115 protein-coding genes, 4 tRNA genes and 1 riboswitch (2 of these 120 cut by a window edge) are annotated in these 109000 nt (G+C 65.1%); of the genes, 79 read left to right on the top strand and 40 right to left on the bottom strand.

Features of this window, described 5'->3' with window-relative positions; genetic code table 11:
* Positions 1 to 508, bottom strand: the 5' portion of a protein-coding gene (locus ACAM57_RS14010; RefSeq protein ID WP_369662074.1) for a TonB-dependent receptor. The gene continues 1409 nt to the left of window position 1, outside the view; the window shows 508 of its 1917 coding nt (coding positions 1-508); it begins with the start codon at positions 506 to 508; the stop codon falls past the left edge of the window.
* 96 nt (positions 509 to 604) lie between these two features.
* A riboswitch (cobalamin riboswitch) is annotated at positions 605 to 861 on the bottom strand.
* Between the two features lie 54 nt (positions 862 to 915).
* Here ACAM57_RS14010 and ACAM57_RS14005 point away from each other — a divergent pair.
* From ACAM57_RS14005 to ACAM57_RS13985, 5 genes are all read left to right on the top strand, one after another.
* The gene (locus tag ACAM57_RS14005) at positions 916 to 2637 is read left to right on the top strand and encodes a ClcB-like voltage-gated chloride channel protein (RefSeq protein ID WP_369662073.1); all 1722 of its coding nucleotides are present in this window, start codon (positions 916 to 918) and stop codon (positions 2635 to 2637) included.
* Positions 2638 to 2752: 115 nt separating this feature from the next.
* Positions 2753 to 2977: a hypothetical protein gene (locus ACAM57_RS14000; RefSeq protein ID WP_019652365.1), complete on the top strand. Its 225-nt coding sequence runs from the start codon at positions 2753 to 2755 to the stop codon at positions 2975 to 2977.
* The gene (locus tag ACAM57_RS13995) at positions 2974 to 3300 is read left to right on the top strand and encodes a cell division protein ZapA (protein ID WP_126023951.1); all 327 of its coding nucleotides are present in this window, start codon (positions 2974 to 2976) and stop codon (positions 3298 to 3300) included. The genes ACAM57_RS14000 and ACAM57_RS13995 overlap by 4 nt, the downstream gene beginning before the upstream one ends.
* Before the next feature lie 281 nt (positions 3301 to 3581).
* A complete protein-coding gene (locus ACAM57_RS13990) occupies positions 3582 to 4409 on the top strand; it encodes a sulfite exporter TauE/SafE family protein (protein WP_126023950.1) in 828 nt (275 codons plus the stop codon).
* A 78-nt stretch (positions 4410 to 4487) separates the two neighbouring features.
* Positions 4488 to 4913 carry a universal stress protein gene (locus tag ACAM57_RS13985; RefSeq protein WP_126023949.1) on the top strand — a complete coding sequence of 142 codons (426 nt, stop codon included), beginning with the start codon at positions 4488 to 4490 and terminating at the stop codon, positions 4911 to 4913.
* A 17-nt stretch (positions 4914 to 4930) separates the two neighbouring features.
* Here the strand turns inward: ACAM57_RS13985 and ACAM57_RS13980 are convergent, their stop codons facing one another.
* Positions 4931 to 5893, bottom strand: a complete 963-nt coding sequence (locus ACAM57_RS13980; protein WP_369662072.1) for a helix-turn-helix domain-containing protein — start codon at positions 5891 to 5893, stop codon at positions 4931 to 4933.
* Between the two features lie 189 nt (positions 5894 to 6082).
* On the opposite strand from ACAM57_RS13980, the gene ACAM57_RS13975 reads away from it, so the two are divergent.
* Together ACAM57_RS13975 and ACAM57_RS13970 are read left to right on the top strand one after the other, a co-directional pair.
* On the top strand, positions 6083 to 7093 hold the full coding sequence (locus ACAM57_RS13975) for a carbon-nitrogen hydrolase family protein (protein ID WP_369662071.1): 1011 nt from the start codon (positions 6083 to 6085) through the stop codon (positions 7091 to 7093).
* A 17-nt stretch (positions 7094 to 7110) separates the two neighbouring features.
* Positions 7111 to 8175 carry a phenylacetaldoxime dehydratase family protein gene (locus ACAM57_RS13970; protein WP_369662070.1) on the top strand — a complete coding sequence of 355 codons (1065 nt, stop codon included), beginning with the start codon at positions 7111 to 7113 and terminating at the stop codon, positions 8173 to 8175.
* 6 nt (positions 8176 to 8181) lie between these two features.
* Here ACAM57_RS13970 and ACAM57_RS13965 read toward each other — a convergent pair whose 3' ends face one another.
* The 8 genes from ACAM57_RS13965 to ACAM57_RS13930 form a co-directional block, all read right to left on the bottom strand.
* Entirely contained in the window at positions 8182 to 9720 is a 1539-nt protein-coding gene (locus ACAM57_RS13965) for a malonyl-CoA synthase (RefSeq protein WP_369662069.1), read from the bottom strand.
* Complete coding sequence (locus ACAM57_RS13960; protein ID WP_369662068.1) at positions 9717 to 10526, bottom strand: enoyl-CoA hydratase/isomerase family protein; 810 nt, start codon at positions 10524 to 10526, stop codon at positions 9717 to 9719. The genes ACAM57_RS13965 and ACAM57_RS13960 overlap by 4 nt, the downstream gene beginning before the upstream one ends.
* Positions 10523 to 11509 carry a tripartite tricarboxylate transporter substrate binding protein gene (locus tag ACAM57_RS13955; protein WP_126023943.1) on the bottom strand — a complete coding sequence of 329 codons (987 nt, stop codon included), beginning with the start codon at positions 11507 to 11509 and terminating at the stop codon, positions 10523 to 10525. The genes ACAM57_RS13960 and ACAM57_RS13955 overlap by 4 nt, the downstream gene beginning before the upstream one ends.
* A 105-nt stretch (positions 11510 to 11614) precedes the next feature.
* Positions 11615 to 13081 carry a malonyl-CoA decarboxylase gene (locus ACAM57_RS13950; RefSeq protein WP_184637462.1) on the bottom strand — a complete coding sequence of 489 codons (1467 nt, stop codon included), beginning with the start codon at positions 13079 to 13081 and terminating at the stop codon, positions 11615 to 11617.
* Between the two features lie 28 nt (positions 13082 to 13109).
* Positions 13110 to 13778: a GntR family transcriptional regulator gene (locus ACAM57_RS13945; RefSeq protein WP_184637460.1), complete on the bottom strand. Its 669-nt coding sequence runs from the start codon at positions 13776 to 13778 to the stop codon at positions 13110 to 13112.
* Between the two features lie 138 nt (positions 13779 to 13916).
* Positions 13917 to 14750: a prolipoprotein diacylglyceryl transferase gene (lgt, locus tag ACAM57_RS13940; protein ID WP_126023940.1), complete on the bottom strand. Its 834-nt coding sequence runs from the start codon at positions 14748 to 14750 to the stop codon at positions 13917 to 13919.
* 56 nt (positions 14751 to 14806) lie between these two features.
* On the bottom strand, positions 14807 to 15076 hold the full coding sequence (locus tag ACAM57_RS13935) for a hypothetical protein (RefSeq protein ID WP_126023939.1): 270 nt from the start codon (positions 15074 to 15076) through the stop codon (positions 14807 to 14809).
* A 32-nt stretch (positions 15077 to 15108) separates the two neighbouring features.
* On the bottom strand, positions 15109 to 15882 hold the full coding sequence (locus tag ACAM57_RS13930) for an SDR family oxidoreductase (RefSeq protein WP_369662067.1): 774 nt from the start codon (positions 15880 to 15882) through the stop codon (positions 15109 to 15111).
* A 129-nt stretch (positions 15883 to 16011) separates the two neighbouring features.
* On the opposite strand from ACAM57_RS13930, the gene ACAM57_RS13925 reads away from it, so the two are divergent.
* Positions 16012 to 16953, top strand: a complete 942-nt coding sequence (locus tag ACAM57_RS13925; RefSeq protein WP_369662066.1) for a LysR family transcriptional regulator — start codon at positions 16012 to 16014, stop codon at positions 16951 to 16953.
* On the opposite strand, the gene ACAM57_RS13920 is transcribed toward ACAM57_RS13925, so the two are convergent.
* Positions 16950 to 17909: a LysR family transcriptional regulator gene (locus ACAM57_RS13920; RefSeq protein WP_369662065.1), complete on the bottom strand. Its 960-nt coding sequence runs from the start codon at positions 17907 to 17909 to the stop codon at positions 16950 to 16952. The genes ACAM57_RS13925 and ACAM57_RS13920 overlap by 4 nt on opposite strands.
* A 103-nt stretch (positions 17910 to 18012) precedes the next feature.
* On the opposite strand from ACAM57_RS13920, the gene ilvD reads away from it, so the two are divergent.
* Positions 18013 to 19707, top strand: coding sequence for a dihydroxy-acid dehydratase (gene ilvD / locus ACAM57_RS13915; RefSeq protein ID WP_126023935.1), 1695 nt, complete (start codon positions 18013 to 18015; stop codon positions 19705 to 19707).
* A gap of 10 nt (positions 19708 to 19717) precedes the next feature.
* Here the strand turns inward: ilvD and ACAM57_RS13910 are convergent, their stop codons facing one another.
* Together ACAM57_RS13910 and ACAM57_RS13905 are read right to left on the bottom strand one after the other, a co-directional pair.
* A complete protein-coding gene (locus tag ACAM57_RS13910; RefSeq protein ID WP_369662064.1) occupies positions 19718 to 20551 on the bottom strand; it encodes a DUF3592 domain-containing protein in 834 nt (277 codons plus the stop codon).
* A 58-nt stretch (positions 20552 to 20609) separates the two neighbouring features.
* Complete coding sequence (locus tag ACAM57_RS13905; RefSeq protein WP_126023933.1) at positions 20610 to 20864, bottom strand: TIGR04438 family Trp-rich protein; 255 nt, start codon at positions 20862 to 20864, stop codon at positions 20610 to 20612.
* A 105-nt stretch (positions 20865 to 20969) separates the two neighbouring features.
* On the opposite strand from ACAM57_RS13905, the gene ACAM57_RS13900 reads away from it, so the two are divergent.
* Positions 20970 to 21284: a c-type cytochrome gene (locus tag ACAM57_RS13900; protein ID WP_126023932.1), complete on the top strand. Its 315-nt coding sequence runs from the start codon at positions 20970 to 20972 to the stop codon at positions 21282 to 21284.
* 12 nt (positions 21285 to 21296) lie between these two features.
* Here the strand turns inward: ACAM57_RS13900 and ACAM57_RS13895 are convergent, their stop codons facing one another.
* A complete protein-coding gene (locus ACAM57_RS13895; RefSeq protein WP_369662063.1) occupies positions 21297 to 21797 on the bottom strand; it encodes a LapA family protein in 501 nt (166 codons plus the stop codon).
* Between the two features lie 543 nt (positions 21798 to 22340).
* A complete protein-coding gene (gene acs / locus ACAM57_RS13890; protein ID WP_369662062.1) occupies positions 22341 to 24341 on the bottom strand; it encodes an acetate--CoA ligase in 2001 nt (666 codons plus the stop codon).
* 163 nt (positions 24342 to 24504) lie between these two features.
* Between acs and ACAM57_RS13885 the strand changes: the two genes are divergently transcribed.
* Positions 24505 to 25140, top strand: coding sequence for a YqhA family protein (locus tag ACAM57_RS13885; RefSeq protein ID WP_126182026.1), 636 nt, complete (start codon positions 24505 to 24507; stop codon positions 25138 to 25140).
* 6 nt (positions 25141 to 25146) lie between these two features.
* Here the strand turns inward: ACAM57_RS13885 and ACAM57_RS13880 are convergent, their stop codons facing one another.
* Entirely contained in the window at positions 25147 to 26079 is a 933-nt protein-coding gene (locus ACAM57_RS13880) for a LysR family transcriptional regulator (RefSeq protein WP_369662061.1), read from the bottom strand.
* 122 nt (positions 26080 to 26201) lie between these two features.
* On the opposite strand from ACAM57_RS13880, the gene ACAM57_RS13875 reads away from it, so the two are divergent.
* Complete coding sequence (locus ACAM57_RS13875) at positions 26202 to 26819, top strand: NAD(P)-dependent oxidoreductase (RefSeq protein ID WP_369662060.1); 618 nt, start codon at positions 26202 to 26204, stop codon at positions 26817 to 26819.
* 56 nt (positions 26820 to 26875) lie between these two features.
* Here ACAM57_RS13875 and fumC read toward each other — a convergent pair whose 3' ends face one another.
* Positions 26876 to 28273 (bottom strand): class II fumarate hydratase, encoded by a 1398-nt coding sequence (fumC, locus tag ACAM57_RS13870; protein ID WP_369662059.1) that lies wholly within the window; start codon positions 28271 to 28273, stop codon positions 26876 to 26878.
* Positions 28274 to 28785: 512 nt separating this feature from the next.
* On the opposite strand from fumC, the gene proV reads away from it, so the two are divergent.
* The 7 genes from proV to ACAM57_RS13835 all read left to right on the top strand — a co-directional run bounded on the left by proV (position 28786) and on the right by ACAM57_RS13835 (position 37767).
* Positions 28786 to 30048 carry a glycine betaine/L-proline ABC transporter ATP-binding protein ProV gene (gene proV / locus ACAM57_RS13865; protein ID WP_126023925.1) on the top strand — a complete coding sequence of 421 codons (1263 nt, stop codon included), beginning with the start codon at positions 28786 to 28788 and terminating at the stop codon, positions 30046 to 30048.
* Positions 30049 to 30069: 21 nt separating this feature from the next.
* Positions 30070 to 31236 (top strand): glycine betaine/L-proline ABC transporter permease ProW, encoded by a 1167-nt coding sequence (gene proW, locus ACAM57_RS13860; RefSeq protein WP_369662058.1) that lies wholly within the window; start codon positions 30070 to 30072, stop codon positions 31234 to 31236.
* A gap of 17 nt (positions 31237 to 31253) precedes the next feature.
* The gene (proX, locus tag ACAM57_RS13855) at positions 31254 to 32267 is read left to right on the top strand and encodes a glycine betaine/L-proline ABC transporter substrate-binding protein ProX (protein ID WP_369662057.1); all 1014 of its coding nucleotides are present in this window, start codon (positions 31254 to 31256) and stop codon (positions 32265 to 32267) included.
* Positions 32268 to 32331: 64 nt separating this feature from the next.
* Positions 32332 to 33885: a fumarate hydratase gene (locus ACAM57_RS13850; RefSeq protein ID WP_369662056.1), complete on the top strand. Its 1554-nt coding sequence runs from the start codon at positions 32332 to 32334 to the stop codon at positions 33883 to 33885.
* Positions 33882 to 34676 (top strand): glutamate racemase, encoded by a 795-nt coding sequence (gene murI, locus ACAM57_RS13845; protein ID WP_369662055.1) that lies wholly within the window; start codon positions 33882 to 33884, stop codon positions 34674 to 34676. The genes ACAM57_RS13850 and murI overlap by 4 nt, the downstream gene beginning before the upstream one ends.
* Before the next feature lie 8 nt (positions 34677 to 34684).
* Positions 34685 to 35473, top strand: coding sequence for a hypothetical protein (locus ACAM57_RS13840; RefSeq protein ID WP_369662054.1), 789 nt, complete (start codon positions 34685 to 34687; stop codon positions 35471 to 35473).
* An 89-nt stretch (positions 35474 to 35562) separates the two neighbouring features.
* The gene (locus ACAM57_RS13835) at positions 35563 to 37767 is read left to right on the top strand and encodes an Ig-like domain-containing protein (RefSeq protein WP_369662053.1); all 2205 of its coding nucleotides are present in this window, start codon (positions 35563 to 35565) and stop codon (positions 37765 to 37767) included.
* Between the two features lie 10 nt (positions 37768 to 37777).
* On the opposite strand, the gene ACAM57_RS13830 is transcribed toward ACAM57_RS13835, so the two are convergent.
* From ACAM57_RS13830 to ACAM57_RS13820, 3 genes are all read right to left on the bottom strand, one after another.
* Entirely contained in the window at positions 37778 to 39082 is a 1305-nt protein-coding gene (locus tag ACAM57_RS13830) for an MFS transporter (RefSeq protein ID WP_369662052.1), read from the bottom strand.
* Between the two features lie 41 nt (positions 39083 to 39123).
* Positions 39124 to 39765, bottom strand: a complete 642-nt coding sequence (locus tag ACAM57_RS13825; protein WP_126023918.1) for a DUF6806 family protein — start codon at positions 39763 to 39765, stop codon at positions 39124 to 39126.
* Positions 39766 to 39866: 101 nt separating this feature from the next.
* Positions 39867 to 39954 (bottom strand) — tRNA-Leu (locus ACAM57_RS13820).
* Between the two features lie 253 nt (positions 39955 to 40207).
* Here ACAM57_RS13820 and ACAM57_RS13815 point away from each other — a divergent pair.
* The 9 genes from ACAM57_RS13815 to ACAM57_RS13775 all read left to right on the top strand — a co-directional run bounded on the left by ACAM57_RS13815 (position 40208) and on the right by ACAM57_RS13775 (position 45690).
* On the top strand, positions 40208 to 42775 hold the full coding sequence (locus ACAM57_RS13815; protein ID WP_369662051.1) for a DNA-directed RNA polymerase: 2568 nt from the start codon (positions 40208 to 40210) through the stop codon (positions 42773 to 42775).
* 110 nt (positions 42776 to 42885) lie between these two features.
* Positions 42886 to 43173 carry a hypothetical protein gene (locus tag ACAM57_RS13810; protein WP_369662050.1) on the top strand — a complete coding sequence of 96 codons (288 nt, stop codon included), beginning with the start codon at positions 42886 to 42888 and terminating at the stop codon, positions 43171 to 43173.
* A 10-nt stretch (positions 43174 to 43183) separates the two neighbouring features.
* Positions 43184 to 43384, top strand: coding sequence for a hypothetical protein (locus ACAM57_RS13805; protein WP_369662049.1), 201 nt, complete (start codon positions 43184 to 43186; stop codon positions 43382 to 43384).
* Positions 43381 to 43689 carry a hypothetical protein gene (locus ACAM57_RS13800; RefSeq protein WP_369662048.1) on the top strand — a complete coding sequence of 103 codons (309 nt, stop codon included), beginning with the start codon at positions 43381 to 43383 and terminating at the stop codon, positions 43687 to 43689. The genes ACAM57_RS13805 and ACAM57_RS13800 overlap by 4 nt, the downstream gene beginning before the upstream one ends.
* Positions 43690 to 43750: 61 nt before the next feature.
* Positions 43751 to 44455, top strand: a complete 705-nt coding sequence (locus ACAM57_RS13795) for a hypothetical protein (protein WP_369662047.1) — start codon at positions 43751 to 43753, stop codon at positions 44453 to 44455.
* Entirely contained in the window at positions 44412 to 44849 is a 438-nt protein-coding gene (locus ACAM57_RS13790) for a hypothetical protein (RefSeq protein WP_369662046.1), read from the top strand. Before ACAM57_RS13795 ends, ACAM57_RS13790 begins: the two co-directional genes overlap by 44 nt.
* Positions 44850 to 44852: 3 nt before the next feature.
* Positions 44853 to 45293, top strand: a complete 441-nt coding sequence (locus ACAM57_RS13785) for an N-acetylmuramoyl-L-alanine amidase (RefSeq protein WP_369662045.1) — start codon at positions 44853 to 44855, stop codon at positions 45291 to 45293.
* Positions 45290 to 45469, top strand: coding sequence for a hypothetical protein (locus tag ACAM57_RS13780; RefSeq protein WP_369662044.1), 180 nt, complete (start codon positions 45290 to 45292; stop codon positions 45467 to 45469). Before ACAM57_RS13785 ends, ACAM57_RS13780 begins: the two co-directional genes overlap by 4 nt.
* A complete protein-coding gene (locus tag ACAM57_RS13775; RefSeq protein WP_369662043.1) occupies positions 45466 to 45690 on the top strand; it encodes a hypothetical protein in 225 nt (74 codons plus the stop codon). Before ACAM57_RS13780 ends, ACAM57_RS13775 begins: the two co-directional genes overlap by 4 nt.
* Here the strand turns inward: ACAM57_RS13775 and ACAM57_RS13770 are convergent.
* Complete coding sequence (locus ACAM57_RS13770; RefSeq protein WP_369662434.1) at positions 45653 to 45976, bottom strand: Rap1a/Tai family immunity protein; 324 nt, start codon at positions 45974 to 45976, stop codon at positions 45653 to 45655. The two genes, ACAM57_RS13775 and ACAM57_RS13770, sit on opposite strands and share 38 nt — an antisense overlap.
* A gap of 114 nt (positions 45977 to 46090) precedes the next feature.
* Between ACAM57_RS13770 and ACAM57_RS13765 the strand changes: the two genes are divergently transcribed.
* The 31 genes from ACAM57_RS13765 (at position 46091) to ACAM57_RS13615 (ending at position 73551) form a co-directional block, all read left to right on the top strand.
* Entirely contained in the window at positions 46091 to 46324 is a 234-nt protein-coding gene (locus ACAM57_RS13765; protein WP_369662042.1) for a hypothetical protein, read from the top strand.
* Entirely contained in the window at positions 46324 to 46647 is a 324-nt protein-coding gene (locus ACAM57_RS13760; protein WP_369662041.1) for a hypothetical protein, read from the top strand. The genes ACAM57_RS13765 and ACAM57_RS13760 overlap by 1 nt, the downstream gene beginning before the upstream one ends.
* Positions 46648 to 46914: 267 nt before the next feature.
* Entirely contained in the window at positions 46915 to 48360 is a 1446-nt protein-coding gene (locus tag ACAM57_RS13755; RefSeq protein WP_369662040.1) for a toprim domain-containing protein, read from the top strand.
* 19 nt (positions 48361 to 48379) lie between these two features.
* Positions 48380 to 48733, top strand: a complete 354-nt coding sequence (locus tag ACAM57_RS13750; RefSeq protein ID WP_369662039.1) for a helix-turn-helix domain-containing protein — start codon at positions 48380 to 48382, stop codon at positions 48731 to 48733.
* Positions 48730 to 49131 (top strand): GNAT family N-acetyltransferase, encoded by a 402-nt coding sequence (locus tag ACAM57_RS13745; RefSeq protein WP_369662038.1) that lies wholly within the window; start codon positions 48730 to 48732, stop codon positions 49129 to 49131. The genes ACAM57_RS13750 and ACAM57_RS13745 overlap by 4 nt, the downstream gene beginning before the upstream one ends.
* Entirely contained in the window at positions 49128 to 51002 is a 1875-nt protein-coding gene (locus ACAM57_RS13740) for a DNA polymerase (RefSeq protein WP_369662037.1), read from the top strand. The genes ACAM57_RS13745 and ACAM57_RS13740 overlap by 4 nt, the downstream gene beginning before the upstream one ends.
* Positions 51002 to 51211, top strand: coding sequence for a hypothetical protein (locus ACAM57_RS13735; RefSeq protein WP_106934765.1), 210 nt, complete (start codon positions 51002 to 51004; stop codon positions 51209 to 51211). The genes ACAM57_RS13740 and ACAM57_RS13735 overlap by 1 nt, the downstream gene beginning before the upstream one ends.
* A gap of 129 nt (positions 51212 to 51340) precedes the next feature.
* The gene (locus ACAM57_RS13730) at positions 51341 to 52180 is read left to right on the top strand and encodes a hypothetical protein (protein ID WP_369662036.1); all 840 of its coding nucleotides are present in this window, start codon (positions 51341 to 51343) and stop codon (positions 52178 to 52180) included.
* Positions 52162 to 52383 (top strand): hypothetical protein, encoded by a 222-nt coding sequence (locus tag ACAM57_RS13725; protein WP_369662035.1) that lies wholly within the window; start codon positions 52162 to 52164, stop codon positions 52381 to 52383. Before ACAM57_RS13730 ends, ACAM57_RS13725 begins: the two co-directional genes overlap by 19 nt.
* On the top strand, positions 52376 to 52759 hold the full coding sequence (locus tag ACAM57_RS13720; protein ID WP_369662034.1) for a dATP/dGTP diphosphohydrolase domain-containing protein: 384 nt from the start codon (positions 52376 to 52378) through the stop codon (positions 52757 to 52759). Before ACAM57_RS13725 ends, ACAM57_RS13720 begins: the two co-directional genes overlap by 8 nt.
* Positions 52756 to 53010: a hypothetical protein gene (locus ACAM57_RS13715; protein WP_369662033.1), complete on the top strand. Its 255-nt coding sequence runs from the start codon at positions 52756 to 52758 to the stop codon at positions 53008 to 53010. Before ACAM57_RS13720 ends, ACAM57_RS13715 begins: the two co-directional genes overlap by 4 nt.
* Positions 53007 to 53435 carry a hypothetical protein gene (locus tag ACAM57_RS13710; RefSeq protein ID WP_369662032.1) on the top strand — a complete coding sequence of 143 codons (429 nt, stop codon included), beginning with the start codon at positions 53007 to 53009 and terminating at the stop codon, positions 53433 to 53435. Before ACAM57_RS13715 ends, ACAM57_RS13710 begins: the two co-directional genes overlap by 4 nt.
* 29 nt (positions 53436 to 53464) lie before the next feature.
* On the top strand, positions 53465 to 53659 hold the full coding sequence (locus ACAM57_RS13705) for a hypothetical protein (RefSeq protein ID WP_369662031.1): 195 nt from the start codon (positions 53465 to 53467) through the stop codon (positions 53657 to 53659).
* A gap of 211 nt (positions 53660 to 53870) precedes the next feature.
* Positions 53871 to 55439 carry a portal protein gene (locus tag ACAM57_RS13700; protein ID WP_369662030.1) on the top strand — a complete coding sequence of 523 codons (1569 nt, stop codon included), beginning with the start codon at positions 53871 to 53873 and terminating at the stop codon, positions 55437 to 55439.
* Positions 55405 to 55617, top strand: coding sequence for a hypothetical protein (locus ACAM57_RS13695; protein ID WP_106934771.1), 213 nt, complete (start codon positions 55405 to 55407; stop codon positions 55615 to 55617). Before ACAM57_RS13700 ends, ACAM57_RS13695 begins: the two co-directional genes overlap by 35 nt.
* Entirely contained in the window at positions 55617 to 56363 is a 747-nt protein-coding gene (locus tag ACAM57_RS13690; protein ID WP_369662029.1) for a hypothetical protein, read from the top strand. Before ACAM57_RS13695 ends, ACAM57_RS13690 begins: the two co-directional genes overlap by 1 nt.
* Positions 56360 to 56785, top strand: coding sequence for a 3TM-type holin (locus tag ACAM57_RS13685; protein ID WP_369662028.1), 426 nt, complete (start codon positions 56360 to 56362; stop codon positions 56783 to 56785). Before ACAM57_RS13690 ends, ACAM57_RS13685 begins: the two co-directional genes overlap by 4 nt.
* Before the next feature lie 115 nt (positions 56786 to 56900).
* Positions 56901 to 57842: a phage capsid protein gene (locus ACAM57_RS13680; protein WP_106934774.1), complete on the top strand. Its 942-nt coding sequence runs from the start codon at positions 56901 to 56903 to the stop codon at positions 57840 to 57842.
* Positions 57843 to 57913: 71 nt separating this feature from the next.
* The gene (locus tag ACAM57_RS13675) at positions 57914 to 58504 is read left to right on the top strand and encodes a hypothetical protein (RefSeq protein WP_369662027.1); all 591 of its coding nucleotides are present in this window, start codon (positions 57914 to 57916) and stop codon (positions 58502 to 58504) included.
* Positions 58501 to 60858: a hypothetical protein gene (locus ACAM57_RS13670; RefSeq protein ID WP_369662026.1), complete on the top strand. Its 2358-nt coding sequence runs from the start codon at positions 58501 to 58503 to the stop codon at positions 60856 to 60858. Before ACAM57_RS13675 ends, ACAM57_RS13670 begins: the two co-directional genes overlap by 4 nt.
* Entirely contained in the window at positions 60851 to 61303 is a 453-nt protein-coding gene (locus ACAM57_RS13665) for a phage protein Gp13 family protein (protein ID WP_369662025.1), read from the top strand. Before ACAM57_RS13670 ends, ACAM57_RS13665 begins: the two co-directional genes overlap by 8 nt.
* A complete protein-coding gene (locus tag ACAM57_RS13660) occupies positions 61296 to 61829 on the top strand; it encodes a hypothetical protein (protein ID WP_369662024.1) in 534 nt (177 codons plus the stop codon). Before ACAM57_RS13665 ends, ACAM57_RS13660 begins: the two co-directional genes overlap by 8 nt.
* Complete coding sequence (locus tag ACAM57_RS13655) at positions 61826 to 64153, top strand: hypothetical protein (protein WP_369662023.1); 2328 nt, start codon at positions 61826 to 61828, stop codon at positions 64151 to 64153. The genes ACAM57_RS13660 and ACAM57_RS13655 overlap by 4 nt, the downstream gene beginning before the upstream one ends.
* Positions 64154 to 64198: 45 nt before the next feature.
* Positions 64199 to 68884 (top strand): transglycosylase SLT domain-containing protein, encoded by a 4686-nt coding sequence (locus ACAM57_RS13650; RefSeq protein ID WP_369662022.1) that lies wholly within the window; start codon positions 64199 to 64201, stop codon positions 68882 to 68884.
* 70 nt (positions 68885 to 68954) lie between these two features.
* The gene (locus ACAM57_RS13645; RefSeq protein ID WP_369662021.1) at positions 68955 to 69989 is read left to right on the top strand and encodes a phage tail fiber protein; all 1035 of its coding nucleotides are present in this window, start codon (positions 68955 to 68957) and stop codon (positions 69987 to 69989) included.
* A complete protein-coding gene (locus ACAM57_RS13640) occupies positions 69989 to 70549 on the top strand; it encodes a hypothetical protein (RefSeq protein WP_369662020.1) in 561 nt (186 codons plus the stop codon). The genes ACAM57_RS13645 and ACAM57_RS13640 overlap by 1 nt, the downstream gene beginning before the upstream one ends.
* Before the next feature lie 12 nt (positions 70550 to 70561).
* The gene (locus tag ACAM57_RS13635; protein ID WP_369662019.1) at positions 70562 to 70981 is read left to right on the top strand and encodes a hypothetical protein; all 420 of its coding nucleotides are present in this window, start codon (positions 70562 to 70564) and stop codon (positions 70979 to 70981) included.
* Between the two features lie 3 nt (positions 70982 to 70984).
* Positions 70985 to 71236: a hypothetical protein gene (locus ACAM57_RS13630; protein WP_369662018.1), complete on the top strand. Its 252-nt coding sequence runs from the start codon at positions 70985 to 70987 to the stop codon at positions 71234 to 71236.
* A complete protein-coding gene (locus tag ACAM57_RS13625) occupies positions 71233 to 71484 on the top strand; it encodes a hypothetical protein (RefSeq protein WP_369662017.1) in 252 nt (83 codons plus the stop codon). The genes ACAM57_RS13630 and ACAM57_RS13625 overlap by 4 nt, the downstream gene beginning before the upstream one ends.
* An 87-nt stretch (positions 71485 to 71571) precedes the next feature.
* A complete protein-coding gene (gene terL, locus ACAM57_RS13620) occupies positions 71572 to 73329 on the top strand; it encodes a phage terminase large subunit (protein WP_369662016.1) in 1758 nt (585 codons plus the stop codon).
* Between the two features lie 30 nt (positions 73330 to 73359).
* Positions 73360 to 73551 carry a hypothetical protein gene (locus ACAM57_RS13615; RefSeq protein ID WP_369662015.1) on the top strand — a complete coding sequence of 64 codons (192 nt, stop codon included), beginning with the start codon at positions 73360 to 73362 and terminating at the stop codon, positions 73549 to 73551.
* A 366-nt stretch (positions 73552 to 73917) separates the two neighbouring features.
* On the opposite strand, the gene ACAM57_RS13610 is transcribed toward ACAM57_RS13615, so the two are convergent.
* On the bottom strand, positions 73918 to 74577 hold the full coding sequence (locus ACAM57_RS13610; RefSeq protein WP_369662014.1) for a hypothetical protein: 660 nt from the start codon (positions 74575 to 74577) through the stop codon (positions 73918 to 73920).
* A gap of 1204 nt (positions 74578 to 75781) precedes the next feature.
* Here ACAM57_RS13610 and ACAM57_RS13605 point away from each other — a divergent pair.
* The 11 genes from ACAM57_RS13605 to ACAM57_RS13555 all read left to right on the top strand — a co-directional run bounded on the left by ACAM57_RS13605 (position 75782) and on the right by ACAM57_RS13555 (position 81830).
* The gene (locus ACAM57_RS13605) at positions 75782 to 75940 is read left to right on the top strand and encodes a hypothetical protein (protein ID WP_369662013.1); all 159 of its coding nucleotides are present in this window, start codon (positions 75782 to 75784) and stop codon (positions 75938 to 75940) included.
* Positions 75941 to 75942: 2 nt separating this feature from the next.
* Positions 75943 to 76245 carry a hypothetical protein gene (locus tag ACAM57_RS13600; protein WP_369662012.1) on the top strand — a complete coding sequence of 101 codons (303 nt, stop codon included), beginning with the start codon at positions 75943 to 75945 and terminating at the stop codon, positions 76243 to 76245.
* 78 nt (positions 76246 to 76323) lie between these two features.
* On the top strand, positions 76324 to 76977 hold the full coding sequence (locus tag ACAM57_RS13595) for a hypothetical protein (protein WP_369662011.1): 654 nt from the start codon (positions 76324 to 76326) through the stop codon (positions 76975 to 76977).
* An 87-nt stretch (positions 76978 to 77064) separates the two neighbouring features.
* Positions 77065 to 77406 carry a hypothetical protein gene (locus ACAM57_RS13590; protein ID WP_369662010.1) on the top strand — a complete coding sequence of 114 codons (342 nt, stop codon included), beginning with the start codon at positions 77065 to 77067 and terminating at the stop codon, positions 77404 to 77406.
* Positions 77407 to 77622: 216 nt separating this feature from the next.
* Positions 77623 to 77988: a hypothetical protein gene (locus ACAM57_RS13585; RefSeq protein ID WP_369662009.1), complete on the top strand. Its 366-nt coding sequence runs from the start codon at positions 77623 to 77625 to the stop codon at positions 77986 to 77988.
* Positions 77985 to 78209 carry a hypothetical protein gene (locus tag ACAM57_RS13580; RefSeq protein ID WP_369662008.1) on the top strand — a complete coding sequence of 75 codons (225 nt, stop codon included), beginning with the start codon at positions 77985 to 77987 and terminating at the stop codon, positions 78207 to 78209. Before ACAM57_RS13585 ends, ACAM57_RS13580 begins: the two co-directional genes overlap by 4 nt.
* Positions 78206 to 78406, top strand: coding sequence for a hypothetical protein (locus tag ACAM57_RS13575; protein WP_369662007.1), 201 nt, complete (start codon positions 78206 to 78208; stop codon positions 78404 to 78406). Before ACAM57_RS13580 ends, ACAM57_RS13575 begins: the two co-directional genes overlap by 4 nt.
* Positions 78407 to 78635: 229 nt before the next feature.
* Entirely contained in the window at positions 78636 to 78809 is a 174-nt protein-coding gene (locus tag ACAM57_RS13570) for a hypothetical protein (RefSeq protein ID WP_369662006.1), read from the top strand.
* Between the two features lie 44 nt (positions 78810 to 78853).
* Complete coding sequence (locus tag ACAM57_RS13565; RefSeq protein ID WP_369662005.1) at positions 78854 to 79069, top strand: hypothetical protein; 216 nt, start codon at positions 78854 to 78856, stop codon at positions 79067 to 79069.
* Between the two features lie 1338 nt (positions 79070 to 80407).
* Complete coding sequence (locus tag ACAM57_RS13560) at positions 80408 to 80764, top strand: MarR family winged helix-turn-helix transcriptional regulator (protein ID WP_369662004.1); 357 nt, start codon at positions 80408 to 80410, stop codon at positions 80762 to 80764.
* 10 nt (positions 80765 to 80774) lie between these two features.
* Positions 80775 to 81830: a tyrosine-type recombinase/integrase gene (locus ACAM57_RS13555; RefSeq protein WP_369662003.1), complete on the top strand. Its 1056-nt coding sequence runs from the start codon at positions 80775 to 80777 to the stop codon at positions 81828 to 81830.
* 16 nt (positions 81831 to 81846) lie between these two features.
* Here ACAM57_RS13555 and ACAM57_RS13550 read toward each other — a convergent pair whose 3' ends face one another.
* The 7 genes from ACAM57_RS13550 to tig form a co-directional block, all read right to left on the bottom strand.
* Positions 81847 to 82563, bottom strand: a complete 717-nt coding sequence (locus ACAM57_RS13550) for a hypothetical protein (RefSeq protein ID WP_369662002.1) — start codon at positions 82561 to 82563, stop codon at positions 81847 to 81849.
* 345 nt (positions 82564 to 82908) lie between these two features.
* A tRNA-Cys gene (locus ACAM57_RS13545) sits at positions 82909 to 82982 on the bottom strand.
* A gap of 63 nt (positions 82983 to 83045) precedes the next feature.
* A tRNA-Gly gene (locus ACAM57_RS13540) sits at positions 83046 to 83121 on the bottom strand.
* A 61-nt stretch (positions 83122 to 83182) separates the two neighbouring features.
* A complete protein-coding gene (gene lon, locus ACAM57_RS13535) occupies positions 83183 to 85624 on the bottom strand; it encodes an endopeptidase La (RefSeq protein ID WP_369662001.1) in 2442 nt (813 codons plus the stop codon).
* 23 nt (positions 85625 to 85647) lie between these two features.
* Positions 85648 to 86913 carry an ATP-dependent Clp protease ATP-binding subunit ClpX gene (gene clpX / locus ACAM57_RS13530; RefSeq protein ID WP_126023916.1) on the bottom strand — a complete coding sequence of 422 codons (1266 nt, stop codon included), beginning with the start codon at positions 86911 to 86913 and terminating at the stop codon, positions 85648 to 85650.
* Between the two features lie 107 nt (positions 86914 to 87020).
* Positions 87021 to 87629 (bottom strand): ATP-dependent Clp endopeptidase proteolytic subunit ClpP, encoded by a 609-nt coding sequence (gene clpP, locus ACAM57_RS13525; protein ID WP_126023915.1) that lies wholly within the window; start codon positions 87627 to 87629, stop codon positions 87021 to 87023.
* A 115-nt stretch (positions 87630 to 87744) separates the two neighbouring features.
* Positions 87745 to 89061: a trigger factor gene (gene tig / locus ACAM57_RS13520; protein WP_369662000.1), complete on the bottom strand. Its 1317-nt coding sequence runs from the start codon at positions 89059 to 89061 to the stop codon at positions 87745 to 87747.
* 266 nt (positions 89062 to 89327) lie between these two features.
* On the opposite strand from tig, the gene ACAM57_RS13515 reads away from it, so the two are divergent.
* Positions 89328 to 90296 (top strand): tetratricopeptide repeat protein, encoded by a 969-nt coding sequence (locus tag ACAM57_RS13515; protein ID WP_369661999.1) that lies wholly within the window; start codon positions 89328 to 89330, stop codon positions 90294 to 90296.
* Between the two features lie 70 nt (positions 90297 to 90366).
* On the opposite strand, the gene ACAM57_RS13510 is transcribed toward ACAM57_RS13515, so the two are convergent.
* The 4 genes from ACAM57_RS13510 to ACAM57_RS13495 form a co-directional block, all read right to left on the bottom strand.
* A tRNA-Leu gene (locus ACAM57_RS13510) sits at positions 90367 to 90453 on the bottom strand.
* A gap of 104 nt (positions 90454 to 90557) precedes the next feature.
* Complete coding sequence (locus tag ACAM57_RS13505; protein ID WP_369661998.1) at positions 90558 to 93716, bottom strand: efflux RND transporter permease subunit; 3159 nt, start codon at positions 93714 to 93716, stop codon at positions 90558 to 90560.
* Positions 93713 to 94912 (bottom strand): efflux RND transporter periplasmic adaptor subunit, encoded by a 1200-nt coding sequence (locus ACAM57_RS13500; protein ID WP_369661997.1) that lies wholly within the window; start codon positions 94910 to 94912, stop codon positions 93713 to 93715. Before ACAM57_RS13500 ends, ACAM57_RS13505 begins: the two co-directional genes overlap by 4 nt.
* A 116-nt stretch (positions 94913 to 95028) precedes the next feature.
* Entirely contained in the window at positions 95029 to 96873 is a 1845-nt protein-coding gene (locus ACAM57_RS13495) for a potassium transporter Kup (RefSeq protein ID WP_369662433.1), read from the bottom strand.
* 151 nt (positions 96874 to 97024) lie between these two features.
* On the opposite strand from ACAM57_RS13495, the gene hpnC reads away from it, so the two are divergent.
* The 4 genes from hpnC to ACAM57_RS13475 are packed head-to-tail and all read left to right on the top strand — an operon-like array spanning position 97025 to position 100358.
* Complete coding sequence (gene hpnC, locus ACAM57_RS13490) at positions 97025 to 97939, top strand: squalene synthase HpnC (RefSeq protein WP_369661996.1); 915 nt, start codon at positions 97025 to 97027, stop codon at positions 97937 to 97939.
* Positions 97936 to 98775 carry a presqualene diphosphate synthase HpnD gene (gene hpnD / locus ACAM57_RS13485; RefSeq protein WP_369661995.1) on the top strand — a complete coding sequence of 280 codons (840 nt, stop codon included), beginning with the start codon at positions 97936 to 97938 and terminating at the stop codon, positions 98773 to 98775. The genes hpnC and hpnD overlap by 4 nt, the downstream gene beginning before the upstream one ends.
* Positions 98776 to 98777: 2 nt before the next feature.
* Positions 98778 to 100040 (top strand): hydroxysqualene dehydroxylase HpnE, encoded by a 1263-nt coding sequence (hpnE, locus tag ACAM57_RS13480; RefSeq protein ID WP_369661994.1) that lies wholly within the window; start codon positions 98778 to 98780, stop codon positions 100038 to 100040.
* A gap of 9 nt (positions 100041 to 100049) precedes the next feature.
* Positions 100050 to 100358: a hypothetical protein gene (locus ACAM57_RS13475; protein WP_369661993.1), complete on the top strand. Its 309-nt coding sequence runs from the start codon at positions 100050 to 100052 to the stop codon at positions 100356 to 100358.
* A 12-nt stretch (positions 100359 to 100370) separates the two neighbouring features.
* On the opposite strand, the gene ACAM57_RS13470 is transcribed toward ACAM57_RS13475, so the two are convergent.
* Positions 100371 to 101012 (bottom strand): LysE family translocator, encoded by a 642-nt coding sequence (locus tag ACAM57_RS13470; RefSeq protein WP_369661992.1) that lies wholly within the window; start codon positions 101010 to 101012, stop codon positions 100371 to 100373.
* 130 nt (positions 101013 to 101142) lie between these two features.
* Here ACAM57_RS13470 and ACAM57_RS13465 point away from each other — a divergent pair, with 130 nt between their 5' ends.
* On the top strand, positions 101143 to 101448 hold the full coding sequence (locus ACAM57_RS13465) for an NIPSNAP family protein (protein WP_126023905.1): 306 nt from the start codon (positions 101143 to 101145) through the stop codon (positions 101446 to 101448).
* Between the two features lie 3 nt (positions 101449 to 101451).
* Here the strand turns inward: ACAM57_RS13465 and ACAM57_RS13460 are convergent, their stop codons facing one another.
* Complete coding sequence (locus ACAM57_RS13460; RefSeq protein ID WP_369661991.1) at positions 101452 to 102183, bottom strand: HAD family hydrolase; 732 nt, start codon at positions 102181 to 102183, stop codon at positions 101452 to 101454.
* Between the two features lie 15 nt (positions 102184 to 102198).
* On the opposite strand from ACAM57_RS13460, the gene hemH reads away from it, so the two are divergent.
* Genes hemH through ACAM57_RS13445 form a run of 3 tightly spaced genes read left to right on the top strand, consistent with a single transcriptional unit; the run spans position 102199 to position 105181 of the window.
* A complete protein-coding gene (gene hemH, locus ACAM57_RS13455) occupies positions 102199 to 103236 on the top strand; it encodes a ferrochelatase (RefSeq protein ID WP_369661990.1) in 1038 nt (345 codons plus the stop codon).
* Positions 103233 to 104081, top strand: a complete 849-nt coding sequence (locus ACAM57_RS13450; protein ID WP_369661989.1) for a class I SAM-dependent methyltransferase — start codon at positions 103233 to 103235, stop codon at positions 104079 to 104081. The genes hemH and ACAM57_RS13450 overlap by 4 nt, the downstream gene beginning before the upstream one ends.
* On the top strand, positions 104078 to 105181 hold the full coding sequence (locus ACAM57_RS13445) for a hypothetical protein (RefSeq protein WP_369661988.1): 1104 nt from the start codon (positions 104078 to 104080) through the stop codon (positions 105179 to 105181). The genes ACAM57_RS13450 and ACAM57_RS13445 overlap by 4 nt, the downstream gene beginning before the upstream one ends.
* 7 nt (positions 105182 to 105188) lie before the next feature.
* Here the strand turns inward: ACAM57_RS13445 and ACAM57_RS13440 are convergent, their stop codons facing one another.
* The 5 genes from ACAM57_RS13440 to ACAM57_RS13420 form a co-directional block, all read right to left on the bottom strand.
* Positions 105189 to 105752: a thioredoxin family protein gene (locus ACAM57_RS13440; protein WP_369662432.1), complete on the bottom strand. Its 564-nt coding sequence runs from the start codon at positions 105750 to 105752 to the stop codon at positions 105189 to 105191.
* Positions 105753 to 105885: 133 nt separating this feature from the next.
* Positions 105886 to 106392 (bottom strand): DUF1993 family protein, encoded by a 507-nt coding sequence (locus ACAM57_RS13435; protein ID WP_369661987.1) that lies wholly within the window; start codon positions 106390 to 106392, stop codon positions 105886 to 105888.
* Positions 106393 to 106457: 65 nt separating this feature from the next.
* On the bottom strand, positions 106458 to 107348 hold the full coding sequence (locus ACAM57_RS13430; protein WP_369661986.1) for an alpha/beta fold hydrolase: 891 nt from the start codon (positions 107346 to 107348) through the stop codon (positions 106458 to 106460).
* Positions 107345 to 108412, bottom strand: a complete 1068-nt coding sequence (locus ACAM57_RS13425) for a branched-chain amino acid ABC transporter permease (protein WP_369661985.1) — start codon at positions 108410 to 108412, stop codon at positions 107345 to 107347. The genes ACAM57_RS13430 and ACAM57_RS13425 overlap by 4 nt, the downstream gene beginning before the upstream one ends.
* 16 nt (positions 108413 to 108428) lie before the next feature.
* A protein-coding gene (locus ACAM57_RS13420) for a branched-chain amino acid ABC transporter permease (RefSeq protein WP_126023898.1) crosses the window boundary here: on the bottom strand, positions 108429 to 109000 show its 3' portion. It continues 412 nt past the right edge of the window; the window shows 572 of its 984 coding nt (coding positions 413-984); its start codon lies off the right edge, out of view — the gene reads right to left on this strand; the stop codon is at positions 108429 to 108431.

Raw genomic sequence — 109000 nt, 5'->3', positions numbered from 1 at the left:
CTCGCCTGGTGAAGAGCTGGATCACGCCGCCCACGGCGTCGGAGCCGTAGACCGCGGCGGCCGGGCCGCGCAGCACCTCGATGCGGTCGATCTGCGACAGTGGGATGCCCTCCCAGCCGGCGCCGCCGGTCGATTGCGAGTCGATGCGCACACCATCGAGATACACGGCTGTGAAGCGCGTCTCGGCGCCGCGGATGAAGAGGCTGGTGGTGTTGCCCACGCCGCCGGAGCGCGAGATCTCGATGCCGGGCAGGCGCGAGAGCAGGTCGGCCACGCCGGTCGCGCCGCTGCGCTCGATGGCGTTGCTGTCGACGATGGAGACGTCTCCCACGAGCTCCGACAACGCCTGCGGGGTGCGGTTGGCAGTGACCACCGTCTCGCGCAGGGTGGAAGCCTCCTGCGCATGGGCCAGCCCGCCGAAGGCGGAAACCAGCGCCAGCGGCAGGCAGGCGTGGCGGAAGCGGCGCGCAGGAGCGCGGCCGCGGAAAGAGCAAACACGGGAAATCATGGATCAAGCGAACGAACGTCAATACCCCTGGCCGGCCTCCCCGCCGGCGCCTGGGCGCAATGGCCGCGCATGCGTTCGTCATTCATCTTCGACGCATGCGGCAGCCGCCTTGTTGGCCGGTATCCGGGCTGGCAGAGCGACTCCTTGCCGCCTTCCCAGACGCCTGTTTCAGGGCATCCAGTGGCTTCGATGGAAAGGGGTTGGCGCCTTGCGGCACCGTCTGCTTGACCGTTGCGGGGGCAGCGCAGGCGGCTTCGGCCTTGTTCCGGCAAGAACCGGGGCGTTCACTCCTGCTTCCCGTTGAACTGCGCCGTGCGAACCACGGCGCGAGCACCAACGGCGGTGATTTTATGCGCTGGCCAACGGGGCTTAAGTCGAAAGTTGCGGCACCGCTAACATCGACGGCCATGATGCAGCCCGCCTCGGTCTTCCTGAATCTGCGTTCGGCGCTGCAGCGTCTCTTCGGTGTGTCGGGCTGGCAGTCGATGCTGCTGTGGTCCATCGTGGCGGGGCTGCTGGGGACGCTGGCGACCGAATTCTTCCGCGCGGCGCTGCTGGCCTTCGAGCATCTGGTGCTGGGGCCTGGCGAAGGGCTCGTGGCAATGGCCAGGCAACTGCCATGGTGGGCACGCATCGCCTGCCCCACGCTGGGCGGGCTGGTGGCGGGGCTGCTGCTGGTGCTGGCCAAACGCGTGGCGCAGCGCAGCGCCACGTCCGACTACATGGAGGCCATCGTGCTCGGCGACGGGCGCATCCCGGTGGCGCAGACGCTGGCGCGCAGCGCGTCGTCGCTGGTGAGCATCGGCACCGGCGGCTCGATCGGGCGCGAGGGCTCGATGGTGCAACTGGCGGCGCTGGCTTCCTCGCTGCTCGGGAGGGTGTTCCGCTTCCCGGCCGAACGGCTGCGGCTGCTGGTGGCCTGCGGCGCGGCGGCCGGCCTCACGGCAGCCTACAACGCGCCCATCGCGGGCGCCTTCTTCGTCGCGGAGATCGTGCTGGGCTCCATCGCGATGGAGAGCGTGGGACCGATCATCATCGCCTCGGTGGTCGCCAACGTCGCGATGCGGGCGCTTCCGGGCTACCAGCCGCCTTACAGGATGCCGCCGTTCCCGGAGATCCACGGCACCGAGGTCGTGCTGTTCTGCGTGCTCGGCGTGCTGCTGGGCTTCGCGGCGGTGGGCTTCCTGCGCGCGCTGCAGGGCAGCCGGGCGCTGTTCTCGCGGCTGCCGCTCGCGCTGCCATGGCGGCTGGCGCTGGGCGGGCTCGTCATGGGCGTGGTGTCGGTGCCGATGCCGGAGGTCTGGGGCAACGGCTACAGCGTGGTCAATTCGGTGCTGCACACGCCATGGGCTTGGACGCTGATCGCGCTGGTGCTGCTCGCCAAGGCGATCGCCACCATGGCAACGGCGGGCTCGGGCGCGGTGGGCGGCGTGTTCACGCCCGCGCTCTTCTTCGGCTGCATGATCGGCGCGCTCTTCGGCCAGGGCGTGCAGGCGCTGTGGCCAGCGGCGAGCTCGGCGCCTTTCGCCTACGCCATCGTCGGCATGGGCGCGTTCCTGGCGGGCGCCACGCAGGCGCCGCTGATGGCGATATTGATGATCTTCGAGATGACGCTGAGCTACCAGGTCATGCTGCCGCTGATGGCCGCGAGCGTCATCGCGTATTTCGTGGCGCGCTCGGCCAACGCGGGCTCGATGTACGAGATCACGCTGCATCGCAACGCACAGCGCGACGACCAGATGCGCCTGCGCGGCCTGCACATGCGCGACCTGGTGCAGCCGGCCGAAACGGTGGTCGGCCCGCAGGCGGACCGCGAGGCGATGAGCAGGCTCTTTCTGCAGTACCCCGTGAAGTACCTGTACGTGGTGGACGCGGACAACCGCTATCTCGGCGTGGTGCCGCTCTCGTCGCTCGGCACGGCGCCGCAGGAGACGACGGCCGGCGCCCTGCTCTCGCAGGCGATCCTGCCGATCACCGCCGACACCGGGCTGGGCGAGGCGCTGCAGCGCTTCCTCGACCACCTGGGCGAGCGGCTGCCGCTGATAGAGAGCGCCGCCAACCCGGTGCTGCTGGGCGTGGTCGCCAAGAGCGCGCTGCTGGCCACCTACGTGCGGCTGAGCGAAGCCTGAAACACCTGATCGGGGGTTTGATCGGCGGGCGCCAAAGCCGCAGAATCCCGGGCATGCCGGGCGCCGCGTCCGGCCTCGGCGGGACCGCCTCCCCGGGAAACTACAATCGCCAACCATGCCCGCCTCCAGCCCCATCGACCAGATCGCCGAGCGCGTCGAACGACTGCTCGTGCGTCACGAAGAGGTGCAGCGCACCAACGCGCTGCTGCAGGAACAGGTCGATGCGCTCACGCGCGAACGCGACGCACTGAAGTCGCGGCTCGTCGCGGCCCGCACGCGCCTCGACGCCCTGCTCGAACGGTTGCCGGCTGAACCACCTTCCGAAGATTCCCCCGCATGAAGCAGATTGAAGTACAGATCATGGGACAGAGCTATCTGCTCGGCTGTCCCGACGGCGGCGAGGCGCAGTTGCGCGAAGCCGTCGACCGCGTGGATGCCGCCATGTGCAAGATCCGCGACGCGGGAAAAGTCAAGGCCCGCGACCGCATCGCGGTGCTGGCATCGCTGAACCTGGCATTCGACCTCGCCGCGCAGCAGGCCGCCGCCACCGCGGCACCCGCGCCTGCTGCCGCAGCAGCCGATACCACAGAGACCGACCCGAAGGCCGCCCAGCTCATTCAAAGACTCGATCAGGCCCTGGCGGGCGATGGACATTTGCTCTGAGCGGGTTCCGCCGGCAGGGCTGCAGCGGTAAAATCCGAACTGTCTGCGGTGCGCGTTGGGCTTTATATGTCCTTGTTCCAATGCTCTACGGAGCCGGGCTTGGTAAATCGCTCGACGGGTGTGATCATCTCGCGTCAGATGAACCCGAAGTCCTGCTGCCCTCGCCCACCTGAACCCCGGTTCAGGATGCGAGTCCGGCGCCCACTTGCAGACACCTAATTCCGCCACGGCCCCCTGCACAAACTGCTCGGGGCCGTTGCTTTTTGCGATACAGAATTTCCGTGAACGTCTCCAGCTTGCTCGACCCCATCCTCATCGCCGAACTCGCCGCCCTCGGGCTCGGCACCGGTTTCCTCGCAGGCCTGCTGGGCATCGGCGGCGGCATGCTGATGGTGCCGTTCATCACGATCATCATGGGCCACCGCGGCGCGCCGGCCGATCTCTCGGTGAAGATGGCCATCGCGACCTCGATGGCGACCATCATCTTCACCTCGGTGTCGAGCGTGCGCGCGCACCACAAGCGCGGCGCGGTGCGCTGGGACATCGTGCGCCGGCTCGCGCCCGGCATCGTCATCGGCAGCCTGGTGGGCAGCCTGGGCGTGTTCTCGCTACTCAAGGGAACGGCGCTGGCGATCTTCTTCGCGCTCTTCGTGGGCTTCTCGGCCACGCAGATGTTCCTCGACAAGAAGCCCGCGGCTTCGCGGCAGATGCCGGGCACGGGCGGCCAGCTTGCGGCGGGCGGCGCCATCGGCTTCATCTCGGGCCTGGTGGGGGCCGGCGGCGGCTTCATCAGCGTGCCGTTCATGACGTGGTGCAACATCTCCATCCACAACGCGGTGGCCACCAGCGCGGCGCTGGGCTTTCCGATCGCGGTGGCGAACGTGCTGGGCTATGCGGTGAGCGGCCAGTCGGTGCAGGGCCTGCCGGCCGGCTCCTTCGGCTACATCTGGCTGCCCGCGCTGGCGGTGATCGCCCTGTGCAGCGTGCTGACCGCGCCGCTGGGCGCGAAGGCGGCGCACAGCCTGCCGGTGAAGAAGCTCAAGCGCGTGTTCGCGAGCATCCTCTACATGCTGGCCGCCTACATGCTCTGGAAGGGCCTGCACGGCTGATTCCCTTCGGGCGCAAGGCCCTTGCGCGAGAGGTGCGACTCGTTGCCGCCCGCGCGGCACGCGCCGTATAACGGGGCCATGAAAATCCTCATCGCAGTCGACGGCAGCGCCTACACGCAGAAGGCGCTGGCTTATCTGGTTGCCAACCGCGCGATGTTCGTGGACGGCCACGAACTGGTCATCGTGCACGTGTGCACCGGCATCTCGGGCCACGTCACGCGCCACCTCAGCAAGGAGATCGTCTCCGACTACTACGCCGAGGAAAGCGCCAAGGTGATCGACCCCGTGAAGGCGCAGCTCGCGGCACAGGGCATCGCCAACTACACGGTCGATGCGCGCCACGGCCACATCGCCGAGGAGATTCTCAAGTCGGCCGCCGCCGCGCAGGCGGGGCTGATCGTGCTGGGCACGCACGGCCACGGCATCCTCGGCCGAGCGCTGATGGGCTCCGTCGCCACCAAGGTGATCGCCGAGACGAACACCACCGTGCTGCTGGTTCAGTAAGCCGATCCTTCGATCCGTTACTGCATGCGCTGCTGCCGCCACTCGCGTGGCGAGCAGCCGAATCGCTCCCTGAACGCGCGGCTGAAGTGCGCCGCGTCGTTGAATCCCCTGCCGTAGGCGATATCGGCCACGGGACGGCCTGCCAGGCGCGGCTCCAGCAGGTCGCGGCTGCATGCCTGCAGCCTGCGCTCCCAGATGTACTGCGAGGGCGTGAGCGGCTCGCTCCTGAAGACGCGATGGATGTGGCTCACCGAGACGCCCAGCCCGGTCGCCAGCGTGCTCACCGAGAGTGACGGATCGGCCAACTGCTCGTCGATGCGCCGCTTCACGCGCGCGAGGTGGTAGGCCGCCAGATTGCTCAGCGACGGCGCGCTCGCCGCCGGCAGCGTCTGCAGCCCCGCCACCAGGATGTTCTGCACGCCGTTGGCCACCGCGAGAGCCGAGGCCGGCTGCAGCGTGTCGATGTCCTCGCGCAGGGTGCGGATCATGCCCAGCAGCAGGTGTCCCGCGCCTTCGCGCCCCGACACGGTGGTGGCCGTCAGCGCCTCGGTGTCGCGCAACTCGCTGCGCAGGCGTTCGCCGGGCAGCTTGAGCACGATCTGCTCGAATGATTCGTCGAACAGCAGCTGGTAGGGCCGCGTGCTGTCGTACAGCGCGAAATCGCCGGCCGACAGCACCGCGTCGCGGCCGTCCTGCCGTACCACGCCCCGGCCGCGCGCCTGGATGCTCACGAGGAAGTAGTCGTCGCTGGAATGCGAGATGTGCCCCGGCGTGCGCATCACCTTCTGCGGGCTCGAGGTGACGACCGACACGTCGAGCCCGGGCAACGTGTGCTGGCGGATGCTTCCCTCGAAATCGCCCGGATCGCCCTCGCGCACCGGGTCGCAACCGAGCTGCACGTAGACGTTGCAGATCATGTCGGTCCAGTAGGCGAGCCGCTGGTCGCGCGAAACGGCATCGGTGCTGAGCAGCTGGGTCATCGGATTCCTCGGAAAGCCTGGGCAACGAACGGATGCAACGCTGGAACAAGAACGCCGCCAAACCGGGTCAAGGCGTTCCGGCGGCGCGAATCTACGCTTCAAGCAACCCGCATGCCACAGCGCAAACCCGGTGACTGCGGACCACGCTTCCCAACGCCCCGTTACTTTCATTGCATCTGGAGAACCTTCATGCCGACCACCGTCCACCCCAAGCTGCGCGTTGCCGCAGTGCAGGCCGCCCCCGTGTTCCTCGACCTCGACGGCACCATCGACAAGACCATCGACCTGATGACGCAGGCCGCGAAACAGGGCGTGAAGCTCATCGCCTTTCCCGAGACCTGGGTGCCCGGCTACCCGTGGTGGATCTGGCTCGATTCGCCGGCCTGGGGCATGCAGTTCGTGCAGCGGTACCACGACAACTCGCTGGTGATCGGCTCGGCCGAGTTCGAGCGCATCGGCGAAGCCGCGCGCAGGCTCGGCATCTGGGTCTCGCTGGGCTACAGCGAGAAAGCCGCGGGCAGCCTCTACATCGCGCAGGCGCTCATCGACGACCAGGGCAATACCGTGCAGACGCGGCGCAAGCTCAAGCCCACGCACGTGGAGCGCACGGTGTTCGGTGAAGGCGACGGCTCCGACCTCGCCGTGATCCGCACGCCGCTGGGCAACATCGGCTCACTCTCGTGCTGGGAGCACCTGCAGCCGCTGAGCAAGTACGCGATGTACTCGCAGAACGAGCAGATCCACTGCGGCGCATGGCCGAGCTTCTCGCTCTACCGCGGCGCGGCCTATGCGCTGGGCCCCGAGGTCAACAACGCCGCGAGCCAGGTCTACGCAGCCGAGGGCCAGTGCTTCGTGGTCGCGCCCTGCGCCACGGTGTCGAAAGCCATGAGCGAGCTGATGTGCACCGACGCCGGCAAGCAGCAGATGCTGCGCACCGGCGGTGGCTACGCGCGCATCTACGCACCCGACGGCTCGCCGCTGGGCACGCCGCTGGCGGAAGACGAGGAAGGCCTGGTCGTCGCCGACATCGACCTCGGCATGATCTCGCTCGCCAAGGCCTCCGCCGACCCGAGCGGCCACTACTCGCGGCCCGACGTCACGCAGCTGCTGCTGAACAAGACGCGCCGCGAGCCTGTCGTGGTGCAGCAGGCGACGTCGCCGGAGCCCGAAGCCGGCACGCCAGAGCCGGTCGCGGCCTGAAGCAACGGAGGCACACCATGGAATCCGCCATCGACGAGCACCTGAAGTGCCCCCGCACGCGCCACCGCCGCGTGGAAGACGACTACGTGCCGCCCTACCCCGTGTGGTCGGCCCGCGCACCGGTCGCGGTGAGGCAGGTCGTGATGGGCTACTTCGGCGTGCAGTCGCGCGGCGCCGAAATGCAGGGCCGCGCCTGTGCCGCGCTGATGAAGATCGCGCGCGACTTCGCCCTGCCAGACGGCCCGGGCCATCACGACCTCACGCACTACGTCGACGCGCAAGGCTTCGACAACATGATCGCCATCGCCTACTGGAACGACCCCGCCGCCTACGCCCGCTGGTGCGCGACGCCAGCTGTCGACGCCTGGTGGCGCTCCGACGAACGGCTCACGGAAGGCCTCGGCTACTTCCGCGAGATCGCCTCGCCCCGCGTCGAGCACTTCGAGACCATGTTCAACACGCCCGACCGCTTCGAGGGCGTGGGCGTGGTAATGGGCGGGGTCAGCGGCGAGCTGCAGGAGCACGGCTACTGGGGTTCGATGCGCGACCGCATTCCGCTGTCGCAGACCGACGCGATGGCGCCTTCGGGCTCGCGCGCGGTGATCGCAGGCGCGCCGGCGCCGGGGCAGCGCGTGCGCATCGCGGGCCACGAGAACGTCGCGATGATCCGCTCCGGCCAGGAATGGACCGACACCACCGGCCAGGAGCGCACGCTCTACCTGCAGGACATGGAACCGGTGCTGCGCGAGGGCATGGACTTCCTGCGCGAGCAGGGGCTGGGCATCGGCTGCTACAGCAACCGCTACATGCGCCACCTCGACGCGCAGGGCGCGCCGCTGCAGAAGTCGTTCGGGCTGAGCTACTGGCGCTCGCTGGCCGACATGGAACGCTGGGCCGAGTCGCACCCCACGCACGTCGCGATCTTCGGCAGCTTCATGCGCTACGTGCAGGCGCTGAACTTCCAGCTGCAGCTGCGCGTGTATCACGAGGTGTCGGTGCTCAAGGCCGACGAGCAGAGCTACGAGTACGTCAACTGCCACGCGGGCAGCGGGCTGATGAACGGACTCGCGCCCTCTGACTGAAAGAACTCAGGCCGCGAAGAGGCCCTTGTGCTCCGTACGCAGCAGCGCCTTCTGCACCTTGCCCATGGCGTTGCGCGGCAGCTCGGGCACCACGAAGCAGCGCTTGGGAATCTTGAAGTTGGCGAGCTTCGACTTCAACTCCGCCACGATGGCATCGCCATCGAGCGCAGCGCCCGCCTTGGGAATGACGATGGCCACGCCCACCTCGCCGAAGTCGGGGTGCGGCACGCCGACCACGGCGCTCTCGGCCACGCCAGCCATCTCGTTGATGTAGCCCTCGATCTCGGCGGGGTACACGTTGTAGCCCCCGCTGATGATCAGGTCCTTGCTGCGCCCGACGATGGTGATGTAGCCCCGGCCGTCGATCTTGCCCACGTCGCCGGTCTTGAAGAAGCCGTCGGCGGTGAACTCCTCCTTCGTCTTCTCGGGCATGCGCCAGTAGCCCGCGAACACGTTCGGGCCGCTGACCTCGATGTTGCCGATCTCGTCGGTGGTGCAGTCGCGGCCGCTGTCGTCGCGAACGCGCAGCTGCACGCCAGGCAGCGCGAAGCCGACGGTGCCGCCGCGGCGCTCTCCCTGCTCCGGCCGGTAGGGGTTGGAGGTGAGCATGACCGTCTCGCTCATGCCGTAGCGCTCGAGAATGGTGTGCCCGGTGCGCTCGCGCCATTCCTCGAAGGTCTCGATGAGCAGCGGCGCCGAGCCCGCGACGAACAGGCGCATGTTGCGCACCGCGTCGCGCGTGAGCCCAGGCTCGGCCAGGAGGCGAACGTACAGCGTGGGCACGCCCATGAACACGGTCGCCTCGGGCAGCTTCTGCGCGACGCGCTTCGGGTCGAACTTGGCGAACCACAGGATCTTGCTGCCGTTGAGCAGCGCGCCGTGCAGCGCGACGAACAGGCCGTGCACGTGGAAGATGGGCAGCGCGTGGATCAGCACGTCGCCCTCGGTCCAGCCCCAGTAGTCCTTCAGCACCTCGGCGTTCGACAGCAGGTTGCCGTGCGTGAGCATCGCGCCCTTGCTGCGGCCGGTGGTGCCGCTGGTGTAGAGGATGGCGGCCATGTCGTCGGCCTTGCACTTTGCCGGCACGTGCTGGTCGCTGCACAGGGCGGCCACGTCGAGCAGGGTGCCGGTGCGGTCGTCGTCCAGCGTGAAGACGTGCTTCGTGCCTGCCGCGGTGGCGATGGGCGCGACCCACGACGCGTTGCGGCTGGTGCAGACCACCACGGCCGGTTCGGCGTTGCCGATGAAGTACTCGATCTCGGCGCTCTGGTAGGCGGTGTTCAGCGGCAGGAACACGTAGCCCGCGCGCAGCGTGGCGAGGTACAGCAGCATGGCCTCGACCGACTTCTCGACCTGCACCGCGATGCGCGCACCCTTCTCCAGCCCGAGGGCGTCGAGCAGGTTGGCGATCATGGCGCTGGCGCGTTCGAGGTCGCGCCAGGAATAGAACAGGCCGCTGTCGGTTTCGACGGCGATGCCGTCGAGGTCGGCGGGAAAGGCCGCGCGCAGGGCGGCGAACAGGTTGGCGTTGGCGGACTTCTTCATTCGGACGATTGCTTGGCTTGGCTTCGGAAATTCGGGGGCCGCTTGGCGAGAAAGGCGGCGATGCCCTCGCGGTGCTCGACGGAATCGGCGTAATCGTAGGCGGTGGCCAGCAGGCCGTGGGCCGAGGGCGCACCGGCGCGCAGCGCGGCGAAGGTGGCCTTGTGCAGGCGCGCGGCCTGAGGGGAAAGCGCGGCGATGCGCTCGGCGTGCGACTGGGCGGCGAGCGGCACTTCGTTGTCGGGCAGCACCTGCAGCAGGAAGCCCGCGTCGTACAGGCGCTGCGCGCCATGCACGCCGGCGGCCAGCAGCATGTCGCGCGCGAGCACGTCGCCGATGGCGCCATGCACCAGCGCGGCTTCGCGCGGCGCCATCGGGAAACCGAGCTTGGCGATGGGCGCGCCGAACCTCGCGGAGGCGCCGGCCAGGCGGATGTCGCAGCAGCTCGCGATCTCGATGCCCGCGCCCATGCAGGCGCCCTCGATCTGCGCGACCAGCGGCAGCGGGCAATCGAGCATCGCCTGCAGCGCAGCCCAGACCTCGTTCTCGTGGAACTCGCGCAGGCTGGGCTCGCTGAAGCGGAACGACGGGTACTCGGAAATGTCGCCGCCCGCGCAGAAGGCGCCGCCCTCGCCGCGCACGATCACGCAGCGCAGGGCGCTGTCGCCATCGCTGCGCAGGCCGTCGAACACCGCGCGCAGTTCACGCCACATGGCGCGCGTCATGGCGTTGAGGCGCCCCGCGTTCGACAGCGTGACGATCGCGATGGCGCCGTCGCGGCGCAGGGAGATGGCGCTTCCAGCGGTCATTCGAGCTTGGCGCCCGAGGCCTTCACCACCGCGGCCCAGCGCTTGATCTCGGCATTGACGAAGCTGCCGTAGGCGGTGGTGGTGAGGTTCGGGATCTCGGAACCGTTCTGGGCCCAGATGCCCTTGAGGTCGTCGGTGGCCAGCGACTTCTTCATGTCGTCGATGGCGCGCGTCTGCGTGTCGGCCGGCGTGCCCTTGGGCGCCCACAGGCCGTACCAGGTGGTCACGGTGTACTCGGGCAGGCCCACTTCGGCGGCGCAGGGCACATCGGGGAAGGCGGGATTGCGCTTGGTGCCGGCCACCATCAGCGCCTTGATGCGGCCGCTCTTGATGTGCTGCGCCGAGGAACCCAGGCCGTCGAACATCAGGTCGACGTTGCCCGAGATCAGGTCCGACAGCGCCGGGCCCGCGCCGCGGTACGGAATGTGGGTGATGAAAGTGCCGGTCTGGATCTTGAAGAGCTCGCCCGCCAGGTGGTGCGAGGTGCCCGAGCCGGCCGAGCCGTAGTTGAACTTGCCGGGGTTGCGCTTCACCAGCGCGATGAATTCCTGGATGGTGTTGGCCTGCACCCGCTTCGGGTTGATGACCACCACCTGCGGCACGTTGGCCAGCAGCATCAGCGGCACGAAGTCTTTCTCGATGTCGTAGTCGAGCTTCGGGTAGATGGACGGCGCGATCGCATGGTGCACCGCGCCCATGAAGAGCGTGTAGCCGTCGGCCGGTGCCTTGGCGGCGATGCTCGCGCCCAGCGTGCCCCCTGCCCCGCCGCGGTTGTCGATGACCAGCGTCTGGCCCGCGACGCGCGAGAACTGCCCCGACAGCGGCCGAGCGAAGGCATCAGTGCCACCGCCGGCCGGGAACGGCACGATCATCGTCACGGGCTTCGTCGGCCAGCCCTGCTGGGCCCGCGCGGCGCCGCACAGTACGGCCGCACCGGCGGCGGCCACGCGCAGTACGTCGCGGCGCTGAAAGCTTGGGTTCATTTGTCTCATCTCCTGTGTGTCGTTGTGGATCTTGCCGCCCCGTGCGGCTGCCGGCCTTGGGTGCACCGGCTCCTTGCTCTGCTTCGACTTTCTCTTTTGCGGACTTCAGCCTTTTTTGAAATACAGGCTTTCGACGTCTCCCGATACGGCCACCTTGCCCTCGGCCAGCCAGGTGCGGTGCTTGTCCAGGCGCTTGAGGTCATAGAGGTAGTTGACCATGAGTCCGTAGGACTGCTTCTGACCCTTGGCCGACGGATCGCCCGCCCAGTTCAGGCGCTCGACGCGCGCGCCGTTGCCCAGGTGGAAGCGCGCCACCGGATCGGCCGGCGTGCCGTCGACCAGCGCGCGGCCGAGGTACTCGGCGGCCGCCTGCATCAGCCACTGGCGCAGCGGCGACTTGGCGTCGAGGCTCGCGGCGCCGTCCACCGCGGCGAGCAGGCGCTCCGCCGTGGGCGGCACCGAGCCGACGAGGCGGCCCAGTTCGGCCTCGCGCTTTTCGTCCAGGCGCGGCAGCAGGTCGCCGGCGTTCTTCGCGAGCCAGGTGCGAAAGCCCGGAATCGGCGAGAGCGTGGCGAAGGTCTTCAGGCGCGGAAGCTCGTCCTGCAGCGTCTCGACAACGCGCTTGATGAGCGAATCGCCGAAGCTCACGCCGCGCAGGCCGTTCTGCGTGTTGCTGATCGAATAGAAGATGGCGGTGGTGGCCCGCGCCGCGGGCACCGGCACGGCGGTTTCGTCGAGCAGTGGCGTGATGCCGGCGCTGATGCGGTCGACCAGCGCCACCTCGACGAAGATGAGTGGCTCGTTGGGCAGGCGCGGATGGAAGAAGCCGTAGCAGCGGCGGTCGCTGTCGTCGAGCCGGTTCTTCACGTCGGACCAGCTCTTGATGTCGTGCACCGCTTCGTAGCGAATGAGCTTCTCGATCAGCGAGGCCGGCGAATCCCAGTCGATGCGGCGCAGTTCGAGGAAGGCGACGTCGAACCAGGTGGAGAAGAGCTGTTCGAGCTCGGCGTCGAGCGCGAGCAGGCGCTTGTCGGCCTTCAGGCAAGGCAGCAGGTCGGCGCGCAGGTCCACGAGAAAGCGCATGCCCTCGGGCTCCACCGCGAAGCGCTGCAGCAGGCGCATGCGCGGCGACACCAGCGCGCGGCGCAGGCGCAGCTCGGCCTGGCCCTCGTCGGGCGTGCCGACGGCCGCCTGGTGCTGGTCGCGTGCGGTCTTGAGCTTTTGCGCATCGGCGGCGAAATGCTCGCTCATGAGCGCCCAGTAGTCGCGGCGCTCGTCGGGCGTGGCGGCTCGGTAGGCGTCGGCAATGGCATGGGCGCGGCGGCCACCCTCGACCTCGCTCACGCGCGGGTCGATCACCGCCTGCAGGTCGGCCAGCACGCGGCGCAGCGCACGCGGCGACAGGGCCTCGTCGGCCTTGCGCAGCGTGGCCTGCAGGCGCTCGGCGGTCGGGCGGGCGCTGGGCTTGGGCGCGTTCTTCGATGCGCTCTTCGCCGCGCCTTCGGGCGCTACCGGCACTTTGGACTTCTCGCCAGAACGCAGCCGCGCCTGGAACCATTCGGTCGCACTCATCGGGGCACTCCAATGCTCGTAAGGATCGTCACGACATCACCCTGGACTTCTGCTGGCGCGCGACCTCGCGCAGCGCCTCGCGCTGGCGGGTCAGGTGCGTGCGCATGGCGGCGTCGGCGCCTTCGCTGTCGCGCGCCTTCAGCGCCGCGAACACGGCCAGGTGCTCCGAAAGGCTCTGGTCGAGCCGCCCGGGCGCATGCAGCTGCTGCAGGCGCGCGAGCTTGAGGATCTTGCGCAGGTCGCCGATCACCTGCGCCAGCCACTTGTTGTCGGCCAGCTTGATGATCGCCTCGTGGATGATGTGATTGGTGGCGTAGTAGTCGTTGATGCGCTTGGCCCTGGCGTGGCGCACGAGGCGCTCGTGCAGCGCGTCGAGTTCCTGCAGCTCGGCGTCGCTGGCGTTGCGGGCCGCCTCGTAGGCGCAGCGGCCTTCGAGCAGCGCGATGACAGGGAAGATTTCGTCGAGATCGCGCTCGGTCACCTCGTTGACGAAGCAGCCGCGCCGCGGCTCATGCCGCAGCAGGCCTTCGGCGGTGAGCACCTTGAGCGCTTCGCGCAGCGGCGTGCGGGAGATCGAGAGCCGCTCGCACAGCGCCGTTTCGTCGACGAAGCTGCCGGGGGCCAGGGAGCCGTCGAAGATCTGCTCGCGCAGCGTGGCGGCGACCTCGTCGTGCAGGGAGTTGGGAACCAGGCGCATGGGATCAGGACCGCATAATTTCCTGTAATTACGCGTAATTCTGAGCCCGACATCCGCCCGGCGCAAGTGCCGCGCGTCGAATGTGCGGCGGGTAGTTACCCTTAAGACAAAGGGCCCGAAGGGCCCCTTGGTGAAAGCTCAGGCCCGCGCGGCGCTGGCCGCTTTGCCACCGGTGCGGCCGAACCAGAACCAAAGCGCGATGCCCGCAACGATCATCGGGATGCTCAGCCACTGCCCCTGGCTCAGGTCGAGCGCCCGCAGGCCGAGGAAATCGTCGGGCTCGCGGAAATACTCGGCCACGAAGCGCAGCACGCCGTAGCCGATGAGGAACACCGAGGCCACCTGACCCTGCTTGCGCTCCTTGCGCGCGTAGAGCCACATCACGACGAAAAGCAGCAGCCCCTCCAGCAGGAACTGGTAGACCTGCGAGGGATGGCGCGGCAGCATCGACCCGCTCTGCGGGAACACCATGCCCCAGGGCAGATCGGGGCTGCTGAAGCGCCCCCACAACTCGCCATTGATGAAGTTGCCCACGCGGCCGGCCGCGAGGCCCGTCGGCACGCAGGGCGAGACGAAGTCCATCACCTGCCAGAACGGCCGCTTGCGCGAGTGCGAGAACCACACCATCGCGCCGATCACGCCGAGCAGACCGCCGTGGAAGCTCATGCCGCCCTGCCACACGTACAGAATTTCGAGCGGGTGCGTGAGATAGAACTCGGGCTTGTAAAACAGGCAGTAGCCCAGCCGCCCGCCGACGATGACGCCCATCACGCCGAGGAAAAGAATGTCCTCGATGTCCCGGCGTTGCCACACGCCGGCATCCACCAGCCTGCGGAACGGCTCGTGCCGGAGGCGGCGCGTGCCGAGGAAGTAGAACAGCGCAAACGCGGCCAGGTAGGTCAGGCCGTACCAGTGGATGGCCACCGGCCCGATTTGCAGCGCGATGGGGTCGATATGCGGATACATGAGCATCCGCGGATTGTGCCCCGGCCCGATGTCACGGCCGGGTCGGGGCTATTCGGGCCGGGCTAGCGCCCGAACTTCCACCATACGAGCGCCGCCACCACGGCCGGCACCGCGAAGATCAGCAGGAAGATCGGCAGCTCCTCGGCCACCGAATACCCGGCCTTGATCACGCCCACGGCCATGTTGATGCCCGCGCCGACGAACCACGCCGGAATGAACCACTTGGCCGCGACGGCCAGCGCCGCCGGGGAGCCGTCGCCCAGCAGGCGCCCGGCCAGCAGGAACACCACCAGCAGCACGAAGCCGCCGCCCATCACCATGATCGTGTGCATGTCGTTTTTCCTCCTGGCGGCATCTTGCCCGGTCAACGCGTGGTGTAGCCGCCGTTCGCGAAGATCGTCTGCCCGGTGATCCACCAGCCCTCGGTGACCAGGAAGCGCACGATGGGCGCGATGTCCTCGATGTCGGTCAGGCCCTTCTTCGAGAACTTGCTGAGCGCGGCGGCGCTGCTGTGGTACTCCACGGCCTCCTTGCTCTCCTGGCCGTAGAAGAACGGCGTGTCCATGGGCCCGGGGCCGATGGCGTTGACCGAGATGCCGCGCTCGCCGAACTCCTTCGACGCGGCACGCGTGTAGTGCTCCACGGCCGCCTTCGAGCCCGGATAGATCGCATAGAACGGCGTGTAGGCCGCCAGCAGCGAGCTCACCAGCGTGACGATGCTGCCGCCGTCCGCCATCGCGCGGCCGGCCTGCTGGATGAAGAAGAAGGCAGCCTTGGCGTTGGCGTCGAAGCTCTTGTCGTAGTCGGCCTCGGTGACCTCGAGGATCGGCTTCTTGATGACCACGCCGGCCGTATTGATGGCGATGTCGACCTGGCCGAAGTGCTTCACCGCCTTGTCGAACAGGCCGACGCAGTTCTCGACCACCGAGAGGTCGCCCTGCACCAGCAGCGTGTCGGCGCCCTTCGCCTTGAGCTCGGCGGCGGTCTTCTCCGCATCGGCGCGCGAGGCGTCGCTGTTGTAGTGGATGGCGATGCCCCGGGCGCCGCCGTCGACCAGCTGGTGGCCGATGAGGGCGCCGAGGTTCTTGCCGCCGCCGGCGATGACGGCGACCTTGTTCTTGAGCGTACGTGCGGACATGGATGGACTCCTTGGTTGAAGCGTGGATGCGTGACTGGAGCGGCCAGTCTATTGATCGGCTTCGAACTGATAAATAGGCCATCCGAGGCTAGACTGTTCATGATTTCACGAACAATTCGTTCTTCTTCCATGGACCGCATCGACCTCCTCCAGGTCTTCGTTCGCGTGGCCGAAACCGGCAGCTTCACGCGCGCCGCCGACCGCCTGGGCCTGCCGCGCGCCAGCGTCTCCACGGCGGTGCAGCAGCTCGAAACCCGCCTCGGCTCGCGCCTGCTGCACCGGACCACGCGCCGCGTCGGCCTCACGCCCGATGGTGAGGTGATGCTGGAGCGCGCCCGTGCGCTGGTGGCCGACATGGAGGACATGGAGCAGCAGTTCCTGCCCGCGCGCGGCCAGGTCAGCGGACGCCTGAAGGTCGACGTGCCCAGCCGCATCGCGCGGCGCCTGATCGCACCGGCGCTGCCGGACTTCTTCGCGCTCCATCCGGCCATCGAGCTCGAACTCGGCTCCAGCGACCGCGCCGTCGATCTCGTGCTCGAAGGCATCGACTGCGCACTGCGCGTCGGCCCGCTGGCCAACAGCAGCCTCGTGGCGCGGCCGCTCGGCCACTTCACACTCATCAACTGCGCGAGCTCCGCCTACCTGGAGCGCCACGGCACGCCGCGCACGCCGGCCGACCTGCCGGAGCACGTGGCCGTCAACTACGCCTCGCCGACCAGCGGCCGGGCCGCGCCATGGGAATGGCTGCGCGACGGCGAGACCTCCACCCTGCGCATGCGCAGCCAGGTGGCGGCGAACAACGCCGAGACCTACATCGCCTGCGCGCTGGCGGGGCTGGGCCTGATCCAGATCCCGGCCTACGACGTGCGCGAACACCTCGCGGCCGGCGAACTGGTCGAAGTGCTGCCCGACGCGCGCGCCGAGCCGCTGCCCGTGCAGCTGGTGTACCCGCACCGGCGCAACCTGTCGCGGCGCATGCAGGCTTTCGTGGGTTGGCTCGAAACGGTGCTGGCCGATGCGCTCGACAAGCCGGCCCAACCCACCGGCGGACGCGCACGCAAGGCCCGCTAGACCTCGTCGCGCCGCTTCGGCTCCGCTCCCCGCTCGCGCACGAAGGCGACGAAGCGTTCGAGCGCCGGGTTGGCCGCGCCCTCGGGCCACACCAGGCTGGTTTCGCACCCGGGCAACTCCGGCGCGCTGCGCCGCCGCGCGGCCGGCACGAACTCCTCGGCGCGGCGATACACCACGCCCGCCCGACGGAACTGCGTGACGCTCTCGGGCACCCAGGCCACGCCGATGCCACCCGAGACGAGGTTCACGATGGTCTGCATCTGTATCGCTTCCTGCCCGAGCTGCGGCGTGCGGCCGGCCGCGTGGTAAAGGTCGAAGATGGCATCGTGCAGCGAAGGCACGATGCGGCGCGGAAAGATCACCAGGGGCTCGGCGAGCACGTCGGCCAGCAGCAGCCGGTCGGTGCGCGCCAGCGGGTGACGCTCGGGCAGGGCCAGCACCAGCGGCTCCTGGGACACGGCGAGGCGCGCCAGGCCCGGCGGCGCGGCACCGGGCGAATGCAGCATCAGGCCGGCGTCGATCTCGCCGCGCGCGAAGGCCTCGAGCTGCACGTCGCCGGTGGCCTCGACCAGCTCCAGCGCCACCTCGGGGCACAGCACGCGGAATTCGCGCACCCAGGCGGGGAGTTGCTCGAAGCCCACCGTCGAGACGAAGCCGATGCGCACGCGCCCGACCTGCCCCGCCGCCGCGGCACGGGCCCTTGCGGGCAGCGCTGCGGCGCGCGCCAGCAGCTCCCGCACGTCGGGCAGCAGCGCCTCGCCCGCCGGCGTGAGCGCCACGCGCCGGCGGGTGCGGTCGAACAGCACCACGCCGAGCGTCTTCTCGAGCTGCGCGATGGCCTGCGTGACCGGCGGCTGCGTCATGTGCAGCCGCTGCGCGGCGCGGCCGAAGTGCAGCTCTTCGGCCACGGCGACGAACTGGCGCCAGGCGCGCAGGTCGATGAGGGCTTCATTCATATGCCGAGCATATCAATCTGCAATTGAAAATGGATTGGAAGCAATCAATCAGAAGTCCGATACTTGGACCCCCACCCGATCTCCCCACGACAGAAGAGACACCATGGACACCAAGCCAATCCAGATCAACCGCCGCAGCGCCAACATCGTCGAAGGCAAGAGCCGCGCCCCCAACCGCTCGATGTTCTACGCCATGGGCTACGAGGAAGGCGACTTCAAGAAGCCGATGGTCGGCGTCGCCAACGGCCACAGCACCATCACGCCCTGCAACTCGGGCCTGCAGAAGCTGGCCGACGCGGCCATCGCCGGCATCGAGGAAGCCGGCGGCAACGCGCAGGTGTTCGGCACCCCCACCATCTCCGACGGCATGGCCATGGGCACCGAGGGCATGAAGTACTCGCTGGTGAGCCGCGAAGTCATCTCCGACTGCATCGAGACCTGCGTGGGCGGCCAGTGGATGGACGGCGTGCTGGTGGTCGGCGGCTGCGACAAGAACATGCCCGGCGGCATGATGGGCATGCTGCGCGCCAACGTGCCCGCCATCTACGTCTACGGCGGCACCATCCTCCCCGGCAAGTACAAGGGCCAGGATCTCAACATCGTCAGCGTGTTCGAGGCCGTGGGCCAAAACGCCGCCGGCAACATGAGCGACGAGGACCTGAAGGAAATCGAGAAGCGCGCCATTCCCGGCACCGGCTCGTGCGGCGGCATGTACACCGCCAACACCATGTCGAGCGCCTTCGAGGCGCTGGGCATGTCGCTGCCCTACTCGTCGACCATGGCGAACCCGCATGACGAGAAGCAGAACTCGGCCAAGGAATCGGCCAAGGTGCTGATCGAGGCAATCAAGAAGGACCTGAAGCCGCGCGACATCGTGACCAAGAAGGCCATCGAGAACGCCGTGGCCGTCATCATGGCCACGGGCGGCTCGACCAACGCGGTGCTGCACTTCCTGGCAATCGCGCATGCGGCGGGCGTGGACTGGTCCATCGACGACTTCGAGCGCATGCGCAAGAAGGTCCCGGTGATCTGCGACCTGAAGCCCTCGGGCAAGTACCTCGCGGTCGACCTGCACCAGGCCGGTGGCATTCCGCAGGTGATGAAGGTGCTGCTGAACGCGGGCCTGCTGCACGGCGACTGCATCACCATCAGCGGCCAGACCATCGCCGAGGTGCTGAAGGACGTGCCGGACGTGCCGCGCGCCGACCAGGACGTGATCCGCACCATCGACAACCCGATGTACGAAGAAGGCCACCTCGCGATCCTGAAGGGCAACCTGTCGCCCGAAGGCGCAGTCGCCAAGATCACCGGCCTGAAGAACCCGGTCATCACCGGCCCGGCGCGCGTGTTCGACGACGAGCAGTCGGCGCTCAAGGCGATTCTCGACGGCAAGATCAAGGCCGGCGACGTGATGGTGCTGCGCTACCTCGGCCCCAAGGGCGGCCCGGGCATGCCAGAGATGCTGGCGCCGACCGGCGCGCTGATCGGCGCGGGCCTCGGCGAGAGCGTCGGCCTCATCACCGACGGCCGCTTCTCCGGCGGCACCTGGGGCATGGTGGTGGGCCACGTCGCGCCCGAGGCGGCTGCCGGCGGCACCATCGCCTTCGTGAACGAGGGCGACTCGATCACCATCGACGCACACCAGCTCAAGCTCGAACTGAACGTGCCCGAAGCCGAGATCGCCAAGCGCCGCGAAGGCTGGAAGGCGCCGGCTCCGCGCTACACGCGCGGCGTGCAGGCGAAATTCGCGTTCAACGCATCGAGCGCGAGCTCGGGCGCAGTGCTCGACAAGTTCTGAGATCGCTCGCTCAAGCAGCCATCATCCACGCGCCGTAGCCGAAGGCCAGAAAGCCCAGGCCCACGATGGCGAGGATGCTGCGCGACTGGAAATCCATCGCCGGCGGCAGGCTCTGCACCAGAAAGTGCAGGATCGCGCCGGCGCCGATGGTGATGAAGCCGGCACCGAACTGCTTCATCGGGCTCGGGTCCGGATAGAGGAACACGAGCGCGAAGCCGGCCAGGAAGACCAGGTTGGCGAGCACGGTGCCGCGCGTACGCCAGCGCTTCTGGCCAGGGGTGGGTTCGCGCAACTCCGGCCGCACGTAAGCGCCCTGTTTCTCGCGCGCCTCCCTGCGCGCCATGCCGATGAAGAACAGGCCGAACATCATGGGAAAGGCACCGAAGATGCCGAGCCCCCAGACGCCGCCCCACATGTTCTGGAAATCGGCCACCAGTGCCTGCGCGGGGTCGGCCACGCGGTAGCGCACTTCGACCGGGTCGCCCCATTCCTTGTCCGCAAGGCCGCCGCCAAGGCCCTTGACGCGGCGCTTCCGGCCATCGGGCGTGACGTATTCGACGACCGGCGCGCGCGAGACTGTGACGCGGCCCTTGCTGTCCTTGCTCTGCTCGTCCACGAACTCGACGAGGCTGCCCTGCACACTGGCGGTGCCGGCGATCGACTGGTAGCGGTTCCAGCCCAGCGAGGCCGCGCCGTAAAGGCCGGCGCAGCCGATGAGCAAGGCGCCCACGCCCACACCCCAGAAGAAGTTCCTGCGCCACCCCACGAGCCCGCCGATGGCCGGGCCGAGAAGCAGCGAAAGCCCGAAGACGATCAGCGCGCGGGTGGTGGCTTCCTCGTCCATGGCACGTCAGCGCGGTGCATGCGGTGCGGGGACTTCGGCAGACGGCGAAGGAAAAGGCTCAGCGGCGCGGGCGCTGCCCGTTGCTGGTCTTCATGCCCATGTTGGTCTTCTGCCGGTCGATGCGCTCCTGCCGGCGCCGGTTTTCACGTTCGACGACCTTGCGCTTGGTATAGCCCGACGAATCGGCCCAGGCCCACCATGCCACGGCCATCGCGAACGGCGACAGCACGATCCACCAGCTCCATGTGGCGACCATGCCGATCTCGAAATACTTGAGGGCCAGAGCAAGCAGGCCCAATCCCAGAAACCACATCGCGAATCCCTCAGGGTTGTATTGGCAACGCTTCCGGCGCCGTGCACGGCGCTACCTACAATCGCGTTGAGTCGAATGTAACTCAGCCTTTAACAATTACACCCCATGAAAAGAGTCTTGCTGCCGGCAGTCCTGGGCCTCGGCCTCACCGCACTCGCCGCGCCCGCCTTCGCCGACCTGGCGCTGGCGACCTCGAAGAACTGCATGAGCTGCCACGCGGTCGAGCGCAAGGTGCTCGGCCCCTCGTTCAAGGACGTGGCCGCCAAGTACAAGGACGACAAGGGTGCCGTCGACACCCTCGCCAGCAAGATCATGAAGGGCGGCTCCGGCGTGTGGGGCCCGGTGCCGATGCCGGCGAACAACCAGGTCAGCGAAGCCGACGCGAAGAAGCTCGCGGCCTGGGTGCTGTCGACGAAGTAAGCCCCGGAAAGCTCAGGCCTGCGGATTGATGTCCGCGGGCACCGGACGGCGCTCGATGCGGTCCTCGAGCTGGCCGATGTGCGCGGCCATGGTGTTGTCGGTCTGGTCCGAGCGCAGCCGGATCGCCGTCTCGAGCTGCTCCAGCCGCGCCAGGATCGCCGTCTGGCGATCGGCGTTCTGCGCCATGTGCTTGTTCTCCTGCGCCTCCAGGAAGTTGCGCAGCTCGGTGAAGCGCGAAGCTTCCGCCTTGTCGGCCAGGTCGCGCTGGACTTGCATTTCCTTGGTGTGGCGCTTGGCGTCGATCAGCACCGAGCTGTGCAGGTACAGCACATAGACGAGGAAGAAGGCCGCCAGCACTGCGGTCAGCCCCAGCATGATGAGGCCCAGCGGGGCCGAGACGGTCATGAAGCCCAGCCACACGTCGGTGGGCGTGGACAGCGTGCCCCAGTTGAGCGCGGCAAGCGCCACGATCAGCAGCACGACGACAAAAAGAAAAGCGGATCTCACGCCCATTGCAGGCCTCCTTCGGAAAGATCGAACACATCTGGAACCCGCGCGCTTCGAGGCGCGCGGTGATCCGATGGTTTTACCTCAGCGAAGAGCCACGTTCGGCGCAAATGGCCGCATAAACGGCCATGTCCTACAGCACTAATGCACTGCTGGTCAGTTCGTCTGCGACAACTGCTCCAGGATCGCAGGGTTCTGCCGGCACATCACATCGCTGCGCGATATGAGTGCCGTCTTCACCTGCTCGCGTGCTCTTCGCACGCACCGGCCTGCGGCCGGATCCCGGATCAGTTCGTCTGCGACAACTGCTCCAGGATCGCAGGGTTCTGCCGGCACATCACATCGCTGCGCGATATGAGTGCCGTCTTCACCTGCTCGCGTGCTCTTCGCACGCACCGGCCTGCGGCCGGATCCCGGATCAGTTCGTCTGCGACAACTGCTCCAGGATCGCAGGGTTCTGCCGGCACATCACATCGCTGCGCGATATGAGTGCCGTCTTCACCTGCTCGCGTGCTCTTCGCACGCACCGGCCTGCGGCCGGATCCCGGATCAGTTCGTCTGCGACAACTGCTCCAGGATCGCAGGGTTCTCCAGCGTCGATGTGTCCTGCGTGATCGCCTCGCCCTTGGCGATGCTGCGCAGCAGGCGCCGCATGATCTTGCCGCTGCGGGTCTTGGGCAGGTTGTCGCCGAAGCGGATGTCCTTGGGCTTGGCGATCGGGCCGATTTCCTTGGCGACCCAGTTGCGCAGTTCGTTGGCGATCTGCTTGGCTTCCTCTCCGGTCGGGCGCGCGCGCTTGAGCACGACGAAGGCGCACACGGCCTCGCCGGTCACGTCGTCGGGGCGGCCCACCACGGCGGCTTCTGCCACCAGGTCGGTCTTGGCGACCAGCGCCGATTCGATCTCCATCGTGCCCAGGCGGTGGCCCGACACGTTCAGCACATCGTCGATGCGGCCGGTGATGCGGAAGTAGCCGCGGTCGGCGCTGCGCACCGCGCCATCGCCGGCGAGGTAGATCGTGCCGCCCATCTCCTCGGGGAAGTAGCTCTTCTTGAAGCGCTCGGGGTCGTTCCAGATCGTGCGGATCATCGAAGGCCAGGGCCGCTTGATGACCAGCATGCCGCCCGCGCCGTTGGGCAGGTCCTTGCCCGTCTCGTCGACGATGGCGGCCATGATGCCCGGCAGAGGCAGCGTGCACGAGCCCGGCACCAGCGGCGTGGCGCCCGGCAGCGGTGTGATGACGTGGCCGCCGGTCTCGGTCTGCCAGAAGGTGTCGACGATGGGGCAGCGCTCGCCGCCCACATTGCGGTGGTACCACATCCACGCTTCGGGATTGATCGGCTCGCCGACCGAGCCGAGGATGCGCAGGCTGGTGAGATCCCAGTTCTTCGGATGCACCTTCTCGTCACCGTCGGCCGCCTTGATGAGCGAGCGGATCGCGGTGGGCGCCGTGTAGAACACACTGACCTTGTGCTTCTCGATCATTTGCCAGAAGCGGCCCGCGTGCGGGAAGGTCGGGATGCCCTCGAACACCACCTGCGTGGCGCCGGCCGCGAGCGGGCCGTAGGCGACGTAGGTGTGGCCGGTGATCCAGCCGATGTCGGCGGTGCACCAGAACACGTCTTCGGGGCGGATGTCGAAGGTCCAGTCCATCGTGAGCTTCGCCCACAGCAGATAGCCTCCGGTGGCGTGCTGCACGCCCTTGGGCTTGCCGGTGGAGCCCGAGGTGTAGAGGATGAAGAGCGGATGCTCGGCGTTGACCGGCACGGGCGCGCATTCGGTGCCCTGCCCCTTCAGCGCCTCGGCGAATGTGATGTCGCGGCCCTCGACGCGGTTCCATGCGGTGGGCGTGCGCTCGTACACGAACACGGTCTTGATCGACTCGCAGCCGCCCAGCGCGATGCCGTCGTCCACGATGGCCTTCAGCGGCAGTTCCTTGCCGCCGCGCAGCTGGTAGTTGGCCGTGATGACCGCCACCGCGCCCGCGTCGATGATGCGCTCCTGCAGCGCCTTGGCAGAGAAGCCGCCGAACACCACGCTGTGGGTGGCGCCGATGCGCGCGCAGGCCTGCATGGCGACGACGCCCTCGACGGTCATCGGCATGTAGACGATGACGCGGTCGCCCTTCTTGATGCCGCGCGCCTTGAGCGCGTTGGCGAACTGGCTCACGCGGGCGAGCAACTCCTTGTAGCTGACCTTGGTGACGGTGCCATCGTCGGCCTCGAAGACGATGGCGGTCTTGTTCTCGACCGGGGTGCCGATGTGCCTGTCGAGGCAGTTGGCGCTGGCGTTGAGCTCGCCGTCGCCGAACCACTGGTAGAACGGCGCGTTCGATTCGTCGAGCGTCTTGGTGAAGGGCTTGGTCCAGTTCAGGTTGTCCTTCGCCAGGCGGGTCCAGAAACCCTCGAAGTCCTGCTCGGCTTCCTTGCACAGGGCCTCGTAGGCGGCCATGCCGGAAATGCGCGCGCCCTGCGTGGCGCGGGCGTCCGGCGGGAAGACGCGGTTCTCGACCAGGACGGATTCAATGTTCTTCGATGCGCTGCTGCTCATGCTCTTTGTCTCCAGGATGGGTGCGGCCGTAATGTCGGCGGGCCCACTTACGGGTCACTGACGGTTGCCATGTTAGAGCCTGTTCGATGGCCCTCTCGGGGTTATCACGAGTGCGTCACCGGGACGCCCCTAGAATTCCCGGTCCTCCACAACCGCACTGCAGATGTCTGCTCCCGACCCTTTCGACACCCGGAACCCGCCCGTACCGCGCCGTGGTTCGCCGCTTCGCCCCCTGCCCAAGCTGATCTTCGCGAGCCGCTGGCTGCAGCTGCCGCTGTACCTGGGCCTGATCGTGGCGCAGGCGGTGTACGTGGTGCACTTCCTGGTCGAGCTGCTGCACCTGGTGGAGGCCGCCTTCGGCTCCAAGGAGGCGCTGCAGGCGCTGATCACCAGCATCGGCTACAAGACCACGGCCCCCGTGGGCACGCTCAACGAGACGGTCATCATGCTCGTGGTGCTCGCGCTCATCGACGTGGTGATGATCTCCAACCTGCTCATCATGGTGATCGTTGGCGGCTACGAGACCTTTGTGAGCCGCATGGACCTCGAAGGCCACCGCGACCAGCCCGAGTGGCTGAGCCACGTGAACGCCTCGGTGCTCAAGGTGAAGCTGGCCACGGCCATCATCGGCATCAGTTCGATCCACCTGCTGAAGACCTTCATCAACGCCGACAACTACACCGACCGCGTGCTGATCGCGCAGACCGTGATCCACATCGCGTTCCTGTTCTCGGCGATGGCCATCGCCTACACCGACCGGTTGATGGCGCCCGCCCATCCGCCGGCAGACCCGCACTGACCTCTTCTAGCCCCGGCCCTGGCCTGCCTGCGATGCAATGTCCCAGGCGGGCGGGTCGGTGAAGCGCTCGGCAAGAAAGTCGAGCATCGTGCGCAGCGTGGCCGGCATGTGCTTGCGCGAGGCGTAGACCGCGTACATGCCCACCACCTGCGGCTCGAAATCGGGAAAGAGCGGCACCAGTTCCCCGCCATTCACCCGCTCCGCGGTCAGGTAGGTCGGCAGCATCGCGATGCCCGCGCCGGCGGCTGCCAGCGACATCAGACTGACCGCGTCGTTGGCCGACACGTTCCCATCGACTGCGACCGACACCGGCTCGCCGTCGCTCTTTCGCGTGAAGTTCCAGAGGCTGCGGCCGAAGTAGGAATGCGTGAGGCAGTTGCGCTGCGCCAGCTCGTCCACGCGCTGCGGATGCCCGTGCCGGGCCAGATAGACCGGCGAGGCGCACACCACGGAGCGGCAGGTCGTGAGCCGACGGGCGATGAGGTTGGGATCGATCTCGGCCGCCGTGCGGATCGCCAGGTCGATGCGCTCGTCGACGAGGTTCACGGTGCGGTCGAGCAGCACCAGGTCGACCATCACGGCCGGATAGAGCCGCACGTAATCCGCGATCGCATCGGCAAGCTGCGCCTGCGCGAACGATGTGCCGGTGGTGATTCGAAGCTGCCCGCGCGGTGCCTCGGCCGGATGGCGCACCGCGGCCTGCATGTCGCCGGTGAGCTCGAGAACCTGGCGGCAGCGCGGCAGCAGTTCCTCGCCGGCCGCCGTAAGGCTCAGGCGGCGCGTCGTGCGGTGCAGCAGGCGCGCGCCGGTCCATTGCTCCAGTTCGGCGACATAGCGCGTGACGACCGGGCGGGACATGTCGAGCTTGTCGGCAGCGGCCGAAAGACTGCCCGAATCGACCACGGTGACGAACACGCGCATTGCATTCAATCGATCCATTCGAACGATTTTAGGAATAAACAAGCGCGCAAATCGAGGTATTTCTTTCGAAACCAGAAACCTAAGATTCGCTTCATCCCAACCCGATCTATCGATCCTTCCGATCTTTCACAGGAGTCACCATGAGCCACATCGCCATCATCGGCGCCACCGGACGCGCCGGCAGCCAGCTTCTCGAAGAGGCCCTGCGCCGCGGCCATACCGTCACCGCCATCGCGCGCAAGGCCAGCGCCAAGCTGGCGGGCCGCGCCAACGTGAAGGCCATCGACCTCGACGTGCTCGACGGCGCTGCGCTGGAGAAGGCCCTGGCCGGCCACGACGCCGTGTTCAGCGCCGCGCATTTCGCCACCGTGCCGCCCGCGGCCATCATCGAGCCGACAAAGCGCGCCGGCGTGAAGCGCCTGCTGGTGGTCGGCGGCGCGGGCAGCCTGTTCGCGGCGCCCGGGCTGAAGGTCATCGACACGCCGAACTTCCCCGATGCGTACCGTGCCGAAGCGTCGGCCGGTGGCGTGTTCCTCGACACGCTGCGCAACGAGAAGGACCTGGACTGGACCTTCCTCTCGCCCTCCGCCGAGTTCGTCGAAGGCGAGCGCACCGGCAAGTTCCGCCTGGGCAAGGACGACCTGCTCGTGAGCGCCGAAGGCCGCAGCTGGATCAGCTTCGCGGACTACGCGATCGCGTTCATCGACGAGCTGGAAAAGCCCGCTCATTCCCGCCAGCGCTACACCATTGGATATTGAGCGGCAGGCAGCAAAAAAGGACCCTCGCGGGTCCTTTTTTGTTTGAGCCGGCCGAATCAACGCCCGGTCATGTTCTCCGGCACCACCCACTGGTCGAACTGCTCGGCCGTCAGGTGGCCCGATGCGATCGCCGCCTCGCGCAGGCTGGTGCCCTCCTTGTGCGCCTTCTTGGCGATGAAGGCGGCCTTGTCGTAGCCGATGTGGGTGTTGAGCGCCGTCACCAGCATCAGCGAACGCTGCACCAGCTCGGTGATGCGCTCGCGGTTGGGCTCGATGCCCACGGCGCAGTGGTCGTTGAAGCTCACCATACCGTCGGCCAGCAGGCGCACGCTCTGCAGGAAGTTGTGCGCAACCATCGGACGGAACACGTTCAGCTCGAAGTTGCCCGAGGCGCCGCCGATGTTGATGGCCACGTCGTTGCCGAACACCTGCGCGGCCAGCATCGTCACGGCCTCGCTCTGCGTCGGGTTGACCTTGCCCGGCATGATCGACGAGCCGGGTTCGTTCTCGGGAATGCTCAGTTCGCCGATGCCGCTGCGCGGGCCGCTGGCGAGCCAGCGCACGTCGTTGGCGATCTTGTTCATGCTGGCGGCCAGCGTCTTCAGCGCGCCGTGCGCATGCACCAGCGCATCGACGCTGGCCATGGCCTCGAACTTGTTGGGCGCGGTCACGAAAGGCAGGCCGGTGAGCTTCGCCAGCTCGGCCGCTACCTGCTGCGCATAGCCCTTGGGCGCGTTGAGACCGGTGCCGACGGCCGTACCGCCCAGCGCCAGTTCGCACAGGTGCGGCAGCGCGGCGCGCACATGCGCCTCGCCGTGCGCGAGCTGCGCCACGTAGCCCGAGAACTCCTGGCCCAGCGTGAGCGGCGTGGCGTCCTGCAGGTGGGTGCGGCCGATCTTCACGATGTCGGCGAAGTCCTTGGACTTCTGCTCCAGCGTGCCGCGCAGCTTGGCGATGGCCGGCAGCAGCTTGTGGGTGATGGCCTCGACGGCCGCCACGTGCATCGCCGTGGGGAACACGTCGTTGCTCGACTGGCTGCGGTTCACGTCGTCGTTGGGGTGAACGAGGCGGCCTTCGCCGCGCTCGCCGCCGAGGATCTCGCTGGCGCGGTTGGCCAGCACCTCGTTGACGTTCATGTTGGTCTGCGTGCCCGAGCCGGTCTGCCAGACCACCAGCGGAAACTCGCCCGGGTGCTTGCCGGCGATGACTTCGTCGGCCGCGGCCACGATGGCGTTCGTCTTCTTCTCGTCCTGCAGGCCCAGCGCGTGGTTGACCACGGCGGAAGCGCGCTTGACCTGGGCCAGCGCCTTGATGATCTCGCGCGGCTGCTGCTCGCCGGAGATGTCGAAGTTCTGCAGCGAGCGCTGGGTCTGCGCGCCCCACAGCTTGTCGGCCGGCACGTCGATCGGTCCGAAGGTATCGCGCTCGGCACGGGTCTTGGGGGAAGTCGTCATGAGAAAAAGCTCCGCAGGATCATGAAAAGTCGCGCCGCCTTCCGGCGCCTTCGCAGTATCGCCCCAATGAGAGTGGCTCTCATCTGACGTGGTCATTGCATCGCCTCCGACGGCGCCGCATCGCCTCCGAGGTTGACCGCATCATGTCGAAAAGTTATAATCGATAGCTTCTGACGACCAACAAGTCATGATGATGACGGCGTTGGTCAAGCCTTCACTACTCGCGGATCTCCGAATCCCGTCGCGGTGCAAGGTGCTCCCGCCGGGCCATGCCCGGCAAACCGGCCGGATCTTTCCGGCTCCATTGCCACGTCACGCTCTTCCAGTCGGCGCCCCTCGACCAGGCCCGTCGCGCTGCGAATGAAGCATCCGGCGGGCACTGGCTTCGTCGCCCTGTCGTCTTCAGTGCCTGCCGGCCGCCCATCGATGCGATGGGCCGGGACGTGGCTGCGCCGCTCCTTCGGGAACGGCCAACCCACAGTCAACCCTTCACCCAAGGAGAGCCCCGACGTATGGCCAAAGGAATTCTCATCGACCATGTCTTCAAGGTGTTCGGCGACGAGCCCGAACAAGCACTGGAGCTGGTCCGGCAAGGACTTTCGAAGAAGGAGATCCTGGCGCGCACCGGCCAGTCGATCGGCGTGTTCGACGCCACCTTCGAGATCCAGGCCGGAGAAATCTTCGTCATCATGGGCCTCTCGGGCTCGGGCAAGTCGACGCTGGTGCGCCTGCTGAACCGGCTGATCGAGCCGACCGCCGGGCGCATCGTGATCGACGGCGCCGACATCAACGAGCACTCCGACGCCCGCCTGCGCGCGCTGCGCCGCAAGGACATCAGCATGGTGTTCCAGTCGTTCGCGCTGATGCCGCACATGACGGTGCGCGAGAACACCGCCTTCGGCCTCGAACTCTCGGGCACCGGCAAGAAGGAGCGCCTCGCGCAGGCCGACAAGGCGCTCGCGCAGGTGGGCCTGGCGGGCTGGGGCGACAGCTACCCCGACGAGCTCTCCGGCGGCATGCAGCAGCGCGTGGGTCTGGCGCGCGCGCTGGCCTCCGATCCGTCGATCCTGCTGATGGACGAGGCCTTCTCGGCGCTGGATCCGATCATCCGCACCGAGATGCAGTCGGAGCTGCTGCGCCTGCAGCAGGAGCAGCGCCGCACCATCGTCTTCATCTCGCACGACCTCGACGAGGCGATGCGCATCGGCGACCGCATCGCGATCATGAAGGACGGCCAGGTGATCCAGGTCGGCACGCCCGATGAGATCCTGCGCAGCCCCGCCAACGACTACGTGCGCAGCTTCGTGCGCGGCGTGGACGCGGCGGCCGTGTTCAAGGCCGGCGACATCGCGCGCAAGCAGCTCACCGTGGTCTGCGAGCACCCTGAGCGCGGCGCGCGCGCGGCGCTCAAGCAGCTGGAAGACCAGGACCGCGACTTCGCCTACGTCACCAGCCCGAACAGGCGCTACCTGGGCACCGTGTCGGCCGACACGCTGCGCGCCGCGCTCGACGGCCATTCCGGCCCTCTGGGCCTGCGCCACGCGTTCCTGAACGACCTCGGCACGATCGACGCCGATGCGCCCGTGGCCGGCCTCTTCGGCCAGGTGGCCCAGGCGCCGTGCGCGATGCCGGTGGTGGCGGCCGACGGCCGCTTCTGCGGCGCGATCAGCAAGACGACGCTGCTGAAGTTCCTCGACCGCGACACGCCGCCCATCGACCCGGCACACCAGCCGCAGCAACCCGTGGCCGCCGTTGTCTCAGCCAACGCCGCCTGAACGAACTCGAAGGAACAACAGATGAACGACACCGCACTGCCCTCCGAACTCGCGCCGATGAACGACGCATCGACCGCGCTCGCGACGCCCACGCCGATCGACCCGTGGGAAGCCCTGTCGGCCGCGCCCGACGGCTCCGCAACCAGCGCCTGGCTCGACGCCCCCGCGCCGCTCGATGGTGCCCATCAGCTCGCCGGCAACGCCGATGCCGCCGGCGGCCTGCAGCTGCACCGCCTGTGGGATGGCTCGCTGCCCGTCGAATCCTGGATCAACAGCGGCCTGGGCTGGGTGGTCGAGCACTTCCGCCCCTTCTTCCAGACCGTGCGCCTGCCCATCGACGGCACGCTGAACTGGATCCAGGGGCTGCTCACCGGCCTGCCCACGCTGGCGATGATCGCGCTCATCGGCCTGCTGGCCTGGCAGTTCGCCGGCCGCGCGCTGGCCATCGGCACCACGGTGGCGCTGCTGCTGGTGGCCATGCTGGGCATCTGGCCCGAGGCGATGGTGACGCTGTCGCTGGTGCTGACCTCGCTGGTGTTCTGCATGGCCGTGGGCCTGCCACTGGGCGTGCTGCTGGCCAGCAGCGACCGCGCGCAGCGCGTGATGCGCCCGGTGCTCGACGCGATGCAGACCACGCCGGCATTCGTGTACCTGGTGCCGGTCGTGATGCTGTTCGGCATCGGCAACGTGCCGGGCGTGATCGTGACCATCGTCTTCGCGCTGGCGCCGCTGGTGCGCCTGACCAACCTCGGCCTGCGCCAGGTGCGCCCCGACCTGATCGAGGCCGCGCGCGCCTACGGCGCCTCGCCTTGGCAGATGCTGGTGAAGGTGCAGCTGCCGCTGGCCATGCCGTCGATCATGGCGGGCATCAACCAGGCGCTGATGCTGTCGCTGTCGATGGTGGTCATCGCCTCGATGATCGCCGTGGGCGGCCTCGGCCAGATGGTGCTGCGCGGCATCGGCCGGCTCGACATGGGCCTGGCGACCGTGGGCGGCCTGGGCATCGTGCTGCTGGCGATCTCGCTGGACCGCCTGACGCAGGCCATGGGCAAGTCGCGCCGCAGCGCCGGCCGCCGCTGGTGGCACACCGGCCCGGTGGGCCTTGCGCTGCGGATGCTGCAGCGTGCTGTGGCACCGGGCCGCTCGAACGCCGAGCCCGCGCCCGCTCTTTCGGCCCAGGCGCAATGAACGGAGGAACCCGCCACATGAACGAGAAGACCAGATTCATCGCACGCGGCCTGCTGGCCCTGGCCTTCGTGGCCAGCGGCATGGCGGCGCAAGCCGCCAACGATCTGCCCGGCAAGGGCGTCACCGTGCAGCCGCTGAAGAGCTCGCTCGCCGAGGAAGCCTTCCAGACGTTGCTGGTGATGCGCGCGCTCGAGAAGCTCGGCTACACCGTGGAGCCCATGAAGGACCTGGAGCCCGCCACCGAGCACCTGGCCATCGCCAACGGCGACGCCACCTTCATGGCCCACCACTGGAGCCTGCTGCACGCCGACTTCTACAGGAACAGCGGCGGCGACGCCAAGCTGTGGCGCAAGGGCGTGTATTCCGAAGGCGCGGTGCAGGGCTACCTGATCGACCGCAAGACGGCCGAGCAGTACGGCATCACGAACATCGCGCAGCTGAAGGATCCGGCCATCGCGAAGCTGTTCGACATCGACGGCGACGGCAAGGCCGATCTCACGGGCTGCAACCCCGGCTGGGGCTGCGAGCTCGCCATCGAGAACCACCTCACGGCCTACCAGCTGCGCGACACAGTCAGCCACCGGCAAGGCAGCTACGCCGCGCTGATGGCCGACACCATCGCGCGATTCAGGCAGGACAAGCCGGTGCTCTACTACACGTGGACGCCGTACTGGGTCAGCGCCGTGCTGCGTCCCGGCAAGGACGTGGTGTGGCTGCAGGTGCCGTTCTCGTCCTCGCAAGGCGACGGCGGCAACGTCGACACGCAGCTGCCCAACGGCAGGAACTACGGCTTCCAGGCCAACGATGAGCGGATCGTCGCCAACCACGCCTTCGTCGAGAAGAACCCGGCCGCCGCGAAGCTGTTCGAGGTGATGAAGCTGCCGATCGGCGACATCAACGCCCAGAACCTGCGCATGAGCCAGGGCGCCAACTCCCAGCAGGACGTGGAGCGCCACGCCGACGGGTGGATCCGGGCGCACCGGCAGCTCTTCGACGGCTGGGTGGAGCAGGCCCGGGAAGCGGCACGGTAAGCGGGGCAGGCGCGGCGGCTGAGATAATCGGGGGGCGTTTCACATTCCTAAAAAGCCCCCCACCATGACGACCACGATCCAGCAGGCCGACCTGATCGAATCGATCAGCGCCGCGCTGCAGTACATCAGCTACTACCACCCCGCCGACTACATCGCCCACCTGGCCCGCGCCTACGAGCGCGAGCAGAGCCCCGCTGCCAAGGACGCGATCGCGCAGATCCTGACCAACAGCAAGATGAGCGCGACCGGCCAGCGCCCGATCTGCCAGGACACCGGCATCGTCAACGTGTTCCTCAAGGTGGGCATGGACGTGCGCTGGGGCGGCTTCACCGGCAGCCTGGACGACGCCATCAACGAAGGCGTGCGCCGCGGCTACAACCACCCCGACAACACGCTGCGCGCCTCGGTCGTGGCCGACCCGCAGTTCGACCGCAAGAACACCAGGGACAACACGCCCGCGGTGATCTTCACGGAGATCGTGCCGGGCGACAAACTTGAAGTCACCGTGGCCGCCAAGGGCGGCGGCAGCGAGAACAAGAGCAAGCTGGTCATGCTGAACCCCGGCGACAGCGTGGTCGACTGGGTGCTGAAGACCGTGCCCACCATGGGCGCCGGCTGGTGCCCGCCGGGCATGCTGGGCATCGGCATCGGCGGCACGGCCGAGAAGGCGGCGCTGATGGCCAAGGAAAGCCTGATGGACGACCTCGACATGCACGAGCTGCTGGCCAAGAAGAACTCCGGCGCCGAACTGAGCAAGGTCGAGGCGCTGCGCGTCGAGCTGTACGAGAAGGTGAATGCGCTGGGCATCGGCGCACAGGGCCTGGGCGGCCTGGCCACCGTGCTGGACGTCAAGATCCAGATGTACCCCACGCACGCGGCGAGCAAGCCCGTGGCGATGATCCCCAACTGCGCGGCCACGCGCCACGCGCACTTCACGATGGACGGCAGCGGCCCGGTCTACCTCGAGGCGCCCTCGCTCGACCTTTGGCCCGAGGTGAACTGGGCTCCCGACGAGAAGAAGAGCAAGCGCGTCGACCTCGACAAGCTCACCCCCGCCGAAGTGGCGAGCTGGAAGCCGGGCGACACGCTGCTGCTCAACGGCAAGATGCTCACCGGCCGCGACGCCGCGCACAAGCGCATCCAGGGCATGCTGGCCAAGGGCGAGAAGCTGCCGGTGGATTTCACCAACCGCGTCATCTACTACGTCGGCCCGGTCGATCCGGTGAAGGACGAGGCCGTCGGCCCCGCAGGCCCGACCACCGCCACCCGCATGGACGGCTTCACCGAGATGATGCTGGCGCAGACGGGCCTGATCGCCATGATCGGCAAGGCCGAGCGCGGCCCTGTCGCCATCGAGGCCATCAAGAAGCACAAGAGCGCCTACCTCATGGCCGTGGGCGGCGCCGCCTACCTGGTCAGCAAGGCCATCAAGACCGCCAAGGTGGTGGGCTTCGAGGACCTGGGCATGGAAGCCATCTATGAATTCGACGTGGTCGACATGCCCGTGACGGTGGCGGTCGACGCCGGCGGCACCAGCGCGCACATCACCGGCCCGGCCGAGTGGCAGAAGCGCATCGCCACGGGCGAGTTCAAGACCATCATGATGGAAGAAGCTTGAACAACGTAGGCGTCTTCGACAGCGGCGTGGGCGGGCTCAGCGTGCTGGCCGCGCTGAGGGCCGAACTCCCGCACGAGAACTTCGTCTACTTCGCCGACACGGCCTATGCGCCCTACGGCGAACGCGGAGACGCCTACGTGATCGAGCGCTCGCGCGCGGTGGTCGAACACCTGCTGCGCGAGCACGGAATCAAGGCGCTGGTGGTGGCCTGCAACACGGCCACCACCGCCGCCATCCACCTGCTTCGGGCCGATCACCCCGACCTGCCGATCGTCGGGCTGGAGCCCGGCCTCAAGCCTGCCGTGGCTTCGAGCCGCACGGGGCACATCTCGGTGCTGGCCACGCGGGGCACCCTGGCCAGCGCCAAGTACGCGAACCTGCGCGCTTCCTTCGCGGGATCGGCCGACGTCCGGCCCGTGCCCTGCGACGGCCTAGTGAAGGCGATCGAGGGCTTCGACTCGGACGGCATCGCGGCGCTGAGCGAGCGCTACATGGCCGAGGCCGGCCCCTTCGGCGACGGGCCCGGCGAGGTCGACACGGTGGTGCTCGGCTGCACCCACTATCCGCTGGTGAAGGAAGAACTGGGCAAGCATGCGCCGGCGACGCTGCGCTTCATCGACACGGGGGTGCCGGTCGCGCAGCAGACGCGGCGCCTGCTCGCATCGGCGGGGCGGCTCGCCGATGGCACCGGAGCCGCTGGCAACCTCCTGCTGCAGAGCAGCGGCGATGTCGCCGTGCTCGAAGCCGCGGCCGCCAGGTGGCTCGGGCTTTCGGCAACCGCCACAGCCTGAACCGAGCCATGCGCCTGCCGCTGCTGCGCCACGCCGCCCTCTTCTTCCTGGGCCTTGCGGCCGCCGGCCTGAGCCACGCGGCCTGCGAAAGCGGCCTTGCCGAGCGCATGCATGCAAAGCTGCACCCCCACCGCCAGCTCGACGAGCGGCTCGCGGCCTGCAAGGTGTGGCCGGCCTTTCCGGGGCGCAGCATCGTGGTGCTGCCGATGCCGCGCGAAACCACCGACCGGGGCGCCAAGGTCTTCGATCTCGAGATCCTGCTGATCCAGCGCCCCGACAACGGCAACACCGACCGCGACACCGTCATCGGCCGGCTGCTGCAGCCCGAGGCGCTCGACGAGGACGCCACCACGTCGATCCAGGACATCCGCATCGACACCTCGCGCTATGTGCTGTCTTCGGAGGCGCGCGCCTTCGGCCTGCGCGTGCGCTACAGGGGCAGCAACGGGCCCGGCAGCCCGCTGGCGAGCGAAACGGTGCGGCTGTACGTGCACCACGGCAAGCAGCTGCGCCAGGTGCTGCAGGAGATCGAACTCGACCACGACCACGGCGGATGGGATTCGACCTGCACCGGGCACTTCGAGAAGCTGCGCACCATGCTCTCGGTCGGCAAGGGCAGCAGCAACGGCCTCGCCGACCTGCAGTTGTCGCGCACGCTGCTGCAAAGCCGCGCACAGGAGCAGGAAGACCAGGGCTGCGTCGAGAAGTCCCTGCCTCCGAAATTCAACACCATCACGCTGCGCTACGACGGCGAGCGCTTCAAGGTGCCCAAGTCGCTCCAGCAGCAAGTCCCCTGACGGGAACCTGATTCGAGCCCGCTTTTTCACCGGGCCGTCACACAAAAGTACCAGCATGCGCGGTTTGTCAAAAAGTATTGCCGCGCACAATGAACTATCTTCCCCAAGCCCGCATTCCCTTCAAGCCCCTGATGCTCGCCGGTGCGCTCGCGCTGGCACTGAGTGCCTGCGGAGGCGGCGGTGGCGGCTCCGGTCCGATCGGCCTCCTTCCGCCCGCGAGCACCACGCCGCCGGCCACGCAGCCGCCGGCACAACCGCCCGCAGCGCAGCCTGAGCCCGACCAGCTCGTCTCCAAGGCGCGATTCACGCCCAATGCAGGCACCACCGAAGGTTCTTCCGACGCATCGACCGCCCTCGCCCTGCCCGGCAACTTCATGATCGTGGCGGACGACGAGTCGAACGTGCTGCGCGTCTACCCGCGCGGCGGCGGCGCCGCGGTGAAGGAATGGAGCTACGAGCTCGAAGGCCCCAAGCTCACCAAGGAGCTCGATCTTGAGGCCGGCACCCGCGTCGGCGACACGCTGTACTTCACCGGCTCCAACAGCAACAAGAAGGACGGCGCCGATGCGGCGGCCGACCGCTCGCACCTGTTCGCGGTCAAGGTCACCGGCACGGGTGCCGACACCGCATTCAGCTATGTCGGCCAGTTCTCGCTGCTTGAAGCGCAGCTCGTCGCCTGGGACTCCGGCAACGCGCACGGCCTCGGCGCGAACCGCTTCGGCTTTGCGGTGTCGGCCGCGGCGGGCATCGTGCCCGAGCGCGTCGACGGCTTCTCCATCGAAGGCATGACCAGCTCGCCGGGCGACACCGCGCTGTGGCTCGGCTTCCGCGCGCCGCAGACGGGCACCACGGTGCGCTCCAAGGCGCTGATCGTGCCGGTGCAGAACTACGCCGCGCTGGTCGCGGGCACCGCTACGCAGGCCACCTTCGGCGCACCCATCGAGCTCGAACTGGGCGGCCGCGGAATCCGCTCGATCGACAAGGGCACCGACGGCAACTACCTGATCGTCGCCGGCCCCGCGGGTGCCGCAAGCCCGGACGTGGATCGCAACTTTGCGCTCTTCGCGTGGGACGGCAACCCGAACAGCGCGCCGGTCGAGCTGTCGAACAACCTCGATGCACTGGCCAAGGACACCGGCGGCAGCTTCGAATCCGCAGTCGAGGTGCCGGGCCCTGTGAAGCCCGGCACGGAAGTCCAGCTGCTGCTGGACAACGGCGACACCAAGTGGGACGGCAGCACCGCCTCGAAGGACCTGCCTCCCGGCGACCAGAAGTTCGACGGCTTCGTGGTGCGCCTGGGCTCGCCGCTGGTGGACACCACCGCGCCGAAGCTGAAAAAGGCATCGTTGGCCGGCCTCGTGGGCGTGAATCTCGACGCCTCGATCGCGCTGTCGTTCAACGAAGCCGTGCGCCTGGGCTCGGGCAGCATCGTTCTGCACAAGGCCGACGGCAGCGTGGTCGAGACCTTCCACGCCAACAGCCCGACCAGCCGCCTGCAGGTGGCCTTCAACAAGCTGAAGCTGGTGCCGACGGCGCCGCTGGCGGCCAGCAGCGGCTACTACGTCACCATCGACGCCAACGCGATCACCGATCCCGCCGGCAACGCCTTCGCCGGCATCAGCGACGCGACGCAGCTGAGCTTCACCACGACCGACGGCGCCACGGCGCTCGCCGCCGGCGACCTGCTCTTCATGGCCGCCAACGCCGAGGCGCCCGACGCTTACGCCTTCGTGCTGCTGAAGGCGGTGAACGGCGGCACGAAGGTGCTCTTCACCGACCGCGACCGCAAATCAGGCACGAACGAGTTCACCGGCATCACCAACGAGACGGCCTTCTTCTGGACCGCCGACCGCAACCTGCCGGCCGGCACCATCGTGACCATCCAGACCGACGTGACGGGCAATCCGGTCGCGGACAAGGGCTTCACGCTCGGGTCGCCGGGCGGCATCGGCAAGTCGGAGACCGTCTATGCCATCTCGGGAGGCAGCATCGCCGGCCTGGGCGACGGCGTGGCCGGGCAAATCACCGCCGTCGGCGACTACCTCGCGACCATCACGCTGGGTGGCACCGCCGGCACCATTCCCGATGCAGTCACGACGGCCGGCACCGCCTTCAGCTTTACGGCGAGCCCCGCCAACCAGACCAACGCGATCTACACCGGCTCGCTGGACCGTTCGGACCTGGCGGCCTTCGCGGCCCGCGTGAAGAACCCGGCGAACTGGACGGTGCGCTACGCACCGGAAGTCGGCTGGCCGCTGACCAACCGCAGCCTGTTCGGCGACAAGCTGCCCTGATTGCCGGCCGTCAGGAGGAGGCGCGCAGCGCGGCCTGGCGGCCGCGCTGCATGTCGATAGGGAGCAGCAGCAACAGCCCCGCCACGAACAGCACCGTGGTCGAAAGAATCGCGATTCGCTGGTTGCCGCCGGTCATCCAGGTGATGGCGCCGAAGCTCAGCGGACCGACGATGCTCGCCAGCCGCGTGGCGAAGGTCCACAGCCCGAAGAACTCGGCGAGCTGCTTCGGCGGCGCCAGGTAGCCCGTCATCGCGCGGCCGGCCGACTGGCTCGATCCCATGGCCAGCCCCGCGATGGTCGCGGCCCACCAGAAGCCGCCCTTGGTGGTGACCAGCGCTGCGATCACGCAGACAGCGATCCACGCGACGAGCGTGCCGGCCAGCGAGACCTTGTGGCCGATGCGGTCCTGCACATAGCCGAAGCCGAAGGCACCGAGTGAAGCCGCGATGTTGAGCACGAAGATCAGCACCATGGTCTCGCTTGCCACGAAGCCGATCACCTGCTCCGCGTAGATGGCGGCAAGCGTGATGGCCACCGCCACGCCGCCCTGGTAGCAGACGGTGCAGGCCAGCAGCCACATGAAGTCGCGATACGCGCGCGCCTGACGGTAGGTGGCGAGCAGCTGCTGCCAGGCGCCCTGCTCGTTGCCGGCGGCGCGGGGCTGTGCGCGCTCGGGCAGCAGTGCGAAGGTGGCGCATGCGGCGAAGCCATAGATGGCTGCAGTGATCAGCATCGTGACCGGCACGAAGTGCGCCGCCGGCAGCCCCTTGGATTGGGACCACAAAACGTAAGCCAGACAGATGCCCAGCGCCAGCATGCCGCCCACATAGCCAAAGGCCCAGCCCCATCCGCTCACCTTGCCCATGCCTTCGGCCGTCGCCAGCTCGGGCAGGAAGGCACCCGTGAGGGACTCGCCGTAGGAATAGAAGGCGTTGGAGACGATGATCAGCGCCATCGCGAGCGCGACGCCGCCGGTGCCGGAGAAGCTGGGCGTGACGGCGAGCGCAGCCGTCGCGAAGACGCAGCCCAGGGTCGCGAGAACCAGCACGCGCTTTTTTGCCGCGCGCATGTCGGCCCATGCGCCAATGGCGGGCATCGTGAGCATCACGATGGCATAGGAGGTACTGAGCGCCGCCGTCCACGCGAAGGCGGCCCATGGTGCGCCTTTGGCGATGCCGCCCACGAAGTAGGCGGCGAACACAGCCGTGATGACGACGGTGGTGTAGCCCGAGTTGGCGAAGTCGTACATCGCCCAGCCGAACACCTCGCGCTTGCGCACGCCCGGCTGCAGCGCGGAGGCGGGGAACAGGGCCATGCGCGGGCTGCGGCGAGCGGTGCCGGGAGCCAGTCAGGCAGTCAGTGCAGGTGGCGCGGACGGCGGCCGCCGCCGTGGCCACCACCGCTGCCCCCGCTGCCCGGTCCACCGGTGCCGCGCGGGCGCTTTCCAATTTCGAGCGAGTTCACGAGCGCGTCGAAACGGTCGCTGAAGAGGCGATCGATTTCGGCGACCACACCACCCAGCTCGGAGCCGTCGAAGTGGCGTTCCATGAGGTTGACGACGTCTTCGACGAGCAGGTCGCGCTGCACCTGCATGATGGCGGCCGGATTGGGGCCGACGAAGAGCATCAGAAAGTCGTCGCGCGACTCCTCTTCGGGGTCGCCCTCTTCCTCGTCGAAGTCGGTGTCGTAGAAGGTGACCTCGATGGCCGCGCCGCGCTCGGAGAGCTCGTTCAGGCCCATGCACATCTCGTCGAGCGCCTGGCGGAAGTCTTCATCGCCGGCCACGGTCCAGCACATCTGGAGCATGTGGTCCTTCTGCTCGTAGCGGATGCCGGGTTCTTCTTCGTAGGAGCTGGTGGCGCCATCGGCCAGCGACTTGGCACCGGCGTATTTCCACAGCGGCTTGAGCGCCTCCTGGATCTGTTCGAAGGTGACGTCCGAACGCAGCGGCACGTCACCGTGCACATGAATTTCAAATGGAGCGTTGTAGCGAGGCATCTGATGCTCCCTTGTAAGTTGGTACCCGGAACGGGGGTCGAACCCGTATGCCCCGATTAAGGAAGCGGCGGATTTTAAGTCTGTCACGGGTGTTGTCGTTCTGGTGCCCCGAACCGGTCTCGAACCGGTAAGTCCTTGTCGGACGAGGGATTTTAAGTCCCTTGCGTATACCAATTTCGCCATCGGGGCACTGGGTAATCGACCCATTTTGCCACCCCTGTGTCACCCGCTTGGCACACCACGGGCGGAAATGACACAGCTTTTCGCCCTGACCTGACCTGTGCCCCTTCGGACCTGACACACCCGGCACAGCGATTTACCCACCCATTAGGGGGACACCTAAAGATTCCCTCAAGGTGAATCCCTAGAGATTCTTCATAACTATTCCTCCTAAAGAGGTTCATCTCTATGAACCCTTAGGAGTTCCTTCTGGAGTCCTGAAATGAACCCGACCGTGAACCCGGCTGACTTCGCTCGCCCTGAAACTCTCGAATCCGAGATGATTGCCCGCCAGTGGCAACTCGAAGAGGACATGTCACAGCGTGGCGCGGAGACTTTCCAGCGCAACACCAACAACGCCCGGATCGCTGGCCGCGAGGATCAGACCAGCTACGGTGCCACCCTGATGACACACCGTGTGGATGCCGTGGCCGCAGGCGTCAAGGCGTTCATGGACGAAGCCGCCTCCGGCAAGGCCGGGCGCCGCCACCTGGCTGTCCGCATGCTGGCCGGGATGGCACCCGAAACAGTCGCCTTCCTGACCCTTCGAGGCGTGGTCTCGAACCTGACGGCGCCGCGCACCTACCAGCACATGACCACCGTAATTGGGGGCCTGATCGAGGACGAGATTCGGTTATCGGCCGTCCGTGCCGCCGAGTCCAAGAAGTTCCGGCAGATCATGGAAGGGGTCAACAAGCGGGTTGGCTACGACTACAAGCGCATCTACGCCCTCCGCGCCACGAAGGAGTTATCCGAGCACACCCCCTGGACCCGCATCGAGCGCCTCCAAGTGGGCGCCAAGCTGCTGGACATCCTGATCGCCACCACGGGCATCGTTGAGGCCCAACACCAGAAGGAAGGCAAGAACAAGCCGGTCATCTACGTGGTGCCCACCGAGGACACCCTGGCGTGGATCGACCGGCGCAACGCCGCAACCGCCCTCCTGCGCCCCCACTTCGAGCCCATGGTGGTTCCCCCGAGGGAGTGGACCGGGGCCTACGGTGGCGGCTATCTCTCCTCGCACATCCCGCCCCTGCCCATGGTCAAGGTGCGGAACAAAACCTACTTGGCGGAGCTGGAGTCGGCCGACCTCACCGTCCCGCTCGCCGCCATCAACGCCATCCAAAACACTGCCTGGCAGATCAACCCGGAGGTCCTCGCCGTGATGAACAAGCTGTGGGACGAATCCAGCACCCTCGCCAACCTGCCCCCTCGGGACGGGATCGAGATGCCTGCCAAGCCGGGTGACATCGAGACCAATGAAGCCGCCCGCCGCGAGTGGCGCATCAAGGCAACGAAGGTCCGCCAACGAAACATGAGTTCCAAGGGGTCCCGGATCGCCATCAACATGACCCTCGGCTGTGCCAACCGCTACAAGGAGTTCGAGCGCATCTACTTCCCCTGCCAGTTCGACTTCCGGGGCCGGGTGTACAGCGTGACGACCCTCTCTCCGCAGGGCTCGGACACCACCAAGGCCCTCCTCCGGTTCGCCGAGGGGAAGCCGTTGGGGGAGCACGGCGCCACCTGGCTCGCCTACCAAGGCGCCAACCTCGCGGGGAACGATAAGGTTTCCCTGGAGGAGCGGGTTCAGTGGGTCCTCGACAACGAGGACGAAATCATCGCCTCCGCGACCGACCCACACGCGCACCTCGGGTGGTGCACGGAGATTGGGGGGGTGGAAATCGACAGTCCGTGGCAGTTCCTGGCCTTCTGCTACGAGTGGAAGGGCTACCGCGAACAGGGGGAGGCGTTCGTCTCCCGCATCCCGGTGGCGATGGACGGATCGTGCTCTGGTATCCAGCACTTCAGCGCCATGTTGCGTGACCCCAAGGGCGGCGCTGCGGTGAACCTCGTTCCGGCTGACAAGCCACAGGACGTTTACGCCATCGTCGCGGAAATCGTCAAGCAGTACCTCGCGGAGGCCGTGAAGAACGGCACCGAGGATGCCTTGGCGCATACCGACGAGGGCCGCGCCTACGTCCGAGAGGGGACCAAGACGTTCGCCAAGCAGTGGATCGAATTCGGGGTCACCCGCAAGGTCACGAAGCGCTCGGTGATGACCCTGGCCTACGGCTCGAAGGAGTACGGGTTCCGGCAGCAGCTCATGGAGGACATCGTGAAGCCTGCGATGGATGACGCCACCGCCCATGACGGCACGGTGGACCGCCACGCCTTCCCCTTCACCGATGACGGCTACAACGCGGCGGGCTTCATGGCGAAAGCCATCTGGAACGCCGTTTCGGTCACCCTCGTGGCCGCTGTGGGCGCCATGAAGTGGTTACAGGAGGCAGCATCCTTAGCCGCCAGCGAAAACCTTCCGGTCCGCTGGACGACACCTGTGGGGTTCCCCGTCATGCAGGAATACAAGGACACCAAGGCGAACCGCGTGGACACCATCCTCGCAGGCAAGCTGGTGCGAGCCACGATGTACACCGAGAAGCCCGAGCTGAGCACCGCGAAGATGGCGAGCGCGATCAGCCCCAGCTTCGTCCACTCGTGCGACGCCGCCCACCTGATGCTCACGGTTGCCCGTGGGACCCAGGCGGGGATTCACAACTACGCCATGGTCCACGACAGCTTCGGCACTCTCGCGGCTGACATGGAGGTGTTCTTCCCGGTGGTCCGAGAGGCGTTCGTGGAGATTTACACGGAGGTCAACGTGCTTGAGTCCTTCCGGGACGAAATCAACCTGATCCTCAGCCCCACCGCCCGTGACAAGCTCAAACCACTACCTGCAACCGGCACCTTGGACGTGGCTCTCGTGAAGGAGAGCCGCTATTGCTTTGCCTAATTCATCTCGATTTCGAGACCATCTCGGCAATTAACCCACCCATTAGGTGACCCCTACCGGGTTGCCGTTCCGCCCTCTTTCCGAGGGCTTTCAACCTCACAGGAAAACTCATGTTCGCTGGCATCCGCAAGTCTTTCGCAGTCCTCATCGCTGGCCTCGCCGCCGCCTTCCGTGGGACGCCCATCCCGGAACTCGCTCCGGCTCCGTTGCCGATCACGCTCCGCCCCGAGGCTGTGCAGATCACCGGCCAGGTCCGCCATCGCATCCCGAACAGCAACCGTGATGCCCGCCGCAAGGCTGGTCTGCCACACGGCACCTCGGGCGCCAAGCTGATTCGCCGCGCCGCCGAACGTCGCCTGACCCTGCGCGGCCAGGACGTTGCCACCTACGCAGCCTGAGGAGAACGCAATGGCATTCGACTACAGCGTCCCCAGCATCGACAACCCGCCCACCTTCCCGGTGGCCCACGAGGTTCGCTCTCCGTTGGACCGAGCAATCGGCCAGTGGGAAGCCGGTAACCGCATCCCGCTCGACCTCGCCGTGGAACTGATGGAGGAAGGCTACGACCTCCCCACTCTCAAGGCACAGCACCTCGGAGGTCTGCAATGAGCGTGCGCACCCTCCCCAAGGAAATACAGCACCTCTGGAACAGCGCTCCCGTGGTGACCTCGACCATGGAAGTGGCGAACGAAATGCGTGCGCTCAGCCGGGTGCCCATTTCCTACGTGAAAGACCAAGCGGCAAGGCGCCTCACAGGGCTAATCGCTGAAGTAGCGGATTTTCACGAGGAGCCGGAGCGCGACCACGGATTCCGTGGCGACTCCACTCGCTACACGATGAAGGTCATCGCGATGAAACCCGCCGAACTGGCGGTGCTGCTCGCCCGCGCTTACGAAATCGGCGCACGCGCCTGACCCTCTCCCCTCCCTCACGCCCCCGCAAGGTTCGCCTTCGGGGGCGTTCGCATTTCTACACATGGCAAACGACAAGAAATCCAACCCCTCCTTCATCTCGCCCCGTGGTGTGTTCGTCTACCCGGCCCTCAACAAACCCGACTTCGGCACGAAGGACTATCCGAAGCCGGACGGTGAATACAAGGTCACCCTGCGTGTGCCCGAATCGGTCGCCGAGGCATGGCGTAACGGCCCCCTGAAGGCCATCATCGAACAGGCCCGCGAGGAAGCCGATGCCGCGTGGGCAAAGCTGCCCGTGGCGACCCGCAAAAAGCTCAAGGAAATGACCTGGAACGAGGTCGGCACCGACGAGTACGACAAGGAAACCGAGGAGCCCACCGGCTTCGTCCTGTTCAAGTTCGCCATGAAGGCCAGCGGCATCCGCAAGAAGGACAACTCGCCGTGGTCGCAGAAGCCAACCATCTTCGACAGCAAGGGCGTGACCCTGGCGAAGCCCCCGCAGATTTGGGGCGGCTCCGAAGGCAAGGTGTCGGTGGAAGCCTCGGCCTACTTCATCCCCGGCACGGGCGCCGCTGGCGTCTCGCTGCGGCTCAAGGCAGTGCAACTGCTGAAGCTGGTCTCGGGCGGCCAGAAGGATGCCGCAGGCTACGGCTTCGCGGCTGAAGAAGACGGCTTCGACTCCAGCGAGTACAGCGCTCCAGAAGGCGAAGACGCCCCGGCCGATGGCGCTGCCGCTCCCGCAGATGGTGGTCAGGAGGAGTTCTAAGGCCCCGACCCGCAGCCGCAATGTGCTGACCTACCGCTCCGGTCTGGAGGAAAAGGTAGCAAAGCAGATCGCGGATGCGGGTATCGAGGTGGTGTACGAGGACAAAAAAGAAGTCATCCCGTACATCACCCCGGCCGAGCCCCACAAATACACCCCAGACTTCAAGCTGCCCAACGGGATCATCGTTGAGACCAAGGGCATCTTCGACGCGGCCGACCGCAAGAAGCACCTCCTCGTGCGCGAACAGCATCCGAGCAAGGACATCCGGTTCGTCTTCAGCAATTCCAAGGCGAAGCTCTACAAGGGCTCGCCCACGACCTATGCCGCCTGGTGCATCAAGAACGGCTTCGAGTACGCCGACAAGCTGATCCCCGCCGCATGGTTCAACGAGTAACCCATGGCAACGTACAAGAGTCGGGACAAGACCGACTACATCGCAATTCACTGCTCGGCCACGAAGCCGAGTCAGAACATCGGCGCCGCCGACATCGACCGCTGGCATCGCGCCAAGGGATGGAACGGCATCGGCTACCACTTCGTCATCAAGCGAGACGGCACCATCGAGAAGGGCCGCCCGCAGGACGCCGTGGGTGCCCATGTGGAGAACTGGAACGCAGTCTCCGTGGGCATCTGCATGGTCGGCGGGGTCTCCGAGGCCAACGTCAACAAGGCCGAAGACAACTTCACTCCGGACCAGTACGTCTCGCTCCTGGCAGTCGTCAAGCAGCTCACGAAGGACTACCCGAAGGCCACGGTGCAGGGTCACCGCGACTTCCCCAAGGTAGCCAAGGACTGCCCGAGCTTCGACGCGAAGGCATGGTGGGCCAAGCTGGCATGAGCGTGAGCGTTGACCGCGAGGTGGAGTACCACGGCGCCGAGTTCGTGAGCCAGGGAAACACCCTCTCCGCAGTTCAAGCGGCCTACAACAAGGCCATTCTCAACGTCGCCCGCGACGACCGCACACCAGTTCAACTGGAGGTGGTCATCCGGGTGTCCCCGAAGGAAACCCAATGAAAGACATCATCGGCACGCCCCTAGCAGTGGGTGACAGTGTCGCCACGGACGTGACCTACCGCCGCTCCTCGCGCCTTCGCGTGGGCATCATCACGGCAGCGGAAGGCGACTACATCAAGGTGACCTACGACCTCCAGGGCCGCAAACAATCCGTGGGGCGCAGGCCCTCGGGCGTAGTGAAGGTCAACGGCAAGGAAACGCCTTCCGCAACGCAGCCCTAACGGCAATCTCCGCAGGCTGCGAGTGAGTCTGCGGGTTCTCCTTCAGGTACTTCATGACCACCTTCACGAGTAGCAGGCGGTCTCCAGAGTCGTCCTTTGGACACACCCCGGTGTCTGGCCTCCGTGCCTCCGCAGCCTCAATCACGAGCGCACCGAAAGCGGCATCAAGGGCGCCAACGCAATAGCCCGCCTGGAAGGCATCAACCTCGCCATACCTCGGGGCCTTGCGGGTTGTCGCCTCGCACGTCTTCAACAACTCCGCCGCGTCTCCAGTCCCAAGCGCCATAGCGCTCCCCCATGTCGCCATCACGGCGCACCCGAGGGCAACCGCCCTCATCACCTTCTGTTTGTTCATGCCGCCCATTCTAGGGACGGCCTAGCCACGCCCTAAGGAATCCACATGTCAATTCTCAAAGCGCCCATCGACCTGACGGTAGACCTCGTAGCGCGGGGTCTCAACACCGAGGTTAGAGGACTTCTGCGCGAACGCCTTCACGAAGTCGCCAAGGAGCTGATCGAGTCCATATGCAAGGAAGCGGCGGAAAACCTCGTGTCGAAAGTGAGCGAGTTCCATCGCATAGACAAGGGCACGACTGAAGTGGTGGTGGTGTTCAACGGCAAGAAGGTGGACTGATGCAGCTCCAAGAGATTGAGCGGACGCTCAACAGCGTGAGCTTCCCCGGCTACGAGTTCGCTGTGCAACTCCTCGATTTTGGTAGGTACGCCATCTTTGCTCGCTTCAAAGCTCCTTGCACAGTTCATGGTGGCGAGCCCGTGTGGCAGTACACGCGGAAGTGGCTGCTGGAGAACCCGAGCGAAGGCGCCGTGGTCGGGACGTGCCTCAAGCTGGTCCTCACCAGCCTCGAACACGAGGCCCGAGAGATGTTCCTGTGGAAGGGAAAGCGGGTCTTCGATCCACACACGGACATCAACGCCCTCCTCGCCCTTCAGGGGTGATTTCCCCACCCATTAGGTGACCCCTTCGGGTCGCCCGTTTCTTATCTCCTCAAGGTTCGCCGGAGTCTCGCAAGGGGCCTCGGCATTTTTTCGTCTATGGACCGTGACCTCGAAGAAAGCGTGTGCATCCAGAAGGGTCCATGCGCGAAGTGTGGTTCCTCCGATGGCAACGCCCTCTATTCGGACGGCCACGCCTTCTGCTTCGTGTGCAGCCACCGCACCCCCGGTGACGGCGAAGCCCCAACAACCAATCAACGAAAGACCCGCATGAGTGACAACCTCATCTCCGGAGAAGTGCGGGCGCTCCCCAAGCGAGACATCCGCGAAGAGACCTGCGCCAAGTTCGGCTATGCCGTGGGCCAGTTCAAGGGCGCAACGGTGCAGATCGCACCGTACCGCAGCAAAGATGGCGACCTCATAGCTCAGAAGCTGCGCAACGCCGACAAGGAGTTCAGCACCCTCGGCGACTTCAAGGAGGTGGCCCTGTTCGGCGCCCACCTCTGGAGCAAGGGCAAGAAGATCGTGGTGACCGAGGGCGAGATTGACTGCATGACGGTCGCCCAAGTGCAGAACCTGAAGTGGCCCGTGGTGTCCGTCCCGAACGGCGCCCAAGGTGCCAAGAAGGCCATCGCCCGGAACCTCGACTACCTCAACGGGTTCGAGGAGGTCATCTTCATGTTCGACATGGACGAGCCTGGTATCGAGGCCGCGAAGGAATGCGCCGCCCTGCTGCCGGTGGGTAAAGCGAAGATCGCCTCGCTCCCCCTGAAGGACCCGAACGAGCTGCTCCTGGCTGGCCGTGGGGACGAGATTGTTCAGGCCATGTGGAACGCCAAGGACTACCGGCCTGATGGCCTCTTGTCGTTCGACGATGTGATCGATCGGATCAAGGCCCCGGTGCAGCACGGCCTGCCGTGGTTCCTCGAAGAACTCACCGAACTCACCTACGGACGCCGCTACGGCGAGGTCTACACGTTCGGCGCAGGCACTGGCGTAGGGAAGACCGACCTGTTTACGCAGCAGATCGCATACGACATGGATGTCCTCGGGCTCCAAGTCGGGCTCATCTTCCTTGAGACGCCTGCGGCCGAACTGGGGAAGCGTATTGCGGGCAAGAAGATGCGCCGCCTGTTCCACATCCCGGACTCCGGGTGGACTCAGGAGGAACTCGACGCGGGTTCCGAGTGGTTGCGCAACAAGGGCTCCCTCTACGACTCCTTCGGGCAAACCGAATGGGAAGTGGTGAAGGGGCACATCCGCTACATGGCGACAGCCCTTGGTATTCGCGGCTTCTACGTAGACCACCTCACAGCGATGGCGGATACCGCCGATGAAAAAGGTTCTCTCGAACAGATCATGAAGGAGCTTGCTGGCTTGGCCCAGGAGCTGGGAATCATGGTCCACCTCGTGTCCCACCTCACGACTCCCGAAGGGAAGCCGCACGAGGAAGGGGGCCGCGTGATGATCCGCCACTTCAAGGGCTCCCGCGCTATCGGCTTCTGGTCTCACTTCATGTTCGGCCTGGAGCGCGACCAGCAGAACGAGGACCCCGAGGTCCGCAAGCTGACCACCTTCCGGTGCCTCAAGGACCGCTTCACGGGCCGCTCTACGGGAGCCACGCTGACCCTCACCTACGACCGGGACACCGGCCTCCTCTCCGTCACCGACGCCCCTTCGGGCTCGCCATTCCCGGCCGAGCCGGACCCCTTCTGAAACTCACAAAGGAAACCTCATGAACACGCAAGCACCCGCAAAGAAAGTCTCCACCCTCGTCTGCCCCGAGGTCTCGGTCTCTGTGATGGAGGCGCTGACGCCGCAGGCACGATCCCTGTTCGCTCACCTGAACGTGCACCGCAGCGTGACCCAACGCGAGGCCATGATCGAGCTGGGCGTGCAGAGCCTGACCAAGCGCATCTCCGAGCTGCGGAAGCACTTCGTGATCGTGAGCGACATCCGCGTCCACAAGACCACGCAGCAGCGCTACTGCCGCTACTTCTTCAAGGGCCTCAAGCCGGTCAAGCAAGTGGCCGCCGATGTGGCCCGCCCGATGCCCGACCTCACCAACCTGGAACGCGAAGCTGCATGAAGGTCGGCGTTATCGACACCTCCACGGTGTGGATGCGCAACAAGCTGATAGCGGCACAGATCGAATGCCTGCCCTCGGATACCCCCATCGATCCCACTGAGCACCGCTGGTGGGGCCTCTACGTGGGCACCGAGCTGGCGGGCTTCGCGTCCCTCGACCCGGAAACCGGATACCTCTCCCGAGCAGGGGTCCTTCCGGCATTCCGGGGTCGCGGCGGGCAACTCAAGCTCATCAAGGCTCGCGAGAAGGCCGCTCGCGCACTCGGCCTCCCCCTCCTCACCTCCGACACCTACAACAACCCCGCATCGGCGAACAACCTGATCGCCTGCGGGTTCCGCATGTACCAGCCATCGTTCCCGGTGGATGGCGTGTGCTACTGGCGCAAGCCCCTCCAATGAACCCACCAATGCATCGCCGATTGGCGGATGCGGTGTACGACACGGAAACCAACGGACTCCTCGATGAAGTCACGGTGATTCACTGTGGCGTTATCCACGACCGCCGCACGGGCAAGAGCAAACGCTACGGCCCTGAGGACATCACCACGATGTACCTCGACCTCCGCGAGATGGTCCTTCACGGACTCACTGTCGCGGCTCACAACGGGATCAAGTACGACTCCCCAGTGATGCGGAAGCTGGTGCTCAACTACGTTGGCTCCTGTTACACCGCCGACGACTTCGACATCCCCAAAGAGCAGCTCATCGACACCCTCGTGTTGTCGCGCCTGGTTTGGCCCGACATCAAGGAAGACGACAAGAAGCTACTCAAGAACGGGCGCCTCCCCGGCAAGCTGTGGGGGTCTCACTCGCTGAAAGCCTGGGGCTACCGCTTGGGTCTTCTGAAGGGCGAGTACGGGGAACAAGAGAACGCCTGGGAGAAGTTCACGCCCGAGATGCTCGACTACTGCGAGCAGGACGTGGCAGTCACAGTGCGCCTGCTGGAGACCATCGAGCGCAAGCTGGAGAAGACCAACTGCGCCCCCCAGCGTGCCCGCGACATCGAGCACAAGACCGCCTGGCTCATCGCTCAGCAGGAGCGCAACGGCTTCCCCTTCAACGAAGCCGCTGGCCGCGCCCTCTACCTCCTCCTCATCAAGAAGCGCACGGAAATTGAGGCCCGCTTGAAAGAGTGGTTCCCGCCGTGGAAGAAGGATATGGGCGAGTTCATCCCGAAGGTGAACAACAAGACGCTCGGCTACGTGAAGGGCGTGCCCATCCGTAAGTACAAGGACATGGTGTTCAACCCTGGCTCACGCGACCACATCGCAGAGCGGTTGATGACCTTGTTTGGGTGGGAGCCGACCGTGTTCACCGATGGCGGGAAGCCCAAGGTGGACGAAGACACCATCGACGGCCTTCCCTACCCGCCGATCAAGGACCTCCTCGAATACCTAATGATCCAGAAGCGGATCGGGATGGTGGGCGATGGAGACAACGCATGGCTCAAGCTCGTTAAGAACGGACGCATTCATGGCTCGGTCAACACAAATGGCGCGGTTACTGGTCGGGCCACACACGCCTATCCGAACGTTGCCCAAACCCCGGCTTCCAAGTCTCCTTATGGCAAGGACTGCCGAGCCCTGTTCGGGGTCCCCGAGGGATGGCTTCTCGTCGGCGCTGACGCCTCCGGCCTCGAACTCCGGTGTCTCGCCCACTTCATGGCCCGCTATGACGGTGGAGCCTACGTCAAGGTCCTGCTCGAAGGAGACGTTCACAGCCTGAACCAAAAGGCTGCGGGCCTGCCCACCCGCGATGACGCCAAGACCTTCATCTACGCCTACCTCTACGGAGCTGGCGACGAGAAGATCGGGAAGATCGTCAAGGGCACCGCTGCGCACGGCAAGAAGCTCAAGGCCAACTTTCTTGCGAAGACTCCGGCGCTCAAGTACCTCAAGGATGCCGTAGCGGCCGCAGCAAAGCGTGGCTACATCGTCGGCCTGGATGGTCGCCACATCCCCATCCGCTCAGCGCACGCCGCGCTCAACTCGCTGCTTCAGTCGGCGGGTGCGCTCATCTGCAAGCAGTGGCTCATCTTCCTCGAAGAGGCCCTGCAGGCTCGCGGGCTGAAGCACGGCTGGGATGGCGACTACTGCTTTTGCGCGTGGGTTCACGACGAAGTGCAGATCGCATGCCGCAACGCGGAAGTCGCCGCAATCGTGGCCGACCTAGCGCCCCTCATGGTCGCCAAGGCGGGTGAGTCGTTCAACCTCAGGTGTCCCCTCGCGGGTGAAGCCAAGGTGGGTAAGACCTGGGCGGAGACCCACTGATGGACCAGCAAACGCTCGACACCCTCTATGCGCTCTACCTCGCGCCCCGGACGGTGCAGTCCGACTTCGCCCGCCAGTGGGCGGAACAACTCGCCGCCCTCGCCTCACAGGGGCTCATCACAACCAAGGAAGGAAAGGAACTGTATGGCCGACTCTGGCGCATCACCCCTCCAGGACAAAATCAGCTCATTGCCCACGGTCTCCTTTGAGGGATTCGCTCGGGTGTTCGCTGCCGCATACGAAGCAAACCTCAACAGCCGCAGCGGGCAAGGCCACGCGATCAGCGAGGCACTTCACGCCGCCCATGTCGCAGTGCGCGAATGGCAAAGGGCCTACGGATGACCAAGCTCACCGCCATCATCGATGCGGACGTGCTGATCTACCAGTCAGCCCTTCAGGTGGAGCACGAGCACCGCTGGGATGACGGGACGTGGACCTACAACGCCAACGAGGCGGACGGCCAGCACGCCCTCAGGTTCGCTATCGAATCCCTCGTGGACACCGTGGGGGCCACCGACTTCGTGATCCCGCTGACGGACCTCGACCGCAACTGGCGCCTCGACATCCTGCCGACCTACAAGGGCAACCGAAAGGGAACCCGAAGGCCCCTCCTCCGGCGCCACCTGTGGGAATGGGTACAGGCCGAGTACGCGGGCAAGGCGTACATGCGACCGGGCCTGGAGGGCGATGACGTGCTCGGCATCCTGCTGACGCACCCAACGCTCATCAAGGGCGACAAGATCGCCTGCACCATCGACAAGGACATGAAGACCCTTCCGGGTCGCCACTACGACTTCGGTAAGGGACGCTTCTTCGACATCAACGAGGAAGAGGCCGACTGGTGGCACATGCACCAGACCGTCACGGGCGACACCACGGACGGCTACGCGGGCTGTCCTGGCTCCGGCCCCAAGGATGCCGACGAGATGTGCAACGAGCCCCACCTTCTGGTGCCCTACGAGCACGTCATGAAGCGTGGCCCTCGAAAGGGTGAAAGAGAAACCCGCTACCGCAAGGAACCGACCGACAACCTGTGGGCCGGTGTGGTCTCCCTCTACGCATCCAAGGGTCTCTCCGAAGAGGTCGCCCTGACTCAGGCCCGTGTCGCTCGCATCTGCCGACACACGGACTACGACTACAACAAAAGGAAAGTGAAGCTATGGCAACCCCCAAGCTGATGCCGGAGCGCCTCCGCCTGGCTGCTGCGCGATGCATCGTGCACGGCACCCCGAATTGGTGGAGCACCGACATGACGGACGAAGATGAGTTCCGAGAGGTGAACTACTTCGAGCAACTGCTGAGCAGCGACAACTCCGGGATCGCCACACCCGAGGACGCCGCGAACCTCCTGCTGCTGGTCGCGGAGGCGCTCGATGAGTGAAGGCTATGGCGTTCCCACCGGCTCTGTTCCACGCCCTCAGATCGAGCAACATGGCGGCTACAACAAGCCAGGCACTGCGGTCAAGGCCGACCACGGCAAGCTGATGTGGGCGCTACTGCCCTTCAAGTATCTCCACGGAATGGTGCGGGTGCTCATGTTCGGCGCACGCAAGTACGACCCGCACAACTGGCGCAAGGGCATGCCGTGGACGCAGCCCTACAACGCAGCCATCCGCCACCTCGACGCCTGGATGAACGGTGAGGACATCGATCCGGAATCGGGCGAATCCCACATCGACCACGCGCAATGCTGCCTTCTGTTCCTCCGTGCCTACATCGAGGAACACAAGGACATGGACGACCGTTTCAAGAAATGAGCCAGACCCGCCTCGGGTCCCTGGCTGAAGCCGTCATCAATGTGCTCATCGGGTTCGGCATCAATTTCGCTGCGAACCTGATCGTGCTCCCGTTGTTCGGCTTCACGTCACTGACCCTCCACGACAACTTCCTCATCGGCCTCATCTACACGGCCATCTCCGTGGTGCGCAGCTACGCGATTCGACGCTGGTTCAACCAGTACATCGTTCGCGCCGCCGCCCGCCTCGCATCCCTCAAGGAACCCAAATGACCCTCGCAATCATCCTCTCCGTTGCCCTCGCGGTGTTCGCCATCTACCCGCTCATCTCGCTGTACCTCTCGGCGCAAAACGCCGTCAGCGCATACGGTGTCCTCAAGGGCCTCGCGGTCCCCTTCAAGGAACGCATCTCGGCCTGCTGGCAAGGCTTCCGCCACGGCTTCAAGCGTGACATGAGCAAGTACGGACAGAGCCTCGTGAATGGTCTGAAGGTGACCGCATCGTGGCTCGTGGTGTTGGCGCTCTTCGCTGTGCTGGTTGTCCCCGGCTTCGCACTCGGCACCGCTTGGGGTCTCGTGCACTACTTCGTCGGCAGCGTCTACGTGCTCGCAAGGGAAACCCGCGACCTCGTTAACGAAGTGCTCGGCGATGTCTTCGAGGCGGCGGTAGGTCCCGCCAACCGTAGCACCCGCCGCTGAGGGAATAACCCACTCATTAGGTGAACGCCATGTCCACCACGTCCAAGCGGTTCCCGCCAATCAGCGCGGAACTGATGAACGAACTGGAGAAGCGATGGCCGGACTCGATGCCCGGTCTCGAAGCTACACCGACCGTTGAGATTCTCCGCTTCAAGCAGGGCGCAATCAGCGTGATTCGGTTCCTACGGAGCCAGTTCGACCTCCAAAACAAAACCGTCCTCTAAGGAAGCTGACCCCTTGTGTAGCTCCAAGCCACCGCCGGCGCAGACCCCTGCCGCTGCGGTGCCCCTCCCTGCCGAGGCCGTGAAACCCGCTGTGGTGGAAACGGCTGGCGCGAAACCCAAGAAGTCCGGCCGCTCTGGCCTGATGATCCCCGAAGGCTCCGCCTCGGTCACCGGCCTCTCTGGCCTGAACATCCCCACCTAAGGACTGCCGATGACTGCACCCAAGCAGGGTGTAGCGGCAGGCGTCTACTCGAAACTTGAGTCGGACCGCTCCCCTTACATCCAAGATGGAATCGCCTGTGCAGAGCTGACGATCCCCTCACTGTTCCCGAAGGTCCTCGACGGGAACGCCAAACTGCCTACCCCTTACCAAAGTGTGGGCGCTCGCGGTGTGAACAACATCGCGGCAAAGATGATGCTGGCCCTGTTTCCCGCCAACACGAGCATCTTCCGTCTCAAGATCGAAGATGAAGTGTTGGCTGAACTGGGCCAGCGTCCCAACATCAAGACGAAAGTGGAGTCCGGCCTTGCCGGTGTTGAGCGCCGGGTCACCTCGGAGCTGAGCACGAAGGCCATCCACACCACCGCCTTCGAGATTTGCAAACACCTCGTGGTGGTCGGCAACGCCTTGATGTACGTGCCCGACGATGGGCCGATCAAGATGTACTCACTGCATTCTTACGTGTGTCGCCGGGACTATACCGGCAACCCGTTGGAAATTGTGTTGCAAGAAAAGGTCGCCAAAGTCGCGCTGCCCATCTCCGTCCAAGAGGCCATCTCTAAGGGCGAGAACAAGGGCCAAAAGTCGCAGGAAGAAGTCACGATCTTCACGCACGTCCGCCGATTGAAAGACCGGTGGGAAGCGTATCAAGAAGTCGCCGGGGAGCGCGTACCGGGCACCTATGGAACCTACCCGCTGGGTAAGTGCCCGTGGGTCCCGCTGCGTCTCATCAAGCAGGACGGGAAGCACTATGGCCGTGGCTATGTCCACGAGTACATCGGCGACCTCCTCTCCCTCGAAGGTCTCTCTCAGGCAATCCTCGAAGGTGCCATCGCAGCAGCCAAGGTGCTGTTTCTGGTGAACCCGAACGGAACGACTGAGAAGCAAGACCTTGAGGATGCCCCGAACGGCGCCTTCCGGGACGGCACGGCCAACGACGTGACCACCCTGCAACTCCAGAAGTACAACGACTTCCGCGTGGCGCTCGAACAATCGAACACCATCACGGAACGTCTGAGCTTCGCCTTCCTGATGAACTCTGCCGTTCAACGCGGCGGGGAGCGGGTCACTGCTGAAGAGATTCGGTACGTGGCCCGCGAACTGGAAGACTCCCTCGGCGGGATTTACAGCCTCCTATCGCAAGAGTTTCAGATGCCGCTTGTGAGCCGTGTGATGTACGTGCTCCAGCGCCAGAAGAAGCTCCCAGCGTTTCCTAAGGAGGCCGTCTCGCCGGTCATCATCACTGGCATGGAAGCCCTCGGGAGGGGCAACGACCTGGCGAAGCTGGAGCTTGCGATGTCAAAGATCGCAGTGCTCGGCCCGGAGGTCATCAAAGAGCGAGTCAACGTCTCCGACTACATCGACCGAGTGTTCACATCCTGCGGGGTAGACACACAAGGCTTGATCCCCTCGGAGGAAGAAGTAGCTCAGCGCCAGCAGCAAGCCCTCATGCAGCAAATGATGCAGCAAGGGCTCAACCCCGCCATCACCCAAGGCGGACAACTACTGAAACAAGGAATGCAGAATGGCAACCAGCAAGGCGCAATCGGCGCAGAATGAAACCGTGGTGAACAACCTCGGTGATGTGACCGAGCGTACCCCGCTGCCCCCGGAATCCGCGGTCGGCGTGATCCTCCCGATGTCGGAGCTGCCCAAGGGCTACGAAGTCCTGAAGACCCGTCATCCCAACGCCAAGGGCTTCACGCTCGAAGGCTCCTCGGTGGCGCTGCACTTCTGATGCAAGGCTCCGTCACGATCCCCGCAGCCAGCGGCAGCGCTGCACCAGAAGGGCACGACGCGGCGATGGTGGCCCGGTACGAGCAAGGTCAAGCGGCTGCGGCTGCTGGACTCTCGGCACCCGCGCCCGATGCCACCGCTACGGCCCCTGCTGCTGCCCCCGCAGCCCCGGATTCGACTCCTGCCGCAGCTCCCCCCGCTGCCCCCGAGGGTGCCGTCAACGACATCCTCACGAAGGCCGGACTGACCCGGGATGGTCTCGCCGCCGAGTACGCGGCCGGTGGCATCTCCGAAGAATCCTTCGCCAAGCTCGCCACTCAAGGCATCTCGAAGGAGGACTTCGAGCAGTACATGGCAGGCCGCCAGGCTCAGACCAACGCCTACGAATCGGCCGTCATCACCGCCACGGTGGGCACCCCCGAGAAGTACGCTGAAGTCATCGCCTGGGCCGCCGAGTCGCTGAGCCCTGCGGAGAAGGCCGCATTCAACGCCGAAGTATCTTCGGGTGACCCGGCACGGGCTCAACTGGCTGTCGCTGGTTTGCAAGCTCGGCACACCGTCGCCAACCCTGCGGAACCAACGCTCCTCCAGAAGGACAACGTGACCTCTGGGGCGACTGCCGCTTACGCCTCCTGGGCACAGGTCACGGCCGACATGAAGAACCCGCTCTATGCCAAGGACCCAGCGTTCCGCGAACAGGTGCGGCAACGCCTGGCGGCCTCTCCGGACGACCTCCAGCGGCGATGAACGTCCTCTCCAACTTGGTTCCCTTCGGGGGCCTCTTGGAGAAGGTGTTTGACCGCGTGTTCCCGAATCCTGAGGACAAGGCGAAGGCGCAGCTCGAAGTCCTAGCCATGCAGCAGAAAGGCGAACTGGCGGAACTCGCAGCGATTACCGAGGGCGACAAGGCGCAAGCTGAAGTCAACAAGGTAGAAGCCGCTAGCGAGTCCCTGTTCGTCTCCGGCTGGCGCCCGGCCGTTGGCTGGATATGCGCCGCCGCGCTTTTCGCTCAGTACATCGGCGCCCCTCTGGTGACCTACATCGGCGCGAACGCCTTTGGCTGGACCATTCCGCCGCGAATGGACTTCAGCGAACTCCTCACCCTCCTGTTCGGTCTCCTCGGTCTCGGTTACTTCCGAACCCTCGACAAGAAAAACGCAAAGCCCTAACGGCCTAGCGTCCTCCCATCCCCATCTTCGGAACCCTCGCGCCTAACGGCGTGGGGCGCTTCCGCATGCCTCTCTCGTCTCGCATTCGAGACAGTCTCAGAAAGCGCATACACACATGCCTACCACCCCCTCGCGTCTCGGCCAAGTCGAAGCTACGGGCGATCAGTTCGCTCTATTCCTCAAGCAGTTCTCGGGCGAAGTCCTGACGCAGTTCGACGAGGTGAACAAGGTCCTCCCGATGGTGACGCAACGCACCATCTCGAACGGCCGCTCGGCTCAATTCCCGGTGATCGGCAACACCACGGCCAAGTACCACTCGCCGGGTACGGAAATCGTGGGCACCGCCATCGTCCACAACGAGGTCACGCTGACCGTGGACATGCCGCTCATCGCGGACACCTTCATCGCCAACATCGATGAAGCCATGAACCACTACGACGTGCGTGCTCCCTATGGCAAAAAGCTGGGCAACGCTCTGGCAAACCAGCTGGATCGCCACCTGCTGCAAACGGCTGTCAAGGCAGCTCGCTCGGCCGCTCGCATCTCGACGGACCAAGGCGGCTCGGTCATCACGGTTGCCAACCTCGACACCGACATGGACGCCCTGGTGGCCTCCCTGTTCGACGCCGCAACGCTGCTGGACAACAAGAACGTGCCGGAAGACGGCCGCTTCGTCTACCTGCGTCCGGCCGTCTACAACAAGCTCGCGCAGAACACCAAGGTCCTGAACAAGGACTGGGGCGGCGCTGGCGTGTTCGCGGACGGCAAGGTCCTCCGTGTCGCCGGTATCGAAATCTACAAGAGCACCCACGTTCCGAATACCGCCATCACGACTGGCACGGTGGCCGCAGGCTTCACCGACAAGTACATGGGCGACTTCTCGAAGACCGTGGGCATCGTCTTCACGCAGGACACCGTGGGCGCCCTGAAGCTCATGGACATCACCATGGAAGCTGAATACAGCGTCCGCTGGCAAGGCACCCTGATGGTTGCCAAGTACGCCATGGGCCACGGCATCCTGAACCCGGCTACGGCTGTGGAACTGGCGAAGGTCTAAGCGACCAGCTCACACGACTCCTAAGGGGGCCTCCGAAAGGGGGCCTCCTTTTTTTTCTTTGAAAGCGCCTTATGGCATCCACCCTCACTCCAACCACCGAACTCGACGCGGTGAATCAGATGCTGGGAACCATCGGCGAGGCACCCGTCAACACCCTCATTGGTGTCACCTCGCTGGACACAGCCATCGCCATCAACACGCTGGCGGAAATCTCTCGGGACATTCAATCGAAGGGCCATCACTTCAACACCGACAAGGCGCTGAAGCTGCAACCGGGCGCTTTCACAGGCGAAATTGAAGTCCCGATTAACTGCGTGGACATCGATACGGTGTCCCCTGACGAGGGCGTTGATGTCGTCCTACGGGGCCGCCGCCTCTACGACCGCGTGAACCACACCTACAAGTTCACCGCGCCGCTCACCGTGGACATGGTTGTCCTCCTCCCTTTCGGTGACCTCCCGGAGTCCGCTCGCCGGTACATCGCGGTTCGAGCGTGCCGCGTCTTTCAGAAGCGCCAGGTGGGCTCCACCACGCTCGCCACCTTCACGGCAGAAGACGAACGCGAAGCCCTCATGTCGTTCCGGCGCTCCCTCGGGCGCAACGCGGACCACAACATCTTCAACTCCCCCGATATGCGCCGGATGCTGCGCCGTAGTAAATGACGCAGATCAACGCAAGCATTCCCAACCTGATCGGTGGAGTGTCTCAGCAGCCCGAGCTACTGCGCCTTCCGTCCCACATGCGGGCACAGCTCAACGGTTACTCTTCTCCCGCAACGGGACTCGCAAAGAGGGCCGGTACGGTACACGCGGGGATCGCACAGACCTCCGGAGAGGGCTACTACGAGATGCTCGACTACGGTTCTCGAGGGGTCTTCTGGCTCCACATCTCGGGAGGCGTTGCGCGAGTTCTCGACAGCACCGGCAACAGAATGCCCGTGTACGACGCCAACGGCTCTACCTTCACCGAGCTTTGGTTTCCCTACCTGAATGCCGCGCCTGCATCCATCAGGGCCGTGAAGGAAGGCGATACGACTTTCCTCATCAACAACACGGTCACGGTGCAGAAGTCGGCCATCGCCCCTGTGGACACCAGCCGCCCGGCCCTTGTGTGGATCAAGGCGGGCAACTACGGGCGCACCTACAAGGTGAACGTTCCAGGCTACGGCGAGGCTGCATGGACGACCGCAGACGGACAAGCGGCCTGGATGTCACCTCTCGCGGACACCTCGCTGATCGCCAACATCCTTGCAACCCAACTACGCGACAAGGGTGTCACTGTGAACCTCAATGGCTCCGTGATGCACATCCCCAACGCCCCCTCGGGGATTACCGTTGAGGACGGCCAAGGTGGCTCAGCAAGCGCAGTCATCTACCGGTCCGTCCGGAGCGTTGCCGAACTACCGTCAAGCAAGGTCCCGAACGGCTTCCATGTGAAGCTCGAAGGTGGGGATGCAACGGCCGCAGGCGACTACTACCTGCGCTTCGATAGCTCGGAGAACGTGTGGCGTGAGGTGCCTGATCCCACGCAGACTTCGTTCACTCTCGATGCGAACACGATGCCCGTTCGACTCACGCCCTACGCCTCGGGGTTCATGATTCGCAGCTTGCCGTGGAGCGCTCAAACCGTGGGTGACCCGGAGACCAATCCCGGCCCGGACTTTGTGGGGAAGCAGATCAACGATTTGTTTTTCTATCAGGACCGCATGGGGATTCTTTCGGGGGAATCGTTCGACTTCTCCGAGACGGGCGACTACTTCAACTTCTACCGCACCACGGTCACCAGCCTCCTCGACTCGGACCCCGTATCGGGAACCGTCACGAGCACCTCAAAGCTGTCCATCCTGCGCCACGCCGTGGCATTCGGCCAGCGCCTCTTCATGTTCTCCGACACCGCCCAGTTCGAGCTTCAGAGCGATAGCGCATTGACGCCGAAGAACGCGAGCACCCAACGGGTGACGGACTTCGAGTGTTCATCCAGCGTGCGTCCTGCGGGCTTGGGGTCCACCCTCTACTTCCCGGTGGATCGTGGGGATTGGACATCGTTCTACAACTTCTACTTGGACGGCATCGACAGTAAGGCACAGGCGGGAGACGTGAGCGGTCATGTCCCCGAGTACATCCCCAAGGGGGTCCACAAGATTGCGATCAGCCCAGTGAATAGCCTGCTGGTCGCGCTGAGCCGTAGTGAGCCTAACGCCCTCTATACCTACCAGTTCTATACCAACGGAGCTGAGCGGCTTCAGAGTGCGTGGCACAGGTGGGAGTTTGGCGACTCAAGCAACATCCGAGCAATCGGAGTTCAAGGCACCACATTGCACATGCTCATCGAGCGCCGCACATCGACAGGCGGGACCTCGACCAACGTGGAGCGACTCGACCTGACTGCGGCGCGTGCTTACCGAGTGGACCGGCGAGTCACGATACAGCCTGCCGCGATAACGGCGACTGGGCCGGGTGTCTACCCTCCCGTGAGCACCTTTCAGGTTCCCTTCCAACCAGACTTCTCGCACTACTTTGCAATCATCGTGAAGGGCAGCTCGAAGCTCAAAGCCGGAGTGATCCGCGACGTGAGTGTCAACGTGGGCTCGCAAACGTTCACCGTAGCGGGCGACCTGACCGGATGCACTGTGGAGGTCGGGAGACAGTTCACGTTCATGGGCACGCTGGGATGCTTCTTCGTCCGGGAAGCAGCAGGTAGCGGGCAGGCCGGGGTGACACGCGGGCGCACACAGGTGACTCGCGCATGGGTCAACTATGCGGAAGCTGGGGCCTTCGACGTGCGAGTGTCCCGCCTTGGCTACCCCACGGTGGACTACCGGTGCACTACAAAGAACCTCGGGACTCTCTCCGCCACCATCGGCGCAGCCAACGGCAACTCCGGCCGATTCGCAGTCCCTGTGATGTCGCGGAATACGGCATCGGAGGTCACCCTGATTAACGACACCCCAAACCCCTCGGCGTTCATAAGCATCGACTGGGAGGGCTATCACGTAGCGCGAGGGCAGCATGTCTAGCTTGACCCTAAGGACTGCAACTCCCGACGACGCCGCCGAGCTGGCGCTGACGCTACGGGAGGCCGACCGGACCGAAATCGCACTGGCAGGCTCCCCGAGTCCCTACGACAGCCTCATGCGGGGAATCGTAAGGAGCGAGAACCCGACCGCAGTAGTCGGCCCTCACGGGGACGTGGTGGCGATTGGCGGGTGCGTTGCCCTGGCACCTCGCTTGGGTAGCCCGTGGCTACTCGCTAGCGATGGCCTGCTGGACATCAAACGGAGCTTCCTGAAGGACTGCCGCCCGCAGCTCATGCGCCTCCATGACGACTTCCCCACCCTCTACAACGAAGTATGGGAGGGCAACACCGTACACATCCGTTGGCTGAAATGGCTCGGGTTCACGGTGGCCGAGACCTACGGCACGCGCCCCCACTTCCTCCCATTCTGGAGAACCAATGTGTGAACCTACGACCATCCTGCTGGTGGGCACGGCGCTCTCAGCGGGCATCGGCCTGGTCAACCAGCAACAGACAGCGAAGAACGTGAACGCCGCGAACGCTCAGCAGCGGGTAGCGGTCAACGCCGCAGCAATAGAGAACTATGCGCAGGCAAATCGCCAAGGCATCGAAGACCGCGAGAACGCCACGGTAGAGATGAACCAGATCGAGCGCGAGAAGGCATCCCGTCTCGCCTCCGCTCGCGTCTCGGCGGGTGCCGCAGGGGTCGGCGGCGCCTCCGTGGATGCCCTCCTCCTTGACCTCGCAGGTAAGGGCCTGGAGGCCGGAACTACGAGCGCGACCAACTACGCCCGCCTTGTGGATGCCCGCGATGACCGCGTGGCGAACATCGGCACCAACCAGCGCAGCCAGCTCGCAGGCATCCGCGATCAATCCGGGCCGGGTGTCCTCGACTTCATCGGGGCAGGCCTCCGGGTCTCGAACGCATACGCGACCTCGCAGCAGCGCACGCAGACAAAGGCGGGAGCATGAGCCGACTTCAGATCAACGACAACTTCGGCGGCCAGCAGCTACGCACGCAGGCATCCCCCGTGGCGCTCACCGAGCAAACCGGGAGGCCCGTTGAGGACACCCGATGGAAAGCCCTTGCGAACGCTTTTGCGGATGGCGCAGGACTGGCCGATACGCTGGCCCGCAAGAAGGAAGATGAAGACGCAGCAGCCGCCAAGCGGTGGGCGCAATCGATGACCGTAGGGGAACTCGGGAAGGCCATCAAGGAGGGCAAGATGATGCCCTCGCAATCACCCGTGTTCGTGGGCACCGCGCAGCACATTTGGGGGGTGAACACCCACGAAGCGGGCATGCGTGACCTCACGACCAAGCTCACCACCGGGGAACTGAAGTTCAACTCCCCCGAGGAGGCGGACAGCTACCTCACGGAATGGCGCAACACTGCACTCGCTGGTCAATCCAAGTTCGCCGTTGCGGGCTTCGACAAGGCATACGCACAGACCCGCGACCGGGTGATGGATCAGGTCTCAAAGATCAATGACAAGGTGTGGGTGGACAACGCCACGGTGCAGGCCACGGACTACCTTGCGAACAGCTTCAACCGGGTGGCCGGTAGCGACTTCAAGGGAACACCCGAAGAGGCCGCTGCGGCGCTCATGAAGGACTACCAGCTCCTGCGCCACACGAAGACCCTACCGGATGCCGTGGGCAAGCAGGTAATGGGGGACCTGGCTACGCGGATCGCCATGTCGGGACGGAAGGACATCCTCACGTCCTTTCTCGACACCGAGATGGACGGCATCGGCTCCCTTCGGGGGTTCATTGGGGCAACCAAAAGCGCCACGTATGAGAACCATGCACGCACCTCTTTTGAGGGCCAGCAGAGGAAGCGGGTTGATGACGAGATGCTCCCTTGGCTGGATCAAGCGAGCAAGGGCGAGCTGACACCGAAGTTCCGCGAATGGGCGCTGTCCCCCGCAAACAAGGACTTCATCTCCTCCTCGCAGATTCACGCAGTGGAGCGCTCGAACCTTGCGGCCATCGCGCACCAGCAGGAGGAGCTTCGGAAGTCTCAGATTGCGAGCGCCATCGCGGCATCAGATGCGGAAGCATCGCGCAAGATCGAATCCGCGCTGGTCACCGGCAATCTGCCTAGCGTCATGGGCACCCTGAAGCCACTCGTTCTTCGCAAGTCTGGAGAGTCCGAGGAGCTGAGCGACAAGGAAGTCAAGGAGCGGGCCGAGCGCATTGGAGTGGAGCGCACCAAGGACCTCCCGTTCGAGCAACAGGTAGGCTTCTTCGCGCAGAACGGGCTCAAGCACCCCGACTGGGCCAACCTGATGGACCAAGGCTTCTACAACCTGAACACCATCGGGGTGGACTCCAAAGGAAAACCCACGGGGACCCTGAACGAGACTGGCAAGCAGGCCGTGGAGCTTTTCCAGAAGCTGGACACCTACGGCGACTACGCCCGGAGTCTGATGAGCGAAAAGCAATACGCACGCTTCAGCGACATCGCGTTCCTGAAGAAGATGGGACGAAGCATCGATGATGCAGCTGGCCTTTCGACGGCTGCGGATGCTGGTGCCGTGATCGGCAGCGACACCGACAAGCTCGTGAAGAAGGTTCACGCGGAAGTCGGAAAGATTCAGGCCGATCCCTTCTACAAATGGGACTGGGTACAGAAGGCGTTTGGGGACAACGTATCCGTGAACACGGTGCAGATGACGAGCACCCTTCGTCGGTACGCCACGCTTCTCGCCCACAGCGGACAGTATGGGAGCGCAGAAGATGCCCTCGCGGCATCCGCCAAGTACCTCTCGGACCCAGCGGTTTCCGCCAAGGTGAACGGCACGGTGTACCTCAGGAGCGAGATGCCCACCGGTCCGAAGTCTCGCACTCAGGACGAGTGGTTCGAGCGGTACATCGAGGAGGTTCCTAAGGCCCGCGCCAAGGAGCTGGGCTTCAAGTCTTCCGAGGTACGCCTGGAGTTCGACCCAACGACACGCGCATACCGGGGCTACGTTGGCGGCATCCCAATGGAGAACGCTGATCGCTCCCTGTTTGTCGTGACCAAGGACGACATCTCCAAGTGGTACTCCGCAAAGGAACAAGGTGATGTGGCAGAAGCCGCCACGAAGATGGCCGCGAAGGTACAGGACATCAAGGACACCCGAGCGGCGGGCGAACGAATCTCCGAGTGGGCCAAGCAAGTGGAGGCCGGAACGCTCCCGAAGAAGGCGCCACGCCCTGCCGAGCCCGAGCCACCGATGCGCAACATCCCCGACTTCTGGATGACCCCCGAGGGTCAAGCCGCAGTCGCGGCCCGCAAGTCGCGGAAGTAATCAACAACCCGAGGGACACCCCTCGGTTCTCACACAGGAACGCACATGGGTCAACCGACCTCGACGGGGGAAGTCCGTCAGTTCACTCTCGAAACCGAGAGGAAGTACGGCCTACCCGAAGGCACATTGTTCAAGCAGGCAGGCATCGAGTCGGCCTTCGGCAAAGCCATGCTGAGCCCGAAAGGTGCTCAAGGGTGGTTTGGGTTCATGCCAGCCACTGCCAAGGAATACGGCCTAGCCGATCCCAACGACTTCCAGCAATCCGCAGATGCAGCAGGCAGGAAGATGCGGGACCTTCTGAAGAAGCACGATGGCAACATGGACTACGCCCTCGTGGACTACAACGGGGGCGGAAAGGCCGTTACCGCGCTACAGGCTGGGAAGCCCTGGAAGGAATCTGCGGGCTACCTGGCGAAGTTCCATGGGATGACCGCAGACGAAATCGCCAAGCGAACCGCCCCGCCTCCAGCCTTGGGCGAGCAGTTCACCTCGGCAACCACAGTTTCTCCTACTGACGGCCCCTCCGCCACAGCACTCGGTTATGCCCAACGCCAGCATGACAACGAGTACGGTGGGGTCATCAATGGCGTGCGTCATCTGCCTGATGCCATTAGCTTGGGCTTTCAGACGCAGAACACGGTTTACAACTTCTGGAAGGACCAAGGCGTAGCTGTCGCCACAGGGGACTTTCTAGACCTCAACGCCCCGGAAGCTCAGGACACCCTCAAGCAGTTCCCGCAGAACTACTGGGGCTACCTGATGCAGAGCAGCACACGCGAAGGTTTCGACAAACGAGCGGCGCGGCTGCGCGACTCGATGCAGAAGGAACAGGAGCTGGGCAACCTGGGAGTCGGTCCAGCGCTGATAGGTGGCGTTGCTGGGGGTCTTGTCGACCTCCCAACCCTGTTGGCGTTCATCCCCGGTGCAGGCGGTGCGGGCCTGCTGACGAAAGCCTCACGGCTCTCCAACGCCGTTCGCCTGGGCCTCGTGGGAGCTGCTACGAACGTTGCCTATGACGCCGTAGCCAACCAGTACCGACCCACAGCCACAGCAGACGACCTTTACATCTCGGGAGCGTTCGGCTTCGGCCTCGGCGCACTCTCGGGGGGCGCGGCAAGCTTGAAGCGGATTGGCGCATTGGAGGAAGAACTGGGGCGCCTCCGCCAGTGGGGAATGAGCGAGGGCAAGAAGGGCCTCAAGGGAGAAATCGAAGGCGCGGGCGGGAAACCAGCAACCGGGATCGAGCCTGGTTGGGCGAAGGGCGTGGATGACTGGCTGAACAACCGGCCAGGCAAGGCCCCCGAGACACCCCCTGTGGGAATCATTCGGGAAGGCCCCTCGGCAGGTCCGCAACGGCCGATCATCGATGAGGGGCGCCTACCCCCTCTTGACGACGCCAAGGCCCCTCCACGGATTCCTGATGAGCCCCCGCTGAAGCCAGGCCGAGCGAAGCCTTGGGACGAGAAGTGGGATGACCCGGTGTACCGCACGAATCGCGGGGCGCCCAACATCCTCGACCTCCCTCACCTCCGCAAGCTCAGCCAGCTCGCAGACTACGTGCGGACCTACTCGAAGAATCCGGACATCGTGGCCCTGATGGACCGCGCCCTCAAGGGCATCGACCTGAGGAAGATCCGCTTTGATGTGGTTGACCCGAAGGCCAACCTCGGGAAGCTCAATGTGGATGCCCGAGTGGCGCAGATGCTCAACGGCGCATTCGGCCTGGTCTCGACGCCCCACGGCTCCTCCGGGGACGGCATTCAGATGGCCCTCCGGGGCTACGGCTGGGGCAAGGCTGCGCACGGCCTCAACGAGGAGACCTTCGTCCACGAACTGCTGCATGCCGCGACCGTCTACAAGATGCTCCGCGTGCAGTCGGGTCGGACACAAGGGATGCACCCGAAGTCCATTCAGGCCATCAAGGAGCTGGAGCAACTGCACAAGGATGTGGCTGCAAAGGGAATCCCGCCACAGTTCAACATCCAGATGGGAGACTCGTTCGAGTTCATCTCCTACGGGCTCACCCAACGGCCCTTCCAAGAGTGGCTCAAGACCGTGCAGGTAGACGGCCCCAAGACCACCCTGTGGACGAAGTTCACGGACGGCCTTCGGAAGCTGCTGGGGATGACCCCGAGCGAGGGCACAGCCTATGCCAAGCTGATCGACCTTAGCGACCACCTCTTGCGGAAGTCGGGCATCGAGGGGAAACCCAAGGTGACCTCTCAGTTCGAGCCGACCGGCGAGCACATCTCGAAGGTGGACGCAGTCGCAGCAGACGCGGCGGACATCCCCACCGTCTACGGTTGGGGCCTCGGCCTGGAGCACAAGCTAATGAACAAGAAGCTGCCTCCAGCGGTCCGCCAGCTCGCGTCCAAACTGTTCGGCTCAACGACCGGGCACAAGGGCCATGCGGTGGTCGAAAGGAACGCCTGGGACGACACCGTAATGCGTGCCGAGGGCTGGACTGCGGACATGCGCAAGACGGCCTACGGCGCCTTCGACAACTGGTTCAAGGAGTCCGGGAAGAAGTTCCACGAGAAAGGCGAGGCATTCGAGGACTTCGGAACTCAGGTGGGCAACTACGTGCGCGGCTTCGATGGGGACTTCCACCCCGAGGTGAAGCGTGCGGGCGACCATCTGCGAAAGCTCTATGCCAACGTGGCGGACGAAATCAACAACCCCGCACTCCGGGAGGGAGGATTCAAGAAGGGCCTCACGGAAACCGAGGTCCGCGACGACATCACCGGGGAAGTCATGCTGGTGGGCAAGCTGGAGAAGAACGCCAACTACCTGCCGCGCAAGCACGACGCCCGCAAGTGGGACGAGATGGTCCGCACCTGGGGCCGCGAGGCGGTCGAATCGTGGTGGGCTAACGCTTTCCTGAAGGCATCTCCTGACCGCACCCCGGAACAGGCTCGCAAGTGGGCAGGCTGGTACGCCCGGACGGTGGAGGAAGCGCACATGAACCGCTCCGCCGACCACCTCGAAGAGATGATGACCGGCTACGACGAGAAGGCCCTTCTGGAGTCCCTCGTGCGCAACGGCGGTTTCACCGAGAGTGATGCCCGAGCGCTCATGCGGGACATGTTCAAGGACCCCTCGAAGGATGCCGGGCGGACAGCCTCAAGCCTGCGCCATCGGAACACCATCTCTGAGACCCACACGGAGAAGTGGCGGAAGGCTGGCGAGGATGCCGATGCTGAAATCACCATCAACGACTTCATCAAGTCCAACGCCCTCGACGTGTCCGAGTCGTACTTCCGGCGCACCGCTTCGAGCATCGCCTTGGCTGACCGGCTCGACATCTACAAGCAATCCGACATCGGCTCCCTGATCGACAAGGCCACGGCCAAGACGTTCGGCGCCGAGGGATTCAGCGAGGCCGCTGCCGTGCAGGCGAAGAAGGACCTGAAGTTCGCCGTGGATCGCATCCAAGGGATTCCCCAAGAGGAGTTCTCGATGCTCAACAAGGCGATGAGCCAGTGGCGCGACTTTAACGTGATTCGCCTGATGGGCGGTGCAGTCTGGAATCAGGTCTCCGAACTCTCGCAGATCGTGGGCTCGATGGGATGGAAGGCGACACTCGGCGCCGCCAGTGAACTCCGAGCCATCCGCCGCGACATCGCCACGGGCAAGGCCCCGCATGACTTCCTAGACCACCTTGAGAACACCATCGGGGGCGTTGGGTCAGAGTACGTGGCCCGCCTGGACTTCAGCCCGAAGGACGATTGGGTCCGCTACAAGGGCGACACGCCCATGAATCGACGCCTCGACGCACTCGACAGCGGCACCAAGAAGGTCGCCAAGGGTGTGCTCGACTACACCGGCATGACGGGCACGATGATCCAGCAGAAACGCATCCATGCAATCGCGCTGGTGAATCACTTCGTGAACGCAGCGAACGGCTCGCCGAGCAAGTTCCTCTCGAAGGATCGGCTCGCCTGGATGGGCATGAGCGAGGCGGACTACGCCAACCTCAACAAAGCCATCGCGGCTCACACAAAGGGCACCGGCAAGGGCGACTACGGGACGAAGCACAACTTCGACATCAAGGCGTTCGCCAAGGCCGAGCCCGAGATGAACTCCATGCTGATGAATGCGCTGCACCGCGAGACCCGCCGCGTGGTGCAAGAGAACGACCTGGCCTCCATGGTGCCCCTCATGGGAACCACGCTGGGCAAGACGGTGTTCCAGTTCATGAACTTCTCGATTCACGGCTGGAACAAGTCGATGTTGTTCGCAATGAACCACAAGGACTTCTCAACGCTCTCGACCGTGCTCCATGGCGGGTTCTTCGCCTCGCTGGCCTACATGGGCCGGACGCAGCTGAGCGCGATGGGCATGGACGAATCGAAGAAGCAAGAGTTTCTCGACAAGCGGATGAGCACGAAGCAGATCGTGGCGAACAGCTTTGGCCGGATCAGCCAGGCATCGCTACTGCCCACGGCATATGACACCACCCTCGGCAACTTCACTGGAGCCATGTTCGCTGGCACTCGGACCACCTCAGACGTGACGAGCTTCGCAAGCAACCCGACGCTTCAGGCAGTCAACGGAGTGTTGTCCCTCGGAAAGATGGTTCGCAACGGTGTCTCGGATGACCTCCAGACCACGCAGCGGGACATCAAGACGTGGGGCCGACTGCTACCCCTCAACAACACCGCATTGGTAGCCCCGTTCCTCAACGCCTTGGCGAACGACTACCCCACCGACGAGGACGCCACGAAGTAACCCTTCGCCGTCCCTTTCTGGCCCCCGCAGGTTCACGCCTCGGGGGTTTCTCTTTTTAGGAGCGACTAATTTGTCCGCAGCCTACGCACAATATTTCGGCGACGGCGTGACCCGCAAGTTTGCCGTGCCCTTCCCCTTCTTCGCCCGCGAGCACGTCAAGGTTCGCGTGGACGCGGTGGAGCAAGAGGGCATCGGATGGCTCAACGATGGCCTTCTGGAGACAAGCTACCCGCCGCCGCAGGGAAGCCTTGTCGATGTCCGCCGCGAGACACCTACAGGGACCTCCCCGGTGGACTTCGAGGACGGCTCGATTCTGACCGAGGTAGACCTTGACCTCCTCGCCAAATACAGCGGGTATCTCGCCGAGGAGTCCCGCGACTATGTTGTAGGGGCATTGCGGCTAGGCCCTGATGGTTCGTACAACGCAGACGGCCGCCGCATGAGTAACTTGGCGGATGGCACGCTGCCTGGCGATGCGATGACGCAGCGGCAGTTCTCCGCGCAGGTCTCAGGACCCATCACAACGCTGCGCGACCAAGCTCAGGCCGCCGCGCAGGCCGCCTCTCTCAGTCAGACTTCCGCAGCCGTGAGTGCCGCGCTGACCACCGCAGCAGTGGAGTCGGCTTCGGTCCGCGCAATTTCCGCTGACTTGACCGGCCTCAACTACATGGGCTCGGACTTGGGGGCAATAACTGATAGTCCGCTGGTCCCCGGCAACACGCAGCAGGGTTCGATCAAGACCGTTGCGGATGACATCGCCTCAGTGCGAACACTTGCCGCCCGCCCTGATGTTTTGCTATCAGGCCCTGGCTTGGTCGCTGCGGTGGACCTGGCGAAAAGCTCGGCGACCTCTGCGGCAGCTTCTGCGGAAATCGCCTTGGGCGCATCCGCAGCGGTTGTGGATGCAGGCGGTAGCTCGGCGGACCACTACCTGATCCTGGGCGCGACTGCTACGGGGGCGGTGGTCCGCAAGACATCCACCACCCTCACCTTCAAACCCTCCACCGGCCTGCTCTCCGCGCCAAAGCTCGCAGGGGACGGGTCGGCTCTCACCAATGTGGGGGTATCCGCCCTCGCCACCAACCTCGACCTCGGAAGCATCTAATGGCAACTGCAACAACGCTTCAACTACGCCGTGGTACCACCACGCAACATGCCACATTCACCGGAGCTTCGGGTGAAGTCACGATGGACGTTACCAAGAAGACCCTCGTGGTTCATGACGGAAGCACAGCAGGCGGGACAGCTCTCGCCAAAGCCTCCGACATTCCCACCGTACCGACTGTCGCGTCCATTCTTGCCAACGCAGCCTTGACGGGAACGCCCACTGCGCCAAACCCCTCGGTGGGAACAAGGTCCACCCGCGTCGCAACCATGCAGATGTTTTCGGATGAATTCCCGAAGGGCACTAACTGGTGCAAGCTGCCGAGCGGCAAGATCATCCAATGGGGAACCGTAACGATTCCCGGAAGCAACGCCGCGTTGCTAGTCGGCTTTCCGATTTCTTTTCCGAATGCGTGTCACGGGATCGTGGTGACGATTGCTGGCTCGGCTTTCAGCAACGCCGTGGTCGGCGCCGCCCTGGTCAACAACGCCTCGTTCAACATCTTCAACGCTTCCACGGCTGGCAATCAGGGTGCCTTTTGGCAAGCCATCGGCGAATAACGAAAGACCCAAATGCAAATGTTTTACAGCCCCTCAACGAACGGCTTCTACTGCGAAGTGATTCACGGCGACCGCATGCCGGAGGATGTCCGCGCTATCAGCACCGAGGTCTATGAGACTGTCGTGGGGAAGAGTTATGCGCCAAACAGCCAAGGACTCCCCGAACTCATCGCGCCCGTAGCTACGCCTTACGTTCCCTCGGTCATCACCATGCGTCAAGCACGCCTCGCGCTCCTTGGAGCCGGGAAGCTGAACGGGGTAGATGCGGCCATCGCCGCCCTTCCCAGTCCTCAACGCGAAGCCGCAAAGATCGAATGGGAGTTTGCCGCCTCCGTGGAGCGCCGCTCTCCTATCGTGGCCCTACTGTCCACCTCTATGGGACTTTCCGATGAGGTCCTGGACGCACTGTTCACAACCGCTGCAACCCTCTAAGCAATGCCCACAGAAGACCAAACGATTGACGCTCGGGTCACCATCTTGGAGTACCGCCAGGACCAATCCGAGGCGGCCCATAAGGCGCTGCGCACCGAGTACACCGAGGAGCACGCGGCTCTCCGCAAGACCCTGCAGGGCATCGAGAAGAACCTTCAGACCATCAAGTGGGTGGCCTGCGGTGCGGCCCTAGCATTCCTCTCTCAGGTGATCGGCCTCAAGCAGGCTTTCGCCGCCCTGAAGGTGTTCCTATGACATCCAAGCGTGCATCCGAGAAGGCGCTGGCCGAGCTGCACGCCAAGCTCGCAGAGGTCCTCAAGGAAGGCTTGGCATTCAAGGACGAGGACGGCAAGCCCAACCCGGCCCTCCTCAATGTCGCTCGCCAGTTCCTGAAGGACAACAAGATCGAAGCCGAGGCCCCGAAGGGTTCACCACTAGGCGAACTCATGGAATTGCCTGTGTTCGATGACGAGCTGCTGGGCACGGCTACTCCAGCTCACTAACCGCTCTACACGCCGCTTTCGGCCCGCCCTGGGGTGTTCCCCTCGGCGGGCTTTTTCGTGCGCGTGTAGAGCCCATACGAGGCCCGCGTGACGAGCCCTCCCCTCAAACCCAAAGTATCTCAAGCCCCCTTCCCTCGCGTCCCTCTGACGCCCATTGCCGAGGCCATCCACCCGGCTCGCAAAGACTTCCGCAAGTTCATCTTCATGCTGTGGAAGCACCTGAACCTCCCGAACCCCACGGAGATTCAGTACGACATCGCCAAGTACCTCCAGCATGGTCCTCGGCGTTCCATCATTGAGGCATTCCGCGGTGTCGGGAAGTCATGGCTCACAGCCGGCCTCGTGGTGTGGCTTCTCTGGAATGACCCGCAACAGAAGGTCCTTGTGGTCTCCGCATCGAAAGATCGAGCGGACCAGTTCTCCACCTTCGTGAAACGGATCATCGCGGAGATGCCGTGCGTGATGCACCTGAAGCCTACGGGCGATCAGCGTGATTCCATGCTCGCCTTCGACGTGGGACCGGCGCTCGCCGACCACTCTCCCTCGGTCAAGTCCGTGGGCCTCTACGGGCAACTCACCGGCTCGCGTGCAAACGTGATCGTGGCCGATGACGTAGAGGTTCCGAACAACGCCCTCACGCAGATGATGCGCGACCGCCTCAGCGAGCGCGTGAAAGAGTTCGACGCCATCTTGAAGCCAGGCGGCCGGGTGATCTACCTCGGCACCCCGCAGACGGAGATGAGCCTCTACAACGACCTCCCAGAGCGCGGCTACGAGGTTCGTGTGTGGCCCGCCCTGTACCCCACGTTGGAACAGATCGCGGCCTACAAGGGGCGCCTTGCCCCGTACATCACGCTGAAGCTGGAGAAGAACCCCAGCCTCCAAGGACGCACCACTGACCCCATGCGGTTCTCTGACGAGGACCTGATGGAGCGCCGGGTGTCCTACGGGCGCGGCGGCTTCGCGCTCCAGTTCATGCTCGACACCTCGCTGTCGGACGCGGACAAGTACCCGCTGAAACTGTCTGACCTCATCGTGATGTCGTGCAGTCCTGAGCTTGCGCCGATGAAGCTCGCATGGGCCACGAGCCCCGAGCTGGTGTGCTCTGACCTCCACGCCACGGGCCTCTCCGGTGACCGCTACTACCGCCCCTTCTGGAAATCCGAAGAGGTCGGCCCGTATAGCGGGTGCGTGATGGCCATCGACCCCTCAGGTCGCGGCAAGGACGAGACCGCCTACGCCGTGGTGAAGAACCTCAACGGGTTCCTCTACCTGGTGGCTGCGGGCGGCCTGAAGGGTGGCTACGACGAAGAGGTGTTGGTGAAGCTGGCGAACGTCGCCAAGGCCAATGCCGTGAAGCTCATCCTCGTGGAACCGAACTTCGGCGACGGCATGTTCAATCAACTGCTGAAGCCGGTACTCGGTCGCATCTACCCCTGTACCGTAGAAGACACCGATCGATCCACCACGCAGAAGGAAGCGCGGATCATCGACACGCTCGAACCGGTGATGGCCTCTCACCGCCTGGTGGTAGACCCCAAGGTGATCGAGGAGGACTACAGGACCTCCGTGGACGATCCGAAGTACGGCCTGTTTTATCAGATGACGCGACTCACGCGAGACCGCAACAGCCTGGCGAAGGACGACCGCCTAGACGCCCTGGCGCTGGCCGTGCGCTACTGGACCGAGGCAATGGCGAAGGACGCCACCAAGGCCATCCAAACACAGAAGGACGACCTCCTCAAGCAGGGCCTGAAGGAGTTCATGAGGCACGCCCTCGGGAAGTCCATATGGAAGCCCAAGGGTGGCAATTTCATGGGAGGCAATCGCGCCATGCGTCGGTAAACTGATCCTCCCTACAACTGAGGAGCGTGCATGGATCATCAAGACATCAAGGACGTGATGGAAATCAATGGCGATAGGAATGTCTCTAAGTTCCTAGAAGCGGGATGGGTCTTGCTCAATACAGCTAAGAAGCGGGACGGAGACAGCGAGTGGATCGCGTACAGCATGGGATGGCCCAAGGACCTCCCTTCCGTGATCCCCAAGGGCACCTCCTACTCCTGAGTCGATTTACCCACTGATTAGGTAGAGCTTAGGCGCTACTGGGGTTCACTCATCTACACGGTTGGGTGCTGGCTTTGGCCAGGTCACTGAGAAACCCATTGCGTCCAAGCTCAACAAGTTCATCTTGAGCCGGACCGATGGAACATCTCGGGCTCCCTCCTTGCTCTCCTCTATGGGGGGTAAGGGGGGTAGTCTTGATGTTCCCTTGGTCTAGCTCACAGAGATGAACCTTTTGTCAATCCTTTAGGTGTTGTTTAGGCAACCTACAGAGGCTTGACATGAGGTGATCGTTTTCCATTCCTTTTGGGTCACCTGATGGTGTCCTCTTGGGACTCCGAAAAGAGTTCCCGAGGGGGCAGACCATCATCAAGTGACCTTCTTGTTAATGATCCCGTACAACGTGCCTTTCGCTTCGATGATTCCACGGCATGTTGTTTCTATCTCCTTGATAATCTCCGCCACCTTCGGTTTTATCTTGTCGTCTTCTGGGAGCATTTCCCAATAGACGTTCTCGTAGGTCTTAATCAGTTCCGCTGCTTCGGCCGCGTGTGCCTCGCTTGCGTATGTCCGTTGCGCCCAGAGCTGTGCCAGCATGTGGCCCGCCAGCCGAATTTCATGCAAGACGTTGTGAAAATCCGTGAAGGGTCGCGCCTTCTCTTGGCCGAAGACTGCCATGAATCGATAGCGCATCGCATACAGCTTACTTAGTTGTGCGTGGTGGTCATTCAACCGTTTAAAGACCACATATGCGGATTTGCGGGCTTTATATCTCTCGTTTGTCTCATTGGCCCCCTGTTTGACTTCATCAGTCTCGGAGTCCCAGCTCAGCGGGCTTCGTACCGCGTTAACGATATCTGCGGCTTCGTAAAACATTGCGAGCGTCTCTTCGGCTAGCTCGGCCTGACGCTTGCCCTGATGCTCGCGGCGCCAAGAGTCGAATTTATAGATCGCATACCAGGCCCCGCCAATTGCAGAGCAAAGCGCAACGACCTTGAGGATGTATTCGAGAAGTTCTGTGGAAGACATGCGCAGGCCTCGTGGATTCGGGTGACGCAGCGTATACCGCTTCGCAGCCTGCATTTTGGTTTTGCCGCAAAAATCCGAAAGCTCCCTCGAAGAAATCCGGGCGCCGAATCCCCCCGTGGCCCCCTCTCGATCCACGCACTCGCCCGCGCTGGCGCCTATGGGATCGGCCCTTCTGTGCCACCGAATGGGCACAAAGCGGGGCCAACCGGCGCTAAGTTGTTGATTCGTATAGGCATAGCTGTGGATGTTCCGTCCTCTACGTGCCTATCGTGGCCCTCAAGCGGCCCTTTTGTTGAACGGCCCAGTCACCTTCCGAACTGAATCGTTCTCTTGTCTTGGGCTATCTGTACGGACACCCTCAGGGCATCCCTTCCGGCCTCCTCCTGGCACACCTACACGAGCCCCGCTCAGAGCCCCTACACGCCCTCTCTGTGCTCACCTGATGCGATGCCCTCACCGCGTCCGAACGGTGCGCCTACGGGGCTATGCGTGAGCCCTTGGGGTATGCTCACGCCCTTGATTGCATCGATAACGAGACAATCTCGCAAATAATTTCATCTCGTTTGTGCAATCAGTAGATTTTTGTGCCACACTCCATTCACTCGCTCAAAACGAGGCACCGGAACCGGCATCGCCCGACCCCTGCACAAGATACACCGTGACGGTGCTCGCAGGATGCCCCTTAAAAACTCGCCTACATGCTCTCGCATACGAGACACTCTCGATGCACAGAGCCTCACGCTATGGGCTCCTCACTGAGTCCATACCGGGAGCCTTCCCACTTCCTCAACCAGAACCAAAGGAGCTACATCGTGCGCCTCCCGGCCGCATCGAACCGCTTATTACGCCAACCCCACGGCGCATAGCACGGGGGTTCGTTTTTCTTCGTCCGCATCATCTCGATAACGAGACCATCTCACCAAAGGAAACCGCAATGACCATCCTCATCCTCGCACTCTGCTGCCCTACCGGCTACGCCCTCTCCCGCCCCATCGTGCGCCTCTTGGGGGTCTGAGATGAAGACTCACACCGTTCCCAATAGCGTCTCTGTTCAGGTCATTCTTGGCCCCGGCCAACACCCCATGCATGTCTGCGTGGTGCGCCGTGATCGGCAGCAACTCGCCGTGTATCCCGCCAAGTGGACCGCTGGCCGCATCCCCTCGATTCAGGAGGTGCAACGAGATGCCCGCTGGAGGGTCTCGCAATGACCTACGACGAAGCAACCGAAGCCACGGTGACCCGTGAGCAAGCTCGCAGGGAAATCGCTAAGCACGACTGCGAGGGGTTCGCGCAGTTCCTCGCGGATGTCGGCGACAGAGCCACCTACACAGGCAAGGAAGTGCTCGATTGGCTGGGGTATTGAACATGCACCGTCTCTACACGCTACCCCAAGCGCTCGCCCTCGCTGACCCTTCCGAGATTGCTGAGAACCGCAGCATTTTCGGATCGGACCTGTTCGCTCAGGCAGTCGAAGCGCAGACCCGCAATGGCCTACGTGCGGACATCGTTAAGGGCTCCACGAGAGACCGCGATGGCTTCCGCTCTCAGTTCATCGCTTACGACTGGGAGGCCACTTACCGCGAGAACCCCTCGCATATCTGGTCTGACTACTTCCGGCCCGCCGTCATGAATTCCGCTAGCCGCATGCAGCGTGGTCTAGCCCCTTGAAAGCCTCACCGATAGGGCTCCCTGCCGAGCCCTTTGGGGGACGTTTTCTCACTCACTCAACCACGCAAAGGAGCCGCTATGGCAATCGATCACGATCCACGGAAAACCCAAGCCCAGCAGAGCCGCGAAGTGCTCGCTGAAGTTGTCGCCCTCGGGGTCGCTCAGGGACTCTTCACGGTCGCCCGGACTGTCGGCGAAGAGGCGGGCAGCTCATGGCGATTCGTAGAAGTCCTCACGCCTGATGGTCTCGCCTTCGACCTGAAGGCTGGCTCATGGAACAAGGAGAGCGCCATATCGGCCTCTGTCGGTGGAATCAAGAAAGACGGCCTCAAGGTGTACCTCAGCGACACCGCCCGGCGCAAACAGGAAGTGTCCGCCTCCTGCAGCTTTACGCGGGGCTCTGCGGCCATCCTCAAGGACCTCACCCGCCGCGTTCTCGCGCATCCGGACGGCATCGCGGGGGCACAAGCTGTGCGCACTCGGTGGGAAACGCTGGTAGCGCAGCGGCAACGCTTGAGGGGTCACATAGCCGCGCTCTCAGCGCTGGGCTACACCTTCCGCGAGCTGCCTGCTGATGAGACCTACAGCGCCCGCGCTTGGGGGCCTTCAGGCACCGAGCCCCGAGACCTCACCGTGTACGAGAACGGGCGGGTCACCTTCGAGGGCTCCTGTGATGTTTCCCACTTCGCGGGGGTTATCGCGGTGATGAGGGAAGCCCCTCCTGAGCCTTGATCCTCTCGATTTCGAGACTGTCGCCGATAGGGCATCGCTTGGTGCCCCTTCGGAGACCGTTTCCCTTTAACCCTTTGGAGATACCCCATGGACCGCTTCGCAATCTGCCAGGCATTTGCGCAACTTGAGGCCGACTACAACCGAGGGGGCCTCTTACAGGAGCGCCCGAGCAACCAGCGCCGCCGCGAATCCATCGGCGTGCAACTGTCACGCATGGGCTACAGCAACCCCTATGGCTGGGTTGCCATCGAAGCCGAGCGCGATAGCGACTGTGAGGACCCCGCAGACGATGAGGTCCGCGACGTGTACATGCGGCACGTCCTGATGTGGGACCTCCCCATCTCCCCCGATCTGCGCGAGGCAATGGAGCGCTTCTACGTGCCTGACTACCTCGCACGGTTTCCGCAGTTCGCCGCGGTGCCTGCCTGATGTTCACCACGCACACCGGCCGCCGCTACCTCCTGCCAACCAGCGGGGCCATCCGCAGGGCACGCCTCATGAAAGCCCTCAGGCACGCATGCGAGTCCATCGCTATCGCGCTCCTGCTGGTGTCGCCCTTACTGGCTGACGCCTTCCTCCATTGAAAGCCTTCCCTGATGCCCATGCGGCATCCGAGAGCGCTTTTGCTCGTCACAAGGAATCACCATGATCGATCCCTGCACCCTGCCGTTTCTCACGCTCGGCTTCTTCCGCCTGAGCGGCAAACCTCAGCTCACCAAAGAGGAGGTCAACACCTACAGCGGCGAGCAAGGCGCTGTATGCGAGCTGGAACCGTGGGCGGACCTCGCGGACACCTACTGGGCACTCATGAACGCGGCGGACCCGGATGGTTACTACTCCGTCCATGCCTACGACGTAGCTGAGCCCTTCGGCGCATGGCTCCGCGAGCACGGTACGACCAACACCGAGGAGGCCCGCCGCAAGCTGGCCGAGCTGACCTCCGAGGGCTTCACTGAACCCAACAAGGCCGCGCTGATCGCGGTCGCACTGGGCGTGGAGGTCACCGCGTGACGGCCCGCAAGACCAACACAGAATTCGTCACGGACCTGATGGAGTTCGCCAAGTCTGGCCCGCTGATGCAAGCCTTCATTCTCGAAGCCGTCAGCCAGTACGCGAAGCGGTGCGCGGCGGTTGACCCGGCCGTCTTTCACTCGCCGGTCCTGAACGGTGCTGCATGGCATCGCTGCGCCGTCGAAGCAAAAGCAGCCATCACAGCTCACCTCGCGTCATGAGCACCGAGTCATTCACGCCGGGTCCGTGGCTGGTCAAAAAGGCCACGCGGACTCTCACAGGGCGCCCCTATTTCGTCGCCCGCGACGTGAGCCCCCGGCCTTCGTTCTCCCACTTCGAGCAACTGCGCGACGAGAACGGGCTGCGCACCTTCGAGACGGCGGAAGAAGCCCGCGCCGCCATCCCCGCTCCCCAGTGAACCTCACTGCAAGCCTCTACGGGGCCTCCCGTGGGCGCTTGCGGGGAATGTTCCCGCCTACCTCTGGAGTCCACAGATGCAAACCACGTTTTTACCTTCCGCCCCTCTCGCCTATGCCGCTGGCCGGTACTTTTGGGGAACCTCGCCGGTGACCATCCACCGCCGCCGTCGCGTTCCGAGTCCGGCCGCTTGATCGGGCCGCTTTTGCCCTGCAACAAGGAGTCAATCCGTGAACCTAACCGCCATCGAAGCTCTCGCGTTGGCTCGCCATGCGGACCCTGTGATCGCCAAGACCATCGAGGAAACCTCGGGGTGGCCCTGCACCACGTTCGACCGCTATGCATCGACCTGCCTTCTCGGCTTCGCTGATCGGGCGCTGGACGCGCGGGAGGCCGCAGCTTGACCCGCCGTATTCCCAAGGCCCCCAAACCCGCTACCATCCCGACCATGGACGCCCAGACCTCCCGCCGCGTGGATGCCGAGATTGCGAAGCTCATCGCCGAGTCTTCCAAGCTCAACGCTGAATCGCACAAGTTCAACGCGGAGGTCGCCAAGCTCATCGCTGAGGCCACCAAGTTCCACCGGGAACGGGCGTGGTATCCCGTGGTCCTCATGACCACAGCCGTGGGCGCGACGGCCGCAGTCGTCAAGCTGTTCTTTTAGGCGGCACCGCCAGGGCGAAACTGTCGCGCCTGCTCCGATCAAGCACCCACGCCCTGGCACTCTCTCGCATATGCTGTATCACGCACTCCTCCGATTCCTGAGGGCGCGTGGAAACGAGTTTGCAATGGACCGTGCCCCTCTGCTGCACCTCTACCGACCCGACGAAGCCCGGGTCTTCTGAGTGTCGCGAAACATAGTAGACGAAGGTCCAACCGTCCTCTACTTCCCTGAGCGTGGGGTCGTTGAACTGCATGGTGCACTCTTGGCAGTTGCCAAACATCGCGATACGCCTTGCGGCGGATTGAGGACGTTGCCCCGACCGCCTGAAGTTGTCAAGCCGTCCTAGCCCCTCAGGATACCCTTCTCCCCGGCCTGCCCACTCTTGATCCGATCCCCGATGGTCCGGGCGTTACGGCGCTCGATCCGTCCGGGGTCTTTTAAGTCCTTCACGTACTCCTCGCAGTAGCCCCTTAGGTGCTGGAGCGTGGCAACTTGGGTCTCTTGGACAGAGCCCAGAAACTGCCTCATGTGCTTCGGCCCTTCACGCACATCGGCGGCAGCGCAACATGGGCCGCCTGGGTAAGGCGGGAGGGCCACGTAGTACGTAAAAGTCCAGCGTTCGTAGGTCTCTACTAAGGTCGGTGGTACGGTCATTCCAGTTGCTCCAGTGGGTTGATGAATGTCGCCCCGAGGTCGAGGCAAAACCACTGTACTACTGTATAAACATACAGTAAAATGGAAACACTCTTTAACACAGAGCTGCTGACTGTCTCCAGACTTCCTGCGGCAAGAACTGCCGACCTGGGCAGCAGCACGAGCACACGGAGAGAGGTGGCTTGTGAAAATGAATAGACCCCCCGTCAAAGGCACCCTAGATGCCACGGCACCGGCCTCAAGCAAGGCCGAGCAATTGATCGCCTCTATGGTGGCCCTCGTGGCCCTTGGAGGGACGGGGACAGAGGCCGAAATGTGGGAACGGATCGCCACAGCGTATGCCAAGGTGACCGGAGCGCCGCTTGATCGGGCTGAGCCCTACAACGTCGCGCTCGCGTCTGCGGTCTTGAACCACCCGTCCATCGGACGGCTACTCCACGACGAACTGCCAGCTCCCTGAGAGCCGCATTCGCGCATCTATCCCCGCCCCTTTGGTCTAGCGGCTGGTTGGGCCAGCCGCCTCTTGAAAGTTCTTCATGTTCGTGTCCGTGTTCCGAAAAGAAATCTGGTTCGAGACAGTCTCGCTTTCGGATTCCTTGTTAGCATTCGAGCGTTTGCCTGGAGGGTTTGACCTGACGGTCGGCCCCTTGCATCTCATCATCGAAAACCGAAAGGATCACCGCAATGTCCCGCCAATCCTTCGAGGTGGACCGCATAGCGATCAACAAACTGATGCGCATTCTGGATGCCTTCCGCCAGGCTTATCCGGGGATGACCGCCGACCAAGCAATGACCCTGCTGTGGATCGCATCAGAGCCTGACAACACGCAGATCGCCGTTGCCGATATGGCAGGCATCAGCCGCCCCGCCATCTCCCGTCATGTGGAGGTGCTCGGCCCTCCCCGAACCAAGCTGGGGAAGCAAGTGGGGGCAGACCTTGTGACCAATGACTACGCCGAGGATGACCATCGCAAGAAGGTTCTTCGGCTGACCCCTACCGGCGAAAAGCTGGTGAAGTCCATCCAACACCTTTTGAAGTAACGGAGGCTACATGCCCATCACACCACGCGGAAATTCGTTCATGGTCTCGCATGGGTCCGGCAAGGACCGCGTGAGGCTGACCCGCAAGACCATGGCGGAAGCCGAAACGCTCCTGGCTGAGCTGGAGGCCGCTGAGAAGGCCGAGGCCGCTGCCAAGCTCCTGGCGGCTCAGCGGGGCGACCCCACGAAGACCCTTCAGGACGCCTACGACCGCACCTATCGGGAGAAGTGGAAGGGCTCCAAAGGCGAGCGCACTACGGTGCTGAACGCAAAGCAGATGCTCGCCTTGCTCGGCCCTGATACTCTCGTGACCGAGATAGACTCGGATTCGATAGCCGATGCCCTCAATGCCCTGGAGGATGGCGATGACGACACGGACGGCAATTCGGCCGCAACGGTCAACAAGAAGCTCGCATCGCTGAACGTGATGCTCAAGGGCTGCATGGATCGCGGCTGGCTGAAGGCGATCCCGCACACCAAGCGCCGCAAGGAAGGCAACCGGCGAACCTTCTGGTACACCGAAGATGACGAGCGTGAGATGCTTGCAGCGTGCTACCGCTTGGGCCTCCCCGAACTGGCCGACTGGATCACCTTCGGGATCGACTCAGGCATGCGCCGGTCGGAGATGCTCCGCCTCAAAACGGCTGACTGCTTCAACCGCCACATCCACCTTCACAACGGCGAGACGAAGAACGATCAGGGCCGCGTGATCCCCACCACAGACCTGGCCGAGGCCATCGTGCAGAAGGCACGCGACCGGAACGACGTGCGGGTGTTCCAAGGGATGACGCAAGCGATTCTGCGGGGCCAGTGGGATGCCCTGAGGACCTACCTGAAGAAGGAGGAAGACCCGAAGTACATCGTTCACGTCCTGCGCCATACGTGCGCAACGCGGCTCGCTATCGGTGGTGCCACAGCGCCGCAGATCATGGCCTACATGGGCCACAAGGCCATCCAAACCTCAATGATCTATATCCACCTCACGGGGCACAACCTGGCGGGTGTCTCGGACCTCCTGAAGCGGACGCCACCGCCACGACCGGAGTTGAAGGTGGTTGGCGGCTAGCACCTCAGCAGGCGTCTTAGGGGGCCTTTCCAGAGCCAGCGCCTCCAGAGGTCATCTCTGCCAAGTAGCGATTCGATGTCAGTGTGCTGTCGATCCAATTTACTGTCAGCTTGACGAGAACCTTCAGGTCCTCTACGTCCCGCGCCACCCACTTTCGAACATAGTGGGTTTCATCATTGCCAATCCAGACTGCTCGCTTGGCAATTTGTTTGACCATCGGGTCTGCCACATAGTTCTCGATGCAAGTCGCCAGTGCGCAGACCTTAATGGCCTCCTCGTCGGCGGGCCTCTGGCTGATACAAAAGTCTTTGATCAAGAACTCCAGCGCCTTTCGCAATGCGATACCAACGACCTGATCGAGGCTGTGGGCTTCGGCAACGACTGCCTGATTAAAGATTGAAACGAAGTTTGGCGAAACTTCAGCAATCGACGCAGGAAATGAGGCTTGTAAGGGGGCCACTGGCGCACTGGAGCTGTATTCGTAGATTTCTATGCCCCCTACAAGAGTCCTGCCCGTGTCTTTGTACCTGCTAATGAAGACATCTTGACAGTGCAGGCTCGCGCACTGGAAAACAGCGATCGCCGTCTTCGCCGCTTCATTTACAGAAGCGCCTCTGAGGGTCGGTAGTACATGCCGGTGACACCTAGGACAGGTGTCCGTCACGCCCACAAGCTGAATGTGCCTCTTGCGGCTCAGGTAGTTCGACGCCTCGATCACCTCACTGTACGCCATCGTTTCTTCTCCTTACAGCATCTCTCATGGTAACTGGTTCAAAGTGAAGCCTACCCTGACACAAACCTGACACACGCTCGAAATCCGGATCATCTCGAACTCATGCCAAATAACTCATTTTCCCGCCCAATTTCACTTTGCGCTCACACGCGGATTTACTCTCGATGTCGAGACCATATAAGGGAAATAGAAGCCAAAACAGTGGCTTTTAAGTCCGATGTGTCTACCAATTTCACCATCCGGGCGTCAGGTTGGACATCGACGATAACCCAAACAAAACAAGCCCCGGCAACGTCGGTTGGCGGGGCTTGGCGTTCGGGGTCGAATCTGTTTGAACCGAGAGAGTGGAGGCGCGATCCGGAGTCGAACCGGACTAGACGGATTTGCAATCCGTTGCATAACCGCTTTGCTATCGCGCCACGCAGAAATACGAAATCGAACTAGCGAAAAAAAGGGAAGCTGGAGCTTCCCTTTTTCAAAACTGGAGCGGGAAAAGAGTCTCGAACTCTCGACCTCAACCTTGGCAAGGTTGCGCTCTACCAACTGAGCTATTCCCGCGTTTCGAGCCTTGAAGTATATACCAATTTTTCAAGGTCCCGCAACTTTTGCGATTATTCGATCAGTGTTTGACCGAACCTTCGGAAGCCGGAGCCGACGTGCGCTGCTTGGCCAATTCGGCCATGGCGGCGGCGGACGCAGCGACCTCTTCATCGGACAGCGGCTCGGGCGATTTCTCGAGAGCGATCTCGAGCACCTTGTCGATCCATTTCACCGGCACGATCTCGAGACCGTTCTTCACGTTCTCGGGAATGTCCTGCAGGTCCTTGGCGTTCTCTTCCGGAATCAGCACGGTCTTGATGCCGCCACGCAAGGCTGCCAGCAGCTTTTCCTTGAGACCGCCGATGGCCGTGACCTCGCCTCGCAGCGTGATCTCGCCCGTCATCGCGACGTCGCTGCGCACCGGGATGCCCGTGAGCGCCGACACGAAGGCCGTCGTCATCGCGGCGCCCGCACTCGGGCCGTCCTTCGGCGTGGCGCCATCGGGCACGTGGATGTGGATGTCGCGCTTCTCGAACACCTCGTCCTTGATGCCGAGGCGGCGCGAGCGGCTGCGCACCACGGTGCGCGCGGCCTCGACCGACTCCTTCATCACGTCGCCCAGCGAACCGGTGCGGCTGATCACGCCCTTGCCGGGCATCGTGACCGCCTCGATCGTCAGCAGGTCGCCGCCGACTTCGGTCCACGCGAGGCCGACCACCTGGCCGACCTGGTTCTGCTTCTCGGCCAGGCCGAAAGTGAACTTGCGCACGCCGAGGAAGTCGTTGAGGTTCGCGCCGGTGACCGTGACCTGCGGCGTGAGCTGCTTGAGCAGCAGGCCCTTCACCACCTTGCGGCAGATCTTCGACAGCTCGCGCTCGAGCGAACGAACGCCGGCTTCACGCGTGTAGTAGCGCACGATGTCGCGCACCGCTTCCTCGGTGACGGCGAGCTCGTCGTCCTTCACGCCGTTGTTCTTCATCTGCTTGGGCAGCAGGTACTTGATCGCGATGTTGGTCTTCTCGTCCTCGGTGTAGCCCGAGAGGCGGATGACTTCCATGCGGTCCAGCAGCGCCGGCGGAATATTCATCGAGTTCGAGGTGGCGACGAACATCACGTCGCTCAGGTCGAAGTCGACTTCCACGTAGTGGTCGCCGAAGGTGTGGTTCTGCTCGGGGTCGAGCACCTCGAGCAGCGCGCTCGAGGGGTCGCCACGGAAGTCCGTGCCCAGCTTGTCGATCTCGTCGAGCAGGAACAGCGGATTGCGCGTGCCGATCTTGCTCAGGCCCTGCAGCACCTTGCCCGGCAGCGCGCCGATGTAGGTGCGGCGGTGGCCACGGATCTCGGCTTCGTCGCGCATGCCGCCCAGCGCCATGCGGGTGTACTTGCGGCCGGTCGCCTTGGCGATCGACTGGCCCAGCGAGGTCTTGCCCACGCCCGGAGGTCCCACGAGGCACAGGATGGGCGCCTTGACCTTGTCCACGCGCTGCTGCACCGCGAGGTATTCGAGGATGCGGTCCTTGACCTTCTCCAGGCCGTAGTGGTCGGCGTTGAGCACCGCCTCGGCGTTGGCCAGGTCGTGCTTGATCTTGGTCTTCTTGCTCCAGGGCAGGCCGACCAGCACGTCGATGTAGTTGCGCACCACCGTGGCCTCGGCCGACATGGGCGACATGAGCTTGAGCTTCTTGAGCTCGCCCTCGGCCTTCTTCAGGCCTTCCTTGGACATCTTCGCGAGCTTGATCTTCTTCTCGATCTCCTCGATGTCCGCGCCCTCTTCGCCTTCGCCGAGCTCCTTCTGGATAGCCTTGACCTGCTCGTTGAGGTAGAAGTCGCGCTGGTTCTTCTCCATCTGGCGCTTCACGCGCCCGCGAATCTTCTTGTCGACGTTGAGGATGTCGACCTCGCGCTCGAGCTGGCCGAACAGGTTCTCCAGGCGCGACTTGACGTCGTCCAGGTCGAGCACGGCCTGCTTGTTGTCGAGCTTGAGCGGCAGGTGGGCGGCGATGGTGTCCGCGAGGCGGCCCGGATCGTCGATGCTCGAGATCGAGGTGAGGATCTCGGGCGGAATCTTCTTGTTCAGCTTGACGTACTGGTCGAACTGCTGCATCACCGCGCGGCGCAGCGCCTCGACCTCGGTGCCCTTCTCGCCGCCTTCGGGCGCCTCCACGGGCGTCACGTTGGCCGAGAAGTGGGTCTCGCCGTCATCGATGCGGTTCACGCGGGCGCGCTGCTGGCCCTCGACCAGCACCTTCACCGTGCCGTCGGGCAGCTTGAGCATCTGCAGGATGGTCGAGACGCAGCCGACCTCGAACATGTCCTCGACGGAGGGCTCGTCCTTGGCCGCGGCCTTCTGGGCCACCAGCATGATGCGGCGCTCGGCCTCCATGGCCAGCTCGAGAGCCTTGATGCTCTTGGGGCGACCCACGAACAGCGGAATCACCATGTGGGGAAACACCACGACGTCGCGCAGCGGCAGCAGCGGCAGGTCGAGGGCTTCGGGAGGCAAGGGGGTGTGGCCAGACATGCAAATCCTTCGCGTCTTTGGCTTTAAGCCTTTTTCGCCGCTTCGCGGTACACGAGCAGCGGGGGCTTGTTTTCGTCGATGGTCGATTCCTCGACCACCACCTTGTCGACATTGGTCGCGTTCGGCAACTCGAACATGGTGTCGATCAGCGACTGTTCAAGGATCGAGCGCAAACCGCGCGCACCGGTCTTGCGGGCCAGTGCCTTGCGGGCGATGGCCTTGAGTGCCGCCGGACGGATCTCGAGGTCCACGCCTTCCATCTGCAGCAGCTTGGTGAACTGCTTGACCACCGCGTTCTTCGGCTCGGTGAGGATCTGCACCAGCGCGTCCTCGCTGAGCTCGGCGAGCGAGGCGACCACGGGCATGCGGCCCACGAGTTCGGGGATCAGGCCGAACTTGATCAGGTCCTCAGGCTCCACTTCGCGGAACACTTCCGTGAGGCTACGCTGCTGCTTGCTCTTGACCGAAGCGCCGAAGCCAATGCCCGAGGCCTCGGTGCGGTTTTCGATGACCTTCTCCAGGCCCGCGAACGCGCCGCCGCAGATGAACAGGATGTTGGTCGTGTCGATCTGCAGGAAGTCCTGGTTCGGGTGCTTGCGCCCGCCCTGGGGCGGCACGCTGGCCATGGTGCCTTCGATCAGCTTCAGCAGCGCCTGCTGCACGCCCTCTCCCGACACGTCGCGCGTGATGGAAGGGTTGTCGGACTTGCGCGAGATCTTGTCGATTTCGTCGATGTAGACGATGCCGCGCTGCGCGCGCTCCACTTCGTAGTTGCAGCTCTGCAGCAGCTTCTGGATGATGTTCTCGACGTCCTCGCCGACATAGCCGGCCTCGGTCAGCGTGGTGGCGTCGGCCATCACGAAGGGCACGTCGAGCATGCGCGCCAGCGTCTGCGCCAGCAGCGTCTTGCCCGAACCCGTGGGGCCGATCAGCAGGATGTTGCTCTTGCTGAGCTCCACGTCGTCGCCCTTGGCCTTTTCCTTGTGGCGCAGGCGCTTGTAGTGGTTGTAGACGGCCACCGACAGCATGCGCTTGGCCGGCTCCTGGCCGATCACGTAGTTGTCGAGGTTGGCCTTGATCTCCAGCGGCGTCGGCAGGTCGCTGCGCGCCTCGCGCGCTTCCTCACCCGCCGGGAGTTCGTCGCGGATGATCTCGTTGCAAAGGTCGATGCACTCGTCGCAGATGAAGACCGAAGGGCCCGCGATCAGCTTCTTGACCTCGTGCTGGCTCTTGCCGCAGAACGAGCAATAAAGCGTTTTTTCGCTGGAGGAGCCTTTTTTATCGGCCATGGACTTTTGCCTCGTTACAGGGTAGGGACAATGATAACTAAACAAAAACGGCGTTTCCCGTGTGGAAAACGCCGTTTCTTGCCATTTGGCGCCAGCGGCGCCGGCGTTCAACCGCGCTTGGCGACGACCTGGTCCACCAGGCCGTAGTCCTTGGCCTCGTCGGCGGTCAGGAAATAGTCGCGTTCGGTATCGGCCTTGACCTTTTCCAGCGGCTGGCCGGTGCGTTCGGCCAGGATGCGGTTCATCTGGTCCTTGGTGCGCAGGATGTCGCGCGCGTGGATCTCGATGTCGGTCGCCTGGCCGCGTGCGCCGCCGAGCACCTGGTGGATCATGATCTTCGAATTGGGCAGCGAGAAGCGCTTGCCCTTTTCACCCGCCGCCAGCAAGAAGGCGCCCATGCTGGCCGCGAAGCCCAGGCACATGGTCGAAACGTCGGGCTTGATGAACTGCATGGTGTCGTAGATCGCCATGCCGGCGCTCACGCTGCCGCCCGGGGAGTTGATGTAGAAGGAAATGTCCTTGTCCGGGTTCTCGCTCTCGAGGAACAGCAGCTGGGCCACCACGAGGTTGGCGGTCTGGTCGTTGACCTCGCCCACCAGGAAAATGATGCGCTCCTTGAGAAGGCGCGAGTAGATGTCGTAAGACCGCTCGCCGCGGCCCGACTGCTCGATGACCATCGGGATCATGCCGAGGGCCTGGGTTTCCTGTGCGCTCATGAATTTGCTCTCCGAGAAATGGGATCGTTCGCTGTGTCTGAACTGTACGCCTGAGTGAAATGGGGCTCGTGCCGCAAAGCACAAGCCCCATCGGCGTAGCGGGCGGCCTGGGAGATCAGCCTTGCTGCTGAGCCATCAGTTCGTCGAACGAGACCGACTTTTCGTTGACCTTGGCCTTGCCCAGCACGAAATCGGTCACGTTGTTCTCGATGACCACGGCTTCGACCTCGGCCAGGCGGTTGTTGTCGCTGAAGTACCAGCGCACCACGTCGGCCGGCTTTTCGTAGCTGGCGGCCAGCTCGTCGATGTGCGCCTTGATCTGCTCGGGCTTGGCCTGCAGGTTGTTGGCACGCACCAGCTCGGCCACCACAAGGCCCAGGCGCACACGGCGCTCGGCTTGCGGACGGAACACTTCGTCGGGGATCGGAGCCTTGTCGGCGTCCTTGATGCCGCGCTGCTTCAGTTCGGCGCGGGCGCCTTCGACCATGCGGCTGACTTCCGACTGCACGCTGGCGTTGGGCAGGTCGAGCTCGGCGTTGGCCACCAGGGCGTCCATCACGGCGTTCTTGTTGCGCGCCAGCAGGCGGAACTTCACTTCGCGCTCGAGGTTACGCTTGATGTCGGCGCGCAGGCCTTCGACGGTGGCTTCGGCGATGCCGAGCGACTTGGCCAGCTGCTCGTTGACTTCGGGCAGGTGCGAGGCTTCGATCTTCTTCACGGTGACCATGAAGTCGGCCTGCTTGCCGGCCACGTCCTTGCCGTGGTAGTCGGCCGGGAACGACAGCGGGAAGGTGCGGCTGTCGCCCGACTTCATGCCGCGCACGGCGTCTTCGAATTCCTTGAGCATCTGGCCTTCGCCGACGACGAACTGGAAGTCTTCGGCCTTGCCGCCCTGGAAGGGCTCACCGTCGATCTTGCCTTCGAAGTCGACCGTCACGCGGTCACCGTCCTGGGCCACGGCGTCTTGCGCGCGCTGGGCGAAGGTACGGCGCTGCTTGCGCAGGATGTCCAGGGTCTTGTCGATGGCGTCTTCGCCGACTTCGGCCGACAGCTTCTCGACTTCGGCGCCCGACAGGTCGTTGATCTTGACGTCGGGAAACACTTCGAAGACGGCGTCGAAGGCCAGTTCGCCTTCCGGTGCATCTTCCTTCTCGGTGATGCGGGGCTGGCCGGCGACACGCAGCTTGGCCTCGTTGGCGGCTTGCGAGAAGGCTTCGCCGACCTTGTCGTTCATGACTTCGTAGTGCACCGAGTAGCCATAGCGCTGGGCCACGACGTTCATCGGCACCTTGCCGGGACGGAAACCGTCCATCTTGACGGTGCGCGCAAGCTTCTTGAGGCGCGAATCGACTTCGGACTGGATGGTGCCGACCGGCAGGGTCAGCGTGATCTTGCGTTCGAGCTTCTCGAGAGTTTCAACGGTCACGGTCATGATGTCTTCCTGGTAAGGGGGCTGGTGCGCGGGGCCTGCATCGTTCTTTGTCAATACAGATCAAGGACTTACACGCGCTCGCGGGATTTATGCGGCGGCACGTGCGTGCCGCCTGCAAAACTGGGCAACCCGCGATTCTAATCTGGCGGGAAAGCGGGTTTTCACGGGGTCGGAGTGCCGCGCGGCGGCGGTCAGGTTTGGCCAATATTCGGCTCGTAGAGTGACCATCGTCATCCTCCCCTACAGGAACGCACAGGAAAACTCTCATGCTCCAGCGAATGTTCGCCGCCCTCGCCTTTACCCTTGCCATGGCACTCGGCCTGCCCTCGCTCGCGCAGGCCGGGACCGACGCGACCGCGCCCAAGGATCCCACCATCCAGCAGATCTACGAAGCGGCCAACGGCGGGCGCATGTCCGATGCCGACGCCATGATCGCGAAGGTGCTGAAGGATCATCCCGACAGCGCCAAGGCCCATTTCGTCCACGCCGAACTGCTTGCGGCCGAAGGCAGGCTCGACGGCGCAAGGAGCGAACTGGCGAAGGCGAAGGCGCTGTCACCCGGCCTCGACTTCGCCAAGCCGGAAGCCGTCGAACGGCTCACGAACAAGCTCGACCGCCCCGCCCCACAGACGAGAAACACGTCTTCGCGCCTCGACGAGCCCGCCCCGGCGCCGCTGCGAACCGAAAGCAGGACGAGTTCCGTGCCGTGGATGCCCATCGCTCTCCTGGGGTTGCTGGTCGTCGGCTATCTCGCTTTCCGCAAACGGGTCGCGCCGCCGGCCGCGCCGGCCCAGCCCTCGTACGGTCCCGCCCCGGGCCCACAAGGCATGCCGGCGGGATACGGAAGCTACGGCTCCGGCCCCGGCTGGACGCCCGCGCCGCCGCCCGCGGCAAGCCCCGGCATGGGTCTGGGCTCCGCCCTTGCCACCGGTGCCGCGGTGGGCGTCGGCGCGGTCGTGGCCCAGGAAGCGGTGCGTCACTGGATGCACGACCGCAGCGACAACAGCATGTTCGACAGGGACAGCGGCACAACGACACGCATGGCCGACAGCGGCAACACCGAGATGGGCCGCAGCCTCTGGCCCTCGTCGTCCACGCCCTCGACCTCGCAGGAGCCCGAGCGCTTCGTCGATAACGATTTCGGCATCAAGGACACGAGCTCCTGGGACGACGCAAGCAGCAGCGGCGGCGGCAGCTTCGACAGCGATAGCGGCAGCAGCGACAACGACTGGTGAAAAGAAAAAGCCCCGTTCCTTTCGAAACGGGGCTTCATACTGCTCGATAGATCAGGCTACATAGCAGGGCTGGTGCGCGGGGCCGGACTCGAACCGGCACGTTCTTGCGAACGTCAGGACCTAAACCTGGTGCGTCTACCAATTTCGCCACCCGCGCGATGCCAATCTTTTTTCAGGTGAATGCAAAAGCGGACGGGCTTTTCGCACCACGGATTCCCGTGGGCCAAAGACCATCCGCTTGAAATCGGTCAGCCAGCGATTTTAAACGCTAATCGGGGCCGCTTCCGGCTCGCGCTTCACACGGAATGCGGCGGCATACATCGCCGGCAGCGCCAGCAGGGTCAATACCGTTGCCACGATCAGCCCGCCCATGATGGCGACGGCCATCGGCCCCCAGAACACGCTGCGCGACAGCGGGATCATCGCCAGTACCGCCGCGGCCGCGGTCAGCACGATGGGCCGCAGGCGGCGTACCGCCGACTCCACGATCGCGTCCCACGCCGGCACACCCGCCGCGCGGTCGAGCTCGATCTGGTCGATCAGGATCACCGCGTTGCGCTGGATCATGCCCATCAGCGCGATCACACCAAGCAGTGCGACGAAGCCGAAGGGCCGGTTCAGCACCAGCAGCGCGCCCGCCACGCCGGCGATGCCCATCGGGCCGGTAATGAACACCAGCAGCGAGCGGCTGAAGCTGTGCAGCTGCAGCATCAGCAGCGTGAACACCAGGAACAGCATGATCGGCACGCCCGCCACGATGGAGGCCGAGCCCTTGCTGCTTTCCTCCACCGCCCCGGCTACCTCGATGCGGTAGGCGCCCTGCCCGGCCGCGACCCAGCCGGCTTCCAGCTCGCGCAGCTTCGGAAGCAGCTGATCGGTCACGGTCGCGCCCTGCAGGCCCTCGACCACGTCGCCCTGCACGGTGATGGCGTAGTCGCGGTTCTCGCGCCACATCACGCCCGGCTCCCAGGTGAACACCGGCTTGGCGATCTGCGTGAGCGGGATCGAGCGACCCGAGGCCGTCGGGATGTAGGCGTTGCCGATGTCCGAGATGGCCTGGCGCTCGTCGGGCGCCTGGCGCAGCACGATGTCGATCAGCAGGTCGTTCTCGCGGTACTGGCCCACGGTGGTGCCGCTGAACATGGTCTTGGAAGCCTGCGCGATGGCCTGGCTGGTCACGCCGAGCGCGCGCGCCTTGGCCTGGTCGATCTCGAGGCGGATCACCTTCACCGATTCGTTCCAGTTGTCGTTCACGCCGCGCATGTTGGCGTTGTCGCGCAGCACGGCCTTCACCTCGTCCGCATGGCCGCGCAGCAGCGCCGGGTCGGGGCCGATCACGCGGAACTGCACCGGGTACGGCACCGGCGGCCCGTTGGGCAGCAGCTTGACGCGGCCGCGCACCTCGGGGAATTCCTGCGCCAGCACCTGCGGCAGCTTGATGCGCAGGGTCTCGCGCACCTTCAGGTCCTTGGCCAGCACGATCAGCTGCGAGACGTTGGTCTGCGGAAACACCTGGTCCAGCGGCAGGTAGAAGCGCGGCACGCCGGAGCCGATCCAGGTGCTGACGGTGCTCACGCCGGCCTCCTGCATCACACGCTTCTCGACGCGCCTGGCCACTTCCTCGTTCGCGGTGAACGAGGTGCCCTCGGGGAACCAGAGGTCGACCAGGATTTCCGGCCGGCTCGAATCCGGGAAGAACTGCTGCTGCACCTTGCCCATGCCGACGATGCCCAGCGCGAAGATCAGCACCGTGGCGCCGATGGTCATCCAGCGGTGCTGCACGCACCAGTTCACCGAGCGGCGGAAGGCGTTGTAGAACGGCGTGTCGAAGAGCTCGTGCGGCGGCGCGTTCGCGTCGTGCGGCTTCACCTTGAGCAGCAGCGTGCCGAGGTAGGGCACGAAGTACACCGAGACGATCCACGACAGCACCAGCGCGATCACCGTCACCGCGAAGATGGCGAATGTGTACTCGCCCGTCACCGACTTGGCGATGCCGATCGGCAGGAAGCCCGCCGCGGTGATGAGCGTGCCCGTGAGCATCGGCTTGGCCGTCACGTCGTAGGCGAAGGTGGCTGCGCGGACCTTGTCGTAGCCCTCCTCCATCTTCCGCACCATCATCTCGACCGCGATGATGGCGTCGTCCACCAGCAGGCCCAGCGCGATGATGAGCGAGCCCAGCGATATCTTGTGCAGCCCGATGCCGAAGTAGTTCATCGCCAGGAAGGTCACGGCCAGCACCAGCGGAATGGTGATGGCCACCACCAGGCCCGGGCGCATGTCGATGTACCAGCCGAAGCGCCCGCCCTTGTGCAGCCCGAGCGAGATGATGCTCACGGCCAGCACGATGGCCACGGCCTCGATCAGCACACCCACGAACTCGTTCACCGAGCTCGCCACCGCCACCGGCTGGTCCTGCACCTGCGCCAGCTTCACGCCGGCCGGCAGCCGCTGCCCGATGGTCACGGCGGTCGCCTTCAGCGCCTTGCCCAGCGCGATGATGTCCCCGCCCTTGGCCATCGACACGCCCAGGCCGATCACTTCCTTGCCTTGGTGATGCATCTTGACCGAGGGCGGATCGACATAGCCGCGGTGGATGTCGGCGATGTCGCCGAGCTTGAGCTGGTTGCCCGAGCTGCCGCGGATGGGCATCTCGCGCAGCTGGTCGACGCTGGTGAACTGGCCGGCCACGCGCACCTGCACCACGTCGAGCGGCGACTGGATGGTGCCCGCGCTCTCGATGGCGTTCTGCGAGCCGAGCTGCGAGAGCACCGCGTTGAAATCGAGCCCCAGCTGCGCCAGGCGCTTCTGCGATATCTCGATGTAGACCTTCTCGTCCTGCACGCCGAACTGGTCGACCTTGGCCACGTCCTTCACGCGCAGCAGCTGCTGGCGCACGTCATCGGCCAGCGTCTTGAGCTCGGCATAGCTGAAGCCGTCGCTCTCCAGCGCGTAGATCACGCCGTAGACGTCGCCGAAGTCGTCATTGAAGAACGGTCCCTGCACGCCGGCGGGCAGCGTGGCACGCATGTCGCCGATCTTCTTGCGCACCGTGTACCAGACGTTGGCCACCTCGGTGGACTTCGACGAGTCCTTGATGTTGAAGATGATCTGAGACTCGCCGGGCTTCGAGTAGCTGCGGATCTTGTCGGCGTACGGGGCCTCCTGCAGCGTGCGCTCGAGCTTGTCGGTGACCTGCTCGGCCACCTGCTGCGCGGTGGCGCCGGGCCAGTAGGTGCGCACCACCATCGCGCGGAAGGTGAACGGCGGGTCCTCGTCCTGCCCGAGCTGGAAGTACGCGAAGGCGCCCAGCACCATCAGCACCACCATCAGGTAGCGCGTGAGGGGCGCGTGGTCCAGCGCCCATTTGGAGAGATTGAAGCCGGAGGGCTTGTCGTTGGGGTTCGCCGCGCCGCCGCTCATTTGGCGGCACCCGCTGCGATCTCCTTGTTCGTCGCCGCGACAGCCGTGACGGGCTGGGCCGACTCCTTGGCACCTGCGTTGGCGGCGGCCGCGGCCGCCTCGCGAGACTGGTAGATGGTGACCTTCTGCCCCGGCGACAGCACATGCACGCCGGCGGCCACGACCATCATGCCGGGCGAGATGCCGCCGGCGATCACGGCTTCATTGCCGTCGGCGGTGGCCACCTGCACGGGCTGCGAGCGCACCGTCATCGTCGACTTGTCGAGCACCCACACCGACGTGCCCTTGCCTTCCTGGCGCAGCGCGCTGGTCGGCAGCTTCATCACCGCGGCACCGGCGTGCGCCAGCGCCTGGGGACGCGCATAGACCGTGGCGCCCAGAGGGGGCGCGGTAGCGGCGTCGATGGAAACCTTGACCGAGTAGGTGCGCGTGACGGCATCGGCGCTGGCCGCCACCTCTCGCACCTGGCCCTGCAGTTCATTGCCGCCGGACCAGCCGCGCACCGTGACGGGCGAGCCGGTCTTGATCAGCGTGGCGCGGTCTTCAGGCACCGCGAACACCACGTCGCGCGAGCCGTCCTGGGCGATGCGCACGACCGGTGTGCCGGCCTGCACGACCTGGCCGGGCTCGGCCTCGATGGCGGTGACGATGCCGGCCACGTCGGCCACCAGCGTCGTGTAGTTGGCCTGGTTGCCCTGCGAGGCCAGTTGCGCCTGCGCCTGCTCGAGCTGAGCCTGCGCGGCCTTCCAGGTGGTTTCGCGGCGCTCCAGCTCGGCGCCGCTGATGAAGTTCTGCGACCGCAGTTCGGTGTAGCGCTTGAGGTCTGCAGCCGCGAGGTCACGATTGGTCAGCGCCGCGGCCTGCTGGGCCCGTGCGGCTTCGGCGGCAAGGCGGTAGTCCTGCGGATCGAGCTGGGCCAGAACCTGCCCGGCCTGCACATGCTGGCCGAGCTCGGCCTGGCGCTTCGTGATCTTGCCCCCCACGCGGAAGCCCAGGCGCGATTCGACGCGAGCTCGCACCTCGGCCGAGAACTCGGGCTGGGCATCGAATTCGCTAGTCCCCACGGTCACGAATTTGACCGCCCGCACCGGGTCTTCGGCCGCGGGCTTTGGAGAGCAGCCGGCCAGCAGCACGGCGGGAAGCAGCAGCCAGGCGGCGCTGCGCACACGGAACGGGGAGACGGTGGAGGCGGTCATGAGACACCCTGGTAGGACGAACCGGGCCATTACTGACCCACTGGTTAGTAATCTAGGGTAAACGTGAACCAGTGTCAATGACCCGTTGGTCACTAGGGCGGCCGGCCGCCGAAAAACTAGGTGCGCTGGCCCATCTCCACGAGACGGTTGTCGGGCAGTTCAAAGTAGTCGGATGCCCGGCCTGCGTTGCGCTGCAGCCAGCCGAAAAGCGCCCGCCGGATCGGGTTCATGCCCGGCAGGTTCTCCTCGCCCACCGAGGCGCGCGAGACGAAGTACGAGGTCTTCATCGAATCGATCGCCAGCGTCTTCTGGTAGGCCAGGATGCGGATGAATTCCGGCACGTCGGGCCGCTCCATGAAGCCGTGGCGCGCCGTGACCATCCAGATGCCCTCCATCAGCTGCTCGGCCTCGATGCGGATGCGCGCGTCGACGCGCGGCGTGTCGCAGGCCAGCACGCGCAGCACGATCACCTGCTCGTGCAGCACCTGGTTGTGCTTGAGGTTGTGCAGCAGCGCATGCGGCACCGCCGTGGCATCGGGGTTCAGGAACACGGCCGTTCCGCTCACCCGGTGCGGCATGTGCTGCGCCAGCGACTCGACGAAGGGCCGCAGCGGCAGGCTCTCGGCCGCGGCAGCCTCCAGCCCCAGCCGGCGCCCCTTCGACCAGGTGGTGAAGAGCACCATCACCACGGCCGCCACCGCCAGCGTGAGCCAGCCGCCCTCGGCCACCTTCAGGCTGTTGGCGATCACGAAGGTCAGGTCGACCACCGCGAAGGCCGTCACGCCGATCACCACCGCCACCTTGTTCCAGCGCCACAGGCCCCAGGCCACGATGCCGGCCAGAAGCGTCGTCGTCACCATCGTGATCGACACCGCGATGCCGTATGCCGCCGACAGCGCCCCCGAACTGCGAAAGCCCAGCACCAGCAGCAGCACGCCCACCATCAGCAGCCAGTTGACCGCCGGCACGTAGATCTGCCCGATGGCCGCGCCCGAAGTCTGAATCACCCGCATGCGAGGCAGGTAGCCCATGCGCATGGCATGCGCCGTGAGCGAGAACGCGCCCGAAATCACCGCCTGCGAGGCGATCACGGTCGCCATCGCGGCCAGCACCACCATCGGCAGCACGCCCCACGAGGGAAAGAGCCGGAAGAACGGGTTGTCGATGGCCGCCGGGTTCGCCAGCACCAGCGCGCCCTGCCCGAAGTAGTTCAGCACCAGCCCCGGTAGCGCGATGAAGAGCCACGCCAGCCGGATCGGCTTCGCGCCGAAATGCCCCATGTCGGCATACAGCGCCTCGCCGCCCGTGAAAGCCAGGAACACCGCGCCCAGCACCGCCAGCGACTGCGCCCGGTGCTCGATCAGGAAGCCGAAGGCGCGCCGCGGATCGAGCGCCGCCAGCACCTGCGGCTGCTGCAGCACCTGCCACGCGCCGGCCGCCGCCAGCACGATGAACCACAGCAGCATGACCGGCCCGAATATCTTGCCCACCGTGCCGGTGCCCTTCTTCTGCACCATGAAAAGCGCGATCAGGATCGCCACCGTGATCGGCAGCACCGCGCGCTGCAGCACCGGCGCCTGCACCTCCAGCCCCTCGACCGCCGACAGCACCGAGATGGCCGGCGTGATCAGGCTGTCGCCGTAGAACATGGCCGCACCCACCAGGCCCAGCAGCCCGATGGCGTTCCACACCCACGGCTTTGTCTTCGGCCCCGCGACGGCGCTGCGCGCGAGCGCCTGCAGCGCCAGAATGCCGCCCTCGCCATCGTGGTCGGCGCGCAGCACGAACACCACGTACTTCAGCGTGACCACGAACATCAGCCCCCAGAAGATCAGCGAGAGCAGCCCCAGCACCGAATCGGGCGTGAACGGCACGCCGTGTTCGGGGTTCATCGTTTCCTTGAAGGCGTACAGCGGCGAGGTGCCGATGTCGCCGAACACGACGCCCAGCGCCGCCACCATGAGCGCCGGGCCCGTCGGGTGCGCCGCCTCGCCGTACGCAGAAACCTGGGACCCGGAAGCCGGAGCGGATGCTTTCATGAAGCGGGGAGTTCGTAGTGGCGACGCTGCGAGCATAGTGCGGGGGCATTGCGCCGTCGCGGACAATCGTGGCGTGTCCGCCACTCCCCAACATGCCGCGCCGCCTGCGCACTACGAGAACTTCCCCGTAGCCTCGTGGCTGTGCCCGCCGCATCTGCGCCCGCCGATCGCGGCGATCTACCACTTCGCGCGCACCGCCGACGACATCGCCGACGAAGGCAGCGCCTCGCCCGCCGAGCGCCTGGCCGACCTGCGCGCCTATCGCGCAGAACTCGCCTCGGCTGCCCGCGGCGAAGTGCTGCCCGGATCGCGCTGGCCCCAGGTCTTCGGTCCGCTGGCCCACAGCATCGCCCGCCACGGCCTGCCCGAAGACCTGCTCGCCGACCTGCTGAGCGCCTTCATGCAGGACATCGAGAAAACCCGCGACCGCGGCACCTACGCCGACCGCGCCGAACTGCTCGACTACTGCCGCCGCTCCGCCAATCCCGTCGGGCGCCTGCTGCTGCATCTCTACGGCGTGCACGACGCCGAGGCCCTGGCGCAGAGCGACGCGATCTGCAGCGCGCTGCAGCTCATCAATTTCTGGCAGGACCCGAGTGTCGACCTTCCGCGCGGCCGCTTCTACTTTCCGCTGACCGACTGCGACCGGCGCGGCCTCTCGCCCGAGCACTTCAAGGTCTTCGCGCCGCTCTCGCGCGCGGAGCCTCCGCAGGAAGCTATCAATCTGATAGCAGTCGTGTCTTACTGGGCGCGCGAACTCATGAACGAGGGCGCCCCCCTCGTGCACCGCCTGCCCGGCCGCGCCGGCTGGGAGCTGCGCCTCGTGGTGCAGGGCGGCCTGCGCATCCTCGACAAGATCCAGGACCTGGGCTTCGACACCTTCACGCAGCGCCCCGCCATCGGCAAGCTCGACGCGCCGGTGCTGCTCTGGAAGGCCGTGCGGATGCGGAGACAATCACGCCCCATGAAAGCAGCGCCTCCCCGATGACCCCCGAGCAATACGTGCAAGACAAGGCCGCCGCCTCGGGCAGCAGTTTCTATTACGCCTTCCTGTTCCTTCCCAAGCCGCGCCGCGCCGCGATCACCGCCTTCTATGCCTTCTGCCGGGAAGTCGACGACGTGGTCGACGAGGTCAGCGACCTCGGCGTGGCCGCCACCAAGCTCGCCTGGTGGCGCACCGAGGTCTCGCAGTCCTTCGCGGGCACGCCGCGCCATCCGGTGATGCAGGCGCTGATGCCGCATGCCGCGGCTTATGGCATCGAGGCACGCCAGCTCAACGAGGTGATCGACGGCTGCCAGATGGACCTCGAACAGACGCGCTACCTCGACTTCCAGGGCCTCTCTCGCTATTGCCACCTCGTGGCCGGCGTGGTCGGCGAGGTCGCCGCCCGCATCTTCGGCCAGACCGACGCCCAGACCACCGCTTACGCCCACAAGCTGGGCCTGGCGCTGCAGCTCACCAACATCCTGCGCGACGTGGGCGAGGACGCGCTGCGCGGCCGCATCTACCTGCCGGTCAACGAACTGCAGAAGTTCGACGTGAAGGCGCACGAGATCCTGAACCGCGTGCACTCCGAGCGTTTCGTCGAACTCATGAAGTTCCAGGCCGCCCGCGCCCACGCCGCCTACGACGAAGCGCTCGCCCTGCTCCCCCGGGCCGACCGCCGCTCGCAGAAGCCCGGCCTGATGATGGCCAGCATCTACCGCACCCTGCTGCGGGAGATCGAACGCGACAACTTCCAGGTGCTGAACCAGCGCGTGAGCCTGACGCCGGTGCGCAAGTTCTGGCTGGCGTGGAAGGTTCAGGCCCTCGGACGAATCTGAGCTTGACCAGGAAGAAGACCGCCGTCATCGGCGCCGGCTGGGCCGGCCTTGCCTGCGCGGTAGAGGCCACGCGGCTCGGCCATGCCGTCACGCTGTTCGAGGCGGCGCACATGCCGGGCGGCCGGGCGCGGCGTGTCGACAACATGCACGGGCTGGCGCTGGACAACGGCCAGCACATCCTGATCGGTGCGTACACCGCCACGCTGCAGCTGATGCGCGACGTCGGCGTCGATGTCGAAGGCGTGCTGCTGCGGCTGCCTCTTTCGCTGCGCTTTGCCGATGGCGGCGGGCTGAAGCTGCCTCGGCTGCCTGCGCCGCTCGACCTGCTGGCGGGCATCTTCACGGCGCGGGGCTGGACGTGGCGCGACAAGTCGTCGTTGCTGCGCACCGCCATCGGCTGGAGGCTTTCGGGCTTTCGCTGTGCCGGCGGCACGACGGTTGCCGATCTGTGCGCCGGGCTCACTCCGCGCGTGATGCGGGAGCTGATCGAACCGCTGTGCGTTTCGGCGCTCAACACGCCCGTGGCGCAGTCGAGCGGCGAAGTCTTCCTGCGCGTGCTGAAGGACGCGCTCTTCAGCGGAAGCGGCGGCGCCGACCTGTTGCTGCCGCGCGCCGACTTGGGCGCGCTGCTGCCCGATGCCGCGATCCGCTGGCTGACACGGCAAGGCGCCACGGTGCGCATCGGCACGCGCGTGCGTGCCATCGCATCCGAAGCCGGGCAGTGGCTGGTCGACGGAGACGCTTTCGATCAGCTCGTGCTGGCCTGCGCTCCGTGGGATGCAGCACGGCTGGTCCGCGCCTCGGGCCTGCCGGCGGATCGCTGGTGCGAGACCACCGAGGCGCTGCGCTTCGAGGCCATCGCCACTGTCTACGTGCGCGGCGCCAGGCCGCTTGCGGAGCCGATGCTCGCGCTGCGCAGCCATCCGGCCACGGCGCCGGCCCAGTTCGTTTTCGACAGGAGCCAACTCGGCGGCCTGCAGGGCGTGCTCGCGATGGTCGTGAGCGCGAACGAGGCATCGCGCGAGGTGCTGGAAGAAAAGGTCATCGCGCAAGCCGCCGCGCAGCTGGGCCAATCGAACCTGCAACTGGTGCAGACCGTGGTCGAGAAGCGCGCCACCTTCGCCTGCACGCCCGGCCTCGTGCGGCCGTCATCGTCCATCGCGCCGGGCCTGCAGGCCTGCGGCGACTACATCGAAGGCCCCTACCCCGCCACGCTCGAAGGCGCGGTGCTCAGCGGGCTCGCCGCCGCCAGATCATTGAACTGAATCGACGCCATGACGACCGGACTGCGCTATCTCGACTTCGACTACAGCGAAGACACCGAAGGCCACGGCACCTTCGACGCCATGGCCTCGACCTCGCCCGACAAGACGCCCGAAGTACGGGCCGAAGTCGCCCGCGTACTGGCCTGGGCCGAGGCCGCCTTTCCGGATGCACGCGGCGCCCTCGACGAAGGCGGCCTGTGGGGCTACGACCTGCAGCAATCGAGCGAGGACGATCCGCGCTACGACACTATTACCCTCTCGATCAGCGGCACCGCCGACTTCTGCACGGCGCTGCGCGAGCGCTTCGGGCTCGACTGAGAAAAGGCGAGATCAGGCCGCCTTGTTGCGCAGCCGAAGCAGGCTAAGCCCCAGCAGCACGAAGGCCCCGCCCGACACCTTGTTGAAGATGCGCGTGCGGCGCGGATCGGAAAGCTGCTTGCGCAACAGGCGCGCCAGCAGCACATAGAACGAGTGGGCGACCACCGAGGCAGCGGCGAAGGTGCCGGTCAGCACCGCGAACTGCGTGAGGATGGGTGCGTCCTGCGTCAGGAACTGCGGGAACAGGGCCGAGAAGAAAAGGATGCCCTTGGGATTGGTCAGCGCGACCGTCATCCCGTGGCCGAAGAGGCGCCAGCTCGAACGCGGAGTGCCGTCGGACGGACCGCCCTGCACGTCGGCGAAAACGCTGCCCTGGCTGCGCCATTGCTTGATGCCCAGGTAGATCAGGTAGGCCGCACCGGCCAGCTTCAGCACCATGAAGGCATGCGCCGAGGTGGAGAGCACCACGCCCAACCCCGCCATCGCAGCGGCCGACACCATGAAAAGCCCGGCAGCGTTGCCCAGCGAACTGATCATTGCCCGTCGCGGGCCGACGCTCATCGAGTTCGAGACCGCGAGCAGCACGGCCGGCCCGGGTGTGAAGACGACGAGCAGCGTGACGCCGCAAAACAGAAGCCAGTTGGAGAGATGCACTTCGGGGTTCCTGTCCGGCGCAAGGCCGCGGAGGTTTGGGACAACAGCCCGGAAACTATAGTCAGCCCCGCGCGCGGCTGCATACGCCGCGCCAATACCCCTCTACCCCCATCCCGAAAGACGGACTCCCATGGTCACCTGCTACCTGCGCTACATCGTCGACGCCTACAAGCTCAAGGAATTCGAGCACTACGGCAAGCTCTGGATTCCGCTGGTCGAGAAGTTCGGCGGCAAGCACCACGGCTACTTCCTGCCCTCGGAGGGCACGAACAACGTGGCGCTGGCGATGTTCACATTCCCGAGCCTGGCCGCCTATGAGAAGTACCGTGCCGACTCGATGCAGGACCCGGAATGCCAGGCCGCATTCAAGTACGCGGAGGAAACCCGCTGCATCGTGAGCTACGAGCGCAGCTTCTTCAGACCAGTCTTCGCCTAGCCCTCAGCCGCCCAGCGCCACGCACAGCGCGTGCAGGTTGGGCACGATCAGCTGCGGCCGCGCACCGTGCACCCAGGGCCGCTCGTCCCGCACCAGCCAGGCGGCCTGCATGCCGGCGTTGAGCGCGCCGACCACGTCCAGCTCGGCATCGTCGCCCACGTGCAGCACGTCCCTGGGCAGCAGGCCGACCGATGCGGCCGCGGCGCGGAAGATCGGCGCGTGCGGCTTGCCGCTGCCGAAGGCGCGCGCGTTGAAGGCGGTGCGGAACCAGCGGCCCACGCCGGTCTTCTGGATGTCGGCGTTGCCGTTGGAGATCGCCACCAGCGGATAGCGCTCGCTGAGCCACTTCAGCGCCGGAAGCGCGTCGTCGTAGAGCGTCACGCGCTGGCGCTCGGCAAAGAAGACGTCGAAGGCCGGGTCGGCCAGCGCCGGGTCTTCGCCGGCCCGCACGAGCGCTGTGCGGATCGATTCGCGGCGCAGCGCGCTCAGGTCATGCGCGAGATCCGAACGCTCCTTGGCGGTGGCTTCGCGCAGCTCACGCAGGATGCCCGGCGTCATCAGCAGGCTGGCCGTCTTGGGCGCCTCGCGCAGCAGCCACGCATGCAGCACGGCCTCGGCGCGTTCGATGGTCGGCCAGATCGGCCAGAGGGTGTCGTCGAGGTCCAGCGAGATCGCCGAGATGCGCTTGAGATCGAGAGGCGCGGCGCCCGCGGGCGCCGGGGAAGCGGAAGTCATGCCCGAGAATATCGCATGCCTTCGACTCACGAGAACGCTCCCCCGAGTACCCCGCGCACCGCAGTGCTCTGGTGCAACCTCGGCTCACCTGATGCCCCCACAGCAGCAGCCGTGCGCCCCTACCTCGCCGACTTCCTGGGCGACCCCCGCGTGGTCGAGATCCCGAAGCTGCTCTGGGCGCCGATCCTGCACGGCATCATTCTTCGCACGCGGCCTGCCAAGTCAGCCGCCAAGTACGCGAGCATCTGGATGCGCGAAGGCTCGCCGCTGAAAGTGTGGACGCAGAAGCAGGCCACGCTGCTGGCCGGCTGGCTAGGCGAGCGCGGCCACCACGTGGGGGTGCGCGACGCGATGCGCTACGCCAGCCCCTCCATCGCCTCCCGGCTCGACGCGCTGCAGGCCGAAGGCGCCACCCGCGTGCTGGTGCTGCAGGCCTACCCCCAGTATTCGGGCACCACCACCGCGAGCGTGATCGACGCGGTGAACGCGTGGAGCCGCAAGCAGCGCCGCGTGCCCGAGTTCCGCTTCGTCAACGACTACCACGACGACCCGGCCTACATCGAGGCGCTCGCGCAGAGCATCGAGAAGCACTGGAAAACCGAAGGCCGCGGCGAGGTGCTGCTGATGAGCTTCCACGGCATTCCCGCGCGCAACATCGCGCTGGGCGATCCGTACCAGGCGCAGTGCACCGAAACCGCACGCCTGCTCGCAGCGCGGCTGGGTCTTTCGAGTGCCCAGTACCGCGTGACCTTCCAGTCGCGCTTCGGCAAGGCCAAATGGCTGGAACCCTACACCGAGCCCACGCTGCGCGAACTCGGCGCCTCCGGCGTGAAGCGCGTCGACGTGGTCTGCCCGGGCTTCCCGGCCGACTGCCTCGAGACGCTCGAAGAAATCGCCATGGAAGGCCGCGAAGCCTTCCTGCACGCGGGCGGCGAAGCCTTCAGCTACATCCCCTGCCTCAACGACAGCCCGGCATGGATCACCGCGCTCGCGGGCATCGCCGAACGCAACCTGGCGGGCTGGCCCACGCAAAGAACGAACACCACCCCATGAAACAGGATCTGCACGAAGCCAACCGGCTCTCGTGGAACGCGGCCACCGTCGCACACAACAGCCACAAGGGCGATCAGGCCGCCTTCTTCCGCAAGGGCGGCTCCACCCTCTTCCCCGAAGAAGCCCGCCTGCTCGGTGACGTGAAAGGCCTGTCTGTGCTGCACCTGCAGTGCAACGCCGGACAGGACAGCCTGAGCATCGCGCGCCTCGGCGCCGAGGTGACGGGCGTGGACATCTCCGACGAGGCCGTCGACTTCGCGACGCGGCTCTCGCAGCAGTCGGGCATCGCGGCGCGCTTCGTGCGCTCGGATGTCTACGACTACTTCCGCGACGCGCAGGCACGCGGCGAGAAGCACGACATCGTCTTCTGCTCGTACGGCACGCTGTGCTGGCTCTCCGACATCCCCGCCTGGGCGCGCGGAGTGGCGCAGATGCTCAAGCCCGGCGGCCGCTTCGTCTTCGTCGAGTTCCACCCTTTCGCGCTGGTGTTCGACCCGGCCTGGAAGTTCCACTACGACTACTTCAACGAAGCCCCCGTGCCCGAGGAAGGCGTGGGCGACTACGTGGCCGATTCCGGCGACGGCCTGGTGCGCGAAGGCTACGAGCGCGGCGTGGAGAACTTCAGCAACCCGCACCCCAGCTTCGAGTTCACTTGGGGCGTGGGCCAGGTGACGACCGCACTGTCGCAGGCCGGCCTCGTCATCGAACGGCTCGACGAATACCCGTACGCCAACGGCTGGAAGCCCTTCGAAGGCATGCGCGACATCGGCGGGCGCCGCATGGCACCGCCCGAGGGCATGCCGCGCATTCCGCTCATGTATTCGATCTCCGCACGCAAGCCATGAAATCTCTGCACGCCCTCGGTGGCCTTTTTCTGCTGGTGCCCTTCATGGCCCGCGCAGCCGGAACCGCCGAAGTGCCCAAGGGCGTGTGGGAAGGCACGCTCGGCACCAAGGCCATCGTGGCCTGCTTCAACGCCGAGTTCCCGAGCGGCAGCTACTTCTACAAGCAGTACAAGAAGGCGATCCCGCTGAGCCGCGTCGAGAAAGACAGCTTCTGGCATGAAGCCGGCGACACCGGCCTGTGGTCGCTCGACCCCGCCAAGGGCAACACGCTGACCGGCACCTGGAAGAGCGTGAAGGGTGCGCCCGTGACGCTGCCCATCCGGCTCGACCTGTCCGACGCCACGGGTGGCGACAAGGCCTGCGGCAGCGACGGCTATGCGGGCCTGCTCGAAACGCCGCCGAAGATCGAGACCGGGAAGAAAGAAGAATTCGCGCCCGGCCGCAGCTTCCGCCGCCTGCGCTTCGCCGGCCAGGAAACCATCGAACTCTCCGGCCCCGAGCCCACGCTGGCAGCCATCAACCGCGAGCTGCGCCGCGACTTCGACACCAGCAAGGACACGATCAAGGAGTACTTCGACAAGCGCCGCGAGTTCCTCGGGCGAGTCGGCGTACCGGCGGAAGACGAGAACACCGCCGATCCTTCGTATTGGAGCTCGCAGTGGCTCAGCATCCGCAACTACACCTGGGCGGCCGGCATGGGCCGCAACGGGATCTCCTGGTTCCATCGCACCTGGGACCTGCAGACGGGCAAGCAGGTCGACCCATGGTCCTGGTTCGGCCTGCGCTCGCTGTCGAAGGCGCGTCCGGCCGAGGGACGGCTATCCGGCACCGGAGGCGGCTCGATGACGCCGAAGCTGCGCCGCTTCCTGTTCCGCTACGCGGGCATCGACGCGTCGAAGGCCGAGGACAGCTGCCGGTCCAACTACGAAGAAGACGCCTACTACGACCTGACGCTGGAAGCCAAGGGCATGCGCTTCGCCCAGCCCGCCTACGGCAACGGCTGCGAGATCGAGATCGAAGTGCCCTACGCCGAGCTCGGCCCGGTGCTCACGCCCGCGGGCAAGGCGGCGGTACGGCGCATCCTCGAATCGGCAAATTGATCCTGGCTCAGGCTGCCGGCCTGCGTGCCAGCAGCGCCTGGATCGCAGCCTCCATCTCGGCGTACTCCCCTTCGCCGAAATGCTGCCGCATCACCTGCCCGCTGCTGTCGGCCAGGTAGAACGCGGGCCAGTACTGGTTGCTGTAGGCCCGCCAGGTGGCGAATCCGTTGTCCTGCGCCACCGGGTAGCGGATGTTGAAGCGCTCGATCGCGTCCTGCACGTTGCGCGTGAGCTTCTCGTAGGCGAACTCGGGCGAATGCACGCCCACCACGGTGAAGCCCCGGTCCTTGTACGTCTCGTACCAGCGCACCACGTGCGGCAGCGTGCGAATGCAGTTGATGCAGGAATAAGTCCAGAAGTCGACCAGCACCACCTTGCCGGACAGCCCCTTCATGGTGAGCGGCTCGGAGTTGAGCCACTTGTCGATACCAGTGAATTCGGGGGCCTTGCCGTAGTCGCGCAGCCCCGGCGAGGCGGCCAGCGCGCTGCGTGCCGGCCAGGCGCCACCCGCGGCTGCCGCCAGGGCGGAGGCACCTGCGGCGAGCCCCGAGAACGCCCTTCTGGACATCATGTTCATGATCGCAAACCTCGCTCGTGTGTCAGACCGACAGCGGTCAGGCGCGATTGTTCGCGGCGCACGCGCTGCGTGCGCATGTGTCACGGCAATTTGAACTTTGTCCCGGCGGCGTGATGGGCCGCCCAGGTCAGAACTTGCCCAGGTAGTCCATCTTGCCGATGGGCATGCCCTTGTGGCGCAGCACGTCGTAGGCCGTGGTCACGTGGAAGAAGAAATTGGGCACTGCGAACTGCAGCAGATAGCGCTGCGCCGTGAAGGTCGCCTCGCCTTCGCGGGTCTTGATGGTCACCGCGCGGTCTTCGTGGCCGTCGATCAGCGCGCGGTCGACCGTTGCCAGGAAGTCCTGCGTCTTCGCGATGCGCGCGACCAGGTCGTCCCAGGTCTTTTCCTCGTCGGGGAAGCTAGGCGCGGTGACGCCGGCGATGCGGGCCGTGCCGAGCTTGGAGGCATCGCTGGCGCGCTGGATCTGGCCGGCCAGCGTGAGCATGTCGGGCGCGAGGCGTGCATCGACCAGCTCGGCCGGGTCGATGCCGTTGGCCTTCGCATGCGCGAGGCTCTTGTCGAGGATATGGGTGAGCTGGCCGAGTCCGCGCGTGAAGACGGGCACGGACAGGTCGTACATCGAGAGCGCCATGGTGTTCGAGGCCTGTGATCGGCCTTGTGGTTGAGGTGGGCGGCGATTGTCACGCCGCCGCTGCCTCAGCGGCCGGCGGCGCGGATAAACCCCTCGACGGGATCAAGCTGTTCCGGCACGTTCAGCGCGGGCGCGTGACCGCAGGCAGGAACTTCGATCACCCGCAGCCGACCGGCCGCGCCGGGACCGCGCCGCTTCATCTCCTCGACCACGCCCGGCAACACCAGGTCGGACTCGGCTCCGCGCAGGCACAGCACCGGCACCTCGATGGCGTCGTAGTGCGGCCAGATCAGGTAGTCGTTGTCGTGCGCGCTGAACTGCCGGACCATGGCCGGGTCGTAGTGCGGCGTCACGCGGCCGTCGGGCAGCCGGCGCGTGGAGGTCTCGGTCAGCCGGCGCCATTGCGCGTCGCTGAGCCAGCCGTAGGGCTTGTAGACCGTGCGGAAGAAGGCTTCGAGTTCGGCCACCGTGTCGAAGGCCGGCGGCTCGCCCGCATAGGCGCGGATGCGCTCGATGGCCGGCTGCGCCAGCTCGGGCGCATTGTCGTTGAGCACCAGGCTCGCGATGCGCGCCTTCATGCGCGGCTCGAACAGGCCCGAGGCGCAGACGGTGCCGATGGCGCCGCCCATCGAGGTGCCGACCCAGTGCACCCGCCCGAGCCGCAGCTCGTCGCAAAGCGCATTGGCGATGCGCGCATAGAACGAGAGCTTGTATTCCTCGTCCGGCAGCGGGCTCCACTGGCTCAGGCCGCGGCCGATGGTGTCGGGGCAGATCACGCGGAAGCCGCGCGAGGCGAAGTGCTGCGCCAGTTCGTCCATGTCGCGCCCTGTGCGCGCAAGGCCATGCCAGGCGATGACCACGGGCGCCTCGGGCGAGCCCCATTCGAGCCAATGGATCTCGCGGCCGGCGAGCTGCGCGTAGCGGGAAAGCGGAATCAGATTGTTGTTGTCGCTCATCGCGCAGCCCTTGCACGCAGTTTTCCGACGATGCCAGTCGGGAAGTAATAGACGGACAGCACGAACAGCACGCCCAGCCACAGCAGCCAGCGGTCGGGCGACAGCAGCGCGGCCAGCCATGGCAGGCCGCTGGCGGCCTCGTTGCCGATGCGCAGCAGGTCCTGCAGATAACTCTGCGCCACCACGAACAGCACCGCGCCGATGGCCGCGCCGTAGATGGTGCCCATGCCGCCGATCACCACGATCAGCAGCACGTCGATCATGATCTCGAAGCTCAGCGAGGTATCCGGCCCGTTGTAGCGCAGCCAGATCGCCAGCATCGCGCCGGCCAGCGTGGCGAAGAGCGCCGACAGCACGGCGGCCGTGGTGCGGTAGACCACCACGCGGTAGCCGATGGCCTCGGCCCGGAACTCGTTCTCGCGGATGGCCTGCAGCACGCGGCCGAAGGGCGAGTTCACGATGCGCAGCAGCGCCAGCACCAGCACCACCGCCGCCACGAACAGCAGGTAGTAGCAAAGCAGCCTGCTGTCGAGCGAAACGCCGAGGAAAGGCTCTTCCGCGAACTCGAAGCTCGGCGAGATCAGCTCGGGCAGCTTGAAGGTCAGGCCATCCTCGCCGCCGGTGAAGTCGGAAAGCTGCGAAGCCAGCGTCTGGAAGGCCGAAGCCACGGCCAGTGTGATCATGGCGAAGAAGATCGCGCGCACCCGCAGCGAGAAGAGGCCGATGGCGAACGACAGCACCAGCGAGATCGCCAGCGACGCGCCCAGCCCGACCAGCACCGCGCCCCAGTTCGGCCCGAGCCTCGAGGCCGAGATGGCGATGCCGTAGGCCCCGATGCCGAAGAACATGGTGTGCGCGAAGCTCACGATGCCGGTGTAGCCCAGCAGCAGGTCGAAGCTGGCCACCAGCACCACGAACACCAGGATCTTGGCCGCCACGCTCAGCGCCTTCACGCCGGGGAAGATGAATGGCGCGAAGGCCAGCGCGATGAACACCGCCAGCAGCAGCACGGCGAGCAGCCGGCTGCGGGGCATGTCGTTGGAGAGGAGTCGCTTCAGGAACATGTTTTCGTCCTCCTCTTCAGCGGTTCGCCACCGGGTACACGCCCTGCGGGCGCCACAGCAGCACGGCCACCATCAGGAAGATGCTCGCGAACTGGGTGAGCGTGGGCAGCAGGAAGCCCACGTAGTTGGTCATCAGCCCCACCAGCAGCGCGCCGATGAGCGCCCCACCCGTCGAGCCCAGCCCGCCGATGATGATGACGATGAAGATCAGCACGTTGACCTGCGCACCCATCTGCGGCACCAGGTTCTGCTGGAAGAGGCCCCACATCACGCCGCCCAGTCCGGCCAGCGCACTGCCGACCACGAACACGCCAACGAAGAGCCGCCCGATGCGGTAGCCCAGCGACTCGACCATTTCACGGTCTTGCACGCCCGCGCGGATGAGCAGGCCGATCTTGGTGCGCCCCAGTGTCCATGCGAGCACGCCGAACACGACAACGCCCACGGCCACCGCGAGCAGGCGGTACTTGCTGATGGCCGCGTCGCCCACCAGCAGCGAGCCGCGCAGCGCCTCGGGCAGCGGCAGCGGAATCTGCGCCGGGCCCCAGATCACCTTGATGAGTTCCTCGCCGATGATCATGCCGCCCA

It is taken from the genome of Variovorax sp. V15 (genome assembly GCF_041154425.1).
GTDB classification, from domain to species: domain Bacteria; phylum Pseudomonadota; class Gammaproteobacteria; order Burkholderiales; family Burkholderiaceae_C; genus Variovorax; species Variovorax guangxiensis.
Note: the sequence above shows the minus strand (reverse complement) of the source record. Positions and strands in the feature narration are given on the sequence as shown.

What these genes read in the sequence shown, in the direction of transcription:
- ACAM57_RS14005 (WP_369662073.1), top strand. Translation starts at nt 916, where the DNA reads ATGATGCAGCCCGCCTCGGTCTTCCTGAATCTGCGTTCGGCGCTGCAG.
- ACAM57_RS14000 (WP_019652365.1), top strand. Translation starts at nt 2,753, where the DNA reads ATGCCCGCCTCCAGCCCCATCGACCAGATCGCCGAGCGCGTCGAACGA.
- ACAM57_RS13995 (WP_126023951.1), top strand. Translation starts at nt 2,974, where the DNA reads ATGAAGCAGATTGAAGTACAGATCATGGGACAGAGCTATCTGCTCGGC.
- ACAM57_RS13985 (WP_126023949.1), top strand. Translation starts at nt 4,488, where the DNA reads ATGAAAATCCTCATCGCAGTCGACGGCAGCGCCTACACGCAGAAGGCG.
- ACAM57_RS13980 (WP_369662072.1), bottom strand. Translation starts at nt 5,893, where the DNA reads ATGACCCAGCTGCTCAGCACCGATGCCGTTTCGCGCGACCAGCGGCTC.
- ACAM57_RS13975 (WP_369662071.1), top strand. Translation starts at nt 6,083, where the DNA reads ATGCCGACCACCGTCCACCCCAAGCTGCGCGTTGCCGCAGTGCAGGCC.
- ACAM57_RS13970 (WP_369662070.1), top strand. Translation starts at nt 7,111, where the DNA reads ATGGAATCCGCCATCGACGAGCACCTGAAGTGCCCCCGCACGCGCCAC.
- ACAM57_RS13965 (WP_369662069.1), bottom strand. Translation starts at nt 9,720, where the DNA reads ATGAAGAAGTCCGCCAACGCCAACCTGTTCGCCGCCCTGCGCGCGGCC.
- ACAM57_RS13960 (WP_369662068.1), bottom strand. Translation starts at nt 10,526, where the DNA reads ATGACCGCTGGAAGCGCCATCTCCCTGCGCCGCGACGGCGCCATCGCG.
- ACAM57_RS13955 (WP_126023943.1), bottom strand. Translation starts at nt 11,509, where the DNA reads ATGAACCCAAGCTTTCAGCGCCGCGACGTACTGCGCGTGGCCGCCGCC.
- ACAM57_RS13950 (WP_184637462.1), bottom strand. Translation starts at nt 13,081, where the DNA reads ATGAGTGCGACCGAATGGTTCCAGGCGCGGCTGCGTTCTGGCGAGAAG.
- ACAM57_RS13945 (WP_184637460.1), bottom strand. Translation starts at nt 13,778, where the DNA reads ATGCGCCTGGTTCCCAACTCCCTGCACGACGAGGTCGCCGCCACGCTG.
- lgt (WP_126023940.1), bottom strand. Translation starts at nt 14,750, where the DNA reads ATGCTCATGTATCCGCATATCGACCCCATCGCGCTGCAAATCGGGCCG.
- ACAM57_RS13935 (WP_126023939.1), bottom strand. Translation starts at nt 15,076, where the DNA reads ATGCACACGATCATGGTGATGGGCGGCGGCTTCGTGCTGCTGGTGGTG.
- ACAM57_RS13930 (WP_369662067.1), bottom strand. Translation starts at nt 15,882, where the DNA reads ATGTCCGCACGTACGCTCAAGAACAAGGTCGCCGTCATCGCCGGCGGC.
- ACAM57_RS13925 (WP_369662066.1), top strand. Translation starts at nt 16,012, where the DNA reads ATGGACCGCATCGACCTCCTCCAGGTCTTCGTTCGCGTGGCCGAAACC.
- ACAM57_RS13920 (WP_369662065.1), bottom strand. Translation starts at nt 17,909, where the DNA reads ATGAATGAAGCCCTCATCGACCTGCGCGCCTGGCGCCAGTTCGTCGCC.
- ilvD (WP_126023935.1), top strand. Translation starts at nt 18,013, where the DNA reads ATGGACACCAAGCCAATCCAGATCAACCGCCGCAGCGCCAACATCGTC.
- ACAM57_RS13910 (WP_369662064.1), bottom strand. Translation starts at nt 20,551, where the DNA reads ATGGACGAGGAAGCCACCACCCGCGCGCTGATCGTCTTCGGGCTTTCG.
- ACAM57_RS13905 (WP_126023933.1), bottom strand. Translation starts at nt 20,864, where the DNA reads ATGTGGTTTCTGGGATTGGGCCTGCTTGCTCTGGCCCTCAAGTATTTC.
- ACAM57_RS13900 (WP_126023932.1), top strand. Translation starts at nt 20,970, where the DNA reads ATGAAAAGAGTCTTGCTGCCGGCAGTCCTGGGCCTCGGCCTCACCGCA.
- ACAM57_RS13895 (WP_369662063.1), bottom strand. Translation starts at nt 21,797, where the DNA reads ATGGGCGTGAGATCCGCTTTTCTTTTTGTCGTCGTGCTGCTGATCGTG.
- acs (WP_369662062.1), bottom strand. Translation starts at nt 24,341, where the DNA reads ATGAGCAGCAGCGCATCGAAGAACATTGAATCCGTCCTGGTCGAGAAC.
- ACAM57_RS13885 (WP_126182026.1), top strand. Translation starts at nt 24,505, where the DNA reads ATGTCTGCTCCCGACCCTTTCGACACCCGGAACCCGCCCGTACCGCGC.
- ACAM57_RS13880 (WP_369662061.1), bottom strand. Translation starts at nt 26,079, where the DNA reads ATGGATCGATTGAATGCAATGCGCGTGTTCGTCACCGTGGTCGATTCG.
- ACAM57_RS13875 (WP_369662060.1), top strand. Translation starts at nt 26,202, where the DNA reads ATGAGCCACATCGCCATCATCGGCGCCACCGGACGCGCCGGCAGCCAG.
- fumC (WP_369662059.1), bottom strand. Translation starts at nt 28,273, where the DNA reads ATGACGACTTCCCCCAAGACCCGTGCCGAGCGCGATACCTTCGGACCG.
- proV (WP_126023925.1), top strand. Translation starts at nt 28,786, where the DNA reads ATGGCCAAAGGAATTCTCATCGACCATGTCTTCAAGGTGTTCGGCGAC.
- proW (WP_369662058.1), top strand. Translation starts at nt 30,070, where the DNA reads ATGAACGACACCGCACTGCCCTCCGAACTCGCGCCGATGAACGACGCA.
- proX (WP_369662057.1), top strand. Translation starts at nt 31,254, where the DNA reads ATGAACGAGAAGACCAGATTCATCGCACGCGGCCTGCTGGCCCTGGCC.
- ACAM57_RS13850 (WP_369662056.1), top strand. Translation starts at nt 32,332, where the DNA reads ATGACGACCACGATCCAGCAGGCCGACCTGATCGAATCGATCAGCGCC.
- ACAM57_RS13840 (WP_369662054.1), top strand. Translation starts at nt 34,685, where the DNA reads ATGCGCCTGCCGCTGCTGCGCCACGCCGCCCTCTTCTTCCTGGGCCTT.
- ACAM57_RS13835 (WP_369662053.1), top strand. Translation starts at nt 35,563, where the DNA reads ATGAACTATCTTCCCCAAGCCCGCATTCCCTTCAAGCCCCTGATGCTC.
- ACAM57_RS13830 (WP_369662052.1), bottom strand. Translation starts at nt 39,082, where the DNA reads ATGGCCCTGTTCCCCGCCTCCGCGCTGCAGCCGGGCGTGCGCAAGCGC.
- ACAM57_RS13825 (WP_126023918.1), bottom strand. Translation starts at nt 39,765, where the DNA reads ATGCCTCGCTACAACGCTCCATTTGAAATTCATGTGCACGGTGACGTG.
- ACAM57_RS13815 (WP_369662051.1), top strand. Translation starts at nt 40,208, where the DNA reads ATGAACCCGACCGTGAACCCGGCTGACTTCGCTCGCCCTGAAACTCTC.
- ACAM57_RS13810 (WP_369662050.1), top strand. Translation starts at nt 42,886, where the DNA reads ATGTTCGCTGGCATCCGCAAGTCTTTCGCAGTCCTCATCGCTGGCCTC.
- ACAM57_RS13805 (WP_369662049.1), top strand. Translation starts at nt 43,184, where the DNA reads ATGGCATTCGACTACAGCGTCCCCAGCATCGACAACCCGCCCACCTTC.
- ACAM57_RS13800 (WP_369662048.1), top strand. Translation starts at nt 43,381, where the DNA reads ATGAGCGTGCGCACCCTCCCCAAGGAAATACAGCACCTCTGGAACAGC.
- ACAM57_RS13795 (WP_369662047.1), top strand. Translation starts at nt 43,751, where the DNA reads ATGGCAAACGACAAGAAATCCAACCCCTCCTTCATCTCGCCCCGTGGT.
- ACAM57_RS13790 (WP_369662046.1), top strand. Translation starts at nt 44,412, where the DNA reads ATGGCGCTGCCGCTCCCGCAGATGGTGGTCAGGAGGAGTTCTAAGGCC.
- ACAM57_RS13785 (WP_369662045.1), top strand. Translation starts at nt 44,853, where the DNA reads ATGGCAACGTACAAGAGTCGGGACAAGACCGACTACATCGCAATTCAC.
- ACAM57_RS13780 (WP_369662044.1), top strand. Translation starts at nt 45,290, where the DNA reads ATGAGCGTGAGCGTTGACCGCGAGGTGGAGTACCACGGCGCCGAGTTC.
- ACAM57_RS13775 (WP_369662043.1), top strand. Translation starts at nt 45,466, where the DNA reads ATGAAAGACATCATCGGCACGCCCCTAGCAGTGGGTGACAGTGTCGCC.
- ACAM57_RS13770 (WP_369662434.1), bottom strand. Translation starts at nt 45,976, where the DNA reads ATGGCGCTTGGGACTGGAGACGCGGCGGAGTTGTTGAAGACGTGCGAG.
- ACAM57_RS13765 (WP_369662042.1), top strand. Translation starts at nt 46,091, where the DNA reads ATGTCAATTCTCAAAGCGCCCATCGACCTGACGGTAGACCTCGTAGCG.
- ACAM57_RS13760 (WP_369662041.1), top strand. Translation starts at nt 46,324, where the DNA reads ATGCAGCTCCAAGAGATTGAGCGGACGCTCAACAGCGTGAGCTTCCCC.
- ACAM57_RS13755 (WP_369662040.1), top strand. Translation starts at nt 46,915, where the DNA reads ATGAGTGACAACCTCATCTCCGGAGAAGTGCGGGCGCTCCCCAAGCGA.
- ACAM57_RS13750 (WP_369662039.1), top strand. Translation starts at nt 48,380, where the DNA reads ATGAACACGCAAGCACCCGCAAAGAAAGTCTCCACCCTCGTCTGCCCC.
- ACAM57_RS13745 (WP_369662038.1), top strand. Translation starts at nt 48,730, where the DNA reads ATGAAGGTCGGCGTTATCGACACCTCCACGGTGTGGATGCGCAACAAG.
- ACAM57_RS13740 (WP_369662037.1), top strand. Translation starts at nt 49,128, where the DNA reads ATGAACCCACCAATGCATCGCCGATTGGCGGATGCGGTGTACGACACG.
- ACAM57_RS13735 (WP_106934765.1), top strand. Translation starts at nt 51,002, where the DNA reads ATGGACCAGCAAACGCTCGACACCCTCTATGCGCTCTACCTCGCGCCC.
- ACAM57_RS13730 (WP_369662036.1), top strand. Translation starts at nt 51,341, where the DNA reads ATGACCAAGCTCACCGCCATCATCGATGCGGACGTGCTGATCTACCAG.
- ACAM57_RS13725 (WP_369662035.1), top strand. Translation starts at nt 52,162, where the DNA reads ATGGCAACCCCCAAGCTGATGCCGGAGCGCCTCCGCCTGGCTGCTGCG.
- ACAM57_RS13720 (WP_369662034.1), top strand. Translation starts at nt 52,376, where the DNA reads ATGAGTGAAGGCTATGGCGTTCCCACCGGCTCTGTTCCACGCCCTCAG.
- ACAM57_RS13715 (WP_369662033.1), top strand. Translation starts at nt 52,756, where the DNA reads ATGAGCCAGACCCGCCTCGGGTCCCTGGCTGAAGCCGTCATCAATGTG.
- ACAM57_RS13710 (WP_369662032.1), top strand. Translation starts at nt 53,007, where the DNA reads ATGACCCTCGCAATCATCCTCTCCGTTGCCCTCGCGGTGTTCGCCATC.
- ACAM57_RS13705 (WP_369662031.1), top strand. Translation starts at nt 53,465, where the DNA reads ATGTCCACCACGTCCAAGCGGTTCCCGCCAATCAGCGCGGAACTGATG.
- ACAM57_RS13700 (WP_369662030.1), top strand. Translation starts at nt 53,871, where the DNA reads ATGACTGCACCCAAGCAGGGTGTAGCGGCAGGCGTCTACTCGAAACTT.
- ACAM57_RS13695 (WP_106934771.1), top strand. Translation starts at nt 55,405, where the DNA reads ATGGCAACCAGCAAGGCGCAATCGGCGCAGAATGAAACCGTGGTGAAC.
- ACAM57_RS13690 (WP_369662029.1), top strand. Translation starts at nt 55,617, where the DNA reads ATGCAAGGCTCCGTCACGATCCCCGCAGCCAGCGGCAGCGCTGCACCA.
- ACAM57_RS13685 (WP_369662028.1), top strand. Translation starts at nt 56,360, where the DNA reads ATGAACGTCCTCTCCAACTTGGTTCCCTTCGGGGGCCTCTTGGAGAAG.
- ACAM57_RS13680 (WP_106934774.1), top strand. Translation starts at nt 56,901, where the DNA reads ATGCCTACCACCCCCTCGCGTCTCGGCCAAGTCGAAGCTACGGGCGAT.
- ACAM57_RS13675 (WP_369662027.1), top strand. Translation starts at nt 57,914, where the DNA reads ATGGCATCCACCCTCACTCCAACCACCGAACTCGACGCGGTGAATCAG.
- ACAM57_RS13670 (WP_369662026.1), top strand. Translation starts at nt 58,501, where the DNA reads ATGACGCAGATCAACGCAAGCATTCCCAACCTGATCGGTGGAGTGTCT.
- ACAM57_RS13665 (WP_369662025.1), top strand. Translation starts at nt 60,851, where the DNA reads ATGTCTAGCTTGACCCTAAGGACTGCAACTCCCGACGACGCCGCCGAG.
- ACAM57_RS13660 (WP_369662024.1), top strand. Translation starts at nt 61,296, where the DNA reads ATGTGTGAACCTACGACCATCCTGCTGGTGGGCACGGCGCTCTCAGCG.
- ACAM57_RS13655 (WP_369662023.1), top strand. Translation starts at nt 61,826, where the DNA reads ATGAGCCGACTTCAGATCAACGACAACTTCGGCGGCCAGCAGCTACGC.
- ACAM57_RS13650 (WP_369662022.1), top strand. Translation starts at nt 64,199, where the DNA reads ATGGGTCAACCGACCTCGACGGGGGAAGTCCGTCAGTTCACTCTCGAA.
- ACAM57_RS13640 (WP_369662020.1), top strand. Translation starts at nt 69,989, where the DNA reads ATGGCAACTGCAACAACGCTTCAACTACGCCGTGGTACCACCACGCAA.
- ACAM57_RS13635 (WP_369662019.1), top strand. Translation starts at nt 70,562, where the DNA reads ATGCAAATGTTTTACAGCCCCTCAACGAACGGCTTCTACTGCGAAGTG.
- ACAM57_RS13630 (WP_369662018.1), top strand. Translation starts at nt 70,985, where the DNA reads ATGCCCACAGAAGACCAAACGATTGACGCTCGGGTCACCATCTTGGAG.
- ACAM57_RS13625 (WP_369662017.1), top strand. Translation starts at nt 71,233, where the DNA reads ATGACATCCAAGCGTGCATCCGAGAAGGCGCTGGCCGAGCTGCACGCC.
- ACAM57_RS13615 (WP_369662015.1), top strand. Translation starts at nt 73,360, where the DNA reads ATGGATCATCAAGACATCAAGGACGTGATGGAAATCAATGGCGATAGG.
- ACAM57_RS13610 (WP_369662014.1), bottom strand. Translation starts at nt 74,577, where the DNA reads ATGTCTTCCACAGAACTTCTCGAATACATCCTCAAGGTCGTTGCGCTT.
- ACAM57_RS13605 (WP_369662013.1), top strand. Translation starts at nt 75,782, where the DNA reads ATGACCTACGACGAAGCAACCGAAGCCACGGTGACCCGTGAGCAAGCT.
- ACAM57_RS13600 (WP_369662012.1), top strand. Translation starts at nt 75,943, where the DNA reads ATGCACCGTCTCTACACGCTACCCCAAGCGCTCGCCCTCGCTGACCCT.
- ACAM57_RS13595 (WP_369662011.1), top strand. Translation starts at nt 76,324, where the DNA reads ATGGCAATCGATCACGATCCACGGAAAACCCAAGCCCAGCAGAGCCGC.
- ACAM57_RS13590 (WP_369662010.1), top strand. Translation starts at nt 77,065, where the DNA reads ATGGACCGCTTCGCAATCTGCCAGGCATTTGCGCAACTTGAGGCCGAC.
- ACAM57_RS13585 (WP_369662009.1), top strand. Translation starts at nt 77,623, where the DNA reads ATGATCGATCCCTGCACCCTGCCGTTTCTCACGCTCGGCTTCTTCCGC.
- ACAM57_RS13575 (WP_369662007.1), top strand. Translation starts at nt 78,206, where the DNA reads ATGAGCACCGAGTCATTCACGCCGGGTCCGTGGCTGGTCAAAAAGGCC.
- ACAM57_RS13565 (WP_369662005.1), top strand. Translation starts at nt 78,854, where the DNA reads ATGGACGCCCAGACCTCCCGCCGCGTGGATGCCGAGATTGCGAAGCTC.
- ACAM57_RS13560 (WP_369662004.1), top strand. Translation starts at nt 80,408, where the DNA reads ATGTCCCGCCAATCCTTCGAGGTGGACCGCATAGCGATCAACAAACTG.
- ACAM57_RS13555 (WP_369662003.1), top strand. Translation starts at nt 80,775, where the DNA reads ATGCCCATCACACCACGCGGAAATTCGTTCATGGTCTCGCATGGGTCC.
- ACAM57_RS13550 (WP_369662002.1), bottom strand. Translation starts at nt 82,563, where the DNA reads ATGGCGTACAGTGAGGTGATCGAGGCGTCGAACTACCTGAGCCGCAAG.
- lon (WP_369662001.1), bottom strand. Translation starts at nt 85,624, where the DNA reads ATGTCTGGCCACACCCCCTTGCCTCCCGAAGCCCTCGACCTGCCGCTG.
- clpX (WP_126023916.1), bottom strand. Translation starts at nt 86,913, where the DNA reads ATGGCCGATAAAAAAGGCTCCTCCAGCGAAAAAACGCTTTATTGCTCG.
- clpP (WP_126023915.1), bottom strand. Translation starts at nt 87,629, where the DNA reads ATGAGCGCACAGGAAACCCAGGCCCTCGGCATGATCCCGATGGTCATC.
- tig (WP_369662000.1), bottom strand. Translation starts at nt 89,061, where the DNA reads ATGACCGTGACCGTTGAAACTCTCGAGAAGCTCGAACGCAAGATCACG.
- ACAM57_RS13515 (WP_369661999.1), top strand. Translation starts at nt 89,328, where the DNA reads ATGCTCCAGCGAATGTTCGCCGCCCTCGCCTTTACCCTTGCCATGGCA.
- ACAM57_RS13505 (WP_369661998.1), bottom strand. Translation starts at nt 93,716, where the DNA reads ATGAGCGGCGGCGCGGCGAACCCCAACGACAAGCCCTCCGGCTTCAAT.
- ACAM57_RS13500 (WP_369661997.1), bottom strand. Translation starts at nt 94,912, where the DNA reads ATGACCGCCTCCACCGTCTCCCCGTTCCGTGTGCGCAGCGCCGCCTGG.
- ACAM57_RS13495 (WP_369662433.1), bottom strand. Translation starts at nt 96,873, where the DNA reads ATGGTGGCGGCGCTGGGCGTCGTGTTCGGCGACATCGGCACCTCGCCG.
- hpnD (WP_369661995.1), top strand. Translation starts at nt 97,936, where the DNA reads ATGACCCCCGAGCAATACGTGCAAGACAAGGCCGCCGCCTCGGGCAGC.
- ACAM57_RS13475 (WP_369661993.1), top strand. Translation starts at nt 100,050, where the DNA reads ATGACGACCGGACTGCGCTATCTCGACTTCGACTACAGCGAAGACACC.
- ACAM57_RS13465 (WP_126023905.1), top strand. Translation starts at nt 101,143, where the DNA reads ATGGTCACCTGCTACCTGCGCTACATCGTCGACGCCTACAAGCTCAAG.
- ACAM57_RS13460 (WP_369661991.1), bottom strand. Translation starts at nt 102,183, where the DNA reads ATGACTTCCGCTTCCCCGGCGCCCGCGGGCGCCGCGCCTCTCGATCTC.
- hemH (WP_369661990.1), top strand. Translation starts at nt 102,199, where the DNA reads ATGCCTTCGACTCACGAGAACGCTCCCCCGAGTACCCCGCGCACCGCA.
- ACAM57_RS13450 (WP_369661989.1), top strand. Translation starts at nt 103,233, where the DNA reads ATGAAACAGGATCTGCACGAAGCCAACCGGCTCTCGTGGAACGCGGCC.
- ACAM57_RS13445 (WP_369661988.1), top strand. Translation starts at nt 104,078, where the DNA reads ATGAAATCTCTGCACGCCCTCGGTGGCCTTTTTCTGCTGGTGCCCTTC.
- ACAM57_RS13440 (WP_369662432.1), bottom strand. Translation starts at nt 105,752, where the DNA reads ATGATGTCCAGAAGGGCGTTCTCGGGGCTCGCCGCAGGTGCCTCCGCC.
- ACAM57_RS13435 (WP_369661987.1), bottom strand. Translation starts at nt 106,392, where the DNA reads ATGGCGCTCTCGATGTACGACCTGTCCGTGCCCGTCTTCACGCGCGGA.
- ACAM57_RS13430 (WP_369661986.1), bottom strand. Translation starts at nt 107,348, where the DNA reads ATGAGCGACAACAACAATCTGATTCCGCTTTCCCGCTACGCGCAGCTC.
- ACAM57_RS13425 (WP_369661985.1), bottom strand. Translation starts at nt 108,412, where the DNA reads ATGTTCCTGAAGCGACTCCTCTCCAACGACATGCCCCGCAGCCGGCTG.